Annotated in this window: 101 protein-coding genes and 1 pseudogene (2 of these 102 cut by a window edge); 66 read left to right on the top strand and 36 right to left on the bottom strand. The window is 65.1% G+C overall.

The features are described 5' to 3' along the window. Both HD883_RS07885 and HD883_RS07880 read left to right on the top strand, forming a co-directional pair. Positions 1–760, top strand: partial view of an alkaline phosphatase gene (locus tag HD883_RS07885; RefSeq protein WP_179586672.1) — the 3' portion only. It extends 758 nt beyond the left edge of the window; the window shows 760 of its 1,518 coding nt (coding positions 759–1,518); the start codon falls outside the window, past its left edge; the stop codon is at positions 758–760. Next, positions 760–1,518, top strand: coding sequence for a hypothetical protein (locus HD883_RS07880; RefSeq protein ID WP_179586674.1), 759 nt, complete (start codon positions 760–762; stop codon positions 1,516–1,518). The genes HD883_RS07885 and HD883_RS07880 overlap by 1 nt, the downstream gene beginning before the upstream one ends. A gap of 120 nt (positions 1,519–1,638) precedes the next feature. Here HD883_RS07880 and HD883_RS07875 read toward each other — a convergent pair whose 3' ends face one another. The 4 genes from HD883_RS07875 to HD883_RS07860 form a co-directional block, all read right to left on the bottom strand. Continuing rightward, the gene (locus HD883_RS07875) at positions 1,639–2,637 is read right to left on the bottom strand and encodes a Bug family tripartite tricarboxylate transporter substrate binding protein (protein WP_179586676.1); all 999 of its coding nucleotides are present in this window, start codon (positions 2,635–2,637) and stop codon (positions 1,639–1,641) included. Positions 2,638–2,654: 17 nt separating this feature from the next. Next, positions 2,655–3,830: a M20 aminoacylase family protein gene (locus tag HD883_RS07870; RefSeq protein ID WP_257022052.1), complete on the bottom strand. Its 1,176-nt coding sequence runs from the start codon at positions 3,828–3,830 to the stop codon at positions 2,655–2,657. A gap of 113 nt (positions 3,831–3,943) precedes the next feature. Further along, positions 3,944–4,855, bottom strand: coding sequence for a LysR family transcriptional regulator (locus HD883_RS07865; protein WP_179586680.1), 912 nt, complete (start codon positions 4,853–4,855; stop codon positions 3,944–3,946). A gap of 6 nt (positions 4,856–4,861) precedes the next feature. Continuing rightward, complete coding sequence (locus tag HD883_RS07860; RefSeq protein ID WP_179586683.1) at positions 4,862–5,860, bottom strand: LysR substrate-binding domain-containing protein; 999 nt, start codon at positions 5,858–5,860, stop codon at positions 4,862–4,864. 142 nt (positions 5,861–6,002) lie between these two features. Here HD883_RS07860 and pcaD point away from each other — a divergent pair, with 142 nt between their 5' ends. Both pcaD and HD883_RS07850 read left to right on the top strand, forming a co-directional pair. Then, positions 6,003–6,788 carry a 3-oxoadipate enol-lactonase gene (gene pcaD / locus HD883_RS07855; protein WP_179586685.1) on the top strand — a complete coding sequence of 262 codons (786 nt, stop codon included), beginning with the start codon at positions 6,003–6,005 and terminating at the stop codon, positions 6,786–6,788. 61 nt (positions 6,789–6,849) lie between these two features. Next, positions 6,850–7,839: a Bug family tripartite tricarboxylate transporter substrate binding protein gene (locus HD883_RS07850; RefSeq protein ID WP_179586687.1), complete on the top strand. Its 990-nt coding sequence runs from the start codon at positions 6,850–6,852 to the stop codon at positions 7,837–7,839. Positions 7,840–7,851: 12 nt separating this feature from the next. Here the strand turns inward: HD883_RS07850 and HD883_RS07845 are convergent, their stop codons facing one another. The 8 genes from HD883_RS07845 to HD883_RS07810 all read right to left on the bottom strand — a co-directional run bounded on the left by HD883_RS07845 (position 7,852) and on the right by HD883_RS07810 (position 16,414). Then, positions 7,852–9,054 carry a Gfo/Idh/MocA family protein gene (locus HD883_RS07845; protein WP_179586689.1) on the bottom strand — a complete coding sequence of 401 codons (1,203 nt, stop codon included), beginning with the start codon at positions 9,052–9,054 and terminating at the stop codon, positions 7,852–7,854. After that, positions 9,051–10,019: a PDR/VanB family oxidoreductase gene (locus HD883_RS07840; protein WP_179586691.1), complete on the bottom strand. Its 969-nt coding sequence runs from the start codon at positions 10,017–10,019 to the stop codon at positions 9,051–9,053. The genes HD883_RS07845 and HD883_RS07840 overlap by 4 nt, the downstream gene beginning before the upstream one ends. An 8-nt stretch (positions 10,020–10,027) precedes the next feature. After that, a complete protein-coding gene (locus tag HD883_RS07835) occupies positions 10,028–10,990 on the bottom strand; it encodes an ABC transporter substrate-binding protein (RefSeq protein ID WP_179588682.1) in 963 nt (320 codons plus the stop codon). 41 nt (positions 10,991–11,031) lie between these two features. Further along, positions 11,032–12,348 (bottom strand): Rieske 2Fe-2S domain-containing protein, encoded by a 1,317-nt coding sequence (locus HD883_RS07830; protein WP_179586693.1) that lies wholly within the window; start codon positions 12,346–12,348, stop codon positions 11,032–11,034. A 113-nt stretch (positions 12,349–12,461) separates the two neighbouring features. After that, on the bottom strand, positions 12,462–13,472 hold the full coding sequence (locus tag HD883_RS07825; protein ID WP_179586695.1) for a Bug family tripartite tricarboxylate transporter substrate binding protein: 1,011 nt from the start codon (positions 13,470–13,472) through the stop codon (positions 12,462–12,464). A 111-nt stretch (positions 13,473–13,583) separates the two neighbouring features. Continuing rightward, entirely contained in the window at positions 13,584–14,573 is a 990-nt protein-coding gene (locus HD883_RS07820; RefSeq protein WP_179586697.1) for a Bug family tripartite tricarboxylate transporter substrate binding protein, read from the bottom strand. Positions 14,574–14,656: 83 nt separating this feature from the next. Next, positions 14,657–16,132 (bottom strand): alpha/beta hydrolase, encoded by a 1,476-nt coding sequence (locus tag HD883_RS07815; protein ID WP_179586699.1) that lies wholly within the window; start codon positions 16,130–16,132, stop codon positions 14,657–14,659. 123 nt (positions 16,133–16,255) lie between these two features. Then, on the bottom strand, positions 16,256–16,414 hold the full coding sequence (locus tag HD883_RS07810) for a hypothetical protein (RefSeq protein ID WP_179586701.1): 159 nt from the start codon (positions 16,412–16,414) through the stop codon (positions 16,256–16,258). Positions 16,415–16,510: 96 nt separating this feature from the next. Here HD883_RS07810 and HD883_RS07805 point away from each other — a divergent pair, with 96 nt between their 5' ends. Continuing rightward, entirely contained in the window at positions 16,511–17,812 is a 1,302-nt protein-coding gene (locus tag HD883_RS07805) for an NAD(P)-binding domain-containing protein (RefSeq protein ID WP_179586703.1), read from the top strand. 54 nt (positions 17,813–17,866) lie between these two features. After that, complete coding sequence (locus HD883_RS07800; RefSeq protein ID WP_179586705.1) at positions 17,867–18,850, top strand: Bug family tripartite tricarboxylate transporter substrate binding protein; 984 nt, start codon at positions 17,867–17,869, stop codon at positions 18,848–18,850. Between the two features lie 72 nt (positions 18,851–18,922). Here the strand turns inward: HD883_RS07800 and HD883_RS07795 are convergent, their stop codons facing one another. Further along, positions 18,923–19,906, bottom strand: a complete 984-nt coding sequence (locus HD883_RS07795) for a Bug family tripartite tricarboxylate transporter substrate binding protein (RefSeq protein WP_179586707.1) — start codon at positions 19,904–19,906, stop codon at positions 18,923–18,925. A gap of 259 nt (positions 19,907–20,165) precedes the next feature. Here HD883_RS07795 and HD883_RS07790 point away from each other — a divergent pair, with 259 nt between their 5' ends. Genes HD883_RS07790 through HD883_RS07755 form a run of 8 tightly spaced genes read left to right on the top strand, consistent with a single transcriptional unit; the run spans position 20,166 to position 29,027 of the window. Continuing rightward, complete coding sequence (locus HD883_RS07790) at positions 20,166–20,927, top strand: Bug family tripartite tricarboxylate transporter substrate binding protein (protein WP_179586709.1); 762 nt, start codon at positions 20,166–20,168, stop codon at positions 20,925–20,927. A 2-nt stretch (positions 20,928–20,929) separates the two neighbouring features. Next, positions 20,930–22,309 carry an MmgE/PrpD family protein gene (locus tag HD883_RS07785; RefSeq protein WP_179586711.1) on the top strand — a complete coding sequence of 460 codons (1,380 nt, stop codon included), beginning with the start codon at positions 20,930–20,932 and terminating at the stop codon, positions 22,307–22,309. 27 nt (positions 22,310–22,336) lie between these two features. Continuing rightward, positions 22,337–23,320, top strand: coding sequence for a Bug family tripartite tricarboxylate transporter substrate binding protein (locus HD883_RS07780; RefSeq protein WP_179586713.1), 984 nt, complete (start codon positions 22,337–22,339; stop codon positions 23,318–23,320). Between the two features lie 8 nt (positions 23,321–23,328). Beyond that, entirely contained in the window at positions 23,329–24,759 is a 1,431-nt protein-coding gene (locus HD883_RS07775) for an NAD-binding protein (RefSeq protein ID WP_179586715.1), read from the top strand. Between the two features lie 10 nt (positions 24,760–24,769). Beyond that, positions 24,770–26,197, top strand: coding sequence for an aldehyde dehydrogenase family protein (locus HD883_RS07770; protein WP_179586717.1), 1,428 nt, complete (start codon positions 24,770–24,772; stop codon positions 26,195–26,197). 36 nt (positions 26,198–26,233) lie between these two features. Further along, positions 26,234–27,403, top strand: coding sequence for a thiolase domain-containing protein (locus HD883_RS07765; RefSeq protein WP_179586720.1), 1,170 nt, complete (start codon positions 26,234–26,236; stop codon positions 27,401–27,403). 2 nt (positions 27,404–27,405) lie between these two features. Continuing rightward, positions 27,406–27,840, top strand: coding sequence for a Zn-ribbon domain-containing OB-fold protein (locus HD883_RS07760; RefSeq protein ID WP_179586722.1), 435 nt, complete (start codon positions 27,406–27,408; stop codon positions 27,838–27,840). Then, on the top strand, positions 27,840–29,027 hold the full coding sequence (locus HD883_RS07755) for a lactonase family protein (RefSeq protein ID WP_179586725.1): 1,188 nt from the start codon (positions 27,840–27,842) through the stop codon (positions 29,025–29,027). Before HD883_RS07760 ends, HD883_RS07755 begins: the two co-directional genes overlap by 1 nt. On the opposite strand, the gene HD883_RS07750 is transcribed toward HD883_RS07755, so the two are convergent. Further along, on the bottom strand, positions 29,024–29,800 hold the full coding sequence (locus HD883_RS07750; RefSeq protein WP_179586727.1) for an SDR family oxidoreductase: 777 nt from the start codon (positions 29,798–29,800) through the stop codon (positions 29,024–29,026). The genes HD883_RS07755 and HD883_RS07750 overlap by 4 nt on opposite strands. Before the next feature lie 71 nt (positions 29,801–29,871). Beyond that, positions 29,872–30,987, bottom strand: coding sequence for a CapA family protein (locus tag HD883_RS07745; protein WP_179586729.1), 1,116 nt, complete (start codon positions 30,985–30,987; stop codon positions 29,872–29,874). 192 nt (positions 30,988–31,179) lie between these two features. Here HD883_RS07745 and HD883_RS07740 point away from each other — a divergent pair, with 192 nt between their 5' ends. The 9 genes from HD883_RS07740 (at position 31,180) to HD883_RS07700 (ending at position 42,394) form a co-directional block, all read left to right on the top strand. Then, positions 31,180–32,019 (top strand): SDR family NAD(P)-dependent oxidoreductase, encoded by an 840-nt coding sequence (locus HD883_RS07740; RefSeq protein ID WP_179586731.1) that lies wholly within the window; start codon positions 31,180–31,182, stop codon positions 32,017–32,019. 13 nt (positions 32,020–32,032) lie between these two features. Then, positions 32,033–34,156, top strand: coding sequence for a 3-hydroxyacyl-CoA dehydrogenase NAD-binding domain-containing protein (locus HD883_RS07735; RefSeq protein ID WP_179586733.1), 2,124 nt, complete (start codon positions 32,033–32,035; stop codon positions 34,154–34,156). Then, the gene (locus HD883_RS07730) at positions 34,153–34,338 is read left to right on the top strand and encodes a rubredoxin (RefSeq protein WP_179586735.1); all 186 of its coding nucleotides are present in this window, start codon (positions 34,153–34,155) and stop codon (positions 34,336–34,338) included. Before HD883_RS07735 ends, HD883_RS07730 begins: the two co-directional genes overlap by 4 nt. A gap of 145 nt (positions 34,339–34,483) precedes the next feature. Next, positions 34,484–36,619, top strand: a complete 2,136-nt coding sequence (locus HD883_RS07725) for an acetate--CoA ligase family protein (protein ID WP_179586737.1) — start codon at positions 34,484–34,486, stop codon at positions 36,617–36,619. Between the two features lie 11 nt (positions 36,620–36,630). Next, complete coding sequence (locus tag HD883_RS07720) at positions 36,631–37,701, top strand: CDP-6-deoxy-delta-3,4-glucoseen reductase (protein WP_179586739.1); 1,071 nt, start codon at positions 36,631–36,633, stop codon at positions 37,699–37,701. 72 nt (positions 37,702–37,773) lie between these two features. Then, positions 37,774–38,493, top strand: a complete 720-nt coding sequence (locus HD883_RS07715) for an enoyl-CoA hydratase/isomerase family protein (protein ID WP_179586741.1) — start codon at positions 37,774–37,776, stop codon at positions 38,491–38,493. A gap of 68 nt (positions 38,494–38,561) precedes the next feature. After that, the gene (locus HD883_RS07710; protein ID WP_179586742.1) at positions 38,562–39,356 is read left to right on the top strand and encodes an enoyl-CoA hydratase/isomerase family protein; all 795 of its coding nucleotides are present in this window, start codon (positions 38,562–38,564) and stop codon (positions 39,354–39,356) included. 93 nt (positions 39,357–39,449) lie between these two features. Then, entirely contained in the window at positions 39,450–41,300 is a 1,851-nt protein-coding gene (locus HD883_RS07705; RefSeq protein ID WP_179586744.1) for an NAD-binding protein, read from the top strand. After that, complete coding sequence (locus HD883_RS07700) at positions 41,297–42,394, top strand: amidohydrolase family protein (RefSeq protein WP_179586746.1); 1,098 nt, start codon at positions 41,297–41,299, stop codon at positions 42,392–42,394. The genes HD883_RS07705 and HD883_RS07700 overlap by 4 nt, the downstream gene beginning before the upstream one ends. A gap of 17 nt (positions 42,395–42,411) precedes the next feature. Here HD883_RS07700 and HD883_RS07695 read toward each other — a convergent pair whose 3' ends face one another. Continuing rightward, the gene (locus HD883_RS07695; protein ID WP_179586748.1) at positions 42,412–43,155 is read right to left on the bottom strand and encodes an IclR family transcriptional regulator; all 744 of its coding nucleotides are present in this window, start codon (positions 43,153–43,155) and stop codon (positions 42,412–42,414) included. A gap of 347 nt (positions 43,156–43,502) precedes the next feature. Here HD883_RS07695 and HD883_RS07690 point away from each other — a divergent pair, with 347 nt between their 5' ends. Next, positions 43,503–44,255 carry a hypothetical protein gene (locus HD883_RS07690; RefSeq protein ID WP_257022043.1) on the top strand — a complete coding sequence of 251 codons (753 nt, stop codon included), beginning with the start codon at positions 43,503–43,505 and terminating at the stop codon, positions 44,253–44,255. Between the two features lie 80 nt (positions 44,256–44,335). Here the strand turns inward: HD883_RS07690 and HD883_RS07685 are convergent, their stop codons facing one another. Beyond that, a complete protein-coding gene (locus HD883_RS07685; protein WP_179586750.1) occupies positions 44,336–45,268 on the bottom strand; it encodes a LysR family transcriptional regulator in 933 nt (310 codons plus the stop codon). A gap of 128 nt (positions 45,269–45,396) precedes the next feature. On the opposite strand from HD883_RS07685, the gene HD883_RS07680 reads away from it, so the two are divergent. Continuing rightward, positions 45,397–46,104 (top strand): putative quinol monooxygenase, encoded by a 708-nt coding sequence (locus HD883_RS07680; protein WP_179586753.1) that lies wholly within the window; start codon positions 45,397–45,399, stop codon positions 46,102–46,104. A gap of 23 nt (positions 46,105–46,127) precedes the next feature. Then, complete coding sequence (locus tag HD883_RS07675) at positions 46,128–46,550, top strand: DUF1330 domain-containing protein (RefSeq protein WP_257022042.1); 423 nt, start codon at positions 46,128–46,130, stop codon at positions 46,548–46,550. Between the two features lie 12 nt (positions 46,551–46,562). On the opposite strand, the gene HD883_RS07670 is transcribed toward HD883_RS07675, so the two are convergent. Beyond that, positions 46,563–47,585, bottom strand: a complete 1,023-nt coding sequence (locus HD883_RS07670) for an ABC transporter substrate-binding protein (protein WP_257022041.1) — start codon at positions 47,583–47,585, stop codon at positions 46,563–46,565. Between the two features lie 197 nt (positions 47,586–47,782). Here HD883_RS07670 and HD883_RS07665 point away from each other — a divergent pair, with 197 nt between their 5' ends. Both HD883_RS07665 and rrtA read left to right on the top strand, forming a co-directional pair. Then, a complete protein-coding gene (locus HD883_RS07665; protein WP_179586755.1) occupies positions 47,783–48,337 on the top strand; it encodes a MarR family winged helix-turn-helix transcriptional regulator in 555 nt (184 codons plus the stop codon). A gap of 93 nt (positions 48,338–48,430) precedes the next feature. After that, positions 48,431–48,952, top strand: a complete 522-nt coding sequence (rrtA, locus tag HD883_RS07660) for a rhombosortase (RefSeq protein ID WP_373563428.1) — start codon at positions 48,431–48,433, stop codon at positions 48,950–48,952. Here the strand turns inward: rrtA and HD883_RS07655 are convergent. From HD883_RS07655 to HD883_RS07630, 6 genes are all read right to left on the bottom strand, one after another. Beyond that, a complete protein-coding gene (locus tag HD883_RS07655) occupies positions 48,921–49,907 on the bottom strand; it encodes a Bug family tripartite tricarboxylate transporter substrate binding protein (protein WP_179586759.1) in 987 nt (328 codons plus the stop codon). The two genes, rrtA and HD883_RS07655, sit on opposite strands and share 32 nt — an antisense overlap. Positions 49,908–49,947: 40 nt before the next feature. Next, on the bottom strand, positions 49,948–50,601 hold the full coding sequence (locus tag HD883_RS07650; RefSeq protein ID WP_179586761.1) for an isochorismatase family protein: 654 nt from the start codon (positions 50,599–50,601) through the stop codon (positions 49,948–49,950). Between the two features lie 118 nt (positions 50,602–50,719). After that, positions 50,720–51,643 carry a LysR family transcriptional regulator gene (locus HD883_RS07645; protein WP_179586763.1) on the bottom strand — a complete coding sequence of 308 codons (924 nt, stop codon included), beginning with the start codon at positions 51,641–51,643 and terminating at the stop codon, positions 50,720–50,722. A 68-nt stretch (positions 51,644–51,711) separates the two neighbouring features. After that, positions 51,712–52,017, bottom strand: coding sequence for an AtuA-related protein (locus HD883_RS07640; protein ID WP_179586764.1), 306 nt, complete (start codon positions 52,015–52,017; stop codon positions 51,712–51,714). Beyond that, complete coding sequence (locus HD883_RS07635) at positions 52,014–53,366, bottom strand: acyclic terpene utilization AtuA family protein (RefSeq protein ID WP_179586766.1); 1,353 nt, start codon at positions 53,364–53,366, stop codon at positions 52,014–52,016. Before HD883_RS07635 ends, HD883_RS07640 begins: the two co-directional genes overlap by 4 nt. Before the next feature lie 4 nt (positions 53,367–53,370). Continuing rightward, positions 53,371–54,378 carry a Bug family tripartite tricarboxylate transporter substrate binding protein gene (locus HD883_RS07630; protein ID WP_179586768.1) on the bottom strand — a complete coding sequence of 336 codons (1,008 nt, stop codon included), beginning with the start codon at positions 54,376–54,378 and terminating at the stop codon, positions 53,371–53,373. Positions 54,379–54,513: 135 nt separating this feature from the next. On the opposite strand from HD883_RS07630, the gene HD883_RS07625 reads away from it, so the two are divergent. The 5 genes from HD883_RS07625 (at position 54,514) to HD883_RS07605 (ending at position 60,383) form a co-directional block, all read left to right on the top strand. After that, the gene (locus HD883_RS07625; RefSeq protein WP_179586770.1) at positions 54,514–55,476 is read left to right on the top strand and encodes a LysR family transcriptional regulator; all 963 of its coding nucleotides are present in this window, start codon (positions 54,514–54,516) and stop codon (positions 55,474–55,476) included. A gap of 62 nt (positions 55,477–55,538) precedes the next feature. Then, complete coding sequence (locus HD883_RS07620; protein WP_179586772.1) at positions 55,539–56,537, top strand: Bug family tripartite tricarboxylate transporter substrate binding protein; 999 nt, start codon at positions 55,539–55,541, stop codon at positions 56,535–56,537. A gap of 133 nt (positions 56,538–56,670) precedes the next feature. Continuing rightward, positions 56,671–57,783, top strand: a complete 1,113-nt coding sequence (locus tag HD883_RS07615) for a hypothetical protein (protein ID WP_179586774.1) — start codon at positions 56,671–56,673, stop codon at positions 57,781–57,783. 7 nt (positions 57,784–57,790) lie between these two features. Then, entirely contained in the window at positions 57,791–58,513 is a 723-nt protein-coding gene (locus tag HD883_RS07610; protein WP_218863206.1) for a response regulator, read from the top strand. Between the two features lie 196 nt (positions 58,514–58,709). Next, positions 58,710–60,383 carry a tannase/feruloyl esterase family alpha/beta hydrolase gene (locus HD883_RS07605; protein WP_218863208.1) on the top strand — a complete coding sequence of 558 codons (1,674 nt, stop codon included), beginning with the start codon at positions 58,710–58,712 and terminating at the stop codon, positions 60,381–60,383. Between the two features lie 15 nt (positions 60,384–60,398). Here the strand turns inward: HD883_RS07605 and HD883_RS07600 are convergent, their stop codons facing one another. Together HD883_RS07600 and HD883_RS07595 are read right to left on the bottom strand one after the other, a co-directional pair. After that, complete coding sequence (locus HD883_RS07600) at positions 60,399–60,773, bottom strand: sensory rhodopsin transducer (RefSeq protein WP_179586776.1); 375 nt, start codon at positions 60,771–60,773, stop codon at positions 60,399–60,401. Positions 60,774–60,873: 100 nt separating this feature from the next. Beyond that, on the bottom strand, positions 60,874–62,259 hold the full coding sequence (locus HD883_RS07595) for an alkaline phosphatase PhoX (RefSeq protein WP_179586778.1): 1,386 nt from the start codon (positions 62,257–62,259) through the stop codon (positions 60,874–60,876). Between the two features lie 146 nt (positions 62,260–62,405). Here HD883_RS07595 and HD883_RS07590 point away from each other — a divergent pair, with 146 nt between their 5' ends. From HD883_RS07590 to HD883_RS07540, 11 genes are all read left to right on the top strand, one after another. Further along, on the top strand, positions 62,406–63,098 hold the full coding sequence (locus HD883_RS07590) for a chemotaxis protein CheB (protein WP_179586780.1): 693 nt from the start codon (positions 62,406–62,408) through the stop codon (positions 63,096–63,098). Between the two features lie 182 nt (positions 63,099–63,280). Then, on the top strand, positions 63,281–63,595 hold the full coding sequence (locus HD883_RS07585) for a DUF1427 family protein (RefSeq protein WP_179586782.1): 315 nt from the start codon (positions 63,281–63,283) through the stop codon (positions 63,593–63,595). A gap of 25 nt (positions 63,596–63,620) precedes the next feature. After that, positions 63,621–65,471, top strand: a complete 1,851-nt coding sequence (locus HD883_RS07580; protein WP_179586784.1) for an amidohydrolase — start codon at positions 63,621–63,623, stop codon at positions 65,469–65,471. Position 65,472: 1 nt separating this feature from the next. Then, positions 65,473–67,116: an MFS transporter gene (locus tag HD883_RS07575; protein ID WP_179586786.1), complete on the top strand. Its 1,644-nt coding sequence runs from the start codon at positions 65,473–65,475 to the stop codon at positions 67,114–67,116. Beyond that, on the top strand, positions 67,113–67,805 hold the full coding sequence (locus tag HD883_RS07570) for a hydrolase (protein WP_179586788.1): 693 nt from the start codon (positions 67,113–67,115) through the stop codon (positions 67,803–67,805). The genes HD883_RS07575 and HD883_RS07570 overlap by 4 nt, the downstream gene beginning before the upstream one ends. 20 nt (positions 67,806–67,825) lie before the next feature. Beyond that, positions 67,826–68,467, top strand: a complete 642-nt coding sequence (locus tag HD883_RS07565) for an alpha/beta hydrolase (RefSeq protein ID WP_179586790.1) — start codon at positions 67,826–67,828, stop codon at positions 68,465–68,467. Positions 68,468–68,562: 95 nt separating this feature from the next. Further along, positions 68,563–71,655, top strand: a complete 3,093-nt coding sequence (locus tag HD883_RS07560; RefSeq protein WP_179586792.1) for a sensor histidine kinase — start codon at positions 68,563–68,565, stop codon at positions 71,653–71,655. Continuing rightward, entirely contained in the window at positions 71,652–72,284 is a 633-nt protein-coding gene (locus tag HD883_RS07555) for a response regulator (protein ID WP_179586794.1), read from the top strand. Before HD883_RS07560 ends, HD883_RS07555 begins: the two co-directional genes overlap by 4 nt. Positions 72,285–72,391: 107 nt before the next feature. Beyond that, a complete protein-coding gene (locus HD883_RS07550) occupies positions 72,392–72,967 on the top strand; it encodes a helix-turn-helix transcriptional regulator (RefSeq protein WP_179586796.1) in 576 nt (191 codons plus the stop codon). Positions 72,968–73,010: 43 nt separating this feature from the next. Further along, the gene (locus HD883_RS07545) at positions 73,011–73,877 is read left to right on the top strand and encodes an SDR family oxidoreductase (RefSeq protein WP_179586799.1); all 867 of its coding nucleotides are present in this window, start codon (positions 73,011–73,013) and stop codon (positions 73,875–73,877) included. A 73-nt stretch (positions 73,878–73,950) separates the two neighbouring features. Continuing rightward, on the top strand, positions 73,951–74,538 hold the full coding sequence (locus HD883_RS07540) for a DUF4142 domain-containing protein (RefSeq protein WP_179586801.1): 588 nt from the start codon (positions 73,951–73,953) through the stop codon (positions 74,536–74,538). A gap of 27 nt (positions 74,539–74,565) precedes the next feature. Here the strand turns inward: HD883_RS07540 and HD883_RS07535 are convergent, their stop codons facing one another. Further along, positions 74,566–75,897, bottom strand: a complete 1,332-nt coding sequence (locus HD883_RS07535) for an erythromycin esterase family protein (RefSeq protein ID WP_257022031.1) — start codon at positions 75,895–75,897, stop codon at positions 74,566–74,568. A 392-nt stretch (positions 75,898–76,289) separates the two neighbouring features. Here HD883_RS07535 and HD883_RS07530 point away from each other — a divergent pair, with 392 nt between their 5' ends. The 4 genes from HD883_RS07530 (at position 76,290) to HD883_RS07515 (ending at position 81,474) form a co-directional block, all read left to right on the top strand. Further along, positions 76,290–77,258 carry a Bug family tripartite tricarboxylate transporter substrate binding protein gene (locus tag HD883_RS07530; RefSeq protein ID WP_179586805.1) on the top strand — a complete coding sequence of 323 codons (969 nt, stop codon included), beginning with the start codon at positions 76,290–76,292 and terminating at the stop codon, positions 77,256–77,258. Between the two features lie 14 nt (positions 77,259–77,272). Then, on the top strand, positions 77,273–78,976 hold the full coding sequence (locus HD883_RS07525; protein ID WP_179586807.1) for a GMC family oxidoreductase: 1,704 nt from the start codon (positions 77,273–77,275) through the stop codon (positions 78,974–78,976). Beyond that, entirely contained in the window at positions 78,973–80,427 is a 1,455-nt protein-coding gene (locus HD883_RS07520) for an aldehyde dehydrogenase family protein (protein WP_179586809.1), read from the top strand. The genes HD883_RS07525 and HD883_RS07520 overlap by 4 nt, the downstream gene beginning before the upstream one ends. 153 nt (positions 80,428–80,580) lie before the next feature. Then, positions 80,581–81,474 (top strand): TIGR04222 domain-containing membrane protein, encoded by an 894-nt coding sequence (locus HD883_RS07515; protein ID WP_179586811.1) that lies wholly within the window; start codon positions 80,581–80,583, stop codon positions 81,472–81,474. Here HD883_RS07515 and HD883_RS07510 read toward each other — a convergent pair. Beyond that, a complete protein-coding gene (locus HD883_RS07510; protein WP_179586813.1) occupies positions 81,387–82,160 on the bottom strand; it encodes a 2OG-Fe(II) oxygenase in 774 nt (257 codons plus the stop codon). The genes HD883_RS07515 and HD883_RS07510 overlap by 88 nt on opposite strands. A gap of 153 nt (positions 82,161–82,313) precedes the next feature. Between HD883_RS07510 and HD883_RS07505 the strand changes: the two genes are divergently transcribed. The 8 genes from HD883_RS07505 to HD883_RS07470 all read left to right on the top strand — a co-directional run bounded on the left by HD883_RS07505 (position 82,314) and on the right by HD883_RS07470 (position 92,451). Further along, entirely contained in the window at positions 82,314–84,002 is a 1,689-nt protein-coding gene (locus tag HD883_RS07505; RefSeq protein ID WP_257022030.1) for a phosphoethanolamine transferase, read from the top strand. 127 nt (positions 84,003–84,129) lie between these two features. Then, the gene (locus HD883_RS07500; RefSeq protein WP_179586815.1) at positions 84,130–84,741 is read left to right on the top strand and encodes a glutathione S-transferase family protein; all 612 of its coding nucleotides are present in this window, start codon (positions 84,130–84,132) and stop codon (positions 84,739–84,741) included. A 72-nt stretch (positions 84,742–84,813) separates the two neighbouring features. Next, positions 84,814–86,916, top strand: coding sequence for a TonB-dependent receptor family protein (locus HD883_RS07495; protein ID WP_179588689.1), 2,103 nt, complete (start codon positions 84,814–84,816; stop codon positions 86,914–86,916). Positions 86,917–86,975: 59 nt separating this feature from the next. Continuing rightward, entirely contained in the window at positions 86,976–87,350 is a 375-nt protein-coding gene (locus HD883_RS07490) for a chorismate mutase (RefSeq protein WP_179586817.1), read from the top strand. 95 nt (positions 87,351–87,445) lie between these two features. Beyond that, the gene (locus HD883_RS07485) at positions 87,446–88,393 is read left to right on the top strand and encodes a Bug family tripartite tricarboxylate transporter substrate binding protein (RefSeq protein WP_257022438.1); all 948 of its coding nucleotides are present in this window, start codon (positions 87,446–87,448) and stop codon (positions 88,391–88,393) included. Positions 88,394–88,472: 79 nt separating this feature from the next. Beyond that, complete coding sequence (locus tag HD883_RS07480) at positions 88,473–90,425, top strand: fibronectin type III domain-containing protein (protein WP_179586820.1); 1,953 nt, start codon at positions 88,473–88,475, stop codon at positions 90,423–90,425. 133 nt (positions 90,426–90,558) lie between these two features. Further along, positions 90,559–91,809 carry an MFS transporter gene (locus tag HD883_RS07475; RefSeq protein ID WP_179586822.1) on the top strand — a complete coding sequence of 417 codons (1,251 nt, stop codon included), beginning with the start codon at positions 90,559–90,561 and terminating at the stop codon, positions 91,807–91,809. A 33-nt stretch (positions 91,810–91,842) separates the two neighbouring features. Next, complete coding sequence (locus HD883_RS07470; RefSeq protein ID WP_179586824.1) at positions 91,843–92,451, top strand: flavodoxin family protein; 609 nt, start codon at positions 91,843–91,845, stop codon at positions 92,449–92,451. Positions 92,452–92,518: 67 nt separating this feature from the next. Here the strand turns inward: HD883_RS07470 and HD883_RS07465 are convergent, their stop codons facing one another. From HD883_RS07465 to HD883_RS07450, 4 genes are all read right to left on the bottom strand, one after another. After that, a complete protein-coding gene (locus tag HD883_RS07465; protein ID WP_179586826.1) occupies positions 92,519–94,594 on the bottom strand; it encodes an AsmA family protein in 2,076 nt (691 codons plus the stop codon). 118 nt (positions 94,595–94,712) lie between these two features. Beyond that, positions 94,713–95,069 (bottom strand): hypothetical protein, encoded by a 357-nt coding sequence (locus HD883_RS07460; protein WP_179586828.1) that lies wholly within the window; start codon positions 95,067–95,069, stop codon positions 94,713–94,715. A gap of 19 nt (positions 95,070–95,088) precedes the next feature. Further along, entirely contained in the window at positions 95,089–96,063 is a 975-nt protein-coding gene (locus tag HD883_RS07455) for a hypothetical protein (RefSeq protein ID WP_179586830.1), read from the bottom strand. Between the two features lie 42 nt (positions 96,064–96,105). Continuing rightward, positions 96,106–97,281, bottom strand: coding sequence for an FAD-dependent oxidoreductase (locus HD883_RS07450; protein ID WP_179586832.1), 1,176 nt, complete (start codon positions 97,279–97,281; stop codon positions 96,106–96,108). A 323-nt stretch (positions 97,282–97,604) separates the two neighbouring features. Between HD883_RS07450 and HD883_RS07445 the strand changes: the two genes are divergently transcribed. Together HD883_RS07445 and HD883_RS07440 are read left to right on the top strand one after the other, a co-directional pair. Next, positions 97,605–98,705, top strand: coding sequence for an AraC family transcriptional regulator (locus tag HD883_RS07445; RefSeq protein ID WP_257022029.1), 1,101 nt, complete (start codon positions 97,605–97,607; stop codon positions 98,703–98,705). Positions 98,706–98,724: 19 nt separating this feature from the next. Then, positions 98,725–100,227: an O-antigen ligase family protein gene (locus HD883_RS07440; RefSeq protein ID WP_179586834.1), complete on the top strand. Its 1,503-nt coding sequence runs from the start codon at positions 98,725–98,727 to the stop codon at positions 100,225–100,227. 171 nt (positions 100,228–100,398) lie between these two features. Here the strand turns inward: HD883_RS07440 and HD883_RS07435 are convergent. Next, positions 100,399–102,006 (bottom strand): annotated as a pseudogene (locus HD883_RS07435) (TolC family protein); the annotation flags it as partial. Between the two features lie 166 nt (positions 102,007–102,172). Between HD883_RS07435 and HD883_RS07430 the strand changes: the two are divergent. From HD883_RS07430 to HD883_RS07420, 3 genes are all read left to right on the top strand, one after another. Continuing rightward, positions 102,173–102,790: a TetR/AcrR family transcriptional regulator gene (locus HD883_RS07430; protein WP_179586838.1), complete on the top strand. Its 618-nt coding sequence runs from the start codon at positions 102,173–102,175 to the stop codon at positions 102,788–102,790. Between the two features lie 147 nt (positions 102,791–102,937). Next, a complete protein-coding gene (locus HD883_RS07425; RefSeq protein WP_179586840.1) occupies positions 102,938–104,032 on the top strand; it encodes an efflux RND transporter periplasmic adaptor subunit in 1,095 nt (364 codons plus the stop codon). Then, a complete protein-coding gene (locus HD883_RS07420) occupies positions 104,029–107,094 on the top strand; it encodes an efflux RND transporter permease subunit (RefSeq protein WP_179586842.1) in 3,066 nt (1,021 codons plus the stop codon). Before HD883_RS07425 ends, HD883_RS07420 begins: the two co-directional genes overlap by 4 nt. Before the next feature lie 65 nt (positions 107,095–107,159). On the opposite strand, the gene HD883_RS07415 is transcribed toward HD883_RS07420, so the two are convergent. The 3 genes from HD883_RS07415 to HD883_RS07405 form a co-directional block, all read right to left on the bottom strand. Further along, the gene (locus HD883_RS07415; RefSeq protein WP_257022028.1) at positions 107,160–107,759 is read right to left on the bottom strand and encodes a MarR family winged helix-turn-helix transcriptional regulator; all 600 of its coding nucleotides are present in this window, start codon (positions 107,757–107,759) and stop codon (positions 107,160–107,162) included. A gap of 22 nt (positions 107,760–107,781) precedes the next feature. After that, the gene (locus tag HD883_RS07410; protein ID WP_179586843.1) at positions 107,782–110,871 is read right to left on the bottom strand and encodes a beta strand repeat-containing protein; all 3,090 of its coding nucleotides are present in this window, start codon (positions 110,869–110,871) and stop codon (positions 107,782–107,784) included. Positions 110,872–111,143: 272 nt separating this feature from the next. Then, complete coding sequence (locus tag HD883_RS07405; RefSeq protein ID WP_179586845.1) at positions 111,144–112,832, bottom strand: ShlB/FhaC/HecB family hemolysin secretion/activation protein; 1,689 nt, start codon at positions 112,830–112,832, stop codon at positions 111,144–111,146. A 357-nt stretch (positions 112,833–113,189) separates the two neighbouring features. Here HD883_RS07405 and HD883_RS07400 point away from each other — a divergent pair, with 357 nt between their 5' ends. The 5 genes from HD883_RS07400 to HD883_RS07380 form a co-directional block, all read left to right on the top strand. Continuing rightward, positions 113,190–113,981, top strand: coding sequence for an MHYT domain-containing protein (locus HD883_RS07400; protein WP_179586847.1), 792 nt, complete (start codon positions 113,190–113,192; stop codon positions 113,979–113,981). 124 nt (positions 113,982–114,105) lie between these two features. Then, the gene (locus HD883_RS07395) at positions 114,106–114,279 is read left to right on the top strand and encodes a Flp family type IVb pilin (protein ID WP_373563427.1); all 174 of its coding nucleotides are present in this window, start codon (positions 114,106–114,108) and stop codon (positions 114,277–114,279) included. A 38-nt stretch (positions 114,280–114,317) separates the two neighbouring features. Further along, the gene (locus HD883_RS07390; RefSeq protein ID WP_179586851.1) at positions 114,318–114,869 is read left to right on the top strand and encodes an A24 family peptidase; all 552 of its coding nucleotides are present in this window, start codon (positions 114,318–114,320) and stop codon (positions 114,867–114,869) included. A 40-nt stretch (positions 114,870–114,909) separates the two neighbouring features. Next, on the top strand, positions 114,910–115,113 hold the full coding sequence (locus tag HD883_RS07385; RefSeq protein ID WP_179586852.1) for a Flp family type IVb pilin: 204 nt from the start codon (positions 114,910–114,912) through the stop codon (positions 115,111–115,113). A gap of 115 nt (positions 115,114–115,228) precedes the next feature. Further along, a protein-coding gene (locus tag HD883_RS07380; protein ID WP_257022027.1) for a TadE/TadG family type IV pilus assembly protein crosses the window boundary here: on the top strand, positions 115,229–115,343 show its 5' portion. The gene runs 572 nt beyond the window's last position; the window shows 115 of its 687 coding nt (coding positions 1–115); it begins with the start codon at positions 115,229–115,231; the stop codon falls past the right edge of the window.

Raw genomic sequence — 115,343 nt, 5'->3', positions numbered from 1 at the left:
CGCGCTCAATACGGCCGACGCGGCTCGCGTGCCCAAGCTGCTGGGCCTGTTCTCGCCCAGCGAAATGGCGTATGAACTGGACCGTGTGAACCAGAAGCTCGACCAGCCCAGCCTGTCGCTGATGACGGAAAAGGCGCTGGACGTCCTGACCCGCAACACCAACGGTTTCTTCCTGATGGTCGAAGGCGGCCGTATCGACCACGCCCTGCACGGCAGCAACGCCAAGCGCGCGCTGGAAGACACGCTGGCCATGGACAAAGCCATCGACTCCGCCCTGGCCTATATGGAAAAGAAAGATCCGGGCCTGAAGAACACGCTGGTGGTGGTGACCGCCGACCACGATCACGCGATCGCGTTCAACGGCTACACCAAGATCAACTCGCCCATCCTGGGCAAGGCGGTCGACTACCAGACGGGGCAGCTGGCCAAGGCATCCGACGGCAAGCCCTACACCACGCTGGTATTCGGCAATGGTGGCCGTCCCAACACAAGCGCAAGCAGCCTGGTCAACGCCGAAGACGGCAACAAGCCCTGGATCGCTCCGGTGCGCGGCGCCACGCGCGACGACCTGACCAACGTCGATACGACCAACGACAACTTCCTGCAGGAAGTCGGCATCAACCTGGGCACGCCCGGTTCCGAAACGCACGGCGGCGGCGACGTGATGCTGTTTGCCGGCGGTGCAGGCGCCAAGATCTTCCGCGGCACCATGGACAACACCAAGGTGTTCTCCAAGGTCCGGGAAGCGGCGGGTCTGTGATGCGTCCCGTGTTGCACACGCTTGCGGTGGCAGTGGCCCTGACGTTGGCGGCTGCCACGTCAGCCGTCGCGCAATCGCAGCCCGCCGTGGACCCTGCCGCGGCGGCCGCGCAGGTGACGACGGCGGTCGCCGCCACCCCGCCGGTTGCCTTGCGTCTGGCGTATGAGAACCGGTCCATCGGCACCGATGGCGTGACGCGCGACAGCCGTCATGCCGACCTGATGTTCCGCGACAAGGCGGCGGTGTGGATCGAACGCGAACTGCCTGCGGCCTTGCGTGAGAGCGAGCATGAAGGGCATCAGGTGGCGCACGGTCCGCATGCCGGTCACGCGCACGACGATGCCCAGGGTGCGCCCCTGCTGATCCAGCGGGAGCCGGACGGCAAGGTGGCGGTCAAGTCCATCCTGCACAAGCAGAAGCGGGTGATCGACGTCGAACTCGCGCACCAGGCCAATGTGGGCTATGGCGGATCGTGGGCAGCGGCCTATTGGCTGCTGGACCCGGTCGCGTTGACGCGGATGGAAAAGCTGGGCGCGGGCGGGAAGGGCGTCGAACGCTATCGCCTGGTGCAAGGCGAACGCACCACCCTGGTCGATTGGGATGTCGCGGGAAAATACGCCCGCCGCATCGAACAGAAAGATGCGCACGGCCTGTCGCGGCAAGTCATGACGGCATCGGCCATCGCCATGCCGAAGGTGATGCCCTGGCAGAAACTGAACAACTACAGCCGCGGGGATTATTCCGATCTGCTGGATTGACGTCCAAGGTGTTGAAGGATCTTGGCAGGCTGCTCGCGTGACGCGTCAGCCTGTTTTTTTTCGTCTGTGCGGATTTCAGCCTGTTCTTCGCAACCTTGCTTCTGATCGCGACACGTGTGATCAGTCCAGCAGCTTCAACTGCCCCGCCGCCAAAGCTTCGCCAATATCCTGCATGTCCTTGGTCAGCTTCGTCTTCAAGACATCCGGTGAGCCGGGCGCGGCGGTGACCAATTGGCTATCCAGGACCTTCGTCATCTCGGGCTGTACCAGTACGCGGTTCAACGCGGCGTTCAGCTGCGCGACGATGGGCGCAGGAATGCCGGCCGGGCCGACCAGCGCGATGGCGGTTGCATACTGGAAGTCGAGGCCCGTCGACTGGATGGTGGGCAGGCGCGGCATGACTTTCAAGGGGGTGGCCGAGGTGACCGCGACCAGCGTGACGCGTGGGTCGTTCTGGTAAGGCACCGAGTTGGTGGGGGCGGCAAGCAGGACATCGATGCGGCCCGCCAGCAATTCCTGCAACGCGTCACCGCCACTCTTGAAGGGCACATGCAGCATGGAAATGCCTGCCTTGCTCGATAGTTGCGCCGTGGCGATATGCAGGTTGCCGCCGACGCCGCTGCTGCCATACGACAAGCCGCCCGACGCCGACCGCGCCTTGTCCAGGAACTGCGCGAAGGTGGTAATGCCGGTCTTTTTGCTGACCATCAGGATCAAGGGCGAATAGCCGACCATGCCGATCGGCGTAAAGTCCTTGACCGGATCGTAGGGGCGCGTTTTCTGCAACGATGCCGACACGGTGTGGGCATCGGTAATGAAGGCCATCGTGTAGCCGTCGGCCGGGGATACCGCCGTCGCCTTCGAACCGATGATGCCGCCCGCGCCCGCGCGGTTCTCGACCACGACCGGCTGCTTCAGATCGAGGGCCAGCTGCGCCGCCAGGGGACGTGCCAGGCCGTCGGACCCGCCGCCAGGCGACGCGCCGACGATCATTTTCAGTGCGTGGGCAGGAAAGGTCTGCGCGTGAGCTAGGGGGGTGGCAGACATGGCGAACACGGCAAACACGGCAGGCAAGGCAGCGGCAAGACGCATAGGGATGCGACGGAAGGTCGGTGTCATGGCAATCTCGGATCGGGTCAGGGGACGGACAGGAATTGTTCGGCAAGCCGGGACCAGTAGGCCACGCCTACCTCGACATTGGCGTCGTTGAAGTCATAACCGGGGTGATGCACCATGCACGATCCCGGGCCATCGCCATTGCCGATCAGCAGATAGCTGCCGGGGCGTTCTTCAAGCATGAAGGCAAAGTCTTCGCTGTTCATCAACAGCCGGGTTGCGGTGGATACCTGGTCCTGGCCGAAGGTATCGACGGCCACCTTCTGGGCAAATAGCGTTTCGGCAATCGTGTTGATCAGCGGAGGGTAGGGGTTGGCTCCTGCGACGATCTCGGCGTTCAGGCCCAGGCTTTCCGCTTGCAGACGCACCACCCGGTGCACGGCGGCCAGCACCGTGTCGCGCACGTGCCGGTCGTGCGTGCGGATCGTGACTTGCATGACGGCTTCATCGGCGATCACGTTGTTGGCCTTGCCGGCATGAAGCGATGCCACGGTTACGACCGCGCTCGATTGCGGGTCAAGGTTGCGCGACACCACCGTCTGCAGCGCCATGACGATGGCGGCGGCGCCGACGAGCGCGTCGGCGCCGTTCTGGGGCTCGGCGCCATGCGCGCTCTTGCCGCGCACGGTGATCGTCAAGCGGTCGTTCGACGCCAGCAGCGGACCTGGGGCGAATACGAGCTTGCCTTGCGGCAGGCCCGGTATGTTGTGCATGCCGAAGACGGCATCGCACGGAAAGCGCGTGAACAATCCGTCGTCCATCATGCGCCGCGCGCCGGCCAGGCCTTCTTCGGCCGGCTGGAAGATGACGTTGAGCGTGCCCGAGAACTTGCGCGTCTCGGCCAGGTAGTGGGCGGCGCCGAGCAGCATCGCGGTGTGGCCGTCATGTCCGCAGGCATGCATGACGCCTTCGTGGACGCTGCCATAGGGCAAGCCGGTCGTCTCGTGGATGGGCAGGGCGTCCATGTCGGCGCGGATGCCGAGCGTACGGTTGCTGTCGCCAACTTTCAGTACACCGACGACGCCGGTGCTGCCCACGCCCTCGGTGACCGCGTACCCCCAATCGCGCAGCTTGTTGGCCACCAGCGCCGCGGTTTCATGCTCTTGAAAGCCCAGTTCCGGACGCTGGTGGATGTGCTGGCGCACGGCGACGGCCTGCGTCGCGTACGGATGAAAGCGTTCTTTCCATGCGGTCAAGGGGTACCTGCCCATCGGTTCGTTGCCCGTGCATCCGGGCGAACACCGACTGTATGACGGCGACGGCCGGGCGCTGATTACCGAAATGGCAAGAGCTATAACCGAGTGACAAATCAACCTGGGGTCGCGGGGTGACCGGTGGCCGACGCGGAAAGGGCCGAGATGAAGGCATGAACGACCGGCGGGTGGGTGGCATCCCTGCGCGTCACCAGAGTCGGAAAGGTGGAAAGCCGCAAGGCATCGACATCGAACGGCCGCAGTCCGATGGCCGCCGCACTGGGCAGCAACGCGCCTGGACACATGCCGATCAGGTCGCAGCGCGCAAGCAGCGGGAAGCTGCCGATGGCGCCGCTGCCGTCCAGTTCCACTTGCACCGTAATCGGCGGCAGCTTACGCGACGCAAAGGCTGCGTCGAGCTGATCGCGCGAGCTGACCCCTGCCCGTGGCACTGCCCATCGCATGCCGACAAAGTCCTCGATTCGCGGCGCGCGGGGCAAATGGAACAGGGGATGTCCCTGGCGTGCGATCGGCTGCATCTGTTCATCCGACAGGCGCAACGCCTGGAAGTCCGGGCCGACACTGGGCGCCGTCGCCAATGCCAGGTCGATCTCGCCGCGGCCCAAGGCGTCCAGCAATTTGTCTGAAAACATGATGCTGAGCTTCAGGCGCGTCGCCGGGCGTTGCGGCAGGAAGTCGAGCAGGGCCTGGCCGGCCAGAAACTCCCAGGTAGGCGTGGCGCCGATACGGATCACCGCGGCGTCTCCGGCGGCAAGGTCACCCAGTGCGCGCATCGCACCGGTGTATTCGGTGTCGAGCCGCCGCGCATAGTCGGCAAACGCCAAGGCCGCACGTGTCGGCACGGTGCCGCCGGGGCCGCGTTCGAACAGCTTGGTGCCCAGGGAATCTTCGAGCCGGTGCACACATTTGCTCAGCGCCGGCTGCGTCAGGCCCAGCGTTGCCGCAGCACGCTGCAAAGACCGGTGTTCCAGGATCGCCAGGAAGTAGCTGATGTCTTTGATATGCATGCGTCCTTACCCCTCCATCGCCCCGAACAACGCGGCCGCCACCGCCTGCGCGCACGCCTTGAGCACTTCCACTTCCGGTATTGGCGGCGCGTAGTGGCGGCTGAGCAGCACGTAGGGTGGCACGCGCAGCGTCATGCCGCAGTCCAGGCGGGTCAGGTCACGCGACCACATCGGCTTGGCGATTTCGGTGGCGGGCGCGATCGTCAGCATGCTGGACGCCTGCGCAATGGCCAGCAGGTTCAGCAGTCCGCGGCACTCCACTTGCGGGACCACGGGCGGGGCGCCTGCGTCGAACACGGCGCTGTCGAACAGGTTGCGGATGTGCGAGGCCGCGTGGGGCAGGGCCCAGGGGCCGGCCAGGGCGTCGCGCAGGCTGGCGGTGGCCTGGCCATGCAGTGGGTGGCCAGGCCCGGCCACCACGTACAAGGGTTCGGATCCCAGCAGCGTCTGGTCCAGCGACAGGCCGCTCGAGGCCAGCGTTGCGCGCTCGACGTTGCCCAGCACCGCGTCCAGTTCCCCCTGGGCCAGGCGGGTCACCAGCACGTCCAGCGCGCCTTCCTGGATGTCGATGCGCACGTCGGGCAGGTGCTCGCGCACGCGCGCCAGCATGGCGGGCACCGCAACGCCGATCAGGTAGGGGGAGGCGCCCAGCCGCAGCCGGGCGGTCGCGCCGCCATGCTGAAGCGCGATCTGGCGGCCCATGGCGACTTCCTGCAGCGCGACCCGGGTGCGTGCCAGGACGGCTCGGGCAGCCGGGGTCAGCCGGGTGCCGCTGTGATCCCGCACCACCAGGGGCGTGCCAAAGGCGAATTCCAGATCGTCGATCAAAGACAGCGCCGAGGGCTGCGTGATGCCGAGTTCAATCGCGACCTGCCGCAGGGATCCGACACGTTGCAGGATGTCCAGCGCCTGCAGATGCCGGATGCGCAGCCGCGACAGCGCGCTGGGGAGGGCGGCCGACGTCACGAGGGGCAAGGACGTGTTGTCGTCGTTCGAAGCAGTCATGTCGGGGAAACCCTGAGGCGATTCGCGCGTGGTAGCAACAGCTGACAGCGTCAGGCTATCACCTGACACGAATAACGGGCATTCCTCAGTTCACTGAGCGTTCCTACACTGGGCTTCCATTCACCCTTGCCCGGGAAACACCTTGACTTCCGCAACCATCAACGGAGCTCGCCTGGCCTACCGCCTGGACGGGCCGGCCGACGCACCGACCGTCATGCTGTCCAACAGCCTCATGTCGACCCTGGCGATGTGGGAGCCGCAGATGCCGGCGCTGACCGAGCGCTACCAGGTGCTGCGCTACGACACGCGTGGCCATGGCGCATCCGAGGTGACACCCGGGCCCTACCGCATCGAACAACTGGCCGATGACGCTGCTGCACTGATCGAGCATGTTGGCGTAGGTCCGGTGCATTTCGTCGGCCTGTCGATGGGCGGCATGATCGCCCAGCAACTGGGTATCCGCCATCCGCAGGCCGTGCGTTCCCTGTCCTTGTGCGATACCGCCAGCGAGATGCCGCCCCGCGCAATGTGGGAAGCGCGTTTTGCCACCGCGCGTGCCGAGGGTATGGCGGGCATGGTCGACGGCACGATCCAGCGGTGGTTCGTGCCGTCCTTTCCCGCCCGTGCGCCGGATGTGATCCAGCAGGTGCGCGACATGATCCTGGCTATCGACGTGGAAGGCTACATCGCCTGTGGATCGGCCGTGCGCGACATGTCGCAGACCCATCTGCTCAAACAGATCACCACGCCGACGTTGATCCTGCTGGGCCGCGACGATCCCGCCTGCACGCTGGCCGCATCGGAAGTCCTGCACCGCGAGATCGCCGGCGCGCAGATCCACGTGATCGACGATGCCGCCCATCTGTCGAACCTGGAACACCCCGATCAATTCAACCGTGTACTGAGGGATTTCATCGATCGCCACTGAGTGCGCAGGATCTGGCCGCAGTTCCCATAACAGCCGCTGGCCCCGGCACCGGAGACCCTCCATGAACCCGCATCCCTTTACCTGCATTTCGCGCCGCGCCGTGCTTGCGGCACTCGCGCTCTGTTTCGCTGCCACCCCTGTGCTCGCGCAGGACTACCCCGCGCATCCGGTCAAGCTGGTCGTCCCGCTGACGCCCGGGTCGGGCGCCGATATCGTGGCGCGTATCCTTAGCCGCAAGCTGCAGCAGATGTGGAACCAGACCGTGCTGGTGGAAAACCTGCCGGGCGCGGGCGGGCAGATCGGCACGCGGCGAGTGGTGCAGGCCCCGGCCGATGGCTTGACGCTGCTGGTGCAAAGCGCGTCGCACGCCGCCAATCCGGCCATCTACAAGAAGCTGCCGTATGACCCGCAGACGGACCTGATCGACGTGGCGCTGCTGTCGACCACGCCCTATGTGATGGTGGCGGCCTCGGCCAGTCCCTACAAATCGGTCAAGGACATTGCCGACGCCGCCAAGGCCAAGCCGGGCGCGCTCGCCTTTGCGTCGGCGGGTGTGGGGTCGTCCACGCACCTGACCGCGGAGCTGTTTGCCCAACGGGCCGGCATCAGCATGATGCATGTGCCGTTCAAGGGATCTCCCGATGCGATCACCGATGTGGCCGCGAACCGGTCGGTGTTCTACATGGCGCCGCTTTCCACGCTGGGCGGCATGCTGACCGACGACGGCCGCCTGTCGGCCATCGCGGTCACGTCGGCACAAAGGGTGTCCACGCTTCCCAATGTGCCGACGGTGGCCGAATCCGGCTATCCGGATGTCAACATCGAACTGTGGATAGGACTGTGGGCGCCTGCCGGCACGAAGCCCGCCATTATCGACAAGCTGTCGGCCGACCTGACGACTGCCTTGCAGTCGCCCGACGTGCAGGCGCAATTTGCAAAGAGCGGCAACAGCACGCGCATTCTCAAGCCCGAGCAGTTCAAGGCTTTTGTCGACAGCGAAATCAAGACCAACAAGCAGCTGGCGCAGAAGGCCGGCATCCAGGTGGACTGAGCGCCGCGGCCCTCAATCGCCCTGATGCATCAGGGTCACGTCCTCGCCCTGATGATCCGACTGCAGCATGGCAATGCAGATCTCCAGCGTGGCCTTCGCCCATAAGCCGTCGTGCAGCGGTGCGACACCGTCCCGCACGGCGGCGACCAGTTCATCGATCACCTCGGCACGCGGAACCGCGGGCTGGGGCAGCGGCATCCACTCCTTCGCGTGGTGTCCGTAAACCTGAATGCCATTCGGCATTGGCCGCAGGTCGCCCTGATCACACGAAACGATGATCGGACCAAAGTGCTGATGCCACGGCCGCGCGTCGTGGGCGCCGGGCGGCTTCGGGGGCACATAGGCCGGGCCGCCATACGTGCCGTTGGCTTTGAGCTCCGCCTCTGCCTGGGGGGACGCGACCGTATCCAGCTTGCGCCGCGCGGCGCCATAGGATGCCGGATCCTTTGCATGACCCATCTCGCCGGTCCAGTCGGTCCATTCATCCGAATCGAAGTGGCCGTAGCCGTTGTAGCTGAGCGAGGCATACGCGCCATTCTCGAACCACACCAGCGCCGAATACGCGCCTTCGGTCGGCCGCGCCGGGTCCCAGTGACCGACCGCGGCGCGCAGGCGAGTCGCGCGGCTACCCGCCAGCATGCGCACGATGTCGACCTGGTGCGCCGCCTGGCTGAACACGGCGCCGCCGCCTTCGGACGTCATCAGTTCTTCCGGTCTGCGCGGCCTCAGCAGATAGTCCGTGTAGTTCATTGCCTGGATCATGCGCACCGTGCCGAGCCGTCCGCCGCGGATCAGCTCGCGGCAGACCAGATAGGGCGTATCGAAGCTGTGGCAGTGACCGACCAGCAGATGCACCTGGGCCCGTCTGCAGGCATCGATCATCGTGTCGCAGGCCTCCAGCGACAGCGCCATGGGCTTTTCAACCAGCACATGTTTGCCGTGGGCTGCGGCAAGCCGGGTGTGCTCGGCATGGAATTGATGCGGGCTGGCGATGTAGATCACTTCCACCTGGCTGTCGGCAACCAGCGCGTCGAATGAATCGTACGCAGGCGCATCGAAATCGCGCGCGAACTGTGCGCGCGCCGTCTCGCGGGTGTCGCACGCAGCAACCAGCTGCACTCGCGCGTCCCCCAGGAAAGTCGGCAACATCAACGAAAACGCGCGACCGAGCCCGGCCACGCCGATCCGCAGCGCGGATGACGGTGCGGCGTTCATAGGTCCAGCACCAGCGGACCCGACACGGCACGCGACACGCACACCATGATCTGATTGTCCTGTTGTTCGGGCATCAGGACCATGTCGCGGTGATCGGCCACGCCTTCCAGCAGGCCAGTGCGGCAGGATCCGCAGGTCCCGCTCTCACAGGAAAACGGCACCTTGACCTCGGCGGCACGCAGCACCGACAGAATGGACTGGCCCACCGGGATCTCGAACTCCAGCCCGGACTTTGCCAGCTTGACCGTGAACGGCGTATCGTCTGCGCGCTTTTCGCCGCCTTCCAGAAAGCTTTCGAAGTGGATGTTCCCGGGTGACCAGTGGCCCGTCATGTCCCGCACCGCTTCCATCAAACCGCGTGGACCGCAGCAGTACACGTGGCCCCGGTTCGGTTTTTCCAGAACCGGCCACAGATCGAACGCGTCGTCCGGATCGCCGCCGTCATGATGCACCTTGACGTTCTTTCGCCACTCCGGCGCGTCCAGAACATCCAGAAAGGCGGTGGTCTCGGCCGACTGGCTCAGGTAATACAGTTTCCACGGGGCAGGCGGCAACTCGCCAAACGACCGGATCATCGACAGGATGGGCGTAATGCCGATACCGCCCGCAATGAAGAGGTAAGCCGACGCCTTGTCGACGAGCGGAAACGCGTTGTCGGGCATCGACGTGGGCAACGTGTCGCCTTCCTTCGCGTCGTCGACTAGGCTCATCGACCCGCCCCGTCCGTTGGCATCCCGCTTGACCGTGATCACGTATTTGCTCAGGTCTTCCGGATCACCGCACAGCGAATACTTGCGGAACTCGTTGTTCGGCACCTGTACCTTGACGTGCGATCCTGGGGTGAACGGCGGCAGTTCGTCGCCGTCGGGGTGCACCAGTTCAAAGCTGCGAATGCCGGTTGCCGCATCAGTCGCTTTCGCGATGCGCAGCGGCATCATGTGAACGGTGTCGTTGGCGTCTTCCATCGCATGTCCTAGATTTTGTAGGATTCGTAGGTGGCGGGGTGGAAGAGTTCTTCCACCGGCACCTGACGTGACGACAGCCCCTGCGCGTGATGATGCCGCACAAAGGTTTCCAGGGTTCGCAAGTTCGGCTGAACGCCGTACGACCAGTAGTCTTCGCCCATGGTCTCTTTGGCGGCCTTCAATTGCTCTTCGACAAAGGGCAGGGTGACCTTGGTGGCCGACGTGTCCGCCAGCTTGTCCAGCGCGGCGGCCTTGGATTTCTCGAAAGCCTTGACCAGCGCCGCCGGCAGCCAGGGGTGCTGCGCCGCCAGTTCCTTGCGCAGGCCCACCACATGCATGATCGGGAACACGCCCGTGCGCTTGAAGTAGTCCTTGGCCACGGCAGTGGGATCATCGAACAGCCAGCCCACATTCGGGTTGTGCCGCGCGGCGCCGCCCGGCGGGCGCGGCGCCATGAAGCCATCGATCTCGCCGCGGTCGAGCAGATCCGAAATCGTGCTGCCTTCGGGCGCATCGATCATGGTCACATCGCCCGGCAACTGCAGCTTGATCTTTTCCGGACGGCCGGGCTCGTCGATCCCGCCGCGCACCCAGGTCACATCCGACGGCTTCACACCGTAGTCGTCTTCCAGGATCGAGCGTGCCCACACGTTGGCCGTCAGCTGATATTCCGGCACGCCTATCTTCTTGCCTTTTAGATCGCCCGGTGTCTTGATCCTGTCCTTGCGCACGTAGATGGACGTGTGGCGAAACGCCCGCGACAGGAAAATCGGCAGCGCGATGTACGGGCATTCGCCCTTGGCGTGCTTGACCAGATAGCTCGAAAACGACAGTTCGCTCACATCGAAATCGATGCTCCGGAACGCGCGAAAGAACATCTCTTCCGGGTTGAGCAGCATGAAGACCGGATCAACGCCGTCGATCTGCACGCCGCCGTCAAACAGCGCGCGGTTGCGGTCATAGTCGCCCATGGCGATGGAAAGTCGCAGGTTCAAGGTGGTCTCCAAGACGATCAGGTCGTCTGATAGTTGCTGTCGAGTTGCGGCGCGTTCGCGTCCGTTGTCCATACCGGGCGGGCGCCAAAATCGCGCCAGTCGGTGGTCTTGGGAATGATCGCCTGGAACGAGCAGATCTCGGAAGGGATCCGCAGGTCGCCGGTGCCGATGGCCGGCTGCCCTTCCTTGAACGCCTTGACCGCTTCCAGCATCTGGCGGCGGAACTCCACGATCGCAAAGTCGCTGGCGCCCAGGCGGTCGTCCGACCGGTTCGCGATCGGGCCCATCGTCACCCACATGGCGATGTCCTGGTTCGGGAAGCCGGTGATGCCGGTAAAGTTGCCCGCCTTCATGGCCTGGCGGTCCTGCTTGAACCGGTTCCCCATGTGGCGGAAGGGGTGGTACTCCGGGTCCAGGTCCACACCCACCTGCGCGCCCAGGAACTTGCGCCAGGTTTCGGTATCCGGCGCCTTGGCCGGATCGCCCCACGATATGAAGTAGAACGCCGTGTTCGTGTCATCCATCGGAACGTTGATGTTCGCAACGTTGTACAGATTGTTCGGCGGGATCAACACCGTGGCAGGGGCCACGAACACGGTGGATCGCACATAGTTGTTCTCGGACGCCTTGGTGATCGGCCGGCGAATCGCGGCGTAGCGGAAACCATACGTGCCCCACTGCACCTGCATGCGCGGCGCCTTGTCGGTTGACGGACGCAACCAGTTCTTGCCGGTCGCTTCGGCGCCGCCCACCCGCGCCGGCAGGAAGTCGGACGAGTGCAGGCTGTCGCTGTGCGCGGAGTCGATCGCGCCTTCCAAAATCTGCGCCCAATTGCAGGGAATCAGGATCTTGGCAATGCTGACCTTGGTGTCCCTGGTTGGCGCCCAAGGCGGCGGCACGAACTCGGGCACGTTGTCTTGCGGACCCATGTAGGCCCACACACAGCCGCCCCATTCCTGCACCTTGTAGGCCTTGTGCTTGACCTTCTCGGTCATGGCGCTGGCCGACGGTTCGGACACCATCTCGATCACCGTGCCTTCCACGTCCATCTTCCAGCCGTGATATAGGCAGCGCAGGCCGCATTCCTCGTTGCGGCCATACACCAGCGACACGCGGCGGTGCGGACAGAACTCATCCATCACACCCACGCGGCCTTCGGTATCGCGAAACACCACCAGGTCTTCGCCAAACACACGCGCCTTGATGGGCGTGCCATCGGGCTCGCTCACTTCTTCGCTCAGGCAGACCGGCGTCCAGTGCCGGCGCATCAGTTGTCCCATCGGGGCATCGCCCTCGACGCGGCACAACAGATCGTTTTCTTCAGTGGTCAACATGTCTCGCTCTCACCAGGTAGTTGCAGTCGGGTCAGGCAGCCGCGGTTCGGCAGGTTTGTTAGATATCTAATTAAATTGGAGTGTAGGGGACGACCGAAGGTTTGTCCACTTGCCTACTCGGCCTTGATGCCCGCCGCCTTGATCGCGCCTTCATAACGCTTGCCTTCCTCCGCAATGGCCGCGGCGTAACGATCGGCAGGCCCGCCGACCGGCTCGATGCCCAGCGTATTCAGCTGCTTGATCACTTCGGGTGTCTTGAGCGCACGCGTGACTTCGGCATTGATCCGCGTCACCGCATACGACGGCGTGCCCGTCGCGGCCAGCACACCTACCGTGACGGCAAAATTGAAGCCCGGAATGATCTCCGAGATGGCCGGAATGTCGGGCGCCAGCGCCGAGCGCGACGCCGAATTGGTCGCCAGTATCTTGACCTTGCCATTCTCGGCAAAGCCCGACAGCGAGGGTAGGGCGGCGAACACCACCCCCACCTGATTGCCGACCAGCGCGGGCACCGACTGGCCCGATCCCCGGAACGGCACATGGCTGATCTGCAGATTCAAGGCCGCCTTCATGGCCTCCATGGTCAGGTGATGGCTGCTGCCGATGCCGGACGATCCATAGTTGATCTGACCCGGTTTGCTTTTGGCCAGCGTAACGAATTCCTGCAGCGTGTTGACCTTCAATTCGGTATTGGCCGCCAGGAAAAGGGGCGACGTGGCCACCAGCGACACCGGCACGAAGTCCTTGTTCGGGTCGTAGGCCAGGTTCTTGTAGATGGCCGGGTTGATCGACATCATCGACCCGTCGGTGACCAGGAAGGTATAGCCATCGCGCGGGGCGCTGGTCAGCGTCTGGGCGGCAATCACGCCGTTGGCGCCCGGCTTGTTCTCGACGACGACACTCTGGCCCATGTGTTCGGTCAGGCGCTGCGCCACCACGCGGGCAACGGTGTCGGGCAGGCCGCCGGGGGCGTAGGGGACGACGAACCGGATGGTGCGGTTCGGGTAGCCGGCGCTGTCATCGGCGGCAGATGCCGGGCCTGGGGCGATGGCGAAAGCGCCGCCCGACAACACGAGTGCCAGGGTCAAGGGACGCAGCACGGACTGCGGGCAGGACAGGGTCATGGGTAGCTCCAGAAGTGGATCGGCGCGCATCAGGCGCGGCGAAGGGTTGGGATGAAAAGGGGGGGGCTGTGCGGCGTCATCCTTGCGGCGGCATCCTTGCCGCAGCCGCCGTCAGGGCTGCTGATCGGCGACGATCCCGGACGACTTGATGACGTCCGTCCAGCGGGTCAGGTCGCTTGCCGCCAGCGCGCCCAGCGTATCCGGGGTGCTGGCCTTGGCTTCGATGCCTTGCTGCGCCAACGTCTCGATCACGGCAGGGTCAGCCAGCGTGGTACGCGTCTCGGCGTTGATCTGCCGCACGACATCGGGCGGCGTACCCGCAGGCGCGACCAGGCCGATCCAGATATCGCTGCGGTAGGCCGGATAGCCAGCCTGGGCAATCGTCGGCACGTCAGGCAGCAGCAGCGTGCGCGACTCGCCTGCCACGGCAAGCGCCCGCAACTTGCCGGATTTGATGTGGGGCAGCACGGAATTGATCGGCCCGAACAACACCTGGACCTGACCCGCCGACACATCGGCAATGGCCGGTGCCGCGCCTTTGTAGGGCACATGCGTCATGCGCACGCCCGCCAGCTTGTTGAACAATTCGGCCGATAGATGTTGCGGCGACCCGGTGCCCGACGACGCATAGTTCAGCCTGGCCGGGTTTGCCTTGGCGTAGCTGACCAGCTGCGCCAGATCCTTGACGGGCAGGTCGGGATTCACGACCAGAACGATAGGCACCGTGCCAAGTAAACTGACCGGCGCAAAGTCCTTGGCCGGGTCGAAGCCGAGCCGGTACAAGGCCGGGTTCACCGACAACACGTTGTTGGCGGCAATTAACAAGGTATAGCCGTCCGCCGGGGCGCGCGCCACGAATTCCGCGCCGATATTGCCGGCCGCGCCGGGCTTGTTTTCGACCACGACAGTCTGGTTCCACGCCTTGCCCAGGTGCTGGCTCAGGACGCGCGCAAGTACGTCGTTGCTTCCGCCAGGAGTGAACGGCACGATCAGGCGGATCGTTTTTTTCGGCCATGCCTGAGCGGCATCCTGGGCCGCTGCGGGCAGGGCGAAAGCCAAGGCGAGCAAGCCAGCGACGGCCAGTCGAAGCGTGGAGGGCATGGCAATTCCAGTGGTGTAAGGGCCCGCCGCAGCGATCACGGTGCGCGGGCGCAGAAGAGAAAAAGACGGCTGAGCGCGTGGGTTCAGCTGCGGCGGCGCGGCCCGGACAGCCGGCTGGCCAGGCCGCGCCACCGCGCGACAGCGGCCATGGCAGCCAGGCCCAACATCACGGCCAGTGCGCCAAGCGACAGGCTCCCGCCGCCTGACACGACAGGGCTCGTGTCCGCGCGATATCGCGGCGATGCCCAGCCGTCGACGTAATCGAACAGATTCTTCACGCTGTTCGAATACGCAGCCGCGCCGCCCGTGTTCATGCAGTTCGCGCAGGGTGTGAAGCCATGCGTCGCGCCTTCGATGAACACCAGATCCTTGTCCTTGGCCGCCGATGCGTCGAACTCCTCTTCGGAGTCGCGAATGAAGAGATAGCCGCCCATGCCCATGACCAGCGTTGGCACCGAGATCGCACCCACCGCACAGATCGTCGAATTGTTGCTCGAACAGTGGTCGATTCCGTCAAGGGAGTTGGTCGACCGCACGGCTTGCGTCGACAGGAACGAGCGCAACGACAACTGCTTGGTGCCGCGGTTGAACGACATCGTCGATGCGAGGGTGTCGGGCTCGACCGGACTGACCGTCGTCACCAGTTGGCGATCAATCGAGCCATCGTTGCGGAGCAGTTTTTGTGGGCGCTGGGTCTTGCGAAGAGCGATCTGCGGATCGAGACTATGCAGCTGCGACGCGCCGCCTGGCCCGGCTCCCGGATTGCCGCCATGCGGTATCGCGAACTGATCGTTGTCGGGGTAGGGGCCCTTGCCGGCGGCGATATCTTTCGTGCGCCGATCGGCATCGGCGATCAACGCGTTCATCCGGCGCGACTGGGCCGCGAAATAGCGCGCCTGGAAATCAGGTGAGTAGGTGGAAGCACCCGCCGGGTTGTAGCCATTGGCTGGGCTGTAGAGATCCAGCGCCGGATCGAACGTGCCCGGGGTCTCGCGCAGGACCGAACCATTCAGACTGCGCAAAAGGATAACGGGGACACCCGGATGCGCATCCGCAAGGATCAGGCCGTCCGCCGGTGGCAGGTTCGCCAGATCGTTATTGCAAGGAACGATCTTGCGCGCGTCCTGGCAGAAGCCAATGCCTTTCTCGGCGACCGCCTGATAGAAACTCAAGGTAGGCCCGCCACCGCTGTGGCCAAACAGGATGACCTTCTCGATCCCCGGCTGTTTGCGCAGGTACTCGACGCCGACCTTCACGTCAAGCGCGATGCGGTCCCAGTCGATCTGGAACTCGTTGTTCTCATAACGCGTGTTCATGCAGAACACCGCATACCCACGCTTGGACAACTCGCCGCATCCGATGTGACTGAGGTAATTGGCGGTGCGGTGAACGATCAGGAAGGCGACTTTCGGATTCGGGTTGGCGTCGGGCGTGTAGTACAGGGCCTTGACGCTGCCGCTGGTGACGTAGGTGGGGCGGCTCTGTGCCTGGGCGGCGCCACTTGCGCACGCGCACGCGACGGCCGCCAGCGCACAGGCCAGCATGCTGATGGGTTTCATTGCCGTGTCTCCTGATCGTTTTCTTTATGTGCCGCCGCGATCGAGTCGCGTGCGTGCGGTACTGCCGGCATCTGATAATTTACTTAGCTCTCTAATAGAGATTAGGAGTGGGGCGTGGGCGTGTCAAGCGGGCTGCGCCGGATGGGCGAGGGGAGTTACCCTCGGGTCGCGGTGGGATTGCTGCTCGATCTGCAGCAGTCCATTGCTGTATCCGGGGTGGGTCATGGCGTCAGTGTTATCAACAATGCCGGTGTTGCGTCCGCAAGGGATCGCAACAATCATGATGGTTCCATTGAATGGAACTAGTGTCACCAGAAAGAATCGACGTGCTAGCATCGGCCGACGTTGGATAACGCGTCCGCGACCTTCGCGCCGGGCATGTTGCCCTGGCCTCGACGAGGTCGACGGGCCACCACAACGATCAGGAGACGCATCACCATGAAAATCGGATACATCGGGCTCGGTGCCCTGGGCAGCCAGCTGGCACGCACCTTTTTGCGGGACCACGACCTGGTCGTGTGGGACGCCCATGCGCCGGCAAGCGAGGCATTGCGCAAGGACGGCGCCCGTGTCGCCCCGTCGGCCGCAGCACTGGCTGCCGACGCCGACGTGGTGCTGCTCTGCCTGCCGCGCAGCTCCGACGTGCGGCAGGTGTTGTTCGGTCAGGGTGGGTTGGCGGAGGGCTTGTCCGCCGGCAAACTCGTCATTGACCAGACCAGCGGTATTGCCAGCGACACGCGCGCCATGGCCGACGAACTGGCACGGCATGGCGTCGCAATGCTGGACGCGGCCGTGTCAGCCAGTCCGCACATCGTTGCGCAGGGTGGCGCCGTATTGATGGTGGGTGGGTCCGACGAGGTGTTCGAACGGGCGCTGCCGGTGCTGCGGACAGTGACGAGCACCATCTATCGCTGCGGACTGCGCGTGGGTGACGGGCAGGCCATGAAGACCGTGAACAACGCCATGAACGCGGGGGTGCGCCTGGGCACGCTGGAAATTGTCGCATTGGGCCGTCGCGCCGGCCTGTCGCTTGCGGCCATGTCTGACCTCCTGAACCAAGGCGCGGCGCGCAATCAGACGACGGTGAAGATGCTGCCCGCGTTGGTGGAGGGCAAGGCGTCCACCAATTTTTCCCTGGCATTGCAGTTGAAGGACGTCGATCAAGCCGTTGCATTGGGCTTCGATACGGGCGCGCCCATGCCCGTGACAGCGGCGGTGCGCAGCCTGTTGCAGGTCGGTGTGAACACGCTTGGAAAGACGGCGCAGCTCGAAGACATGGTGGGACTGATTGAATCGATGGCGGGCACGCGCCTGGCCGGAAGCGACGACACCGCGGAGGGAACCCGGATCAGGTTCGATGGGATCGGCACCCCCGACGTGGCTAAAACCATCGACGACGCCGTGTCGGCACTTTGCCTTGCGATAACCGAAGAGTGCGTGGCGGTCGGCGTCGCGTATGGACTCGAATTGCCCGTCCTGGCCGAGGTGCTCGACAAGAGCTCGGGCTGGAGCGCGCAGTCGCAACGCTTGTTGCCAGCCTGGACGGCGGGCGGACGCCAGCCGCGTGATCCTGCGTGGGGCGATGCATTACTCCGCGCGGCCCGCCTCGCCCTGATCGCCGGTGCCCCGACTTTCGTCGCCAACGCCGTCCGGGCGGTGGTCGAGTCGCCAGCCAGATAGTCCGCCGCACCGGCACATCGACCAACACACATAAAAACACGCAGGAGACAAAACATGAACAACCCCTATAAGCAGGGCGTCCGGTATGGCGCCTGTGCCGTCGCGCTGGCATTTGCCAGCATCAACAGCGCAGCCGCAGCCGAACCCTTTCCTTCGCGCCCGATCCGGGTGGTGGTCAACACGGCGCCTGGCGGCTTGACGGACGTGACGACACGGCTGGTCGCGCAGAAGATGGGCGAGCACCTGAAACAGACCGTGGTGGTCGAAAACCGGGCGGGTGGCGATGGGCTGATCGGCATTCGCAGCGTCAAGACAGCGCCGCCCGATGGCTACACGATTCTGGCCACGGCAGGCACCATCGCCATCCAGCCAGCGATCAAGGACGACGCCGGGTATGACGTCGCCAAGGATTTCTCGGGCATCGGCCTGATCGGGCGATCGCCGTTTCTGATGGTCGTGGCGGGCGATAGCAACGACAAATCCATGGCCCAGCTGCTGGCCCGTGCCAAGACCAATCCGAACAAGCTCAGCTACGCGTCGGCCGGAGTCGGCACGGCGCCGCATCTGGCCGCCGCACAATTCTTCCAGCAGGCCGGTGTCCAGTTGCTGCATGTGCCCTACAAAGGCAATGGCCCGGCAATGGCGGACGTCATGAGCGGCCGCGTCGACCTGATCCTTGAAGCGTACGGGAGCAGCAGTGCCAAGGTGAAGGCAGGGCAGTTGCGCGCGTTGGGTGTCACGTCGTCCAGCCGTTTCGCGTCCCTGCCCGACGTTCCCACTTTCGCCGAACAGGGCGCGCCGAACTACAGCTACTACACCTGGCTGTGCCTGGTGGCGCCGGCGGGTACGCCCAAGGACGCGATCGACAGACTCTCGGAATCGCTGCGTGCATCGTTGGCCAGTCCGGAGATCGAAGCGCGTTTCCGCGAAGATGGGCTGGAAACGAATGTGATGTCGCCAACGCAGTTCAACACGTATCTGGTCGATGAAGTCGCCAAGGCCAAGGCCATGGTCGGCAGCCTGGGGCTGGCGAAGTAGAAGGCGGCCCTGGCACGCGGTGGGGCGGGTCAAAGGAGGGGCCGACAGGCCGCCCCTTTCTTCCGCCCGCGTTCAATCCAGCTTGATCTTCGAGCTGAAGCTGCGCCACTTGGCGATGTCTTGCGCGATGTAGTTGCGGAACGATTCAGGCGTACTGGTGCTTGGGTAGAAATAGTTCTGTCCCATCAATTCCTTGGTCTGCGGCATGGCCGAGACCGTGTTGATGGCAGCGTTGATCTTGGTCACCACCGCGTCCGGAATACCGCTCGGTCCGACCAGTCCGTAATACGTGTAGGGGTCGATTGCCTGCAATTCCTTGAAGCCCAGTTCACTCACCGACGGCGTGTCAGGCAGGGACGCAATCCGCGTGGCGCTCGTGATGGCCAGGGGACGCACCTTGCCGGTCCGGATGGCTCCGACGGCGCCCTGAATGGGCGCGATGCCCAGGTGCACAAGGTTGCCCGACATGGCCGTCATGATCTCGGCATCGGCCTTGAAGGGAATGTGGGTGGCTTGCACGCCCGTCAGGCTCAGGAAGTATTCGGCCTGCAGGTGGCTGGCCGACCCCAGGCCGGATGACCCGTAGTTCAGTTTGCCGGGGTTGGCCTTTGCGTAGGTGATCAATTCCGAGAAGGTCTGCACGGGCAGAGCAGGCGTAACGACGATAACGCCCGGCGTCGTGGCGACCAGGCCAAGCAACGTGAAGTTCTTGAGTGGATCGTACGGCAGGTTGGTCCGCACACCCGGATTCTGAGAGAGCGAACTGCCGGTTCCCAGGTAGATGGTGTACCCGTCGGCCGGGGCGTTAAGGGTGGCGTTGATGCCGATCATCTGCGCGGCGCCCGGGCGATTTTCCACGATCACGTTGGTCTTCAACACTTCGCCCAGTTTCACCGCGTAGTACCGGGCGACCGTGTCGGTCGAGCCGCCGGCGCTGAAGGCCACGATCATGCGGATGGGGCGGTTCGGAAAGCTGTCTGCCTGAGCGGCCTGCGCGCCTGTCGCGGCGATACAGAAGGTGGCGCCGAACAGGGCGGTCAGTGTCGTCGAATGCATGGTCATGGTCTCCTGCCTGGATTGGCTTCTGGTGTTGGCGAAGCTTATCACCGTAGTTTCATTCAATAGTATTGGTTCCGTTAAATGAAACTCTGGTCCAGGCAAGCCGGAAGCTTTAGTTTTATATGGTTTCACTGATCGGAACCGGTTCCTAAAAAATTGACTTCGGGTTCTGAACGCTTTAGAGTCGGCGTCAAAGGCAGTGGGCGTCTCGCCAGAGCAGGCACACGCACCCGGCTTAAAACACAAGGAGACAGACGTGATTGCACCCCTGAGATTCGCGTGCCTGATAGTCCCCATTCTGGGCGGCTTGCTGGGTGGCGTCTGTACGACCGCCGTGGCGGACCCTTCGCAGGCGCCCACCCGTATCGTCGTTGCCTCGGCGCCGGGCGGCAACCTGGACTCGAGCCTGGCCGAGGCCGCATTTGCCGTGGCCGTTCCGTCCGGGTCGCGTTACCGGACCATGAAGGACTTGGTGGCCGACGCAAAGGCGCGTCCGGGGCGACTGAACTACGGCTCGTCGGGCATTGGCCAGGGCAATCATCTGGGAATGGAGCTGCTCAAGTCACAGCTGAAAGTCGACCTGGTGCATGTGCCGTTCATGTCGGCCGGCGCAGTGACGACCGCGCTGATGGGCGCGCAGGTGGACGCTGCGATGCTGACGCTGCCGGGCGCATTGAGCGGGATGGAGGCGGGCAAGCTCAGGATCCTGGGTGTCACCGGCGACAAGCGGGTCGCCAAGATGCCCGACGTGCCAACGATCCAGGAATCCACGGGCGTGGCCCTGGCATTGACGTCGTGGCAAGGACTGGTTGCCCCCGCAGGCATGGCGCCGGACCAGGTTGCAACCCTCAATACCCGTGTTGCCGAGATCCTTGCCAAGCCACAAGTGATCGATCAGCTCGACCGGGTCGCCTTGACGCCCAAGCCGTCCTCGCCGCAGGCCTTCGGCCAGTTCCTTGCGCAGGAAACGGCGCGGTGGGGCGAGGTGATCAAACAAGCCGACATTCGCGTGGAGTGATGATGCAGAAGACGATGACCCAGGGGCCGACGCTTGCCCAATCAATGGGCGCTTTCCTGAACGAGGCGCGGATCGGCGACATGCCGCCCCAAGCCGTCGAATACGGCCAGATGCTGGTGGCAAGCACGCTTGCCAGTGCGGCACTCGGGTCGACCCTGACCTCAAGCCAGATCGTGCGGCAACTGGAAGTGGACCGCGGCGGTCATGCTCAGGCAGCCGCATGGTTCGGCAACTGGGACCGCCTTCCCGCGGTGGCGGCCGCCCGCATCAATGCACTGATGAGCGACGCGGCCGCCTCCGATGACAGCGACTTGCGCAACATCGTGCACAGCGGCACCCCCGCCTGCGCGGCGGCGCTTGCTGTAGGCCAGCACCAGCGGGCCACGGGCAGCGAGATCGTCGAAGCGATCGTGTTCGGGTATGAAGTGGCCGGTACGATCAATACGGCCATGCTGGGTGGACTGCAGCGCAAGGGCTTTCATGGGTGTGTGGTCGCGACCTTTGCAGCGGCGGCGGCCGCTGCCTGCCTGCTCAAGCTCGATCGTGACGCCGCTGCCCACGCGCTGGCCCTGGCTGCCACGTCGATGGGCGGCCTGCACGCGGCTGCTGCCACCAGCCTGGCGCGCGAATACCATGCGGGCAATGCAGCCATGATGGGCGTTCATGCTGCGCAGGCGGCGGCGCGGGGCTACCAGGCAGAGCTCGCCACCTTTGAAATGAAGCGAGGTTTTTTCGAAACCTTGGGCGGCGGTGCCGACGCCAGCGGGCTGGCCGGGCAACTGGGCAGCAAGTGGAACATCCTCACCGAACTGGGCATCAAGCTGGTACCGGGCGGCTCGCCTTTCCACGCCGTGGCCGAAGCCGCGGCCAGTGCCGCACGAGAAGGGCGGCTGACTGTGGATGACATCCGCCACATCACGTTCACCCTGCCCGATTACCCGTTCCCGGGCCCGAAGCACCCGGCCGATCTGATCGGCATCGAGCACAGCCCGTTCTACTTTGCGGCGGCCGGCGCGGCCGACCACGATTACGGATGGACGCACGCCTTTCCCGAAAAAATCAACGATCCCCGCATCCGGTCGCTGTTCGACCGCATCACCCGCAGCGATGACGACGTGGTCGACAAGCACCGATACAAAAGCGGCGCCATCGTCACGATAGAAACCACCGACGGCCGGCTGCTTGAACACACAGTCCTGGCACCCAAAGGCGCTGCAGTGCGCGGTATTTCCTGGCCCGACATCCGGACCAAATATGACGCGCTCATGCCGCACGGCGGCGTCTTGCCGCAAGCCATCGACCGGAGCTTCGACCAGATACGCAGGCTCACGACGCTGCCGTCGATCGACGGATTGATCGGCATGCTCAGCGGCAAGGCCTGACCCCACACACAAAAAACAGGAAGAGACATGACACACACCGTGGTTACCGCAGCGCGAACGGTTCTGTTCGCAACTTTGTCACTGACCTTCGCCGCGCAGGTGTCGGCGTCGGATACCTACCCGTCCCGCCCGATACGCGTGGTGGTGCCCGTCGCCGCAGGCGGGTGGGGCGATGCGTCGACGCGCATCGTTGCGCAGCGCATGGCTGAAGAGCTCGGGCAGCCGGTTGTTGTCGAGAACCGCACGGGCGCTGGCGGCTTGCTGGGCATTCGTCATACGAAAGCAGAAGCGCCCGACGGTTATACGCTGATGTCGACCGGGGGCACCATTGCGATTCAGCAGGCGTTGAGCAATGACCCGGGCTACGACACCCTGAAAGACTTTACGGCTGTGGGGTCGATGGTGCGGTCGCCTGCCATTGTCGTGACCAGCGCGGCGTCGCCCTACAAGACGATGCCGGAACTGATTGCGGCGGCGCGCGCCAACCCGCAGAAAATCAGCTATGGGTCGGCAGGCGTCGGCACCACCACGCACATCGCGGCCGAGATGCTGCTGCGCAAGGCGGGCGTCAAAATGATGCATGTGCCGTACAAGGGCAATGGCGCCGCGATGCCCGATGTGATCGCGGGCCGTGTCAGCTTCATGATCGATGCCTATGGCAGCAGCGCCTCCAACATTGGCGGGGGGCGTTTGCGTGCGCTGGGGGTCACGTCCGACACGCCGATGAACGCCTTGCCCAATGTGCCGGTTGTCGCGTCCGAAGGCGTGCCGGGCTTCAAGTACTACTACTGGCTGGGCCTGTTCGCACCGGCCGGCGTGCCACCGGACGTGGTGGCCAAACTGTCTGGTGCACTGAAGAAAGCGCTGAGCGATCCCAAGATCGAAGCGCGTCTGCAGTCCGATGGCACGGAGAACGCATTCATGGCGCCTGCGGAATTTTCGACCTTCCTGCGCAAGGAAGTGGCCGAGACGGCGTCCTTGATCAACGATCTGGGCTTGCCGAAGGAATGAGTGCCGAAATGAGTATCTTCGGTGACCAAGTGGGCGATGGTCAGGCCATCAAGGCGGTCAACGATGTCATGAGCGCCGCGTGCCATCTGCTGACGTTGGAAGTGGTGGCGATGGGGCGCAAGGCTGGCTTGTCGATGGCGTCGATGATCACCGCGATCAACCAGAGTTCGGGCCGCAGCCGGTTTTCCGAAGTTGCCTTGCCGGCGTTGCTTGCGGGCAAGCCGTCCAGTGACGTCGCCTTGAGCGTGATGATTAGGGATGTGGACCAGGCCATCGCCCTGGGCATCGATGCCCATGCGCCCATGCCGATCGCCGCGATGACCCGCGCCCTGTTGCAGATGGGCATGAATACAGTTGGACCGGACGCGCGGCTGGACGACATGGTCGACGTCATCGGGAATCTGGCCGGAACGTCCCTGCGCGCGCCGGACAAAGCGCCTGACCAGGTATCGCACGAGGTAGTGCACGACGCACCGGCAACATCAGGCGTTGATGCGTTGCCTGCAGATGCCCCTGGCTTAACTGCAATGCGTGCTGCCCATGGCGCCTTGATCAAGACGAAGCCAGTGATCGGCTACATCGGCCTGGGCGCCATGGGCCATGCCCTGGCACGTCAGGCCCTGAACGCCGCCAGCGAACTGCATGTGTACGACGTCGACCCGGCGCGGGTGGACGCACTGGTGCAATTGGGTGCAAAGGCGGCACCGGATCTGGCAACGCTGGCCAGCGCGTGCGACGTGATCATGCTGTGCGTGCCGGGCGCGCACGAAGTCCGCGCCACTCTGTTCGGCGACGGCGGCATGGCCCCGGCCTTGCGGCCCGGAACGATCATCGTGGATCAGAGCACGGGATCGCCCGCCTTGACGCGAGCGCTTGCCGCAGAGCTGGCCGCCCTGGGGGTCGCATTGGTGGATGCCCCGGTGGCGGGCGGACCCAAAGGCGCGTCCGACGGCTCACTGCTCAGTCTGTGCGGCGGCGAGCAGTCTGCGCTCGCAACCGTCCAGGCCTTGCTCGGCGCCATGGGCAGTCAGGTCATGGCATTCGGCGGCCCGGGCAATGGCCACGCCGCCAAGCTGATCAAGAACGCCCTTGGTGCGTGCAACCGCCTCATCACCTACGAGTCGGTGTCGCTGGCCGTCAAGCTGGGACTGGACCTGGACGTGCTGCGCGCCGTCATCGAAAAAAGTTCGGGCTGTACGGCGGCGTTCTCGCGCATCGTTCCCAATCTGCGGTCGGGCGCACCCACCGCGCAGCTTCGCCTGGAACTTCTGGCGAAAGATCTCCGGTTGATTACCCAGATGGCGGCCGACTGCGGCACCCCCGCCGTGATCCCGAACGTCGTCCGCGGCACCGTCGAAAGCGCCGTCGGCACATTGGGCAAAGACGCAAACATCGATGAACTGGCTCGTCTGTTCGACCTGCACGTTCTTTCTGCTTAACGAGGCACACATGACACATTACGACCGCTTTTATATCGACGGATCCTGGGTAGCGCCGCAAGGCACCCGCACTTTCGAATTGGTGAATCCCGCCACCGAACAGCCTTATGGCGACGTCACGCTCGGCACGCAGGAAGACGTCGACCGGGCCGTCAATGCCGCCCGCAAGGCCTTCCGCACTTTCAGCAAGACGTCCCCCGCGCAGCGGATCGAGATGCTCGAACGCATCCTGTCCGCGATGGAACAGCGTCAGGATGACCTGATGGCTGCAGTCACGTTGGAGATGGGGGCACCAAGCAGCCTGAAGGGCCAGGTCGGCACCGCCATCCAGGCCTTCCGCCAGGCGGTCCTGACGCTGCGCGACTATTCATTCGAAACCCGGATGGGCGACAACATCGTGCGCCGCGAACCCATCGGCGTATGCGGATTGATCTCGGCCTGGAACTGGCCGCTGCAGCTGCTTTGCACGAAGCTCGGGTCGGCATTTGCCGCCGGTTGCACGGTGGTCGTCAAACCAAGCGAATTTACGCCGGTCAGTGCCTTGCTGCTGGCCGAGGTCATGGACGCCGCGGGCGTTCCGCCGGGCGTGTTCAACCTGGTCAATGGCGATGGTCCGGTCGTCGGCGAAGCCATTTCGCGGCATCGCGGCATCGACATGGTGTCGTTCACTGGCTCGACCCGGGCGGGAATCATGGTGGCGCAAGCCGCGGCGCTGACGGTCAAACGGGTTTGCCAGGAACTCGGCGGCAAGTCGGCCAACATCATCCTGCCTGACGGCGATCTGGCGGCGGCAGCCCGCTTCAATGTGTCGCGGGGATTTTCGAATACCGGGCAGTCCTGCCATTCGCCGACCCGCATGCTGGTGGCGCAAGACCAGCTCGATCAGTTTCTTGAACTCGTCACGGCCGAGGCCGCCAAGGTCCGTGTCGGAGACCCGGGCGACCCGGCCACGACCATCGGTCCGGTAGTCAACCGCGCGCAGTTCGAGCGCGTGCAGGCTTATATCGCCAAGGGCATCGAAGAAGGGGCGCGCGTCGTGTGCGGCGGGCTGGGCCGGCCGGAGGGGCTCGAGCATGGCTACTTCATCAAGCCCACGGTCTTTGCTGACGTGCGGCCCGACATGACAATCGCCCAGGAAGAAATCTTTGGTCCGGTGCTGGTTGTCTTGACCTACAGGGATGTCGACGACGCCATCGAGATCGCGAACGATACCTGCTATGGACTGGGTGGCTATCTGTTTTCGGCCGACGCCAGCAAGGCACGCGCGGTGGCCGAAGAACTCCGCACCGGGCGCATCTTCTACAACGGCGCGCCGTCCAATACCGTTGCGCCCATGGGTGGCTACAAGCAGTCGGGCAACGGGCGGGAAATGGGCGTGTTCGGGCTTGAAGAGTACCTTGAGGTCAAGGCCATGATCGGTTTCCTGGATAAGGAATGATCGGGCGATGAACATGATGCGCAGCAAGGACAGACGATGACGATCAAAGACAAGGCCTATATCGTGGGGGCCTATGAGCACCCTTTGCGCAAGGCTCCGAATCACTCGGTTGCGCAACTGCACGCCGAAGTCGCGCGCGGCGCGCTGCTGGACGCCGGGCTGGCCAAGGACGACATCGACGGCTATTTTTGCGCAGGCGATGCCCCTGGCGCCAATCCGTGGTCGATGGTGAATTACCTGAACCTGAACCGGCTGCGTCATGTCGAGTCGACCGACATGGGCGGGTGTTCCTATCTGATTCACGTGGCGCACGCGGCCGAAGCGATTGCCGCGGGAAAATGCAACGTCGCCTTGATCACGCTGGCGGGCCGGCCAAATTCTGAAGGCGTTTCCGGCACGCAGGCCCGGGTGCGCGGTGTCAACCTGCCGGACTCGCCGTTCGAAATGCCCCATGGTCCGGTCACCGTCAACCTGTATGCGATGGCGGCAATGCGGCATATGTACGAGTTCGGCACCACCAGCGAACAACTGGCGTGGATCAAGGTGGCCGCGTCGCATCACGCGCAGCACAACCCGCATGCCATGCTCCGCAATGTCGTCACGGTGGAGGACGTGCTCAATTCGCCCATGGTGTCCGACCCGCTGCATCGGCTGGATTCGTGCGTGGTCAGCGATGGAGGCGGGGCGATCATTGTCGCGCGGCCTGACATTGCAAAGTCGTTGAATCGTCCGCGTGTGAAGGTCATCGGCAGCGGTGAGACCAGCAAACATCAGATGGGCGGCCAGATCGACCTGAGCTACACCGGTGTGGCATGGACCGGCCCGCGCGCGTTTGAGGAAGCCGGTGTCACCCCGGCGGATATTCAGTATGCGTCCATTTACGACAGCTTCACGATCACGGTGCTGCTGCAACTGGAAGACCTGGGCTTTTGCAAGAAGGGAGAGGGCGGGCGGTTCGTTGCGGATGGCAACCTGATTTCCGGGGTAGGCCGCCTGCCTTTCAATACGGATGGCGGCGGCCTGTGCAACAACCACCCGGCCAATCGCGGCGGCATGACCAAAATCATCGAAGCCGTCCGGCAGTTGCGCGGCGAAGCCCACCCCGCCGTGCAGGTGCCGAACTGCGCCCTGGCCCTGGCGACCGGCGTCGGAGGCGCGATCGGGCATCGACATGGCGCGGCTACATTGATTCTGGAAAGGGAATAACCATGGCAACGTCCAACGTCGATCGCAAGATCAGCGATCCGCTGATGAATCCTGGCGACGAACCTTACTTCGACGCTGCGGCACAAGGCCGGCTGCTGATCAAGCAGTGCAGTGACTGCGGCAAGCCTCACCACTATCCGCGCGCGATATGCCCGTTCTGCTGGAGCCCGGACGTGCAATGGGCCGACGCCAGTGGCGAAGGGACGATCTACACCTTCAGCATCACGCGCCGTGGGGCGGGGGCGCCATACTGCATCGCCTATGTCGCGCTGGACGAAGGTCCCGTCGTCATGACGAACATCGTCGATTCCGACCTTGAGGCCATTCGCATCGGGCAACGGGTGCGGGCAGTGTTCAAGCCATCCGAGGGAGGCATCTCTGTCCCGATGTTCACGCTTGCGCAGACGGCCGACGCCCCGGCGCGCCAGGAGACGTGATGCCCGACACCATCACGCTGTACAGCGCCGTGGGCGCAACACTGACCCATTACGAGGTCGACGCCGACGGGGCAACGGTCCAGGTTCGCTCATCAGTAGAGCTTCCCGCGCCGCTGCAATACGCCTGGCCGCATCCCACGCTGCCCCTGCTGTATTGCTCGACATCCAACGGTGGCCCGCGTGTGGCGTCCGACATCAATCCGGTGGTGGTGCTGGAGATCGGGGCCGACGGTTCGCCGCGACTGCGGGACATCCACGCAAACCTTCCGCATCGGGCGGTGCATGTCTGCATTGACCCGACCGGGCGCTACATGGTCAACGCCCACAACTTTGGCGGCGGCGCGCTGACGGTGCACCGCTTGCGGACCAATGGCGACGTGGACGATCAGGTCAACCAGGAACAGAAAGCTGACTTCGGCATCTATCCGCACCAGGTGAGGGTGTTTCCGTCGGGCAGGACCGTGCTGATATCAGACCGGGGCAACAAGGCGCAAGCCGGCAAGCCAGAAGATCCGGGCGCGTTGCGGACCTACGGTTTTGAAGCCGGGCAATTGACGCCGAGCCAGGTGATCGCGCCGCAGGGGGGCTTCGGCTTCGGGCCGCGGCACGTTGATTTTCATCCGACGCGCCCCTGGATCTACGTGTCTGACGAGCGCGAGAACAGGCTCTACATGTTCCGCTATTCGGAGGGTGACGAGATCGAGGCGCTGCCTGCCCATACGCTCGATACCCTGGCCGATCCGGCTGAACGCAAGCCCCGTCAGATCGCCGGGACCGTGCACGTCCATCCGCGCGGGCAATGCGTGTACGTGGCGAACCGGGCGGACGGCACGGTCGATCACGATGGACGACCCGTGTTCAATGGCGGCGACAACACCATCGCGGTGTACGCGATCGACCCGGACACCGGCGAGCCCCGCATTCTCCAGCATGCCGATACGCACGGCTTTCATGCGCGCACCTTTGCCTGCGATCCGGAAGGCCGCGTGCTGGTCGCAGCCAGCATCAAGCCCATGGACGTGGTGGGTGAAGGTGATCAGATCGTGACCGTGCCCGCCGCGCTGGCCGTCTTCCGGATAGCCGAAGACGGGCGGCTGACCTTCATTCGCCGGATCGATGTGCCCACCCCGCCCGGCCGCATGCAGTACTGGATGGGCATCATCGCAGGGCACGCCTTTCAAGGCTAGATCAGCGAACCCACCATGCCGCCTTCGACCAGAATGGTCGAACCGGTGATGAAGCCCGCCTGCATGGACGTCAGGAAGGTGACCACCCCCGTCAGCTCTTCCTGCCTGCCCATGCGTCCCAAAGGCGTCAGCTTCTTGCGAGCCGCGGCCTGCTCTGGCGTGTAGGCGGCTGCGCCGACCCGGTGCGACGTATCGATCAACGCAGGCGCCACGCAATTGGCCGTTATTCCTTCCGCACCGATCTCGTTCGCCAGGTGTTTGATGTACGCCGTCATCCCGGCACGAAAGACCGTGGAAAGGCTGTGATGCGGCATCGGCGACTTGACGGACGCCGACGTGATTGCCACGATCCGGCCCCAGCCCCGGCCACGCATCAATGGGATCACGGTTTTTGCCACCTGGATCGCGCCCCACAACTGGTTGTTGTAAGCCGCGTGCCAGCGCGCTTCTTCGGTCTCGTCAACGGTCGCGCGCAGCGGGTTGGGCGCCCGACCGGTATTGAGCACCAGAATGTCCAGGCCACCGAACTCCGCCGCGATGGCCGCCGCCAGTGCGTCAACGTCGGCGCTCGACAACATATCGCCCCTGACAGGCAGCACCCTGACGCCATGGGTTCCCGCAATCTCGTCGGCGACCGTTTGCAGCGCGTCGGCCGATCGGGCAAACAGCACGATGTTCGCGCCTTCCGCGGCCAGCGCGTGCGCCGTGTTCTTGCCGAGACCGGCGCTGGACGCCGTCACCAGCGCCGTCTTTCCCTTGATTCCCAGATCCATGAGTTCGCTCTATGTAAGTTCGTATCGCTTCCTGCGAAGGCAGGTCAGCGTTGTAGCCAGAAAAGGCGGGGTCAGTCGGACACCACGACTTCGTCACCGTCCACCGTAAAGCGGTGGGGCATGTCTTCGGATACCCACTCAAGATAGTTGACGATGACATCGAAGCGGGGGTCGTCATGCCGCAGGATTTCGGGACGATACGACGTGTCGAAGGACATGGGCAGGAATGCCACGCGCTGCACGCCTTCCGGGGTGACGTCCACCTTGACCATGAGACTCAGCGTGCACGCCTCGCCATAGGGCATGAATGGAAAGGCCGGGTCCAGATCCGCATGGTTGCGGACCGCGCCATGACGCCAGGCGGGCTCGTTCCACGACGGCGCGGCAAACGGCTTGGTCATTGCGAACACGCCGATGCTGTAGAAGATCGGCTTGCCCTTGTACATCTCGATGGCTTTCGGAATGTGGGGGGCGTGGCCCACCACCAGGTCGGCGCCCGCGTCGATGGCAGCGTGTGCGACTTCCACCTGATAGTCGGAAATGATGCGGGGCAGACGGATGACCCCGGCGTGGTAGGCGAGCACCACGACGTCCACCTGCTTGCGCAGCGCCGTGATGTCCTCGACCAGACGTTCAAGGTCGGCCGCGTCCGCCGTCGTGCGGACGCCAACCGTTTCGTGGGGGCCGCGCTGTTCGTAGGTGGTGTGAACGCGGACAACCGCGATGCCCGGCTTGTCGGGGCCCGCTTCGCTGCCCGGCTTGCCGACCGACGTGTAACCCAGATAGCCGACCCTGACGCCGTTGCGTTCGATGATCGCAGTCTGCCGCGCCTCGTCCAGGTTGGCACCGGCACCGGTCACCTGCACGCCCTTGGACAACATCAGTTCGCGGGTATCGACCAGCGCGTCGGGGCCGCTGTCATAGCTGTGATTGTTGGCCAGGGTGACGGCGTCGAACAGGCCGCTGGTAAAGATGGCGGACATGCCGATGTCCTGATTGACCTGACGGGCGTGTTCGGTGACGACCGCGCGCGACGAATAGGTGCGCATGCAATTGACGAAGCGGAAGTCGGCTTGCTCAAGCGCGGGCTGGACGTTCGCGGTGTAGCCCTCGATGGGAAAGCCATCGGCGGGGCCGTGCGCGGGACCGCAGTCGCCGGCGATCAGCAGGGTGGAAGAGGTCGACACGGTGTCTCCTGGATAGTTGTTCTGAATCGATACGTCATGCAATGCTGCGCGGTTCCGTACATCGGAACCGATGCTGTTTATCAGAACCTATGTTAGCATTTATCCCATCGGTGCCAAGCATCGGCCGGGACTGCCTTCCTGGCCTGCAACGCGGGCAACCCCACACATTATTCCAACGAGCGAGACGACGACATGGCAGATTCCCCTGAACGCGGTCCTGGCTGGACTGCTGGCAAACGGCTCGACGGCAAGGTGGCCGTGGTCATCGGCGCGGGCCAGGGCGCCGGAGAAGGCTTCGGCAATGGCCGAGCCGCTGCCATGCGATATGCCCGCGAGGGTGCGCGTGTTCTTGCCGTCGATCGCAACGGCGAGTCGGCGGCAGAAACCGCCGCGCTGATCCGCGCCGAAGGGTTCGAGTGCCTGTCGCAAGCCGCCGACGTGACGCGCGACGCCGACCTGGTCGCGGTCATGGCGACTGCCAAACAGACGTGGGGCACACTGGATGTGCTTCACAACAATGTGGGCGTCAGCCTGGCTGGCGGCGATGCCGAACTGACCGAGATCACTGAAGAGGCCTTCGACAACATCTACCGCATCAATCTTCGCGGTACCGCCTTTGCGTGCAAACATGCCCTGCTGATCATGCGTGAGCAGCGATCCGGGGCGATTGTCAACATCTCGTCTGCTGCCGCGACTGGACGTTATCCCTACGCCGCGTACAAGGCGACCAAGGCCGCCGTAGTGGCCCTGACCGAGCAACTGGCGCTGCAGAACGCGCCGTATGGCATCCGCGTCAACTGTGTCCTGCCGGGCCTGATATCGACCCCCATGGCAGTCGATACGCGGGCGCGCACCTGGAACCAGCCGCGTGAACAGGTGCTGGCTGAACGGGTCGCCAAAGTGCCGCTTGGCAAGCTCGGTACCGCCTGGGATGTTGCCAATGCCGCGCTATTCCTGGCTTGCGATGACGCCGCGTTCGTCACCGGCGTATCGCTGCTGGTGGATGGCGGCCGCATGCTGAATCGTTCTTGAGGCGGGGACCACCATGAATGAGACAACGATCGTCCATTACGACGTCGTCGATACCATCGGCGTCATCACCATCGACAACCCGCCTGTGAACGCCCTGGGCCCCGGCGTGCGCGAAGGGATCATTGATGCCCTCGAGCAGGGCAATGCCGACGATGGCGTGCAAGCCTTCGTGCTGATCGGCGCGGGCCGCAATTTCATTGCGGGCGCCGACATCCGGCAGTTTGGCAAGACACGGCCCATCGGGTCGGTGGTCAGTGCGGCTGCGCTCGACGCCAGTTCCAAGCCCGTCGTGGCGGCCATCCATGGCTATGCGCTGGGGGGCGGCCTGGAACATGCGTTGGCCTGCCACTATCGGCTGGCTGCGCCCGGCGCAAAAGTGGGCCTGCCCGAAGTGACCCTGGGCATCGTGCCCGGCGGCGGGGGAACGCAGCGCCTGACCCGGCTGATCGGTCCCGAGGCGGCCCTGGATATGGTGGTCTCGGGTCGCCACATGGGCGCGGCCGAAGCCCTGAAGCTCGGGCTCCTCGATGCGATCGTCGACGAACCGGATTTGCGGGGCGCCGCGATCCGCCATGCCCGTTCCATCGCCAGTGCACGGCCCTTGCCCCGCGCACGGGATCGCCAGAACTGGAATGAGGCCGATACCGCCCCGGCCGTGTTCGAGGCCAGACGCAAGGCGCTGACCCGCAAGTCCCGCCACTTGAAAGCGCCGTTCAAGGCGGTCGATTGCATCGAAGCTGCCGTCCGTCATTCGTTCGATGACGGGCTCGCGTTCGAACAGCAGGCATTTTCCGAACTCGAACAGGGCGCCGAAGCCAAGGGGCTGCGTTACGCCTTTTTTGCTGAACGTGAAGCGGCCAAGATTCCAGGCGTGCAGGCGTCGGCCGACCTGGCACCCGTTGCCAGCGCGGCGGTGATCGGCGCGGGCACCATGGGCAGCGGCATCGCGATCGCATACGCCGACGCCGGTATTCCGGTCAAGCTGCTCGAGATTTCGCCCGACGCACTGGAGCGTGGCAAGGCGCGCGTTCGCGATACCTATGCCACCCGCGTGAAGCGTGGAAGCCTGACGCAGCAGGCGATGGACGCCTGCCTGGACCGCATCGGCTTCGTGCAGCGCTATGAAGACATTGCCGACTGCGATGCAGTGGTCGAGGCGGTATTCGAACGGATGGACGTCAAGCACGATGTGTTCAGCAAGCTCGACGCGGTGATGAAGCCGGGTGCGCTGCTGCTGACCAATTCGTCGGCACTGGATATCGATGAGATCGCCAGCGCAACCCGCCGCCCCCAGGACGTGGCCGGCGCCCATTTCTTTGCGCCCGCCAACGTCATGAAGCTGTGCGAGGTGGTGCGCGGCAATGGCACGGCGCCCGACACCTTGCTGCGCACCATGAAGATGGGCCGAGCCATGGGCAAGGTTTGCGCCGTTGCCGGATCATGCGACGGATTCGTGGCCAACCGCAGCCGCGCGCCCATGATGAGCGAAATGATGATCATGCTGGAAGAAGGCGCGACGCCGCAGCAGATCGATCGCGTCATGACAGACTTCGGTTATCCCATGGGGCCCTTTGCGGTGAATGACCTGTCGGGGCTGGACGTGAGTTACGAAGGCCGAAAGCGCCGCGCTGAGGCCAATCCCGATTACCGGAAGCTGCATGTGCCCGATCGGCTGGTCGAGATGGGCCGATTGGGCCAGAAGACCGGGGCAGGGTGGTATCGCTATGAGCCGGGCGATCGGACGCCGCATCCGGACGCCGCCGTGCTGGGTGTGATCGGTGCCGTTGCACGTGAACTGGGCACGGCCCAACGAGAATTTACCGACACTGAAATCCTGCACCGCGTGCTGCTTGCATCGGTCAATGAAGCTTGCAAGATTCTTGAAGACGGCAAGGCTTATCGCGCCAGCGACATCGATGTCATGTGGCTGTACGGTTTTGGCTTTCCGCGCCATCGTGGTGGGCTCATGTTCTGGGCCGACACGGTCGGCGCCAAGGACGTCCACGCGCAGATCACCGAATGGGCGCAGCGCTACGGTTCGCGCTGGACACCGAGCCGGCTGCTTGGCGACATCGCGGCTTCGGGCAGCTTGCTGCGCGACGCGACAGGCGGCACACATCAAAAGGCAACACCATGACAACCAACGAAGCGCCGTCCAAGATATGGCAATGCATTTTGTGCGGCTTCCTGTATGAAGAGGCGATGGGCATTCCCGACGAGGGCATCCCGGCCGGCACCCGTTGGGAAGACGTGCCCGACAGCTGGATCTGCCCGGAATGCTCGGCCACCAAGGCCGACTTTGAAATGATCGAGATCTGATCCTGCGCTGACGCCCGCGCACGGCCTTTCGTACGCTTTTTTTCCTTTCACTGCACCACCACCACCAATTCATGCACGCATAGCTGGGTTCATAGAATGGAACCGGTTCCGAAAAAATTCGAGCATGGCAAGGAGATATTCCGGTATGAACACTTTCAGCCAATTGTTCGAGCCCCGCTCGATTGCCGTCGTCGGTGTGTCCGACGACGCGGCCCGGCCCGGCTCCCAGGCAGTCCGCGCGCTTCTGGCCAATGGATTTTCGGGCAAGCTTTACCCGGTGAATCCCAAGTACCCGGCGTTCGAAGGCTTGCCGTGTTTTCCTTCGGTCGCGGCGATCCCCGAGTCGATCGACGTAGTCGTGATCGGGGTGCCGGCCAAGGGCGTGCTTGCGGTGCTGGAAGACTGCGCAGCCAAGAAGGTGCCCTTCGCGGTGATCCTGAGTGGCGGCTTTCGGGAGAGCGGACCTGAAGGCATCGAGCGCGAGCGTCGCATGCTTGAGATCGCGCGGGAAGGCAATATCCGGCTGATCGGCCCCAACTGCCTGGGCTTCGTCAATGTGCATGCCAGCGTGTATGCCGCCTTTGGCAGCATGACGCGTGAACCCAAGCTTCAGCGCGGCAGCGTCTCGCTTGTGACGCAGAGCGGGGGCTTTGGCTACAGCATCGCCCTGGCGTGCGCCGAAGCCGGCATCGGTTTTCGCCATGTGGTTGCGACGGGCAACGAAAGCGACATCGATACGATCCAACTGATCGACGCGCTGCTCGACGATGACAAGACGCAGTGCATCGTCGCGTATATCGAAGGCACGAGCGACGGGCGGGCCCTGCTCGACGTGGGCCGCCGGGCGCTGGCCGCAGGCAAGCCGGTGCTGCTGTGGAAGGGCGGCGTCACCGAACAAGGCGCGCGCGCGGCGGCGTCGCACACGGCAAGCATGACAGGCAGCTACGATTTCTATCGGGCCATGTTCAAACAGACCGGCATCGTCGAAATCGCCGAACTGCACGAAGCCGTGGATTACCTGCGCGCCTTTGCGCCGGCCAAGTATCCGGCGGGCCGCGGCGTGGTGGTCATGGGAGTGTCGGGCGGGTCGGCCATCGTGTTCGCCGATGCCGGCGAGCGGGTCGGCATGGACATGATCGAACTCAGCCCCGAGACCCAGGCACGCCTGGCCGAGGTGGTGCCCAACATTGGCGCGGTCCACAATCCCATTGACCTGACCGCCGGTTACTTTTCCAAGGCGAATCAGGACAAGCTGGAACTGGCGCTGCGCGCGGCGCTCGATGATCCCAAGGCCGCATCGATCTGCGTCAACCTGGCCACGACCGGGAAATCGGGCTGCCTGGCCGCGGCCGAAGTGTTTCGCAAGGTGGCGCGCGATACCGACAAGCCCATCGTTGTCTTTTCCTCCGCGCCCGCGAGCGAAGTCGGCGACGCCCTGCGCATACTTGATGAGGCCCGGATTCCGGTATTTGCGTCGCCCTCTCGCGCGGCACGTGCCTTGGCCGTGCTGGCCACCTATCGTGAACGCCAGCTGTCGATTGCCGCCGACACCGGTGCGCGCCTTGACGACGCGGCGGTCGTGATCGATCCGTCGCTGGCGGCGATTTTGGGTGCCGGGGGCGCGCTGTCCGAGGCTCAATCCAAGGCCTTGCTCGAAGCTGCTGGCGTGCCGGTCACGAAGGACATCATTGTTCAAGACGCGCGCGCTGCCGAGCTCGACAGTGCGTCCTTTCCGGTGGTCGTGAAGATCGTGTCGCAGGACATCCCGCACAAGACGGAGGTGGGCGGCGTCAAGGTGGGCATTGCCGACCGCGCGGCACTGACCGCGGCCATCGATGAAGTGCTGGGCAATGCCCGCCAGCACGTGCCCGATGCGCGCATCGACGGCGTACTGGTCGCGCCGATGATCCGCGGCGGCTTCGAGTTGATCGCTGGCGTGGTCAACGACGAGGTGTTTGGTCCGGTTGTCGTGGTGGGCGCCGGCGGCATCTATGCCGAATTGTTGAAGGACACGTCGTGCCGGCTGGCGCCGTTCGGGATCGATACCGCGCGCCAGATGCTGGACGAACTGCAGTGCCGTCCGATCCTGAACGGCGCCCGCGGAAAGCCGCCGCTGGATGTCGATGCCGCGGCTCGGGTGCTTGCATCGCTGTCGCAGTTTGCATGGGCAACGCGTGACGACGTCATGGAAGTCGACATCAATCCGCTTTTCGTGCTTGAGCACGGCGTGATGGCGGCGGACGCCCTGGTCGTGCCATTCGGCGCGCAACTGGCGCATTGAAGGAGTCTGCAATGACCAAGGTAGTTGAATCCCAGGCGAATGCATTGCAGCCACATGACCCTTCGGCCACGCACGCTGTCACCTGCCAGCCGATCGGACGCGTCATCGACGTGCGCGAAAACGAAACCATTCTGGGCGCGGCCCTGCGCGCGGGCATGGCGTTGCCTCACAGCTGCCGCAATGGGGTCTGCGGTACCTGCAAGGCAAAGATCGTTGCTGGTGACATCGATCAGGGCCCGGCGCTGACCGGCCTGCCCGAACACGATCGTGAGCAGGGCTTTGCGCTGCTGTGCCAGGCACGGCCAAAGTCGGCTGTGACGGTCGAGTGCCAGGTCATTGCGGCGGTCGAAGGGATTCCCGTCCGCAAGATGGTGGCGCGCGTCCGGGAACTGGACCTGCTGGCCCCCGATGTGATGCGCATCCGGCTCAACCTGGCCGCCAACCAGACGCTGCGGTTTTTGCCGGGGCAGTACATCGACATCATCATGAACCCTGCAGTGCGGCGCAGTCTGTCATTGGCCAGCGCGCCGCATGATGCGGATTGGCTGGAACTGCACCTGCGCAATTACGGCGGTCCGTTCAGCACGCACGTCTTTACCAAGATGAGGGCCAACGACCTGGTGCGATTCGAGGGGCCGATGGGCACCTTCTTCGTGCGGGAAGGCAGCGACAAGCCGATCATCTTCGTGGGCAGCGGCACGGGCTTCGCACCGATCAAGGCCATGATCGAACATGCCGTGCAGCAAGGAGTCAAGCGGCCCATGACCCTGTACTGGGGTGGACGCCGGCCAGCCGATCTGTACCACGACGCGTTGGTGAAGTCCTGGGTGGCAGCAGGCGTGCTGACGTACGTTCCGGTGATATCGCAGGCCTTGCCCGACGACGATTGGCAGGGGCGGACCGGGTTCGTGCATCGCGCGGTCATGGAAGATTTTCCTGACATGTCGGGCGTGCAGGTATATGCCTGCGGCGCGCCCGTGGTGGTCGATTCGGCTCGGCGGGAGTTTGTTGCGGGCTGCGGGCTACCGGCCGACGAGTTTTATGCCGATGCATTCTTGCCGGGCGGCGTGCCGGCGGCGTGAGGCTGCGGCGTCAATCTGCGGCATCAATCTGCGGCGTCAATCTGCGGCAACTTAATAAGAAGGTAAAGAGACATGGAAGACGCATTACTGAATGTCGAACAACGCGGCGCAACCCGGTGGATCATCTTGAACCGTGCAGGCAAGGCGAACGCCATGACGGTCGGGATGATGGAGCAGGCGGTCGCGGCGATCACCGGTGCGGCAGCGGACGAGACCATCAGGGCCATCGTACTGACCGGGGCAGGCGAACGCGTGTTCTGCGCAGGCGTGGACGTTCGCGAAAAGCCGGAAGACGGCGATACGGCGCGCCATCGCGAGCGCCGCTCCCACGCCCTGGCTGCCTTGCAGGACGCCGTCATGGAAACGCCCAAGCCAGTTGTTGTCATGCTCAACGGTAGTGCCGTGGGCGGTGGCGCCATGCTGGCCTTGCTGGCAGACGCCTGCGTGGCAGTGTCGTCGGCCGAGCTGTCCCTGCCCGAGATCGACATCGGCATCGCCACCTACTCGGGCGCGAATATCCTGGCCGTTGTCGGCGGACGGGCATTGGCCCTGGACCTGATCCAGAGCGGCCGCCGCCTGTCAGCCCAGGACGCCTGCGTGCGCGGACTGGTGCGCACCGTGGTCGCCCGCGACGAACTGGAAGCCGCGACCGACGCAGTCGCCGCGGCCTTGGGCGGCAAGGACGCCGCGGCTTTCGCCGACAACAAACGCTGGATCAACCGAGCCATGAAAGCGGCCATCATCGAAGCGCGTGCCGAGCACGCCCGGCATCGTGCGCAGGCCGCGGACTGAGCGCTCCCATCACGAGAACACACCAGGAATCCCGGCACACACCCCGCCGCGATCACGCAGGAGACAGCATGTCCGATCTAGAACTGACCACCCGCGACCGCGTCATGGTTGCCCGGCTGAACCGGCCGGAAAAAAAGAATGCCCTGAGCGAGCCCATGCTCGAAACGCTGCGTGCCGCATTGAAGTCCGCGAATGACGACCCCGGCATCGGCTGCTTCGTCATCACCGGCGAAGGCGATGCGTTCTGCTCGGGCGGCGATCTGGGGCGCCGGGGCGGCGAGCGGGCGGGGGGCGATCCGACGCCCCTGGAACGCCGCACCCGTCTGCAGGCAGTGACCCACCAGGTCGCCCGCGCGGTCGAGGACTTTGAAAAGCCCCTGATCGCCGCGGTCAATGGCGCCGCGGTCGGCGCCGGCATGGACCTCGCGCTGATGTGCGACCTGCGCCTGGGCAGTGCGTCCGCCCGCTTTTCCGAAGGGTACATTCGTGTCGGGCTGTTGCCGGGCAACGGCGGGTGCTACTTCCTGCCGCGGCTTGTGGGGCCCGCCCGCGCGCTCGAATTGTTGTGGACCGGAGATTTCGTATCTGCCGACGAAGCGCTCAGGATCGGGCTGGTGAATCATGTGTACAGCAACGAAGAATTTCCCGAAGCGTTCATGGCCTTTGCGGCACGTATCGCCAGCGGGCCGCCGGTCCAGCTGCGCGACATCAAGAAACTGATGTACCAATCGATGCGCACCGACCTTCGCACCAGCCTGGATTCCGTCGCCGCGCACATGGCGGTCATCCAGTCGACCGACGACTATAAGGAAGCGGTCCAGGCCTTCAAGGAAAAACGCAAGCCGGTGTTCACGGGGCAATGAGACTTCCGCGCGGACGGCACGATCGCGACCGGAGATTTTGCCGTGTGAATGACCATCCCGACACGCTTTTACCCTTCTTGAAGGAGACAGCTCATGACAGTCGCCAATGACACGACGGGGCCGGTAGGCCAGCCTATTGGATTCATCGGCCTCGGTGCAATGGGCGGACCCATGGTCGGGCATCTGTTGCGCTCGGGCGTGTCGGTCGTGGTGCACGACCTGAACCTGGTCGCCGTGCGTACGGCAGAGCAGGCGGGGGCGCAGGTCGGGCGACACGCGCAAGACGTTGCGGCCCGAACCGGGCTGGTGTTCGTGTGCCTTCCGTCCTTGGGGGCCTTGCGTGCGGTATTGCTCGGCGACGAGGGCATCGCCCGGTGCGGTCGCGACTGCACCGTTGTTGACTTGTCCACCACCGGGCCGGCGTTTGCGCGAGAGATGCGGGCTGAACTCGAGCCGCTCCGGATCGCGTACATCGACGCACCCATTACCGGCAACGTCACCACCGCGGGCAACGGCAAACTGGGTGTAATGTGCTCGGGCGCGGCCGATGCGTTTGCTCGCGCCGAGCCCGTCATGCGCGTCATGGCCGAGACCACGGTGCTGTATCTGGGGGATGGGTCGGGCCGGGCGCAGACGCTCAAGCTATTGAACAACCTGGTGTCGGCCACCGGCATGGCCGTGACTTCCGAAGCATTCGTGATCGCTGCCAAGGCTGGCGTGCGGCCGGGTGCCTTGCTGCAAGTGCTCAACGCCGGCGAGGCCAGCACCAATGCCAGCCGCAACAAATTTGCGACGTCCGTGTTGCCGCGGCGATTCAACTATGGCGCACGTATGGCGATCACCGCCAAGGACATTTCGTTCGCAGTGGCCGAAGCAGAACGCTTGGATGTGCCGGTGTGGATCGCGCGTCCTGCCCAACAATTGTGGCGCTTCGCCGCCAGCCAGGGCGGCGCGGATCGCGACGGCAGTTCGCTGATCACCTATCTGGAACCGTGGGCGGGAGTGGAGGTGAAGGATGAGGCGATGGCCGATGCACGCCTGTTTGCATCGGCAAGCACCGCGGCCACGCCGCCACCCGCGTGTCAGGTCTGGTGCGAACCGGATCGCGCCGACGCATTGCGGAACCGCCTGGCAGGCATCGGATGGGACGTTGCGATCGTCAACGAGGTGCAACACCCCGGCAACCGGACGAATCCCGATGCGCGCTGTCTGATCCGGTGCATCCCGCCCGAAACGAACCGTGCCGACCTGCTCGACGCGTTGGCCGATCCCATGCTGATCGCCAGTCACCCGATCATCCTCAACACCTGCTGGATGTCGCCGTTGGACGCGGAACAGTGCGCCGCGCAGGCGCGCGACCGGGGATGCGCATGGCTTGATGCCCCTTTGTCCGGCCGCCTGCGCGACCTTGAGGATGGCAGCGGTTCGGTCATTGTCAGCAGCGCACGCAATGACGCATTCTGCGCCCAGTCCTTGCTGCAAGCCCTTGGCAGGGACGTCTACCTGGTGTCATCGACGCCGGGAGACGCCCAGCGGGTGCGCTATCTGGAAGAGGCCGTGTCGGCGACCTTGCTGGCCGTGGCGTGCGAGTCTTACGTGATCGGTGCGCGCGCGGGTCTGGCAGCCGACATGATCCCCCGCATCCTTGGCATCGAGACGGGGCGCACCCTGGCGAGCGGAACGCTGTTCCCCCAGCAGGTCCTGACACGCCGCTTCGATCATGGACGCTCGCTTGGCGCATCACTGCGCGCGCTTCAATGTGTCAGCGAGGAATGCACCGAGCATGGCATCAGCGCCTGGGTGCTGGACTCCGCACGTTTGTTGTACGGCATCGCCGTCGCAGAATTCGGAGCGGACGCCGACGTGACCCATCTGGTCCGTTTGTACGAACAATGGACAGGGGTAGAAGTGCGCCCTGGCGCCAATCTGGAAACCTCGACATGACGACACCCGAGAACGCAATCACGTCGGCAGTGACGCCGGCAAGGCCAGGCGGCAACGCCGCCAGGACGCTGAGCCCCGACTTCGTGGGCAACACGCCCCGGACGCTGGACGAATTGGCGGCCTGGACATCCCGAAAGACCGAGGCGCCGCTTGACCCTGACCTGCCCATCATCGACGCCCACCATCACCTGTTCGACGATGAGCGCGGCAAGTACCTTGCGCCCGAGATGCTTGCCGAGATCGCGTCAGGCCACAACATCGTGGCAACGGTATTTCTGCAGCACAAGACGGCGTACTTGACGAGCGGACCGGAGGCTCTCCGGCCGGTAGGCGAAGTCGCCTTCGCCGCCGACGTAGCGCGCGCCACGGCGGGGCAGGGCGTACGGCTATGCGAGGGTATCGTGGGCCATGCTGATCTGACCTCGGGTGATGACGTGGTTCCCGCGCTCGAAGCCTTGCTGGAGGCCGGGCAGGGGCGCTTGAAGGGGATTCGCCACGGCACGACCTGGGACGCGGGGCGGGCGGGGCATGGACGCAGTATTGAACGGCGACATCTGTTGTCGGATCCTACCTTCCACAAGGGCTTTGCGCAGCTGTCACGATACGGACTGTCATTCGATGCGTGGATCTTCCACCCGCAGCTGGCGAGTCTGGAAGACTTGCTGAAGGCATTTCCGGAAACACCGGTGGTGTTGAACCACTGCGGCGGGATCCTGGGCGTCGAGCCCCACACCGATCGTGCTGCCGTGTTTGCAACATGGCAGCAGAGCATCCAGACGTTGGCAACGTATCCGAACCTGCGGGTCAAGCTCGGCGGTCTCGGCATGCTGTATGGCGGACACGACTTTCACCTGCAGGCCGAGCCACCGTCGTCCCTCGCGTTGGCCGATACATGGCGACCGTACATCGACGCGTGTATCGACGCATTCGGCCCCGACCGCGCCATGTTCGAAAGCAACTTTCCGGTGGACAAGCAAAGCTGTGGGTACGGTGTGCTGTGGAACGCGTTCAAGCGGATCGCGCAGCCCTACACCAGCGCGGAACGGGCGGCGCTATTTCATGACACCGCCCAGGCTTTCTATCGCTTGGGGTGATAGGCTAGGCATCAGGTCTACACGGTGAATGCCACCTGGCCGCCGAATTGACGCGAGATGTCTTGTGACGCGGCCACCAGCAACTTGATGAAGGTCGGTTCATTGGCCTGAATGCGCACGCTTGGGCCGCCCAGCGATACGCAGTACTGCACCGTCTCGTTGACGTCCATGATCGGTGCTGATACGGCGGATACGCCCAGCAGGCGCTCGCCGTGGGACACCGAATAGCCCGTTTCGCGCACCTTGACCAGTTCGGCGTTGACGTCGGCCTGCGAGCGTTTCGTGCTCTTGGCGATTGCCGCCACCAGGGGCGTCAGTTCTTTCTTGGGCAGATAGGCCATCAGGACCTTGGACGCCGATCCGGCCAGCAGGGGAACCTGTTCCCCCGGCTGGACGACGCTGCGCAGGGCGGATGCGGTGGACACCGCGTCGATGCACACCCGGTTGCGCCCGATGATCGTATGCAGCGACACCGTCTCCTTGCTCGCATCGGCGAGCTCGACCATGATCGGGCGCGCGATCTCGCGGATGCCCAGGGTGCTCTTGACCAGCCCGGCCAGGCGCAGGAAGCGGAATGACAGGCAATATTGCTGATCTTCGAGCCGGACCAGGTACCCCGACTTTTCCAGGCTCTGCACGATACGGAAGGCGGTGGACTTGGGCAGGTCGATCCGGTCCGCAATTTCCTGCAGGGTCATGCTGTTGCGTTCGACCGTAAAGCTTTCGAAGATCGCGAGTATTCGCTGAACTGATCGCATCATATTGGCTGTGCTCATTGGCATCGGTGCACCCGGTGCGATCGCCTGGCCCGATCCAGCCGATCGCGTCCCGCAGGGTGGAACGAATTTCGTTGTTTGAGCTGGCAGTATACATCTGCGTATCGCCCTTTCTGCGTCAATTCCCTCCCAGTCTATCGCACCTGCGCGCACCGTCATGCGGCATGCTCGCGACGTCTTTTGGTTTCGTACAATGGAACCGGTGCGAAAGAATGAAACCTTGATGCTATGATGTGCCATCGTTTTCGGTTGCGATCGACATTGAAGTACCCGAGCCTCGGGCGGTGCCTGCGGCGTCAACTCACTAAGAACCGAACTTCGGAGACTGGGCCATGATCTACACACGCAGTGGTGCCGATGCGCTGGCGGAACGCCGCGTCATCATTTCGCCGGGAACCGGCAATCAGCATTGGGGGACGGTGTACTTCGGACCTCGGTCGTCGAAAGGGCCGGCACCCGGGCCCCAGGCGACGATGTCGGAACTCAACAGCAACGAATCCATTACGCCGCACTTTCACGGCGTGTCGATGTTCCAGCTGTTTCTTGCCGGATCAGGAACGATCGGCAACCGCGGCCAGCAACTGAAACCTTTGATGGTCCAGTTCAAGGACCACCACACGGCCTATGGTCCGATCGTGTCAGGTCCGCAGGGACTGACCTTCATCGCGCTGCGTATGTTCACTGCCGATTCGGAACCGGTCTATCTCGACAAGGAAGGCTATCGCGAGCGGCTCAAGCCGAGCCGCCGCCGCAACCTGACGTCCGAGCCAGTCGGCTTTTCGATCGCTCCGCTGATGGCTGCGCGCAAGGAACCGATCTGGGAAACCGTGCTCAAGAGCGACGACGAAATGCATGCGCAGGTCGTCCGTCTGGGGGCTGGGGTCAGTGTGAGCGGGCCGGACCCGAAGGCGTCGGGAGGCTACTACATCGTCGTCGCAAACGGCAGCGTGGTGCACGATGGCAAGGACTTGCCGTTGTGGTCGATGATCGTTGTGGAAAGCAACGAGTCGCCGTACACGATTCAGGCAGGCGAGCAGGGCGCCGAAGTCATGGTGCTGGAGTTCCCGCGCGAAGACCTGCAGTAAGGCCTGCAAGCTCGGGGTCGAGGCCTCCGGTGATGCCGGCGGTCATGTCGGCATCGTCCAAAGGCAAAAGGCAAAGGCGTTCAGCGATCGTGGCGTCGTGGTTCGATGTGGCGCGGCAATTCGGCGCGCAGGAAGTCCACCACGACGCGCACCCGCCGGGGCAGGTGCTCACGCGACGCGTAGACCAGCCAGATGGCCGCTTCAAAATTCGTCACGGTGGCTTCGTATTCCGGGAACAGATCCACCAGTCGCCCTGCGGCCATGTCGGGCGCCAGCAGCCAGTCGGCTAGCAGGACAGGCCCGACGCCATCCAGCGCCGCCTGCAGCAAGGACAGGGCCGACGACGCCGTCAACCACCCCGTGATGGCGACCTTCTGGACCTCGGCATCCGCCGTATTGCGCTCGCGAAACGACCAGTCGCTGCAATATCCTGGCAGTGCAATCCGCAAACAGGCGTGGCCGGCAAGATCGGCGGGAGCTTGCGGGGTGCCATGTTTCGCCAGATAGGCGGGACTGGCGCACACCCGGTAGCGCGACGCGCCCAGTCTTGCGCCCACCAGGGATCCGTCCAGCGTCGGGCTCTGACGCAGCGCCACATCCACATGCTGATCGATCAGGTCCACCACCCGATCATTGAATCGCAAGTCCAGTTCCAGCCCCGGGTGCTGACGATGGAATGCATCCAGCAAAGGCAGCACCAGTTTCTGTCCCAGCGCGACCGACGCGGTCAGGCGCACCAGGCCCCTGGCTTCGGTGGTGCGTGTCTGCAGATCATCGGCGGCAGCGTCGAAGGCCTCCATCACGTCACACATCCGCGCAAAGTAGTCGGATCCCGCCTCGGTCAGGCCGGCCTTGCGTGTGGTCCGATGCAACAGACGAACGCCCAACTCGGCTTCGATCGCGGCAACGGCGCGGGTCACCTGCGACGTAGCCAGATTGAGCTTGCGCGCGGCCGCCGCAAAGCTTCCCTGGCGGGCTACCTCGATGAAGATCCGTAGGTGCTGTGTGTCCATCGCCTTCTCATTGTTGCTCGATCCGCAGCGGTCCGTTGCTTGCCAAGGGCTGTGCCCTGACAAGGCGCACGCGGACAATGCTTATTACTGCCCACCAAGGGCCCGTCGCCCTGCAAGGAATCACCAAGATGAAACGTGTTGCGATAGGAAGCGCCATCGCCGTCGTACTGGCCCTGCTCATTGCCCGGCCCGCCGTGGCGCAGCACCCGGCTGCCGCCTACCTGCAACTGGCCGTCCTTGACGTGGACACGACTCGACTGGACGCCTTCAAGGCGGCTGCCGCCGAGCACATTGCGGCGGCGGGCCAGGCCGAACCGGATCTGCTCGCCATGTACGCCGTGTCGGAAAAAGACAGCCCGGGCCGCGTTCGTGTGCTCGAAATATACGCGAACGAAGCGGCTTACCGCGCGCACCTTGCCTCGTCGCATTATCAGACATTCGCGTCCAAGGTTCGCCCGATGCTGACCGACCGGCGGCTGCTCGCCTTGCAGCCGGTTTTCATTAGCACGAAATCCGCATTGCCGCCGTCGCCCCAGGTACGCGTCGCGGAACTGGAGATCGCACCGGAACATCTGGCGGCCTATACCGCAGCCGTCAGCGAAGAGATCGCCGATTCGGTCCGCCTGGAACCTGGCGTGATTGCGATCCATGCGGCCGCATTGGCGAACCAGCCCGGCACCCTGATCTTTCTCGAGATCTACGCCGACGAAACGGCCTACCAGAGCCACATCGCGTCGCCGCACTTCAAGAAGTACGTGGCCACGACCGCCCCGTTCATTACCGGCCGCCGGCTGATGGTGACCGAGCCCCTGCTTCTCTACAAAAAACCCCATTGAAATCAATGTCGCTGGAGTCGCTCATGCATCGCTTTATGCGTTTTTCATACAAAGTCAGCCCGGCCATGTTGTGGTGCGCCATGTTGTCCGGCGCGCCCGGGCCGTCAATGGCGCAAGCCGGCACGCCAGGTGCGGCCCCAGCTGCGGCGTCCGTTCCCGCGATCTACGTGTCCGAGTTCGAAGTGACGGACCCCGAGGGCATCAAGCCTTACAGCGCCGGTGTGGATGCCACGTTCGCCCCGTTCGGCGGCCGCTACATCGTCCGTGGCGGCACCGTGGCATCGCTGGAAGGCGGCGCCACCAAACGTGTCGTCATGATCCAGTTTCCGAGCATGGAACAGGCACGCGCCTGGTACGACTCGCCCGCCTATCGGGTGCTCCGACCTATCCGTCATCAGTCCGCGACGTCGAAAGTGTTCATCGTCAACGGTGTGGCGCAGCCCTGAGCCAGCCGCTGCCTACTTCACCGCGGCGTTATAGAACTGCGGATCGTAGTAGGCCCCGGGCCCCTGAAGCGTCTTCCTGGGCACGCCCCATTTGCTGCGCAGCGCAAGCACCTGGGCCAGTCCTTCGGCATCCAGGGCCGCGCGCTTCTGGAAGCCTGTGGCCGGGTCGACCAGCACGTCGTAGATCTTTTGCGCATCGGCGTCGCTCGTGTTCGGCACGTTCTTCTGCAGGATAGCGATCACGTCCTTGCCGTTGCCCGGCTCCAGCAGCCAGTCGACGCCCTGCACGTAGGACCGGATATAGGCCGTCAACGCCGGACCGTTGGCCTGCGCCCAACTCTGCCTGACGCCGGCCACATAGCCCTGGTATGCCCCCAGTTCGGTCGATGCGGTCGCGAGCACCTTGTAGCCTTGCGGTATGGCACGCAGTTCGAAGGGGGACACCAGCATCGTCGCGGCGTGCTTCTTTTCCATCAATGCGTTGAAGCGTTGCACGACGCCGCCCGCGCGTTCGATGCTGAAATCGGGTTCGCGCAGGCCGGCGCGGTCCAGCAGTTCGAACAGCACCAGGGCATAGCCGGTGTTGCGTGCATCGACCGACAGCGTCTTGCCACGCAGCGCGGCGATCGTCGGGATGTCGGGTTGCGCGACAAGTTTGAGAAATCCCCGGTCGCCGCCCATGACCGCCATCACGTCGCCCTGGACGCCAGCCTCTTCCCCTTGCCCTTCGCGATAGGCCACCAGGTTGTCCATGGCCGTCATGGCAATGTCGAAGGTGCCGTCCAGCAGTCCTTTCATCTGAAAGACGGACGTGGGCGTGGGGGTGACTTTGATCGAGATGCCGTTCGCCTGGAAAAAGCCGCGGTCCTGAGCCACCCAGATCGGCAGGTTGAAGCCGCCCGGAAAGACGATGACTTCAAGCGGTTTGTTGGCAGTGGCCGTGGTGGGCTGGGCGTGTACGAAAGCAGGGAAGAAGGCGGTGAGCAAGGGAAGGGCGATGCCCAGCCGGGCAAGGCGGTGGCGCATGGAATGCATGGAAGTCTCCTGCGATCCTGGGGACCGCTTGTTGTCGTTATGGCTTGTGTCCAGCATCAAAGAGTGTGGAACGCGTGAGCGGCCGCCGTCCAGACGCGCCCGTTAATTCTTTGCTATTGCTGCCGTTTATAGTTATTGCCTTGCAGCAGACCGGCTATGCTGTGCCCGGTCCCCTCAACCCGAACGCATCGCCCGGCATGAATTCAAACGAAGAAACGCGAAAAGTCCTCGACCACTGGCGCGAGGCCGTCCCCGATGATCGTCTGGCTCACCTTGTGAAAGACGCGACGCGCGCGTTGGTGCGCGGGTTGCAGATGCGGCTGACGGAGCACGATGTGTCGTTCGGCCATTGGGCCTTCCTGCGGATCCTGTGGGAGTCCGATGGGTTGACGCAGCGGGAATTGAGCGAGCAGGCTGGCGTGCAGGAACCGACCACGTATTCGGCAATGAAGGCGATGGAAGCGCTGGGCTATGTCGAACGCAAACATCTGCCGGGCAACAAGAAGAACGTGCACGTCTTCCTGACACGCAAGGGCAAGGCGTTGAAGAAGAAGCTGGTGCCGTTGGCCGAAGAGATCAACGACATTGGCACGCGGGGCTTGAAGCCCGCCGAGATCACCACGGCGCGCAAGGTGCTGCTGACCATCATCGCCAATCTGGCTGAAGACGAAGCGCACGTGAACAATGCCGAGCGGCGCATGCCGTCGACGCGGGAGCTGTCCCGCCGCATCGCCGAAAGCGGCGAGCTCTGACCTGGTGCCACGCCGACCATGTCACCGGCTCGGCATGCATCCGGATCAGCCGTTCCGCCAAGGCGCGTAGTCAGTACGCTGATCATCTTGATCGTGGTGCTGCTGGGTCTTCAGGTGCTTGCGCCGGAATCGACATTGGCCTTGCGTTATGACCGTGCCGCGATTCTGGATGGCGCGCTGTGGCGCTTGCTGACCGGCCAGCTGGTTCACCTGAACTGGGCACATTGCCTGCTGAACGCAGCCGGGTGGCTGGTGTGCGCGGCCTTGTTGCCCGATCTGTTCGCCCGTCGGTGGTTCTGGCTGGAAGTCATGATCATTGCCGCAGGCGTCGGCCTGGGCCTGCTCTGGCTGGACCCCCAACTGGCGTACTACGCCGGACTGTCGGGCGTGATCTACGGCGTGCTGATCCGCGGCGCCTTGCCGTCCGCCGGACGCGACTGGCGCATGGCGGTCCTTCTGCTGCTGGTGGTCGGACGCCTGGCGTGGCAGCTGTGGGTTGGAACCGATGCGGCGCAAGCAACGATGATCGGCGGGGCGATCATCGTTCATGCGCATGTGTATGGTGCGGTGATGGGCGCGTTGCTCAGTTGCTGCCGGCCAGCCCTGCGGCAGTGACCGACTTGGCGAAGCGCTGCATTTCCTTGCGGATGTGCGCGGCATAGGCTTCTGCCGGCATGTCGGCGGCCAGGATGCCGAGTTCGTTAAAGCGGGCCAGGGTGTCCGGTTGCTTCAACGCATCGGCCAGGGCATTCGACAGTGTGCTGATGACTTCGGGCGGTGTGCCTTTCGGCGCGATGACGCCGATGTCCGCCGACACGTCGTAACCGGGCAAGCCGCTTTCGGCGATGGTCGGCAACGCCGGGGTCTGCGGCGCGCGCTTTGATGTGCTGACCGCGATCATGTTGAGGCGGTTGCCTTTCACAAACCCTTCGATCGATGGGAGGCCAGCCAGGATCATGTCGACCTGGCCTGCCACGACGGGCCCGGAAGGTTGCTCCCTGAAGGGGACGTGCAACATGTCCATGCCGGTTGCTGCCTTCATTTCTTCGAACGCAATGTGGTGCAGGGATCCGACGCCGATGGTGCCATAGGTGTGCTTGCCGGGCGCGGCTTTCACCATTGCCACCAGTTCCTGGAAGGTCTTGGCGGGCACATTCGGATTGGTCACCAGAAACAGCGGCGCAATACCGAGCAGCCGGACGGGCGCAAAGCCGTTCACTGCGTCGTACGGCAGCTTCTTGTACAGGGTGGGGTTGATCGTCAGGGGACTGAGGTCCAGCAGCAGCACCGTGTAGCCGTCGGGCGCCGCTTTGGCGACCGATTCGGTGGCGATGATGCCGCCGGCGCTGGGCTTGTTTTCAACGACGACGGCCTGGCCCAAGGACGTGGTCATGTGCTGCGCAACAATGCGCGCGATGACGTCGGGCAGGCCGCCGGTGGGCGCGGCCACGACCATCTTGATCGGCCGCGTCGGGTAGGCCGCACCGGACGACGCCGCGAAGGAAGGCGCAAGCGCCAGTGTCAGCAGGGATGCGCCAAGGGCGCGGATCCAGGGCAGGGCAGACGGCATGGTGAACCTCCAGCAAGAAAGGTCGAGCGCTAAGGAAACGTCAGGCGGGCTGCTGGACGCGAAGGTGCGCGAGCACGTCCGCCAGCGCCATCACGTCGGCGTATTTGGCCTGGAGGTCGAACAGGCTTTGTTCGTGCGAGGCACGGGAACGGTCACCCACGCCTTCACGGACAACGATGGGACGCAGTCCGTTCTGCACGGCATCGACAACGGTGGCGCGTACGCAGCCACTGGTCGTGCAGCCCGTCACGATGACGGTGTCCACGCCTTGCGAGACCAACCGCGACAGCAGGTCGGTGCCAAAAAAGCAGGACGCATATTTCTTGATCAGGATCGGTTCGCCGGCCCGGTAATCCAGTCGCGCGTCGAGCGCCACGTCGTGGCTGCCGGCACGCAGGGTGGCCGAGCCCTTCATCTTCAGGCCCCAGACGCCGGCATCGGCCAGCCCGGCGTCGTCGTAGGCGGTGGTGGTGAAAATGATCGGCAGGCCGGCTGCGCGCATCAGCGGAATGAGCTGGTTCGATGCGTCCACCTGCGCATCCAGGTTGGCGCCCAGGGGCCGGCTGGCATCAGTAAACCCGTTGATGAGGTCAACGACAATGAGCGCGGCCCGCCGCCCGAACCCCAGCGTCTGCCCAAAGCCGCGTTGCTCGAAAAATGCCTGGTCGCTGCCGGCCGCGGTGGTTGTTGTCATGGCTGTTCCCGTTGAAAGGCCGCACCGTGCGGCGTCAGCAACGATTACAGGCTTGGCGACGGCGCCCGTCCAATACGCTTTTGCGCTGGCAGCCATACGGGAAAGCTTGGGACGGGGATCACGGGGACAGCACGAACGGGCCGAGCCTTTCCCGGATCATGGCCAGACAGCGCGCGACTAGCGCATCGCGGAATCCGTTCGCGCCTTCCAGGCTGCCGTCCACACGCCGCTGCACCCGGCAAAGCGTCATCGACAGGGTCGGCACCAGTCGACGTGCAACGAGTTCGCCCGTGTCCAGTTCCTGCGCGACGGACCCGTACGGGATGACGCTGGCCGCCAGGCCGCGACGCAACAGGTCCCGTATCCCCGCGATCGATTGCGTTTCGAAAGCCACCGTGCAGTCGAGCCGATGCGATTCCGCCGCCTCGGCCAGCAGGCGTCGTCCCACGTCCCGCTCGCCACCCATGGCGAGGTCGAACGTCAGGGCCTGGGGCAGCGACACGGTGTCGCCCGTTGGCGCGCGGTCGGCACGCATGACCAGCGGGATTTCTTCGACCAATAAGGATTCGACGATCAGACCAGGCCGAAGCGGCGCGCAGTAGGCCAGGGCCAGGTCGATCTCCTGGCGCTCCAGCGCGTCGATCAGCAGAAAGCTGGGCTCTTCGCGCAACTTCAAGGCCTGGCCAGGAAAAGCCGTTGCCGCCCAGACCATCAGGTCCGCGCCGATCAGGTGGACCAGGCTTGCGGTGAGGCCCAGCGTAAGCGGACGCCCGTGCGTGCCGTGCAACTGCCTGACTTCGGATTCGGTCCGTTCCAGCAGGGCAAGCATGTCCTGGGTGCGCTGATAAAGCAATTGCCCTGCGGGCGTGGCGTCAACGCCGCGCGAATGGCGATGCAGCAGGGGCACGCCCAGATGCGCTTCGAGCTGCCGCAGCTGGGTGCCCAATGCCGGCTGCGCCACATGCAGCTGCTCGGCGGCCCGCGTGATGTTGCGTGTCTCAACTACTTTGGCAAAGTAGGTCAGCTGGCGAAGGGTAAGCATCGTGGAGTCGTGAGTGCCCGAAGAACGCATGGTAGTGCACCGGCACCGGCACCGCACGACGCGTGGCGCTAAGGCAGGTCGATATCCTGCATCAGGTACGACAGCGTCTTGCCATGCGCGTCCAGCGCGAGCGAAATCGTGACGCCGCCGCCCAAGGCGTTCTGGATGACAAAATTGAGCGCCCTCAATTTTGGCAACGCGTAGCGGGTGACCGGTCCGGCCGCCACGTGGGCATAGGCGGCGGCGACGCGTTCGACGGTCAGGTCGCGCTCCAGCCGCAGCCACGCGGCATCGTCGTAGGCAATGACGGACACATTCGATGTGTTGCCTTTGTCTCCGGCGCGCGAGTGGCCAAGCTCCAGCACCTTGGTCATGATGACGCTCCTTCCATGACGATCTCGGGCCGCACATGCTCGCGCGGCAGCAACAGCGATTTGACGCCGATCACCTGGCGCACGGCGTTGGTGCCGCCGCCTCCGCCAGCGGGCCCGTTGACGTTCAGCGTGCGCACCTCGAAGCCGACGGCTTCGGCCGCTTTGCGGTCGGGGCTGCGAGCGGCCACGCGCAGCCTGACTTCGTAGGGTTCCGGGCGGCCGGGTGCGTCGCCGTGCAGGCTCGACACGCCAATGTAGTCAACCCGGATTTCGGGATAGCTGAAGCCGCGCAGCGCCAGCCGTTCGCGCACGATCTGCTCCGACAGCCTGGCCCGCGCCAGTGCATGCGGACCCGCATAGCCGACTTCGCCTTCACCGATCCAGCCATCGTGGTAACCGACAACCACTTTGTAGGTGTCCGTGCGGGCCCGGGCGCGCGCGCCTGCCATGCGGACGCGGTCCGGCCCAAGCTGCTCGAAGCTCGCGTCAGTAATGTCCAGGACGCAGTCGGGCGTGATGTAGCGGGCAGGGTCGTGCAATTCGTATAGCGCCTGTTCCGTGCAGGTGGCGACGTCGATCCGGCCCCCCGATCCGTCGACCTTGCCAAAGGTGACCTGGCCGTCCCGGGTCACGTCGGCATAGGGGAAGCCCAGGCGCGCCAGGCCTTCCACCCGCTTGCGGGGAAAGTCGGCAAAGCATCCGCCGGTCAATTGGGCGGCGCATTCCAGCAGGTGTCCGGTGAAGGTGCCGGCGGCCAGGCGGGGCAGGTCGTCATACGACCATCCCAGCCCGTGCAGCATGCAGGCCAGGAACAATGAGGGGTCGGCGACGCGGCCCGTCACCACCACCTGCGCATCGGTGTCCAGCGCAGCCCGGACAATGTCTGCGCCCAGGTAGGCATTGGCGGCGGCCAGCCGCGGCAGCAGCGATTCAACGGGCTCGCCGCTTTCCAGCAGGGGCAGTTGCGGATTGGCGCGGATGATCTCGGTGACGTCATCGCCCACGACGGCGGCGACGCGGGGTGGCGTCAGGCCCATGGCCTGCGCTTCATCCCGGATCGCGCGGGCCGCCGCGATCGGATTGGCCGCCCCCATGTTGGTCACGATGCGAATCCCCCGGCGCAGGCACTCGGGCAGCACCAGACGCATGCGTTCCGCCAGGAAAGGGGTGTAGCCCGCGGCAGGATTTTTCAGCCGCGCGAGGGTTTCGCGCGCAATGGTCCGCTCGGCCAGACATTCGAACACCAGATAATCGATGTCACCTTTTTCCGCCAGTTCGAGCGCGGGTTCGAACCGGTCATCGGAAAAGCCCGAGCCCGCGCCGATGCGGATGCGTGGTTTGCCTGTCATGCGCTTACTCCGGTTGAATGCCAGCGGCTTTGATGATCCGCGCCCACTTGTCGGTTTCGGATGCCTGGAAACGGCGCAGCATGTCGGCATCGCCGTACGAGACTTCGGTGCCGGTCTTTTCCATCAACTGCTTGAGCTCGGTCGAGCCCATGGCCTGCTTGAGCATGTCCGCCAGCTTCGCCGCGATCTCGGGACGCGTATTACGGGGCAGGTAGGCTGCGGTCCAGTACGACATCTCATATCCCTTGATGCCAGCCTCATCCAGCGTGGGCAGGTCGGGAAGAATGTCCAGCCGCTTGCTGCTGGTGACCGCCAGTCCCCGCAGCTTGCCGCTCTTGACCAGGCTGAGGGCCGACGACGTATCCACGAACATGACCTGGATCTGGCCGCCCACCAGATCGGTCAACGCGTTGGGATTGCTCTTGTAGGGCACGTGGGTGATGTCCACGCCGGCCACCTGCCGATAGAGTTCGGCAGACACACGTGACGATGAACTGCCGCTGCCGAAGTTCAGCTTGCCCGGCTCGCGGCGGGCCTGCGCCGTGAACTCGGCCACGCTGGCGGCCGGAAAGTCCGGGCGCGTGACCATGACCAGGTAGCCCTTGCGCAGCAAGGCCACTGGCGTGAAGTCCTTGACGGGATCGTAGGGCACGTTCTTGAACAGGTGTTCGGCCGCGGCGTGCGTGCTGTTGGTCGTCAGCAGCATCGTGTAGCCGTCGGGCGGCGCATTGGCCACCGCCTGGGCGCCGATGAAGCTGTTGCCGCCCGGCCGGTTGTCGACCACCACCGTGACCTGATTGGCCTCGCCCATGGCCTGCGCCAGGGCGCGAGCAACCTGGTCGGTGCCGCTGCCCGCCGCGAAGGGCACGACCATCTTGATCGGCTGGCCGGTGGCGGGGTAGGCCTGCGCGACGGCAGCAGGGGCAAGGACAGTGGTGGCCGCCGCGGTGATCAGCGTCGCGACAAGAGTGTGCGCGATGCGGTGGGGGCGGGCAAACGTGGGCCAGGTCATGCGGCAGTCTCCTTGAGCGTGCCGGTAGCCAGCCGGGAAAGGCCAGGTCCGCACGGATTGTGCACGCAGTGTAGGAAGCGCAGACTGATAGGTGAAATGAATTTATCGCATCGATTTGATGCGTTATGGACATCTATGCCCGTGACCCGCACCGCGCTGACCGTCAATGAACTCGAAGCCTTCCTGCTTCTGGCCGACACCTGCAATTTCCGCCAGGCGGCCGATCGCTTCCATATCTCGCAACCCGCGCTGAGCCGCATCATCCAGTCGGCCGAACGCAAGCTGGGTGCGCGCCTGTTCGACCGGAGCACCCGGCATGTTGCGCTGACGCCGTCGGGCGAAGAGTTGCTGCCGATTGCCCGCCGGATCGTTGCGGAATTCCACGACTCGCTCAGCGACCTGTCGGAATTCGTGGCGGGCCGCAAAGGGCGCATCACCATCGCCTGCCTGCCGTCGGCCGCGGCGGCCTTGCTGCCGCGCGCCATGCTGGCCTTCGAGCGGACGCATCCCCGCGTGACCTTGGCCCTGGTGCCCATGTCGGACGAATACGTGCAGGAACGCGTGGCCGATGGGCGTGCCGACTTTGGCATGTCGGTTGCGCCGGCCACGCCCGGCCGGGTGGCGTTCGAGCCGGTCGCACAGGATGATTTCGTGCTGATCTGCAGCGCGAATGATCCGCTGGCCTCGCGCGTCCGGGTCGACTGGCGTGTGCTGGCGAGCCGCCCGCTGGTGGCCAGCGGGTCGTCGAGCAGCATCCGGCCCCTGGTCGATCGGGTGCTGGCCGAGACGGGGCTGGCCATTGCGCCCAAGTATGAAGCGACCAACATTTCGGTAGTGGGCGCCATGGTGGCGGCGGGACTGGGCGTTGCGCCGGTGCCGCGGCTGGCGTTGTGCCTCATGGACGTCAGGGGACTGGCCGTGCTCAAGCTCGGCCGGCCTGCGGTGCATCGGGAGCTGGGCATCCTGACCCGCAGCGGACGGTCGCCCTCGGCCGCGGCATCAGCATTTCTGGCCACCTTGCGGGCGGAACTGGGCGACCGCGTCGCAGCACCCGGTGCCAATATTTCGCTGCGCGGAACGCGTCCGGTCGCGGATTGACGCGGGGGTGGCTGCCTTCCTAGCATGGCGTCATCCCACAATAATGAAAGACGGAGACGACCGTGCCCTACCTTTTTGCCCACCGCCACGTTGCAGGGGCTGCGATGGCGCTTGCCGCCACAGCCCTTCCATTTTCCTTCACGACGGCTGCGGTCGCGGCCGATTTTCCGGGGCGCGCCGTCACGCTGGTGGTGGGCTACACGCCCGGCGGTGCGATCGACCAGTCGGCCCGGCTGGTCGGCAGCGAGCTGGCCAAGCGGTGGGGCCAACCGGTTGTCGTCGACAACAAGCCGGGCGCCAACGGCACGATTGCCGCGGGCAACGTGGCATCAGCCAAACCGGACGGCTACACGCTGCTGGTGACCGCAACGAGCCATAACCTCAACAAGTTCGTGAACAAGAATCTGCGTTACGACGTGACCACGTCGTTCACGCCCGTGGCCTTGACGGTCGAGGTGCCCAACATCCTGGTCGTCAGCGCGGCGTCGCCGTACCGCACGGTCGGCCAGTTGCTGACCGACGTTCGCGCAGGCAAGAAGCCATTCAGCTATGCGTCGCAGGGTATCGGCGGCGTGCCGCATCTGGCGGGAGAACTCTTCAAGCTGCGCACCAACACCGACATCCTTCACGTACCGTACAAGGGCGCGGCGCAGGGCATGACCGATCTGGTGGGCGGTGTCGTGGACATGTCGTTCCCGTCGCCGGCGTCAGCCACGGCGTTCATCGCGCAGGGCAAGCTGCGGGCGTTGGCGGTCGCGTCGAACCAGCGCATTGCGCAATTGCCCGACGTACCGACCTTTGCGGAAGCGGGCGTGTCCGATTATGTGATCAGCACCTGGCACGGCATCCTTGCGCCCGCCGGCACGCCGCCCGAGATCGTTGCGAAAATCAACAAGGATGTGATCGAGATCGTGCAGTCGCCGGAGTTCGCCAGCGCGCTGCAGGCACAGGGCAGCATTCCCGCGCCACCGCTGAGTCCGCCGGCGTTTGGCGCCAAGCTGGCCAAGGAATTGAGCGCGTTCGAAACGATCTCCAGAAAGGTCGATCTGAGCGGCAACTGACGCACTACCGACTGGGGTCGGTGAATACCCCTAGCACGACGATGTGACGTTTGAAAGGAATCCGAAAGGCGCGCATCCCTACAGTCATCCCCACTCACACAACGATAACGAGGGGACGATGATGAAACGACGCATGGCAATACTTTCGGGGGCCGCAATGCTCGCCACCGCAGCCGGGCTGGCCGCGTGTGGCGGGGATGGCGATGACACGCCGAGCACGCCGGATCCATTGGCCAACGCGCCGACGCAAGTCCGGACGACCTGGTTCGGCATCAGCAACTGGCACTACCAGATCGGCGACAAGGGCTTCATCCTGGATGGGGAAGTCGTCAACTCCGGCCGCACGCCCACGCCGGCAGCCGTCACCAAGGCGTTGACCGCGCTCAAGAAAAAAGGCTCGGTGGACTTCTTCCTGGTCGGGCATGAGCACGGCGATCACGCGCTGCAGATTCCCGAGTACGCCAAGCAGACTGGCAAGATGATCTATGCCCCGGCAGCGGTGTGCGCGGCCGTGGTGGCGTACGGCAATCCGGCGTCGCAGTGCATGACGCTCAAGGGCGGCGAGACCATCAAGGTCGATGACTTCGTGACCATCCGCAGCGTGCGCTGGCTGCACAGCCTGGACTGCGGCGAAGTCGGCAATGGCGTGGCGGGGGTCGAAACCTTTGGCTTCCTGATCTCGACCAAGACGCGCGACAAGACAATGAACGTGTATGTGTCGGATAGCGGCGCAGGCGGCGTGGACTTGTTCGTTCCCCGCGTGACGGGCAAGGGGACGGCTGCCGAAGTGGTCTACGGTTCGCCCTTCTCAAACCTTGCGGACGCCGTGCGGCAGTCCGGTTCGCCAACCATCGACCTGTGGCAGGGCGGCCCGGAATCGCGCGTCGTGAACCAGGCGCGCGTGCTGATGCCCGCCTTCAGCATCAAGTACTTCCAGCCGCATCACCTTGGCACCCGGGCCACGCTGGTGGACGGCGTGAGCGTGGGCTACAAGCTGGAATACGGCCTGCACTTCCCGTACAACACGTCGGAAGTGCCCAAGCTGACGGACTATCTGAAGAGCGTCAACACGCTGGCCTTGAATCCGCTCAACTACTTCGACGCCTGGACACTGACCAAGGACGGGTTCACCACCAGCGACAACGCGGTCGTCAAGGCTGACTATGGTTTGCCTGCCACCGGCCCCGGCCCTGGCAAGCAAGGCCCGAACCCGCGCTCCGGACAGCTGGAGTGCACGGGCGACTGAGCCTGCGATGTCTCCGATCCCGTCGCAGTCCGGACCGGATTCGCCCGCGCCGCCCGATGGCGCGGGCATTCGTGTCCTGATCGCCGAAGACGAAGCAGCACTTGCCGAGGGGCTTGCCAAAGCCCTCTCGGCTTTTGGCTTTGTCGTGGGCGTGGTGGGCGACGGCGGTGCGGTGCGCCCGGCGCTTGCAGCAGGCGGCGTCGACGTGCTGGTGCTGGACCTTGGCTTGCCTGTGATGGACGGGCGCGCCGTGCTGCACGCCTTGCGCGCAGCCGATGTGCGCATTCCTGTCCTGGTGCTGACGGCGCGCGACGCCTTGGCCGAATGTGTCGACGTGCTCAATGCCGGCGCCGATGATTTTCTGTCGAAACCGGTCGCCGTGCTGGAACTGGCGGCGCGCCTGGTGGCGCTGGTGCGTCGTGCGCGGGGCGTGGAGCGGGTCGCGCTGGCGTGCGGACCGCTCGTGCTGGATACGTTGCGGCGGCAGTTCACGCTGGATGGCCAGCCGCTGGAATTGCCACGCCGCGAATACGCCTTGCTGGCCATGCTGCTTGCAAGGCAGGGCGAGCCGATCGCCAAGCATGAGATCCATCGGGATGTATTTGGCGAAGAGCCGGCTCACGCCGAGGTGGTGGAACTGATGGTGCACCGCTTGCGCCGCCGCCTGGGCGCCAGCGCCGTGCGCATCGTGACCGTGCGCGGCATGGGGTACCTGATCGAAGCCACCTAGTTGACGCGGTCAACCACATCATTGATGAGCACAACAATTCTTGATCCATGCATTCGGCGCATTAATGCATGTCAAAGATGCAATGGATGAAATGCCAAACGCAGGCCTATGATCGGTCTCGCTGCGCGCCGGCCTGATGGCGCGCAGTCATGACAACGACGGCGCCGCCGCTTGCGAGCGCCGCTTGGAGACCGATATGACTGCAAGACATCCTTCCCGCGTCCTGCTTGCGCTGGGCGCCCTGACCACGGCCCTGGCGGCCTGTGGCGGCGATGGCGACGACGCCCCCGCCATACCCGCACCCACCCCCACGCCGCTGGCGGCGTGCATGGCCCTGAACGGCACGACAGTGGCTGCGGCTGACCTGTCCTTGCCGACCCGCGGCGCATGGATCACGTCGGCCGCGCTGGTGCTGCCGGGCGACGCAGGGAACACCAATGGCGAATATTGCAAGGTGCTCGGCGCGATCAAGCCGACGGACGCCACGGCGCCCGATATCCGTTTTCAGGTGAACCTGCCCAGCACGTGGAACGGCAAGGCCCTGCAGTTCGGCGGGGGCGGCTACAACGGCAGCATTCCCAACACGGTCACCAAGGCGCCGCTGGGCTCGGACACGGCGCCGGTGCCTCTGGCCCAGGGCTACATGACGCTGGCCAGCGATTCGGGGCACCAGGCCGCCGATGCCGACGACGCGTCGTTCGCGCTGAATGACGAGGCCTTGCTGAACTTCGGCTACATGCACATCAAGAAAACGCGCGATGTGGCGGTGGCGCTGGCCAAAAGCCGTTACGGCAGTGCGCCCAAACGCATGTATTACGCGGGCGGATCAACTGGCGGGCGCGAGGCGCTGACGGCCGCGCTGCGGTTTCCTGAAGCTTACGACGGGGTCATCAGCAACTACCCGACGGCGAATTTCCTGGGCTTGCGGCTGTGGGGCGCGGCGCTTGCCCGAGCGGTCTACGACAACAGCTCCGCCGGGTGGATACCGCCTGCCATGGTGTCGGAGATCGCCAACCGCGCGCTGCAACGGTGCGATGCGCTGGACGGCGTGGCCGATGGCCTGGTCAGCAACATGCCCGGATGCCGGGCGATCTCGGCGCAGCTGGTCAGCGACCTGAGCTGCAAGGCGGGCGAAACCGGCAACCCCACAACGTGCCTGACGCCGGTACAGATCTCGAAGACGCTGTCGGTCTATCACGACGGCTACACGCTGCCGTACGCGTTCGCCAACAACATCACGCGCTACCTGGGCTACAACAGCCTGGAAGGCATCACCATGCAACTGGGCTCGCAGGCGGCGTATATCGAGCCGCCGGTCAGCGGGCCCAACGCCCACCATGTGAGCCGAGCCGACCAGTTCGTGAAGTATTTCGTGGCCCGCAATCCGGCGTTCAATCTGCTGACGCTCGATATCCAGAATCCGGGGATCTACCAGAACCGCATTGTCGAGCTGTCGGACACCATCGGCGCCACCAGTTCCGACTACACGAAGTTCAAGGATCGTGGCGGCAAGGTGTTGTGGGTGCAGGGCCAGGACGATCCCAGCGTGAGCCCGTATGCAAATGCGGAGCTGTATGGCGCGGTGGTCACGCGGTATGGCCAGGCCGCGGCTGACACGTTCATGCGCTTCTACCTGATCCCGGGCCTGGCGCACGGCAATGGCAAGTTCCTGCTGGCATGGGACAACCTGGCGATCCTGGACGACTGGGTCGAGGGCAAACAGTCGCCGCCGGCCACGCCAGTGGGCTTTGACAGCAACACCGCGACCAAGGGACGGTCACGTCCGGTGTGCGTGTATCCGACCTGGCCGAAGTACAACGGCACGGGCGACATCAATGCCGCCGCGAGCTATACCTGCGCGCGGTCCTGATCGACGCGGGGACAATCACCCCGCGGGCCAGGCCATCGTGGTCATGATGGCCAGCTCGGCCTGCCGCGAATCCAGGCGGGTGTGCTGCACGACAATGGGCACGTCCGACTGGATCACGCTGGCGTAATCAGTCCCCAGCGGCACGGCTTCGGGTGTGGTCAGGTCATTGAAGCGCATGTGCAGGGTGCGCCGCGGCGCAATGGTCATGCGGTAGGGTCCGGCCGGGTCGCGATCCGAAAAGAACAGGGTGACCTCGACCTGCGCCGGCGTATCGCCCGTGTTGAGCATGCACGCCGTTTCGTGGCTGATGAAGGCCTTGTCGTCGCCGGTACTGCCGGGCGGGATATAGCCTTCGGCAATGACCCAGGTGGTCTTTCCAAGATGTTCCATGTGCGCTCCTTGATCTGACGATGCGATTCACGTCGTGAACGATCAAGGATAGGGGCGTGTCCGCGCGCAACCCGCAACAAGGCGCAAGCCGCGGTAACCGTCAGGCGCTGGGCGAGTCGGGCAACAGCAATTCGAACGTCATGCCGTCCTGGGCGGCGCCTGTCGTGCCGCGCTGCGAACTGAAATACAGGCGCCTGCCGTCGGGTGAGAATGCCGGCCCGGTCAGTTCGCTGCGCTCGTGACCCATCAGTCGCAGCAACGGCTGTGTGCTGCCATCCCGGCGCAGGACCGCCAGCTGCATGCTGCCGCCATCTTCGGCGATCACCATGTCGCCAAACGGGGTGGCGGTAATGTTGTCGGGTTCACTGAAGGCAGGCAGGAACGACCCGTCCGGTTTGCCATGGTGGCGCACTGACAATGCCTGCCGGTCGATGTCGAACGCCCATATGCGGCTGTCGTATGACGTCACGAAATACACCGTGTGCCCGTCGATCCACATGCCTTCGGCCTTCACGAACGCCGTGCCCGGTACGGGTTCGCCGGCTGCGCGCAGTTGCGCGCGCACGTGCTGCTGGCCCTGCGCGGGCTGGCGAACGGTCTCCCACGTGACAGCCATGGGCAGGGCGCCGACGCGCAGGCGATGGGTCATGCCGGTCGCATTGGTATCGCGATGCAGGCCGGCAATCCGCATGACCTGCAGGCGGCCGTGCTGGTAGCCGACCGGCGCCGATGCGCCCGCGGGCCAGTCCGCGTTGCCGCACACGTAGCGGTAGATGCGGCCATCGGGCGCATCTTCGGTCAGGTACAGGACGCGGTGAACGGCGTCGACGCAGACGGCTTCGTGGGCGAAGCGGCCCAGCCCCGCGTGGGCTTTCGCGGCGGAAGCGCCTGCGACTGCGGCCCGGTGCGGATCGCACTCCCACACCCGTCCGGAAGATTCCAACGAGGTTTCGAATTCTTCGCACGACAGCCAGGTCTGCCAGGGGGTGGGCCCGCCCGCGCAATTCATGCTGGTGCCGCGCAGGATGGGATAGGCGTCGATCACCTGGCCCGACGCATCGAAGGCCAGTGCGCTGGCGCCGCCTTGTCCGTCAGGCAGTTCGGCATTGCTGGCGTAGACCCATCCGCCCTTGTCGTTGGCAAAGCAGGCCCCGCCGTCCGGCGCGCCGTGCCATAGGAAGTTGCGGTTCGCAACGGGTGCGGCCCCGCTGCGCGCCACCAGCCGCAGCTGGAAGCCGTCGGGCAGCATGGCGCCGTTGCGGTCGGCCGCGCGCAGGTCCGACAGTCGCGCCAGCGGATTGAAGGCCGCGCCGCGCCGGTGCGCCAGTGGCAGCCCGACACCGTCCGCCACGGCGCCAGCTGCTGCGGCCCAGGCCGTCGACGCACCCCACGGGGACAGCGATGCTGTCAGGGATGCGGCGCTGGCAGTGAGCAGGGCGCGGCGCGGAAGGGACGGGGACGGGGTCGGGTGCGGGGGCTTGGGCATGGACGCACGGTAGCACTCCCTTACCTGCTCGACCATAGACCAAGCGGCGTTCCGGCGTAAACCCTGTGACGCGCGTGGTCTCATCCCTGAAGGTGTGTGAAGTAGACTGAACTCATCCGCGGGCGCGGGAAATTACTGAGGTCTCTATGTTTTCGAATCGCGTGGTGCTGTCGGGTGCGCTCGATGATGGCACGTCGGGCCTCTGGAGCATCAAGCGCCTGGGCGGCGTGACTATGGTCCAGGATCCGGCCGATGCGCAATTCGACTCCATGCCGGTCAGTGCCCTCGAACAGGTCGAGATCGACCATATCGTGCCGGCGGGCGAGATGGGCCGGCTGATCTCGACACTGCTGGCCGGGCCGACCGCCGCCACGTCGCGGCAGGGTGACGAACAGGTCCGCGAACGGCTTGCGCTGGAAACGTCGATTTCGGCAGACGGCGATGCGTTTGCCAAAGGCGTCACCGACCTGGGCGACTACACGCCGTTCACGTGCCCGGAATGTGAAGGGGTGCTCATCCGCGTCAAGGAAGGAAAGAACGTGCGCTTTCGCTGCCATACGGGCCATGGCCTGTCGCGCGAAGCGCTGCTCTATGGCGTGGTCGAAAAGGTCGAGATGCGCTACTGGGATGTGATGCGCAGCCTGGAAGAGGCCGCCATGCTGCTCGAAGAGATGGGCCACACCCTTGACGACAATGGTCAGAGCCGCGCGGCGGCGCGCTTTCGTGACAACGCCAGCCAGGCCGCCCGGCAGAGCCGTCAGGTGCGCGACCTGGTGCTGGGCGACGATGCCCTGGGCAGCGACACGCTGATGGAAGAAGCGGCCCTGCGCCGTTCCTGAGGCGCCCCAGGGCGGCGTCACCCGCGAAGCCGCGCCAGGTGCGGCGTCACCCGCGCGACGCGTTCTGCGTCGCCGCAGCACATCCGTACCAAAGCCGGTGTTTCGTTCTATCGGCCTTGCATCGATGCGTCCATAGTTCGCACCTGCCGCGCCGGTAGTCGGCGCGCCCACGGAGCGCATCCATGTATCTCGTCTCGATTGCGGTCGGCGTGCTCGTCGGCATCCTGTATGCCCTGTTGCACGTGCGTTCGCCTGCTCCCCCTGCCGTGGCCCTGTTGGGCCTGCTCGGCATGCTGGTCGGCGAGCAGATCGTTCCCATCGCCAAACGCCTGATCGACGGACAGCCCTTGTCGCAGGCGTGGTTCGTGTCGGAATGCGCGCCTCACATTACCGGTGTGCAGCCCAAACCGCCCGTCGCCGCCGCCACGCCTGCCGACGCCATCGCGTCCACGACATCCGGCGCCCCCGTCGACCGCGACCCGACCCATCGCGGTTGAACCCCCATCTTCCCTGGAGCCCGTCATGAGCGCTTCCCTGATCCTGATCAACGGCCGTTTCCATACGGTCGACCGTGCCCAGCCGCGAGCGGATGCCGTCGCCATTGCCGATGGCAAGTTCCTTGAAGTCGGTGACGCGCAGGCCGTCATGCGCCATCGCGGCGACGACACCCAGGTCGTCGACCTGGGCGGCCGGACCGTCATTCCGGGCCTGAACGACTCGCACCTGCACCTGATACGCGGCGGCCTGAACTACAACCTGGAACTGCGGTGGGAAGGCGTGCCGTCGCTGGCCGATGCCCTCCGTATGCTGAAGGATCAGGCGCAGCGCACGCCGCATCCCCAGTGGGTGCGCGTCGTGGGCGGATGGACCGAATTCCAGTTTGCCGAACGCCGCCTGCCGACGCTTGACGAACTGAATGCCGCCGCGCCGGAAACCCCGGTGTTCGTGCTGCATCTGTATGACCGCGCGCTGCTGAATCGTGCGGCGCTGCAGGCCGTCGGCTACACCCGGGACACGCCCAATCCGCCGGGCGGCGAGATCCAGCGGGACGCGTCGGGCAATCCGACCGGCATGCTGATCGCGCGGCCCAACGCCATGATCCTGTACGCCACCCTGGCCAAAGGCCCGAGCCTGCCGCGCGAGCATCAGGTGAACTCGACCCGCCAGTTCATGCGCGAGTTGAACCGGCTTGGCGTGACCAGCGTGATCGACGCGGGGGGCGGCTTCCAGAACTTTCCGGAAGACTATGCGATCGTTGATGAACTGGCCCGCGAGGAGCAGTTGACGGTACGGATCGCCTACAACCTGTTCACCCAGAACAAGGGCGCCGAACTGGAAGACTTCCAGTCCTGGACCGAGCAGATCACGCCGGGCGATGGCAATGACTTCTACCGCCATAACGGGGCCGGAGAGATGCTGGTCTTTTCGGCCGCGGACTTCGAGGACTTCCTTGAACCGCGGCCCGAGCTGGCAGCGGGCATGGAAGACGAGCTGGAAAAAGTGGTGCGGCATCTGGTCAGCCAGCGGTGGCCGTTCCGCCTGCACGCCACCTACGACGAATCCATCAGCCGCATGCTCGACGTGTTCGAGAAGGTCAATCGCGAGATCCCGTTCGACGGCCTGCACTGGATGTTCGATCATGCCGAGACCATCACGCCGCGCAACATCGAGCGCGTCAAGGCACTGGGCGGCGGCATAGCGATCCAGCACCGCATGGCCTTCCAGGGCGAGTATTTCGTGGACCGCTATGGCGCGGATGCAGCGCGGCAGACGCCGCCCGTGGCCCGCATGCTCGAGATGGGCGTGCCGGTGGGGGCGGGCACCGATGCGACACGCGTGGCCAGCTACAACCCGTGGACAGCGCTGTATTGGCTGGTGTCCGGTTGCACGGTGGGCGGCCTTCGGCTGGCGGGTCCCGAAGGCCAGCTGTCGCGCGATGTCGCGCTGGAATTGTGGACGGCGGGCAGTGCGTGGTTCTCCAATGAACAGGCCAGGAAGGGGCGCATCCAGGCCGGGCAACTGGCCGATCTGGCGGTGCTGTCGGGCGATTATTTTTCGGTCAGCGAAGACGAGATCAAGTCGCTGGAGTCGGTGCTGACGGTAGTCGGTGGCAAGGTGGTGTACGGCGCCGATGGCTTCGCGCCACTGGCGCCACCGGCCTTGCCCGTGCTGCCGGACTGGTCGCCGGTCAAGACCGTGCCAGGCCACCATCGCGCGCTGGCCATCTCGCGGATGCGCGCCTTGCCGCACCTGTGCGCCGGTGCCTGCGGCGTGCACGGACACGGTCACGAAGCGGCGCGGGCATCGGATGTGCCCGTGGCCGACGTGACGGGTTTCTGGGGCGCCCTCGGGTGCAGCTGCTTTGCCTTCTGACATGCAAGCTGCTCCCGCCACCACCCCCTGGTCGCCGCTGCGCGTCGGGGTCTTTCGCGCGCTGTGGATCGCCACCGTGGCGTCCAACGTCGGGTCATGGATGCACGACGTCGGCGCAAGCTGGATGATGACGTCGCTCAGCCCCGATCCCCTGATGGTCGCCCTGGTGCAGGCCGCGGGCAGCCTGCCCATGTTCCTGTTCGCGCTGCCGTCGGGCGTCATGGCCGATATCGTTGATCGCCGCAAGTATCTGCTGTTTGCGCAGCTCTGGATGCTGGTGGCGGCCGCGACCCTGGGCGTGCTGGCGATGGCCGGACTGGTCACGCCGGTCGTGCTGCTGGCGGCGACCTTCGCGCTCAGCATCGGCGCGGCCATGAGTGCGCCGCCATTCCAGGCCATCGTTCCGGATCTGGTGCCCAAGGCGGAATTGCCCGGCGCCATTGCGCTGAACTCGCTTGGCATCAACATCAGCCGGGCGATCGGTCCGGCCCTGGGTGGCGTGATCCTGAGCCTGGCCGGGCCGCCCGCGGTGTTCCTGCTCAACGCGGTCTCGGTGCTCGGTATCCTGGCCGTGCTGTGGCGCTGGAAGTCGGAACCGGTGGTCAAGCGCCTGCCGCCCGAACACTTCCTGCCAGCCGTGCGCGCAGGCATGCGTTACGTGCATGCCGCGCCGCTGCTGCGCGCCGTCATGGCGCGGGCCATTGCCTTCTTTTTGTTCGGCAGCGCGGCGTGGGCGCTGCTGCCCATCATTGCGCGGCGCGAACTGGGGCTGGGGCCGGGCGGCTACGGGGGCCTGCTTGCGGCCATCGGCCTGGGCGCCATCGCCGGCGCGCTGCTCTTGCCAAGGCTGCGCAAGAAACTGTCGGCCGATGCGCTGACGGTAGCGGCCAGCATGGTGTTCGCGGCGTCGACCCTGGCGCTCGGCCTGGTGCGCAGCCCGCTCGTGATCGCCGGGGTGCTGCTGTTCTCGGGGTTCGCGTGGATCGCGGTGCTGTCGACCCTGAACGTCGGGGCGCAGCGCAGTTCGGCAGGCTGGGTCAAGGCACGCGCTTTGGCCACCTACCTGACGGTGTTCTACGGCGCGATGACCGCAGGCAGCGCCCTGTGGGGCAAGCTGGCCGCCATGCTGGGCACGCCCACCTCGTTGATCATTGCAAGCATCGGCATGGCGCTCGCGTCCGCTACCGCGTTGCGGTGGCGGCTCGACATGACGCCGGACCTGGACCTGAGTCCATCCGCGCATCTGGGCGAACCGCTGCTGGCGGCCGAACCGGCTGACGATGCCGGGCCCGTACTGATCACGGTGGAATACCAGGTGCGCCCCGACGATGTGCCTGCCTTCGTCCGCGAGGTGCATGGCCTGCGCAAGGTCCGCCGCCGCGGCGGCGCGCTGAGCTGGGGCATCTATGAAGACAGCGCGTCGCAAGGCCGCTTCATCGAGACCTTCGTGGTCGAGTCGTGGCTGGAGCATCGCCGCCAGCACGACCGGTTCACCCGCAATGACCAACGCATCAAACAACAGGTCGATGCCTTCCATATCGGCCCCGACCGGCCGCGCGTGGCGCACTACGTTGCGCCATCCGGCACCTTTTCCGATCGGCCGCCACTCGCGCGCGGCCGGCATTCCCCCCTGGAGCCATCATGAGCAATCCCAAACTCGACGTCCTGACCCCGCACAACTCGCAGATGATCTTCATTGACCATCAGCCGCAAATGGCCTTTGGCGTACAGTCGATCGACCGCCAGGTCCTGAAGAACAATACCGTTGCGCTGGCCAAGGCCGCCAAGGTGTTCCAGATCCCGACCATCATCACGACGGTGGAAACGGAAAGCTTTTCGGGCCACACCTATCCGGAACTGCTGGACGTCTTCCCGACCCAGGACATCCTGGAACGCTCGTCGATGAATTCGTGGGACGACCAGAAAGTGCGTGACGCGCTGGCCAAGAACGGCCGCAAGAAAGTCGTCGTGGCCGGCCTGTGGACGGAAGTCTGCAACAACAGCTTTGCGCTGTGCGCCATGCTCGAAGGCGACTATGAAATCTACATGGTGGCCGATGCATCGGGCGGCACGAGCAAGGAAGCCCACGACTACGCCATGCAGCGCATGATCCAGGCGGGCGTGGTGCCCGTTACGTGGCAGCAGGTCATGCTGGAATGGCAGCGCGACTGGGCCAACCGCGACACCTATGACGCCGTGATGAACATCGTCCGGGAACATTCCGGCGCCTACGGCATGGGTGTCGACTACGCCTACACGATGGTGCACAAGGCCGCTGCGCGGTCGGTCGGTTCGCACACCACGCTGGCTCCGGTCCACGCGCCCGTTCGTTAAGCCGCAGGCACGGCCGCGTCATGAGCCGGACCGTGCTGTTCATCCACGATGCGGGCGCCTCGCCAGCCGTCTGGTCGTCGTTCGTCCGGCGCTATGCCGCGTGCGGCTATCAATGCCATGCGCCGGCCTGGCCCGTGGCCGGCCCGCACGATCCGGGCGGCGTGCCGTGCCTGGCCCGCCTCATCGCGGCGCACGCCGCCTTCGCGCGGACCTTGCCGGAGCCGCCGCTGCTGATCGGACATGGCATCGGTGGCCTGATCGTGCAGGTGCTGCTCGATCACGGCATCGGCGCCGCGGGCATCGCCATTGCGCCGTTCACCTCGGGCGGCGGATGGCGGGGCCTGCTGGCCTTCCTGCGCGGCGTGACCTTCGCCGATCGCAGGTGGGCGCGCCTGTTCCGCCAGGCCGCCTTCAGCCGCGACGCGTTCATTGCATTCGACAACGATCATCGCGCGCCGCTGCTGCTCATCACGGCCGAAAATGACCGTACTATCGGAGCCGGCGCTGTCGCGGCGACCTATCGGCAGCATCGTCTGTCGATCGCCGCCACGGCATTCCGACGCTTTCCCGGGCGCAGCCACTGGCTGATCGCCGAGCCCGGCTGGGAAGCCGTCGCCGATGACGGAATGCAATGGTTTCAGCAACAATCCGGTCGATCCTGACAACTGCCGCTTGCCTGCCTGGCCAGCGGCGGCGGGTCCGTGCGTCCGGGCTCGGCATGCTGTCGCTGCGGTCCTGCTTGGCCGCGCTCTGCCTGATGGTTGTCACCCTCAACGTATTCGCCCGCGGCTTTGACGATCTGGAACATCGGCGGTGGGCCGCGGCCGATGGCGGGCCGAGCCAGGTCGGCGCACTGGCGCAAACGTCCGACGGCTATCTGTGGCTGGGCACCAATGCGTCGCTGTACCGGTTCGATGGCTTCCGTTTCACGTCCTACCAGCCCACCGCGGGTGCGCCGCTGGGCATTGTGTCGTCGCTGCTCGCAACCGGTGGGGGTCTGTGGATAGGCGAGCGGGCGGGCGGCATGGCCTTCCTGGCCGATGGCGTGCTGCGCCGTTATGGACCGCGGGAAGGCGTGCCGGACGGCGTGGTGTACGGCCTGGCGCAAGGCAAGGACGGCGCGATCTGGGCGGCGGTCAATGATGGGATGGTGCGGCACGAGCAGGGGGCATGGCGGCCGGTGGGCAAGGACTGGGGCTTGCCTGGACGCTACAGCCGCGCGGTGTTCGTGGACCGCGACGGCGCCGTGTGGGCGGCGGATGAATCGGCGCTGTTCTATCTGCCACCGGGCGCACGGCGCTTTGTTGCGACCGGCGTTGCCGTCGATTGGGCAAGCCAGATGGTGCAGACGCGCGATGGCGCCGTGTGGGTCGCCGAAAGGTATCGCGGCGTGCTGCACGAAGTGCGCAGGCAGGCAGCGGCATCGCCGGCGGCATCATCCCCGGCATCGTCGGCGGCATCATCCGCGGCATCAACAGACTCGGCCGGCTTGCGGTTCACCGTGCGTGACGTGCCGGTCGGGCAGGGCGTGAACGGCATGCTGACCGACCGGGAGGGCGCGCTGTGGGTCAGCACGGCGGGGCAGGGCGTGATCCGCATCGATCCCGACGACACGCATCGATGGACCGGGACGGTGCGCGCCGAGCCCGGCGCGACCCCTGCCGGCGTTGCCACGTTTGGCGCGCGCGATGGTCTGAGCGCCGATTCGATCTGGCCCCTGCTTGAAGACCGCGAAGGCAATGTGTGGGCGGGCACCAGCCGGGGGCTGGACCGCTTCCGCCGGCGCGCCTTGATGCCGGCGGGCTTTCCCACGGACGCGCTGAACGTGGCCCTGGCTGCCGGTGGCGACGGCGCGTTATGGGCCGGGGCCAGCAGCCGCGCCGCCATGCGCCTGCACGACGGCAGGCTGGAAACACTGTCGGCGCCCGCACCACTGACCAGCGCCATGACCGACCGGACCGGCGGGGTCTGGATGGGTGGGCCCGGTGGCATCTGGCGGTCGCAGGGATCGCACCTGGAACGCGTGGCCGGCTTGCCCTCGCAGGCGGCGCCGGATTCGTCGGTGCGTGCCATGGCGCGGGATCCTGCCGGGCGCTTGTGGGTGTCGATCAATCGGGCGGGGCTGTTCGTGCTGGAAGACGGGGTGTGGACGCGTCACCCGTCGCCCACCACCCGCCCCAGTCAACGCATGCCGGTCACCGCGTCGACCGACCGGGAAGGCACGTTGTGGTTCGGGTATCGCGACAACCTGATCGTCACGCGGGATGCGGTGGGCGACCGGTCATGGGGCGCGCCCGATGGCCTGAACGTCGGCCACATCACCGCCATGGCGCATGGAGACGGCAAGACCTGGATCGGCGGGCAGTACGGCGTCGCGCTGTTCGACGGCACGCGCTTCCACGAGGTGCTGCGGCCCGCCAACGATGCCTTCGACAACGTGTATGCGCTGATCCTGATTCCCGGCAAGCCTGGCGAGCCGGGCGCGGGCGACCTGTGGATCCAGGCCAAGGCGGGCATCTTCCATGTACCTGCCGCGGACGTCGCCGCCGCGCTGGCCGATCCCCGCACGCCCATCCGCTACCGGTCGGTGGACCGGACAGGCGGCCTCGCCAATGACCCGTATCAGGTCCTGCCCCTGCCCACGGGGGTACGCGCCGCCGATGGCCACTTGTGGTTTTCGACGAGCAGCGGCGTCGTCGGCATCGACCCGGCGCAGCGCCAGCCTGCCGACACCGGGCCTACCGCCGTCATCGAAACGCTGAGCGCCGATGGCGTCTCGCTGTCCACCCGGCATGCCCTGGATCTGCCCGCCGACACCCGCCGCATTCTTGTCGACTACACCGCGCTCAGCCTGTCGTCGCCCGAAAGCCTGCAGTTCCAGTACCGCCTGGACGGCTACGATCGCGAATGGCAGGACGTGGGTTCGCAGCGGTCCGCCATCTTCACGGGCCTGGGTGCGGGCACCTACCTGTTCCGGGTGCGGGCCTTTGACAAGGACGGGCTGCCCAGCGCGGCCGAAGCCACCTTGCCGTTCACGGTGGCGCCGGTCTTCTATCGGCAATGGGCTTTTCTGCTGTTCGTGGGCGCGGTGCTCAGTACACTGCTCTGGCTGATGTACCGCATGAACCTGAGGCGATCGGCCGATCAATTGCGCGCACGGCTTGAAGAACGGTATGCCGAACGCGAACGTATCGCCCGCGAACTGCATGACACGCTGCTGCAGGGCGTGCAGGGGCTGATGCTGCGGTTCCAGGCCGCCGCCGACAAGCTGCCGGCGGATGCGGCCGCGCGGGTTGATCTGGAACGTGCGCTGGACCGCGCCGATCAGGTATTGATCGAAGGCCGGGATCGCGTGCGGGACCTGCGCCGCCAGCCGGCCGATGACCACGACGACCTTGCTGCCGTGCTGGCCCGCCTGGCCGATGATCGCGTGCAGCCGGGCCAGCCGACCCTGCATGTGGGCGTCGAAGGCCTGCCCGTGCCCTTGCACCCGATGGTGCGCGACGAAGCCGAGCGCGTCGCCCGCGAAGCCGTGGCCAATGCGTGTACGCATGCCCACGCGACGCGCATCGATGTCGTCATGATCTACACATCTCGGGTCTTCGAGCTGCGGGTGGATGATGATGGACGCGGCATCGACCCCGCCTGGTTGACGCCGCGCGGCCGCCCCGAACACTGGGGCCTGCGCGGCATGCACGAACGCGCCGAGCGCATCGGTGCGAGCCTGGTCCTGCGCAGCGCGCCCGCGACAGGCACCCAGATCCGTTTTTGCGTGCCGGCGTCTCGCGCCTATCGCAAGGATCCGGACCGGCGTCCCCCCTTACCTTTATCCGGAGTGTCCGACACGTGACCGCGACTGCATCTCCCATCCGCGTGCTGGTCGTCGATGACCATCCCTTGCTGCGCGAAGGCATTGCCGCCGTGCTTGCCGGCCAACCCGACATGGCCTTGGTGGGCGAGGCCTGTGATGGCAACGAGGCCGTCAGGCGCCATGCCGAGCTTCAACCCGATGTGACGCTGATGGACCTGCAGATGCCGGGCGCCGACGGCATCCATGCCATCCGCGCCATCCGCGCCATGTCGCCCGATGCCCGCATCGCCATCCTGACCACCTATCGGGGCGACGTGCGCGCGTTGCACGCGATCGAAGCCGGCGCGCAGGGCTACCTGCTCAAAAGCGCGCTGCGCAAGGAACTGATCGAAGCCATCCGCACACTGGCCGCGGGCCGCCGCTACTTCCCGGCCGAAATCGCCGCCGAACTGGCCAACCACATCGGCAAGGACAGCCTGACGCCGCGCGAAGTGCAGGTGCTGCAACTGCTGGCGGGCGGCTACGCGAACAAGCAGGCCGCGTCCGAGCTGGGCGTGTCCGAAGACACGATCAAGGGCCACGTCAGCAGCCTCATGGACAAGCTGGGCGCGGCCAATCGCACGCATGCCGTGGCGCTTGGCATCGAGCGGGGCATCATCGCCGTCTAGGGCTGCCGGCAGTCATTCCACCCCCCATTTGTGGGGGGTGGTTTCCCCCTAGGGTGGTGTGGGCGCGCCGGCCATAGCCGGGCATCATCGCTGTCGTACGGCCGCGCTTGTCGGTCGTCGTGCAAGGAGCGCGCAGCATGGGCCGAGAGCAAGCCAGCCTCCTCGAAAGAGGTGCCGACGATACGTTCGTCGACGACGTGGAAACCTTGCTGTCCGACGCGCAGGCCGTGCTGGGCACCAATGCCGCAGCCGCCTGCGAATACCTGGTCCGCGCGGTGGCCTTGCTGCGAGACTCGGCCGCCCACGATCCGGGGTCCGCAGCAACGCACCGGCCCCGCGGCCTGGCCTCCTGGCAGCTGAAACGATTGACGGCCCATATCGATACGAACCTCGGCGCCCGGCTGCGCACCGCCGATCTTGCCGCCGTTGCAGGATTGAGCGTCAGTCATTTTTGTCACGCGTTCAAAACGACGGTCGGCGTGCCGCCCGCCGCCTACGTGGGACGCCGCCGCATCGAAGCGGCCCGCGCCATGATCGAAGCAACCGACGAGCCTCTGACCCGCATCGCGCACCTGCATGGCTTTTGCGACCAGTCGCATTTCACGCGGACGTTTCGCCGCGAGCTCGGCATGGCGCCGCAGGCGTGGCGCCGATTGAAGGGGGCAGGGCAGTCGTTCGCTTGATGTATAACCTTAGGCCATGTCCGTACATACCTAGGAGAAATGCATGTCAGGCACAGTGACGTCCGTCCTTGCGATCGGCGCATCCGGCAAGAACGCAGGCTTTGTGGTTCCCGAACTGGCGCGGCGTGGGGTGACCGTGCGGGGCATGGTGCGCGATGCGGCAACGACACAGCGGGTGCTGGCGCAGGGGGCGGGCGAGGTTGTGGTGGGTGACCTGCGGGATCACGCCAGCCTGGTCGCCGCCATGCGGGGAATGGACGCGGTGTACTACATGGCCCCGGCATTTTTCCCTGACGAATCGGAAGTGGGCAAGGGCGTCGTGGCGGCCGCGGTGGAAGCCGGGGTGCGGCGCTTCGTTTTTTCCGGCGTCATCCACCCGATGCTGAGCCGCCTCGTCAACCACGCGGCCAAGCCGCCGGTGGAAGAAGCAATCATCGCATCGGGCATGGAATTCACGTTGCTGCAGCCTGCCGTCTTCTACCAGAACCTGTCGCACGCCTGGCACAAGGTGGTGGAGACGGGCGTGCTGGCCGAGCCCTGGGCGCTGACGACGCGGCACACCCGCGTGGACTACCGCGATGTGGCCGAGGTCGCCGCCATCGCCTGCACGAACGATACGCTGGTCAATGGCACCTTCGAGCTGGTCGCGACCCAGCCGATGACGCGTGGCGACGTGGCGGCCCTGATGGGCGAGGTGCTGGGCCGCGACGTGCGGGCGGACGTGCTGCCGGTCGACACGGCGGTGGCCCCGTTCCCACCCGCGCGCCAGGCGGCGATGGCAAAGATGTTTGCCTGGTATGACGAACATGGGCTGATGGGTAACCGCCTGGCCTTGCGCACGATCCTGGGCCGCGAGCCGCGGACGCTGCGGGCCTACTTCGAAGAACTGGCGGCCGCGCCGGCGCACTGAGAAGGCGCATCGCAGGCCGGGCCCGCAACTTGCTGAGCATGGATGAGTACCGATCTTATCTTTGGAGCACACCATGCGATTTACCCATGCGGTCCTGGGCGCGAGCGCGTCCTGCCTTGTCCTGATGTCATCGAGCCTGATGGCGCAATCGACCGCACCCGCCGGTTCGTCGGCCAGCAAGGCGCCCGCCGCGACCGCGTCGAAAGCGTCGGTCGAACTGTCGGCCGGCGACAAGCGCTTCCTGGAAAACACGGCGCAATCCGGCTATTCGGAAGTCGAGGGCAGCAAGCTGGCCCTGGAAAAAACCAAGAGCCCGAAGATCCGCGCCTATGCGCAGCGCATGATCAAGGATCACGGCGTCATGCAGAAGGACCTGGAAGCGCTGGCCAAGCGCAAGGGGTATGAACTGCCGACCGAGCCATCGCTGGCGCAGCGCGCCCAGCTCAAGGCACTGGGTGCACTGAGCGGCACCGAGTTCGAAAAGATGTATTCGAGCCATATCGCGATTGCCGGTCACGACAACACCGTGCTGGCTTTCCAGAACGCCACGACGCAGACCGAAGACAAGGACGTCCAGGCCTTTGCAAAGAAGCATATCGGCATGCTGCGTGACCACCTGGATGGCGCACGCCAGATCGGCCCGACCGACCACGGCATGTAAGTCACCCGCGCAAGGAGGTTTGGCCCGTCAGAGTCCTGACGGCCAGGTCTCCGCAGCGCCATCGCGGTGCTCGCCCGGCAAGGGCGTCACCGCATGCGTCTCGGCAATCCATACCATCGCATCGAACTGATCGGCCAGGCACGCACTGGCATAGTGGCTGAGCAGTTCGGTGTCCGGCCGATAGATAACGCCAATGAAGCGTTCCAGCCGCGACTTGGCAAGATAGTCGCGCAAGGGCCCGCGCCGCGCGGCCTGTAGATCGATCAGGAAGCGTGGCAGGCCTGTCTGGTGCAAGCAATGTTCGTGGCTGTCTTCACGGGACGGCAGCACCTGCTTGATTTCCATGGGTCCATCCCAGTCCGATGCCGCGGCCACCGTGCCGGTATGCGTGCTGAAACCGATCAGCACGGCTGCATCGCCATACCGTTCCCGGCACAGCTGCCCCAGATTGAATTCGTCGCGCCGCCGGCCCATGTCGGTCGCTGCAGCGTTGCCGATGTGCGAGTTGTGCGCCCAGACCACGGCCTTGGCGTCGGGCCCATTGGTCGAGAGCAGGGTGTCCAGCGTTTCGAACATATGGGTGTCGCGCAAATTCCAGCTGTGGGCGGATCCCTGGTACAGGGTGCGGTAGTACCTTTCGGCGGACGCCACCAGGCGTGCGTTCTGGGCGGCGTCGAAGTAGCGGGGATCCTTGCGGACATAGTCCATCCGTTTGTCCAGCAGCGCCTGCAGCTGCGCCAGCACCGGCGCTTCGCACGTGTCACGGGCGCGGTCCCATGCCGAGCTGGCGTACTGGACCGGGTCGTCTTGCCAGCGTTCCAGGCAGCTGTAGCGTTCGCGCGCTTCGGCCGCGGCGGCGGGATCGACTTCCTGCAGATAGGCCAGCACCGCTGACATCGAACTGGCCATGCTGTACATGTCGAGCCCGAAGAAGCCGGCTCGTTCGCCCAGCGGCCGGCTGGCGTTGAAGTCGTGGAGCCAGTCAACGAAATCGAGCACATCGGTATTGCGCCACATCCATTCCGGAAAACGGCTGAACGGTACCTGCCCATCGCGCAGCGCAGGGCGCTCGCGCACGTGCGCATCGATCACGGCGGCGTCAGGCCAGTCCGCTTCGACGGCAACCAGGCGAAAGCAGTGGGCCTCGATCAAGTGGCGGGTGATCGCGGCGCGGGCCTGATAGAACTCCGACGTGCCGTGACTGGCTTCGCCCAGCAGCACGACACGCGCATTTGCATAGCGATCAAACCATTCCTGGAACGTGGGCGAGTCGAAGTCGGCGAACGGCACGGCGGCTTCGCGAAGCAAGGCTTCGGGCCGCAACGAGGTGGCTGAGGAGGGGGAGGAAAAGTAGGACATGGGGCGTTCCTGCGATCGATAGCTTCGGGTCGCGGGCACGCATCCCGCATGCCTGGCGGGGCATGCCGACCGCAGATCCCACTGCGATGACGATAAATATATTGACGTGTCACAACCCGTATATTTATAGTGAACCCACTTCCTTGTCACCGGCCCGGGTGTTTTGCCCGGCCCGGCGACGCCACGCCGCAGCGGCCTTTCTGCCGCCTGCGGGACGCGCTTCATTCCTCTGTTCCGCCGGGTGCCTCCGGCAGTCTTCACCCTTTGTGCCTTGCTGCGCAGGCGTTCCTGCGCGTGTCCGACTTCGCTCCACACGGCAGTGCCATAAGAAAACTCCAGCACCACGGAGGAGACGATTGGGTATCCATGACTCGACGCATACGGGGAACACCATGAAAGTGACGCACTTCCTGAGCTTGTCCGCAACAATCTGCCTGCTGGCCGGCGCCACCTCGGTCCAGGCGCAATCCTGGCCGCAACGTCCCATCCGCTTCATCGTGCCGTTCGCCGCGGGCGGCAGCACCGACAGCATCGCGCGCATCACGGCCGAACGGCTGTCGGTCGCGCTGGGCCAGCCCGTCGTGCTGGAAAACAAGCCGGGCGCCAGCGGCCTGATCGCCGTGCAGACCGTGCAGCGCGCGCCCTCCGATGGCTACACGCTGCTGGTGGCCGCCATGCCGGTCATCGTGATCCTGCCCAAGATTTCGCCGGTCCCGTTCGATCCGCTCAAGGACTTCGTGCCGATCACCAACTTCGCGACCAACCCGTTCTTGCTCGCGGTGAGCAAGAACGTGCCCGTCAATACCGTGAAGGAACTGGTCGACTACGCCAAACCGCAGCCGGGCAAGCTCAACTTCGCGTCGGGCGGCTCGGGCAGCGTGTCGCACCTGTCGGGCGCCCTGTTCGTGAAGCGCGCCGAACTCGACATGATGCACATCAGCTACAAGGGCGACGTGCCTGCCGTGGCGGCCATGATCGCAGGCGACGTCACCATGTACTTCGGCAACGTGCCCGTGCTCGCGCCGCAAGCCAAGGCCGGCAACATCAAGCTGCTGGGTGTGACCAGCGACAAGCGGCTTCCGGAATTGCCGGATGTGCCGACGATTGCGGAGACCTACCCGGGCTTTCGCACACTGACCTGGAACGGCCTGATGGCGCCTGCCGGAACGCCCGCCGCCATCGTCGATCGCATCGCCATGGAAGTGAAAAAGATCGCCGCCGACCCGACCTATCAGGAACGCATGAAGCAGTTGGGCGTGCAGATCGTGGCCGATACGCCTGCTGAATTCCGCAAGGCCATCAGCGCCGACATCGATCTGTTCGCGGACGCGATCCGGTCGGCCAACCTCAAAGTCCAGTGAACGGGCGAACCCGCATGGGGACATCGGCCACGCTGTCCGCGCCCGGCGTGACGACCTACGATTACGTGATCGTGGGCGGTGGGTCGGCAGGTTGCGTGCTTGCCAACCGGTTGACGCAGGACGACGGCGTGACGGTGCTGTTGCTCGAAGCCGGGGGATGGGACAACGACCCCTTGATTCATATTCCCCTGGGCCTGGGCCGGATGCTGCAGAAGCGTTCGCACGACTGGGGCTACGCGAGCGAGGCGCAGGACGAGACGGCCGGCCGCCGCATCGAATGCGCACGCGGCAAGGTGATCGGCGGGTCGTCGTCCATCAACGCCCTGGCCTATGTGCGCGGCCATCGCAGCGACTTCGACCGGTGGGCCTCGCGGTATGGGCTGCCTGACTGGGACGCGGCGCACACGCTGCCGTACTTCCTGCAACTGGAAGACTGGCAAGGCCCGGCCAGCTCATGGCGCGGCAAAGGCGGGCCCATCACCACCCGCTATTCGACCTACCAGGATCCTTTGATCTCTTCGTATCTGGCCGCGGCGGGCGAAGCGGGACATACGCTGCGCGACGATCTGAATGGCGAGGTGCTCTCCGGCTTCGGGCGCTCGCAAGTCACCATCCGCGACGGCCGGCGTTGCAGCAATGCCGTGGCCTACCTGCGGCCCGCGATGAAGCGCCGGGGGCTGACCGTGCGCACGCATGCGCTGGCCACCCGCATCGAGTTGACGGGCGACCGTGCGACAGGGGTGGCCTACGTTCGTCATGGCAAGCACCATGTTGCGCAGGCGCGGCGCGAAGTGCTGCTGGCAGGCGGCGTGATCAACACGCCGCAATTGCTGATGCTGTCAGGGATCGGCGATCCGGCGCAGATGGCGCCGCATGGCATCGACACGCACACGGCGCTGCAAGGCGTCGGCCGCAATCTGCAGGACCACATCGCCGTGCTGCTGAGCTTTTCACGCAAGGCGGCCGGACCGTTTCCGGATCGCATGCGCGCCGATCGTGTGGTGAGCGACCTGGCGCGCGCCTGGTTGTTCGGTGATGGCGCGGCGACCAACGTGCCGGGGGGTGCAGCAGGCTATGAAGCCACGCGGCTCGGCCTGGAAGGACCCGATGTGCAGTATCTGCTGGCCGCCGCGCCGTTCCATGCGCAGCCCTGGCTGCGTCCGTGGCGCGCGCCGTTCGACGACGGCTTTGCGGTGCGGGTGGTGGCGCTGCATCCGGAAAGCCGCGGGCAGGTAACGCTGGCCAGCGCCGCGCCCGAGGACCTGGCCGTCGTCCACCAGAACTTCCTGTCGCACGACAATGAGTGGGCCAGCCTGCGCGCGGGCATCCGGTCGGTGCGCCGGATCATGGCCCAGCCTTCCCTGCAGGCCTTCGTGGGCGAAGAACGCATGCCGGGCCCCGGCTGCCTGGACGACGACGCGCTGAACGCGCACATCCGCAAGACGGCCATCACGGTCCACCATCCTTGCGGCACCTGCCGCATGGGCGCCCCGGACGATCCGGACGCGGTGGTCGATGCGCAGTTGCGCGTGCGTGGCGTGCAGGGCCTGCGCGTCGTGGACGCGTCGGTCATGCCCGACCTGATCGGTGGCAATATCAACGCGACGGTGACGATGATCGCCGAAAAAGCGGCGGACCTGATCCGCGGCCGCGCGCCGCTGGCGCCCTGGCTTCCCGAAGGCACGACGCCTTCGTCCCCACTGAGGAGAAACGCATGACATTCCCGACGGCAAAATTGCTGATCAATGGTGAGCTGGTGGGTGCCTCGGACGGCGCCGAGATGGACTCGGTGAATCCGTCCGATGAGTCGCTGCTGGGCCGAGCCGCGCATGCCACCGCCACCGATGTCGCGGACGCGGTCAAGGCGGGCGAGGCGGCCTGGCCGGCATGGCACGCGCTGGGCGTGGACCGCCGCGCCGAGGTGATGCGCACGCTGGCTGCGCGCATCCGCGACCGCAAGGAAGAGATCGCCCGCACCGAAACGCGCGACACCGGCAACCTGTACCGCGCCATGCTTGGCGATGTGGAACGTGCCGCCTCGCGCATCGAGTTCTATGCCGGCCTGGGTCACGCCATGACAGGCCATACCTATCCGGCCACGCCCAACCATATGCACCTGTCGGAGCGCGAACCGTTTGGCACCGTCGGCCGCATCGTGGCCTTCAATCATCCCTTCTATTTTCTGGCGTCGCGGGTTGGCGCGCCGTTGATCGCCGGCAATGCGATGGTGCTGAAGAGCCCGGATCAGGCGCCGCTGTCGGGCGGCATCTTTGCCGAGATCTGCCGTGACGTGCTGCCGCCCGGGGTGGTCAACATCATGCACGGCAGCGGCGCGCAGACGGGTGATGCGCTGGTGCGGGATCCCCGCGTGAAGCGGCTGGGCTTCATCGGATCGGTGGGCACGGCCAGGGCGATCCAGCGGTCGGCGGCCGAGGTGGCCATCAAGCACATCACGCTGGAGCTGGGCGGCAAGAACATGATGGTCGTGCTGCCCGATGCGGATCTGGACAAGGCCGCGGCGCTGGCCGTGGCCGGCATGAACTTCGAATGGCAGGGCCAGTCCTGCGGGTCGACCAGCTGCCTGATGCTGCACGAGTCGATCCACGATGCGGTGCTGGAACGCATCGTGGCCCGCATGAAAACAATCAACGTGGGTGATCCGTTTGAAAGCGGGTCGGGCATGGGTCCGCTGATCAGCGCCGCGCATCACGGCAAGGTCATGGCCGCGATCGACAAGGGCACGCAGCAGGGCGCCCGGCTGCGCGTGGGCGGCGAGCGGCCCGCGGGCAGCGCCTTTGCCAAGGGATATTGGGTCGCGCCGACGCTGTTCAGCGACGTCGATCCGGGCAGCGCCCTGGCGACCGAAGAAATCTTCGGACCGGTGCTGAGCGTGGTGCGCTGGTCCACTCCCGACGACGTGCTGAAGATGGATGCCGCCTCGTCGCTGGGGCTGACCGCGTCCGTCGTCGCCACCGACGTCAGCAAGGCCATGGCGTTCGCGCGCCGGCTGCGCGTGGGCTACGTGTGGATCAATTGCGTCGGCCCGCACTACACCGGCGTGCCGTATGGCGGCTTCAAGAACAGCGGCGTCGGCCGCGAAGAAGGACTGGAAGAAATCCTGAGCTACACGGATCTGAAGTCCATCACGATCGCCGTGCCGGCGTTGTGATGGGGCGGGCCACCGCTTTCGGATGAGGCTGTTCGATGGACGGCCCAAAGCCGGATGCAGGATGGGCGGGCGTAGGCATGCGGTTTACGCTGCAAGGGTCGGGTAAGTCGCGGTGTGCGGTTGCCCTTATTGCCCGCTCTCGGGAGCCGCCCCATGCCTGCCCAATCTGTCCTGCACCCCGCTGTCCAAACCCCGTCTTCCTTGGGGTCGTCGCCCCTTACCCTGCCGGTCCTGCGCGATCCGTATTCGGTCGCCTACCTGCGCGGGGGCGCGGCCGACGCCGTTCGCACGGCCATCTTCGTTCTGCTTGAACGCGGCGCGCTGATCCAGTCCGGACCCATGCTGGTGCGCGCCCGCCGCATCGACGCCTTCGGGCTGCGGCCGCTGGAACGCCGCGTGCTGGACCGCTACAGCGTGCCGCATACCCTGGGCACCGTGCTGCATGACATTCCCTTCCTTGAACACGCGACGGCCGACTGCGATGCCACGTTGAAGGCCGCGGGCCTGCTGGACCGTCGCCCTCCGCCCGACCTGGCGACGCAGCGCGCGTTGCGGTGGGCGCTGGTCGGCTTGCTCGGTCTGTTTGCTGTCGGGATTGCCTGGATGTCGCTGGGCTGGATGGCCAGCATCTGGACGGGCGCCGCGGCGCCTTCAGGTGGCGGCACGGTCGTGGGCCTGGCCGGCTGGACCGCGCAGGCCGCGGCCAGTCTGCCGCTGGCTGCCACCGCCTATCTGATGTTGAAGCCGGCGCGGCGGCGGGTGACCCGTGCCGGGCGCGCGGCGCTTGCCGACGTCACGGAGCAGCACCGGTTCCGGCTGGCGCTCGGCCCGCAGGAACATGCCGGGATGGACGATGCCTTGTGGCTGGCGGCGGTGGTCGGGGTGGGCGCCTTGCCTGCCGATCATTACCCGGCGGTGGACGTCGTCATGGCCCGTGCCGCCGGCACGCAGCCGGCGTGTCAGCGCAACACGCGATCCAGCAGCCCGCGCACCCCGCCGCGTCGCTTGTCGGGCGTCTCGAACACCACATTGAACAGCCTGCGATAACTATTGGCCGGACAGGTCAGCGCACGAACGCCGTGCCAGGCATCCGCGGTGTTCTTGAACAGGAAGCTGCGGTTGTCGCGAATGTCCATCGCGACCTCGCCCCGGAAATCCCCGAAGTCGGGATTCATGGCGGGCACCTGCTTGCCGTCCAGGGCCAGGATGCTGCCCCCCCATTCTTCGCGCCAGTCTTCCTTCGTATTGAAGTAGAAGATGTGCGTGCCGACCTTGTCGCGCGCGTCCAGATGCGGTGACACCTCGGACCCGGTCGTTCCGACATGCCAGGCGAACCGCGTGACGATGCGGTCGGTGCCCAGCGCCTTCACGATGAAGCGGCGGTAGGTTTCGTCCGTTTTCAACTCTTCAATGAATGCCTGCCAGACGTCCGGCAGGCGATCGTGCGTGGTGTTGCCCGTGTCGCCGGTCAAGCCGTAATCCCCTTTGCCCTGCCGGTGGTAGATCGACGTTTCGTACGCCAGGTAATAGCGATCGTGCGGGCGCTGGCCATGGCTGCGCACCAGACCGTCGTGGCGCTCGAACGCGGTCAGCGGCGGAAAGGTGGCGTTGAGTTCGGCAAAGGCATCGTCCGTCAGCATCTGGCGGAAGTCGGCCCACGGGAAGGCGGGGCTGGTGGCAAGGCGTTGGGCCTCGGCATCGGTCAGGGCGGAATCACGAAGAAAGCGGGGCATGGCGGCAACCGGAAAAAAGCAGGCCTGCTGATCATAATCCCGGCGCGCAGGGGCAGGCCGATCGCACATGTCGAATTTGTGTCGAATCTGGATGAGCCAAAATTCGACACCGCTTCCGGAGAATGCATCGGGTTGTGTTCCCTTGAGCCCGTCATGCCGTCGTCCCTTCCACTTGCCTTGCCCCTGTCCGGCCTGCGCGCCGCTGCGCATGCTACCGCGCGCCGCGTCGATGATGCCTTGACGGCGCCCCGGTCGCCCCGGCGGATCGTGCTGTGGTTGACCCTATGGTTGATGGTGTCCTCCAACTGGACCCTGTGGCTGAGCATTTCGCGCCTGAGCGGTACCGGGGGGGCAGCCTTGCAGGCCCTGGCGGCCATGGCCGTGCTGGTCGGGGGCGCAACCGCGGCCATGCTGGCGCTGACCGCGTGGCCGCGCGGCATGAAGCCGCTCTGGTTCGCGGTCGTGCTGATCGCAGGGTTCGCGCAGCACTACATGCTGGCCTACCACGTGGTGATGGATCCCACGATGATGGTGAACGTCATGCAAACCGACATGCATGAAGCGCGCGACATGCTGAGCGCCCGCCTGGTGGTGGACGTGCTGCTGGTGGCGGGGCCGGCGGCCTGGGCGTTGTGGCGTGTGCGCATCGCACCCGCCCATGCGTGGACCCATGCCTGGCGCAACGCCGTGCTGCTGGTGGCCGCGCTGACGGTGGGACTGGCGGCAGGGCTGCTTGGCTTTCGTGTGCTCGGCCCGTTGATGCGCAACAACGTCGAACTGCGTTACACGGTCAATCCGCTGTCCAGCCTGTATTCGACGATCAAGCAGGCGTCCGACTCCGTGCGCAGCAAGGGGCCGCTCGCCATCGTGAGCGGCGACGCGGCCTTGGGGCCGACGTACGTGGGCAATGCGCGGCCACCCCTGTTCGTGCTGGTGGTCGGCGAGACGGCTCGGGGCGACCATTTCAGCCTGAACGGGTATGGCCGCCTGACCAATCCGCGGCTGGCGCAAGCCGGCGTGCTGAGCTGGACCCATCTGCAATCCTGCGGCACCAGCACGGCGGCATCCGTGCCCTGCATGTTCTCGCCGCTGGGCAAGACAGGCTTCGAGGCACGCAAGAACGACACTGAAAATCTGCTTGATGTGCTGTCGGCCTCGGGCCTGGCGGTGCTCTGGGTCGACAATCAGTCGGGCTGCAAGGGCGTATGCGCGCGGGTGCCAACGGCATCGACCACCTGCAATGCCGACGAATGCCTGGATGACTTCCTGCTGAATGGGCTGGATGCCCGTATCGCCGCGCTGCCTGCCGAACGGCGCGCCCGCGGGGTGGTGGTCGTTCTCCACCAGATGGGCAGCCATGGTCCGGCGTACAGCCACCGGTCGGGTCCGTCGTCCAAGCACTTCCTGCCGGAATGCCGGAACGTGACGCTGTCGGCCTGTACCCATGACGAGTTGGTCAATGCCTTTGACAACAGCATCGTGGCCACCGATGCCATGCTGGCCGACACCATTGTCTGGTTGCGCGGTCAATCGGCGCACTTCGACACCGGCATGCTGTATGTCAGCGACCATGGCGAATCGCTGGGCGAAAACGGCCTGTACCTGCATGGCATGCCCTATGTGTTCGCACCCGATGAGCAGAAGCACGCGGCCATGATCGCGTGGCTGAACGGTGGCCTGGCGGCTCGGACCGCGGTGCGGGCCGAATGCGTGGCGCAGGGCCTGGGCCAGCCCGTGACGCACGACGTGATGTATCACACGGTATTGGGCCTGATGGACGTGCGCAGCGCCACCTATCGGCCGTCGCTGGATGTGCTGGAGGCGTGCCGCAGCGCGGGGTGAGGGCTGCAGGAAGGGCCAGGGGCCGGCGCCCGGGTTTTACACCTGGTTGCGCCGTCAGGGGCGATGGCCGTGCGAGGATAGCGCCTGCCGGCCCTGCGCCCCTGTATTGCCTTGAAGGAAGTGCCCCATGATTGAAGTTCACCATCTGAAAGAGTCCCGCTCGCGCCGGATCACCTGGCTGCTTGAAGAGCTGGGCCAGCCCTATACCGTGATCAGCTACGACCGCGATCCGGCCACGCGGCTCGCACCCCCCGAACTGAAAGCGATCAGCCCGCTGGGCAAGGCCCCGGTGATTCGTGATGGCGGCCGTGTGCTGTTTGAGTCTGGCGCCATCATCGACTACCTGGTCCGCCGCTACGGCGCCGGCCGCCTGGCGCCGGCGATCGACAGCGACGATTACGACCGCTACATGCAGTTTCTTCAGTATGCGGAAGGATCGGCCATGTTGCCGGTCATGCTCAAGCTGTATGTGGGCCGCCTGAAGGAAGCCGGCGCGCCCCTGCATCCGCGCATCGAAAGCGAAATCGACAATCACATCGGCTTCATCAATGATGAGCTGGGCAAGCGCGACTACATTGCCGGCGATGACTTTTCCGCCGCCGACGTGCAGCTGTCCTTTGTGGTGCAGCTTGCGCTGCAGTTCTATGGCAAAGACAAGTGGCCCAATGTGACGGCGTATGTGGACCGCCTCGAAAGCCGTCCTGCCTACCAGAAGGCCCTTGCCGAACACGGCGCATGATCGGGTAATCAAGAGATCAGGTAATCAAGAGTGACTACGACGAAGGTTCGGGCAGGGATCGCCTTGCCCGTGATGTGTTTCGGGGTGGCGGTGGCGCCATCCCTGCAGGCCGCCGATGCGCCTGCCGTGTTGGCTCCCGTGGTGGTGACGACGTCGCGCACCGAGGCCTTGTTGAAGGATGTTCCCGCGTCCGCCAGCGTGGTCGATGGCGAGACCATGCGCGACATGCGCCCGCAGATCAACCTGTCGGAAAGCCTGGGCGCGGTGCCCGGGCTGCAGATCCAGAACCGCCAGAACTACGCGCAAGACCTGCAGATCTCGATCCGCGGTTTTGGTGCGCGGTCGACGTTCGGCATTCGCGGACTGCGGGTGTACGTGGACGGCATTCCGGCCACCTTGCCCGACGGGCAGGGCCAGACATCGAACATCGACATTTCGTCGGCGGACCGGGTCGAGATCCTGCGCGGGCCGTTCTCGGCCCTGTACGGCAATTCGTCAGGCGGCGTGATGCAGGTGTTCACGCAGGACGGCAAGGGACCGCCCACGCTGGGCGCGTCGTTTTCGGCAGGCAGCTATGGCACCTGGCGCTACGGGCTGAAGGCGACTGGCGAAGTCGGTACGGCAGGTCGCGCCGGCCAGTTCGACTACGTGCTCGACGTGAACCGCATGACGACCGAGGGTTATCGCGATCACAGCGCAGCCCGCAAGAATCTGGCAAACGCGCGGCTGGGCTGGCGGCTCGATGACGACAGCACCCTGACGATGACGCTGAACAGCGTCGATCTGACCGCGCAGGATCCGCTGGGCCTGACGCGCGGCCAGTTCGACACGTCACCTGGGTCCGCGGCGCTGGCGCAGCAGTACAACACCCGCAAGACGGTGTCGCAGACGCAGGGCGGCCTGCTGTACGAACGCCGCATCGATGCTGACAACGACTTTCGCGCCATGCTGTATTACGGGTCGCGGTCGACGACGCAATATCAATCGATCCCGCCTGCGGCCCAGCTCAACCCGACGCAGGCCGGCGGTGTGATCGATCTGGATCGCGACTACGGCGGGGCCGACGTGCGCTGGACGCATCGCCGCACGATGGGCGGCCGCCCGGTCGTGCTGATCGCAGGCCTGGCCTACGATTCGCTGGCCGAGCGCCGCAAGGGCTACAACAACTTCACGGGAACGGGCGCGCAGCAGGTGGTCGGTGTCATGGGCGCGCTGCGTCGCGACGAAGACAACACCGTCAGCAATCTGGATCCGTACGTGCAGGCGTCGTGGCAATTCCTGGACAAGTGGACACTGGAAGGCGGGCTGCGGTACAGCACCATCCGGTTCAAGTCGGACGACAACTACATCGTCGGCGTCAACGGCAATGACAGCGGCAGCACGCGCTTTCGCAAGGCCTTGCCTGTGGCGTCCTTGCGGTATGCGGCCACCGACACATTGAACCTGTATGCGACCGCGGGGCGGGGGTTTGAGACCCCCACGCTCAACGAGTTGTCGTACCGGCCTGACCAGACGCCGGGGCTCAACTTCGCGCTGCAACCGGCCACCAACACCACGGTCGAAGTCGGCGCGAAGTCGACGGTGGCTGGCGGTCTGTTGACGGCCGCGCTGTTCCGCACCACGACCGACGACGAAATCGTGACGGCGTCCAACAACAATGGTCGCGCCACGTTCCAGAACGCCGGCCGTACGCGGCGGCAGGGTGTCGAGCTGGGATGGGACGGCTACTTTTACGATCAATGGCGTGCCCAGGTGGCCTACACCTGGCTCGATGCGCAATATCGTGACACGGTGTGCGCGGTGGCGCCGTGCGCCACGCCGGCCATCACGTCCGGGGCGCGCATGCCCGGCGTGGCGCGCCAGTCGGCCTTTGCATCGGTAGGATGGGTGCCGCCCAAAGGCTTTCGCGCCACGGTCGAAGGGCGCTACCTGAGCAAGGTGTTCGTTGACGATCGCAACACCGACGCATCGCCGTCGTACATGGTGGCGGCCCTGGCCGCGGGCTATGTGACCAGCGCCGGCCCCTGGCGGCTGAACCTGTCTGCCCGAGTGGACAATCTGTTCGACCGCCGCTACGCTGGGTCGGTGATCGTCAACGAGTCCAATGGACGGTACTTCGAGCCGGCGCCCGGCCGCAATTGGATGGTGGGCGGCGGGGCGACCTATACGTTCTGAACTTTCTTACCTCGCTAACCAAGAGGAATGCACAGACATTCCCTGCCCATGGAGACACCATGCAAGAACCTTCGACCCAGTCCGGGCCGGTCCGCGCCTATGCGGATCCGGCCTATCAACCTTTGTGCAAGACGCTGGCGGATGTCCGGCAGAACATCGACGCCCTCGACGACCAGATCGTTGCGCTGATCGCGCAGCGCGCCATGTACGTGAAGGATGCCGCGCGCTTCAAGCGCGACGCCTTCCAGGTGTCGGCCCCGGCGCGCCAGGAAGAGGTGTTCGCCAAGGCGCGCGCGCTGGCGCAGCGTCACGATCGCGGCTTTGCGCATCTGGACGAAGTGGTCGACGCTACCTACCGCGCGATGGTTGCCGCATTCATTGCGAACGAGCAGCGCTATTTCGAGAAAATGGTCCAGGTCGGAGACGCAGCATGAGCCGGCGTCCGATCGTTGCATCTGTCCACCACCTGGCCAGCGCCCGGGAGCCGGCTGCCCGGCGCCGTACCGTGCTGACGCTTGGCGCGTCCTTGATGGCGATGGCTTTGAGCGGGGCCGCGCTGCCCGTCCTGGCGGCCGATGCCTTTCCGTCGCAGCCCTTGAAGCTGGTGGTGCCCTTCGGTCCGGGATCGAGTCCCGATCAGGTAGCGCGCATCGTTGGCGAGAAGGCAGGCGCGCTGCTCGGCCAGACCATCGTCGTGGAAAACAAACCCGGCGCCAGCGGCAACATCGGCACCAATGCCATCGCCACGGCCAAGCCCGACGGCTATACCTTTGGTGTGTCGATCACCGGCCCGCTCGTCAACAACACGTTGCTGTTTGACAAGCTGCCCTATGACCCGGTCAAGGACCTGTCGCCACTGACGCTGGCCGTGCATCAACCCAATGTGCTGGTGGTGCGCAGCGATTCCGGCATCGCCAACATCGCGCAGTTGCTGGAGATGCTGAAGAAGCAGCCGGGCAAGTCAAACTTCCCGTCGACGGGGGCGGGCACCGTGTCGCATTTGTCGGTCGAACTGATGCTGCAGCAGATCGGCAGCAGCGCCACCCACGTTCCGTATCCCTCGTCGCCCGCGGCGTTGACGTCGCTGGTCGCCGGGGACACGCAGTTCGGCGCACTGCCGCCCGTTGCCGTCATGCCGATGGTGAAGGAAGGGCGCCTGAAGGCCCTGGCGGTCACGTCATCGCGCCGGTCGGCCTTGCTGCCCGACATTCCGACCCTGGCGGAAGTGGGCGTGCCCGGGATCGAAGGGTCTGCCTGGATAGGTTTTGTCGTCGGCTCCAAAGTGCCCGCGGCGATCCAGAAGACCTTGTCGGACGCGCTTATCGCTGCCCTGCAAGACCCCACCGTGCGCAGCCGCCTGCAGGCCGTGTACATGGACCCGGTCGGAGAATCGCCCGCGGCATTCCGCAGCTACATGGACGATGAACTCAAACGCTGGGGCCCCTTGATCAAGAAATTGAACCTCAAATCCGAATAGCGTTCGGCAATGTGTAAGCTGTCATTTTGCTGAAAGCCAAGGTCAATAAAGTGCGTCATCACTCACGAAAGGATGACGCATGGACCGCAGGACGTTTGGAAAGAAAGTCAGTGTGATCGCCGCCGCGCTCGCCGGATCGGGGGCGCTGGCTGCGTGCGGGGGTGGCGACGATGATGCCGTTGGCACCAACCCGACCACGCCGCCCACCACGCCACTGGCTCCGTTGCCCACCACGCGTTTCAGCAGCGACCGCCTTGTGCTGTCCGAACCCATGCTGCAGTTGCCCACGGCCGATACGGTACGTGTCGTGTGGTTCACCGAATTCGAAGGCAAGGACCACCAGGTCCGCTACGGCGCGTCGCTGGACCGCGCCGTTCCTGCCACCTCGCGCAAGATGTCCCGCATGTATGAGGACAAGACGTCCAAGGTCACCGGCCGCACGTACACCGGCGTGACCGAGCGCGACATCTGGCGCCATGAAGCCACCGTGACAGGCCTGACCGCAGGCGTGCGGGTGCCCTATGTCGCGGTCAGCAGCGATGGCACGAAAGCCATGCGCAGCGACGACAACACCCTGCAGGCGCTGCCGGCCGTGGGCCAGACCACACGCCTGTTGCTGACGTCCGACCTGCAACTGAAGAAGATGGCCGCGGCCAATTACGAGCGCGTGGCCGAGACGCTGGCCCCGATCGACGGCGTGCTGTTTGCCGGCGATCTGGTCAACGTGCCTAACCGCGCGTCGGAATGGTTCGACAACAACGTACCCGATGCGCCGCCATTCTTTGCCGCGATGCAAGGCACGATGACCAAGTGGCAGCCGACATCCACGTACACCGGCGGCGCGCTGCTGCAGAACGCGTGGATCATGCCTATCCTGGGCAATCACGAGTATTCGGGCCGGTGGCGTCCCCAGACCAACGACCTGGGCACCATGTTCAATGACCCGCAGCCGCTCTGGTATGCCGAGATGCGCTATGCGCAGCAGGCCGCGACGATCAACCCGACCAACGACCCCAAGGTCCGTGCGACCTGGATCGCCGACAATTCCTTCGAGACGATTTCGTACGAAGAGATGTTCACGCTGCCCGAAGGGCCGGATGGCAAGCGTTACTACTCGCAGCGTCTGGGCGACGTGCATGTGATCGCCATGGATGGCAACCGCATCTGGCGCGGCTGGGGCGCCAACAGCAAGGGCAAGCTGAGCGAAACGCTTGCGGATGTCAACAATCCCGACGCCTGGGGCTTTGGCGACTTCCAGTTCTGGCCGTTCGGCAAAGGCTCGCGCCAATACACGTGGCTGCAGGGCGTGCTCGATAGCGCCGAGTTCAAGTCGGCCAAATACAAGATCGTGATGGTGCACCAGTCGGTATTCGGTTTGGGCGACAACGCGATCCCGACCATGGCCCAGACCAAGGTCAGCTTCGACTACGAAGACACCAACGGCCAGCGCCGCATCCTGGGCCCGCTTGCCTTGCCGATCAGCGCCGCCACCTGGGCCTCGGACATCCAGCCCATCATCGCGGCCAAGCGCATGCGCTACGTCAAATACGATTATCCGCTGGCCGAAGACGTCTGGAAGACGGACATCGAACCGCTGCTGGTCGCAGCCGGTGTGCAACTGGTCCACGTCGGCCACTCGCACCTGTGGTGCCGTTCGAAAGTTGGCAATCTCAACTATATCGAGACGTCCAACGTCGGCAACACGTATGGCGCCTATGTAGCGGGCCTGGCGCCCAAGCGCACGGCCATCCCGGCCTTGTCGGCCACGCAGCCGCATACGACGCTGACCTGGAACCAGGCGGACTATCCCCTGGACGGCGATCCCCACGGCCGCCCCATCGTCGCGCCCAACCTGCGCAACGTCATGGCCGAACTGGCCGGCACCGGCAACGTCCCGTTCCTGTCGAGCAACGACATCACGGCCTACAGCGTGTTCGATTCCAAGGCCGGCACCATCAGCAGCTACGCCTTCGACACCCGCTACCCCGCCCGCGCCCCCATCAAGTTCGACGAGTTCCCCTTGATCGGTTGATCAGGAAGCGCCGCCCGACCCAAGACGCCGCAACCAAGGGCACAGCGGATCTGGCTTTGCCAGTCCGCCAGTGCCGCCCCTGGGGGGGGGGCGCGAAGCGCCCAGGGGGGCTGAACATTGGCATAATCTCGTTATGCCTCCCTCAGATAACAATAGCGCCGGGCTCACCCGGCGCCAGTCCATCTTCATCTTTGCCTGCTTCGCGATCGCCTATTTCTGTTCCTACGGCTTGCGATCAGTCAATGCCGTGCTGGCGCCCTACATCACGCAGGATCTGAAGCTCAACACGTCCCAACTGGGCTGGCTCTCGTCAGCCTTTTTCGTGTCGCTGGCCGTCATGCAGGCGCCGCTTGGCGTATGGCTGGACCGGTACGGCGCGCGGCGGGTCGAATCCAGCCTGCTGCTGGTGGCCGCCATCGGATCCTTCGTGCTGGTCACCGCGGATGGCTTTGCGCTGACCTCGCTGGGGCGTGCGTTGATCGGATGTGGCGTGGCCGCCAGCCTGATGGCGCCGTTCTCGTATTTCCGCCGGTGCTATCCGGCGGACCGCCAGCCGCAACTGGCCTTGTGGATATTGGTGGCCGGCACAGGCGGGGCCGTGTTCTTTACGACGCCGGCCGCCGCGCTGGCAGCGGCCTGGGGCTGGCGCAGCGTGCACCTGGCGTCCGGCATCTCGCTCGCCGTGATTGCGGCGCTGCTGTGGCGTTTCGTGCCCGATGCCGACGTGCAGCGGCTGCCGGCGGGCCAGGCCCCCGAAGACGTATCGCTGCGCCGCCTGTTGCGGCATCCCGTGATCCTGCGCGCCATGCCGCTGGCGGCGGTCGGGCAGGGCAGCATCATCGCCTTGCAGACGCTGTGGGCCGGCCCCTGGATGACGGACGTGCTTGGCATGAGCGCCAGCGACAGCGCGACCGCATTGCTCTGGTCCATGGTCGCAATGATGACCGGCTACGTCGGAATGAGCGTGCTCAGTCCACCGCTGCAGCGCCGCTTCGGGCTGACGCCGATCGCCCTGGTCGGCTATGTGATCTGCATCTCGGCCATCTTCCTGATCGCGCTGTTGCCCCTGCGCGGCGCCTGGGTGCTCTGGCTGGTGGTGGGCGTGGGCGTTGCCCCGATCATGCTCATGCAGCCCGCGCTGGCCATGCAATTCCCCAAGGAGGCCGCAGGCCGCCTGGTGACGCTCTACAACATGTTCGTGTTCGTGGGCGCCTTCATTGCGCAGTGGTCGGTCGGACTGGTGGTCGATCTGCTGCGCGAAACGGGCCTGTCGCGCCCGCACGCCTTCATGCTGACGCTGGGCGGCGTCGCGATCCTGCAAACGGCGGCCTTTGTGTGGTTCCTGTACCAGGAGCGCATGGCGCGGCGGAACGCCGCTTGCTGAGCTTGACGGCATTGCCACTCACAGGGGAATGTCATGTCGCTCACTACACTGGCCATCAACTGCACGCTCAAACCATCACCGAATGATTCGTCGTGCGGGCTGCTGTTGTCGCGCACCATGGAATTGTTCAACCAGGCCGGCGCGCCTGGAGAAATCATCCGGGCCGTCGACTACACGATCAAACCCGGCGTCACGGCCGACGAGGGCGAAGACGATGACTGGCCCGCGCTGCGGGACAAGGTCCTTGAAGCCGACATCCTGTTATTGGGCACGCCGATCTGGCTGGGGCATCCGTCCAGCGAATGCCAGCGCGTGCTTGAACGCCTGGATGCCATGCTGAGCGACAAGGATGAAGGTGGCCGCATGCTGACCTTCGGCCGTGTGGCCGCCGTGGCGGTGGTGGGCAACGAAGACGGTGCGCACCATGTCGCGGCCGAACTCTTTCAGGCCTTGAATGATGTGGGCTACACGATCCCGGCATCAGCGACCGCGTACTGGGTGGGCGAAGCGATGCAGGCCGTCGATTTCAAGGATCTTCCGAAGACACCGGATAAAACGCAGGGCGCCATGGAAGTGCTGGTCAACAACTGCGTCCACTTGGCCAAGCTGCTCAAGCAGGGGCAATACCCGGAAGTGAAATAGAAAACGGCCCGCAAACATCGCGGGCCGGACGTGCATTTAACGGCCCGCCAACGCGCGGGCCGTGTGCTTACCGGCCTTTGGGCGCCGGCGCTTGCGGAGCACCTTGCATCTGACGCAGCATCGCGCTGCACTTGCTGTCGTCTTCACCCGCGCTGGGGGCGATCAGGGCCAGCAGGCCGGCAGCCGGTGCGGCAATCACGCCAAGTGCGACCATCCCGGCGGCGCGAGCGGCCAGCGGACCTACGTGAACGCCGGGCTTCGGATCCTTGAAGGTCCCGCGCACATACAAGGGCGAACGCAGCGAGAAGATCCGGAAGCCCTTGCTCTTGGGCGTAATGTCCAGGTCCATGGCTTCGGTCTTGAAGTTGGTCTCACCCGTCACGTTGATGATGGCGTTCTCGGTGTCGAAGACAAACATGTTGGGCGTGGCCAGACCGTTCTTGATCGCAATGTCGGACGCCGCGCAATTGATGTTGACTTCGTCGTCGCCAAACAGCTTGCTGACCACATAGTTGCCTACGTTCAAGCCCGCGATTTCCATCAGGCTCTGGCTGATGACCCCATCGTTGATCAGCAGTTTGACTTCACCGTTGGACGTTCCGAGCAGCGTTGCGACCGAGTTGCCGGTACCGGTAATCGCCGCATCGCCATTCATTTCGCCCAGGCTCTTTTCCATCGTCTTGGCATCGGCAAACAGCTGCTTGAGCTGCAGTTTGCGGGCGCCGATCTTGACGCGTCCTTGCATGGGTGTCTTCGAACCGTCCAATGCAATGGTCGATCGCATGGTGCCGCCGGCCATGCCGAAGTTCAGCGGGTCCAGCGTCAGCTTGCCCGCATCCAGCACGGCATGCACATCCAGATCCGAAATCGGCAACTTGGCGCTATGCACGATGCGTTTGGCGGCCAAGGTCACGTCGGCGTCCATGTCGGCCCAGCGTTCCGTGCGGAATTCCTGCACCGGCAAGGCCTTGTTGGCGGGTTGTTTGGTGGCGCTGTCATCAGGCTTCTTGGCGCCGCCCGATTGCACGCCGACCAGCGGACCAAGGTCTTCCAGACGAAGCAGGTTCGACGTAAGACGACCTGCCAGCTTGGGGCGGGGCGTGATCTTGTCGAACGAGATCTCGCCGTGGATATCGCTCTCGCCGACCTTGCCGTTGAAGCCGCGGTATTCAAAGTGACCGCCTTCGGGTCGGCTGATTTCGGCAACCAGGCGACCGTCGGTCGAATACGGCGGGGTGTCAGGCAAGGCCACGCCAATCAGCGGAAACAGGTCCGCCATGCTGGCGCCGGAAAGCTTCAGCTTGACGTCGAGCTTGCCCAGATGCATGGGGTCGGTAAAGGTGCCGACCACCGACCCACGGGTGTCGCCGACCTTGACGTTCGCCTGCAGGGGGAAGGGCACGTCGGATTCGCGCAAGGCCAGCATGCCGCCGATCTTGCCGTCACCGCTCAGCGACTGCGCGTTGTATTTGCCCTTGACCGCCCAACCGAAGACGTAGTCGCGCAGGTCCGCCTTGCTGATGGCGCGCGCGTCATTGGCGGCGGCTTCGCCGGCCAGTTCGGCAAACGGAATCGGCTTGCCCAGCGGATCGATGGCGACTTCCAGATCGGCCTTGAGCGTTTCGTCTACGAAAGCCACGCGGCCGGTATCGAAGGCGATTTCGTTCAGGTCGATGACCCATGACGAGGGCTTGTCGTCCTCGTCTTCCTTCATCTTGAAATCCCAATTGGCGCGGCCGTCGGCCAGCCGTTGAAGGTCGGCCGATGGCTTGGTCAACTGGACGTGACGGATGACGACGCGGTGCGCCAGCAAGGGCAGGGGGGACAGGCTGAATTCACCCCGCTGCAGGCTGGCGAATTGAGGCGCCTTGCCCCAATCCGTATTGGCGACGGTGATGTCGTTGGCGGTGACGTGCGGCCACGGAATCCATCCGCGCCATCCGGTCGTATCGGCATCCCGGGCCCAGCGCACGCTCAAGTCGCCATTGATGGCGAACTGACGGCCGATGGCGTCGGACACTTTTTCATTGATGGTCGGCTTGAGCCGATTCCAGTCGAAGGTGGCGATCACGATCACGAGGATCACGATCAGCAGGACCAACGTGCCAACGACTCCCGCGGCAATTTTCTTGTTTCGCGTCATTCGTCAGGGTTCCTTAGAGCGCTACGTGCGGTGAGGCAGTCAAGTCGGCGCCGGTGCCGGCGCCGTGAGTCTGTCACATCAGCAAGTCGCGTGCCCAACAGTGGGGCACGCCGGCCAATTACGACTTGGCCTTGACTGCGTCAGCCAGCGCCTTGCCGTATTGCACGGCGTCTTCATACAGCTTCTGATAGTGATCGGCCTGCTCGTCGGTCATCTCGACATCGGGGTCGGTCAGAAAGGGGAACAGGAAGCGTGCGGCTTCGCCATAGGTGTCGGTCGATGCCATCCACTTTTCATAGATGTCGGGGTGCGTATCCTGCAGGCCGGCCACGATATCTTCGTGCCGTGACCGCAGGGACGCAGGCTGATTCAGTGTCTTGAGCAGCCGGCGGGCTTCGGCCGTGAACAGCGCCTGAAGCTCTTCTTCGGTTTCGGTGTGATCATCGCCGTCTTGCGGGTTGGGGGTCGTCGTCATGAAAGGCTCACTATAGAAATCAGATCTTGTCGGCATTCTCGTCGTCGCCATGCAGCAGCATGTCGTCGAGTTGCTGGACCAGCAGGAACTTGTCGATCAGGTTCAGGAACGGGCTCGATACATGGCGATGCCGGACCGCCTCGGCGACCTGCATCGCGTTCTGCCCCGCGTGGTTGTCGAGCGCAAAATCCGCGCCCAGTTTGATGAGTGTCGTCACCAAGGCGGCGTAGCCCGACGACGAGCCATCCAGGAATCGGCTGGACTGGGTCAGGCCGGCAACGAGGTGCGACATGGTAAACGAAAGGCGGGTGACCAGCCCGCCCTGCAGGGTTTCGGCATGGCCATAGGCGTTCACGCCCTGGCCCAGGTCGTCATCGGACAGCAGCGAAATGGATTCGGCTACCTGATGCAGATGGGCCGCCTGCAGGGTCGGACGGGCCATCTCGGCCAGCAGCCAGTTGGCCGGGTTGAAGGTCTCGAGCAGGCGCGCCGGCAATCGCTGCGCCGCTGCCACCGCGGCATCGGGATCGCGGCGCAGGGCGTCCAGGAAAGCCTGAGTGTCGGGCGCCTGGGGGTCTTCCGGAAGATCGAACGGTGCGGGGATGCGCAAGATGCGGAAGTCGACGGGGTCCTCGGCATGGCGCAGCGAGGTCAGGAAATCGTCTTCAGCTCCATCCGCATACGTGAACAGCGGAAAGGCCGTTTGCAGCCGCGCCGCATCGTAGGGGCTGTCGCTGTGGACGCCCGGGGCTGCATCGGCCAGTCCGGCCAGCACCGCGCCCAGGCGGTAGCGGGGCGGCGGCTCGGCGGCGTGGACCGTGTGCGTTTCGGCGGGCAAACGCCAGGCATCGAGCCGGTCGGCTGGCACGCCCTTGAGCGTGCTCAACGGATCCGGGGCAAGCCCGGCGTGATGAAGCGCGGCGACGTGGGCGGCCGACAGCGGCGTGTCGGCGGGCATGGCCGCCAGTCGCGGGAGCAGGTCATTCTGTAGCATGGAGCAGGCCTCCGTCATGGCAGGCGTCCATCATGGCACAACTCAAAACGGTCCCAGCATCTGGGCGTAGAAACGATCGACGTCCGCCTGGGCGCCCGCCTTCATGCGCGCATTGCGCACCAGGCAACTGGCATCGTTTTCCAGTCCGCCGGCTTCGCCGACCTTGCGCGACACGTCCTGCACGAACGCGCAGCGGGGATAGCGGCGTTCGCCAAAGGCCTGCAGGGTGTCCGTCAATGGCGCGTGGGCGCTCCGGTTCCGGAACATCTCGGCCAGGATCACGGCGTCTTCCAGCGCCATCGCGCCGCCTTGTCCCATGAAGGGGGTCGATGCATGCGCCGCGTCGCCAATCAGTTGCACCCGTCCACGATGCCAGGGCAGGGGCAGGCGCACTTCTTCGACCGACGTGTAGAGCGTTTCCGTGGCGGGAGACAGCTCTTCCAGGTAGCGCCGCGCCGGTCCCTGGAACTCGTCGAACTTGGCGCGCATCTGCGCATGCCAGGTGTCAGGGGCATACCAGGGCCGGCCAGGTTCGTTGCTGGTGGCATAGACATACAGGGTGTCGTGCGAGATCGGCATGACGCCGAACCGTTTGCCGACCCCCATCATCAACAGCTTGCTGACGACGTCGGCCGGCCGCCGGTGGATGCTGCGCCAGACGCCAAACCCGGTGTAGGTCGGTTCGATGGCGCCCAGAAGCAGGGCGCGGACGCGCGACCGGATGCCATCGGCACCGACGACCAGGTCACAATTGATGGTCGCGCCGTCGCTGGTATGCACCTTGACGTGCTCTGCCGCGGTGTCGTCGATCGCTTCGACGGTCGTGCCCAGCCGCACTTCCACCCCCAAGGCCTGCATGCGGGTCGCCAGTACCCGATGCATCTCGGCGCGCTTGATGCCGATGACCGGCGGAATGCGGCCGCCCTCTGCGGCGGGGTAGAACACGTCGACAATCGGGTCGCCGTGGTGATCGAGATAGAGGTTCTCGCCATCTTCCACGACGAAGCCTGCGGCCAGGATCTCGGGCAGCACGCCGATCGGGTCAAGCGCGACCAGGCCGTTGCTGTAGATGAAGATGCCCGAGCTTTGGAAAGCCCATTCGGATTGTTTTTCGATCACGGTGACCCGGTGCCCGTCCGCGGCCAGGGCAATGGCGAGCGCGGATCCGGCAATGCCGCCGCCGACAATGGTTGTATGAAGCGTGGGTGAGGCGGTCATGGCGGGTCGTCAGGTGGGAAGAAGGAAGCCGCTATTGTTCTCGACGGTTCGCGGTCCGGCAACCGCTTGCCGGGCCAAACACCCCACGTTTCGTCCCGGCACCTGCCGTGGAGGGTTGCGGAGGGGTCTGGTTGGCGGATGCAATGGTTGTGGAGTGCAATGGTTGCCGGATGCAATGGTTGCCGGAATCAATGGTTGCCGGAATCAATGGTTGCGATCCGCACCGTTGCGGCTTACAACCGTTGCGGTCGACAACGTTGCGGTCGACAACGATGCAGTCGACAACGACATTGACATAGGGGAGAGGGGTCGCGGTGGATGGTTTGAGCGACGTATTGGCCGATTGCCGGGCGGACCGGGCCGTGACGGCGCGGTTCGGCCTGCGCGGTCCGTTCGCGCTGGCGTCCTTGGGCGTCGAGGGTGCCTTGATCCGCATGTCGACCGGCGGCGGATACTGGATCCAGGTGGCAGACGACGCGCCACGCTGGATCGGTCCGGGCGACCTGGTGTTGCTGCCATTGGGCACCGCGCATTCGGTGTCGTCCGACCCGGCGTTGCCCTTGCAACCCATTGCGTCCTTGATTGCACGGCACGCGGTAGGAGAACACGGCGATGCGCCGCTGGTGTTTGACACCGGCGAAGGCGATACGCGCATCGAATTGTTCTCGGCCCACCTGTGGCTGTCCGCCTATGGCCGCGACACCGTCATGCGTTTGTTGCCGCCGATCATTCACGTCGCTGACGCCGCGTCGCCCAGTGTCGGGCCGCTGGCGGCCATGATGCAGGCGCTGGTCGATGAAACCCTGGCGCAGCAACCCGGTTGGAAATTGTCGGCGGCGCGGATGGCCGACCTGCTGCTGGTGCATGTGCTGCGGGCCCATCTTGCCCAGTCCGGCATGCAGCACGCCGGCTGGCTGCGCGGGCTGACCGACCCGTCGATTGCCCGTGTCCTGATGGCGATCCACCGCGCGCCTGACCGCTCGTGGACGCTGGATGCGCTGGCGCGCGAGGCCGGCATGTCGCGCACCCGGTTTGCCGCGCGGTTTCGGGAACGGGTCGACGTGTCGCCGATCCAGTACCTGGCCACGCATCGCCTGACGCTGGCGGCTGACCGCCTGGCGCAAGGTGGACAACGCGTGTCCGAGGTGGCTCGTCAACTTGGGTTCACGTCGGACAAGGTCTTTGCGCGGGCATTTACGCGGTGGGCCGGCGTGACGCCGGGGGCGTATGGCAACGGGCAGCGCAAGGCCTTGGCCAGTGCTGCGGCTGGCACCGCAGCGGCTGGCGTCGCGGCGGCTGGCACTGCAGCGGCTGGCATCGCAGCGGCTGGCAGTGCTGCGGTTGGCACCGCGGCGGCTGACACTGCAACGCCGACCGCTGCCCTATCAGCCGCTGCAACCCCTGCCGCTAAGATATCGTCCTGACCGGAATCTTGCCCCCTTCATGATGTTGACTTCCCTTGCGTCGCGATACCTGCTGACGTCGCTGACTTGCCTGGCGCTCGCCGTCGGTCCCTTCCTCCACATTCCGTGGACGATCGACGCGTCGTATCACAACAACCAGCGCCTGATGCAGGTCCTTGTCCTGGTGATTGCTGCCGTGACGGTGCTTGTGCGTCAGCGCCGCCACGGCGCAGCCATGATCTGGCCCGGCAAGGCCGGCGCGGCGTCGCTGGGCGTGTGGCTGTTGCTGGGTGTCGTATCGGGCATGCAGGCGCTGTCGCCAAGGCATGCCTTCTACGAGTGGGGATCGATGACCTTGCTGGTCATGCTGGCGCTGGCGATCGCCGCGGAATGGTCGACGGATGCCGATGCCGGTCAGGTTGCGGCGCGCATGCGGCGCATGGCGTTGTGGTGTGGCTACGGCTGCGTCGCCTACATTTTTCTGGCGATGGCGTACTACCTGATTGCCGTCGTCGGCCATGTGCAGCCATCCCAACTGATGCTGTCGCCCGGCTATGACAACCACCGTTTCCTCAATCACGTGCAGACCATCAGCCTGCCATTCCTGGCATGGCTGGCGCTGCCCGCGGCCGGGGTGGCGGATGGCCGGGCGCATCGCGCCATGTGGTGGCGGATGACGGCGGTGTGGTGGATGCTGCTGTTCGTGACGGGCGGCCGCGGCACGGTGTTCGGGATAGGCGTGGCCATCGTGGTCGTGCTGGGGGGATATGGCCGGCAAGCCTGGCCTTGGGTGCGCGTGCTGGTCACCAGCGCGGCCGCCGGGCTCGTTGCCTATCTGCTGCTCTACGTCGCGCTGCCGCTCGCCATCGGTCTCAAGCCGTTCGGCGTGTTGCAGGGGGTGGCCGAACGCAGCCTGGTGGATCCGGCGTCCGGTCGGCTGGACCTGTGGCGGTTGGCGGGGGCGATGATCCAGTCGCATCCCTGGCTGGGTGAAGGCCCGCTGCATTTTGCGCATCGGGCCATGGCATTGCAGGCCAATGCGCATCCGCATGATTGGCTGCTGCAGATCGCTGCCGAATGGGGCGTTCCCGCCGTCATTGCACTGACCGCCGCGCTGGTTTGCGGCGTCGTGGCGATGTGGCGACGCGGGCGCGCCGTGGCCGATGACGACTTGGCTGGCCAGGCGCTGCGGACCGTGCTGACCGGCGGTGTGGCCGCGACGATCGCCGATGCCTTTGTGTCCGGCTCGATCGTGATGCCCATGAGCCAGTTATGGATCGTGGTGCTGGTGGCGTGTGCGGTGGCGTGGACCCAACAGGGAAGGACGGCGTCCAGCGCCGCGCCGAACCCTGCGGCTGCGAGGCCGCCGCGGCGCAACGTATGGGTCAGCATGTTCATGGCGCTGGTCCTGGCCTTTGCCGTCGCGTCCGTGCTGCGCGGCATGCTGCCCGAGGCGCTGGACCTGACCGCCCAGGAACGCGACTTCACGCCGCCTGCTTATCCCTTCTTTGCGCCGCGGCTGTGGCGCAATGGGTATTTCTGATCGGCATATGGGCGCACGGCTGCTGCCATGCGACTAACGAGTCACGACCGTGTTGGCAGCGGTCGCAGGTTCAGCAGCCAAACCGGTTGTAGCCAAACCGGTTGTAGCCAAATCGGTCGCAGCCAAACCGGTTGTAGCCAAACCGGTTGCAGCCACCGGAGTTGCAGCCACCGCGGTTGCAGCCACATCCCCCGCTGGCGACCACCCGCCGCCCAGGGCCTTGAAGGCGGCGACGGCGGCGCGGGCGGACTCGGTCTGTGCGTCGGCACGGGCCATCGACGCGCGCAACAATGCGTCGTCGGCCTGCAGCACTTCGATCAGGCTGACAATGCCGCCCTGATACGCCTGCCATGACGTATCCCGCGCCCGGCTCAGTGCATCGACGCTGCGGGTCAACAAGGCAGCCTGCGTCTCCCGGTTCATCAGCGACGTCATCGCGTTTTCGACATCTTCGGTCGCTCGCAGCACGGCCAGCCGGTAGGCGGCCAGCCTTTCGGCTTCCTCCCCCTTGGCCTGCTGGATCTGCGCATCGATGCGCCCCACGTCGAACAGCCGCCACCGCAAGCCGACCACCCCGGCGGCCTGGTTCGCGCCGCTGCTGAACAGGTTGCCGCTGGCAATGGATGTCGCGCTACCTATCAGCCCACTGAGCGATATTTTCGGGTAGTACTCGGCCACCGCTGCGCCGATGCGCGCATTGGACGCGGCCAGCCTGCGCTCGGCCATCAGAATGTCGGGACGGCGGCGGAGCAGGTCGCCCGGCGTGCCCGTGACGCCCAGGCTTGGCGCAGCGGGAATCGCGCCGGCTGCGCTGACCGGTCTGGCCGCGCCCACCGATCCGGCCGCGCCGATTGCCCCAACCGAGCCAACCGAGCCAACCGAGCCAACCGAGCCAACCGAGCCAACCGAGCCAACCGAGCCAACCGTGCCTAAAGCCCGGACCTCGCCAATCCCGCCAGCCGCCAACTCCGCCCGATGCGTCCCGATCGGCGCGGCCAGCATCACGTCCAGCGCGTTCATCGTCGCCTCCAGCGCCGCGTTCAGCACCGGTATCGATGCCTCCACCTGCGCCAGCTGACCTTCGACCTGCCGCACCTGCAGTTCGGCCGCGAGTCCCTTGTCGAACAACTGGTTGATGGTATCCAGCAACGATCGCTGCGACGCGACCTGCCGGCCGGCAATGGCCAGGCTGGCCTGCAGGCCGCGGACGCGCAGGTACAGGTCGGCCGTCTGCGCCGCCACCGCCAGTCGCGTGGCCACGCCGCCCGCTTCGGACGCCTGGTAATCGGCCAGCGCCGCATCCCGTCCATGCCGCAGACCACCGAACAGATCCAGCTCCCAGCTGGCGTTGGCATTCAGCTCGTAGCTGCTGCCATGACGGTCGAAGCCGGGATTGGCGTTCAGGACGCGCCCCAGCGGCGTCTCCACCGACTGGTACACGCGGGCCGCTTGCCCGCCGATCGCTCCGGAAGGGAGCAAGGCCGCATTGGCGGCGCCCAGTCCGGCCCGCGCCTGGACGATGCGTGCCGCTGCCTGGGCAAGGTCCAGGTTGTTGGCCAGGGCGGTCTCGACCCATCGGCTCAGCAGGGGATCGTTGAAGCCGTTCCACCAGGTGGCAAGGTCGATGCGGTCGTCGACGGCGCGGCGTTCGATGGCGGCCTGGCCCAGATACGCCCGAGGCATCGTGGCCGGCGGCGGAACGTAGGTCGGACCGACGGAGCAGGCGGTGCCGGCAAGCGCCGCGGACACCAGCAGGACGAGGCGGGGAAGGGAGGGCATAAGGTTCCAGGCACAACAAGGACAAGGTGGCAGCGGGGCTCGATCGTGAGTTGGAACACCCATCAACCTTTGGCCGATGATCAACAACCCACGACGATGCGTTAGTGACTATAGTACAAAACGGTCACTCATTGTTTGAATTTGCACGGGGCGTTAAGCTTGCGTCATGACGACCTCCAGCACCCCCGTTGTTTCCGCCCGCGGACCCGCCGACCATACGATCCGCGACCAGATCGTGGTCGCGGCCACCGAACACTTCAGCCGCTACGGCTACGAGAAGACGACGGTGTCCGACCTTGCCAAGGCCATCGGTTTTTCCAAGGCCTATATCTACAAGTTCTTTGAGTCCAAGCAGGCGATCGGCGAGATGATCTGCTCGAACTGTCTGCAGGAAATCGAGCGCGAGGTGCGCGCCGCGATCGACGGGGCGGACCATCCGCCCGAGAAGCTGCGCCGCATGTTCAAGGCCATCGTGGAGTCCAGTCTGCGGTTGTTCTTCAGGGATCGAAAGCTTTACGACATCGCCGCATCGGCCGCCACGGAACGGTGGCTGTCGGCGCGTACCTATGAAAGCCACGTCAAGGACATGATCCGCGACATCGTGCAGCAGGGCCGACAAACGGGCGACTTCGAACGCAAGACGCCGCTCGATGAAGCGGTCACGGCGATCCATCTGGTGGTGCGCCCCTATACCGATCCGTTGCTGCTGCAGCACAGTTTCGATTCCGCGCAGGAAGCGCCGGCGCAACTGTCCAGCCTGGTGTTGCGCAGCCTCTCGCCCTGAGAAATGCCCTGAGAAATCGGCGGCCTTCCCACTCCCTTTGTTGTCCGGCATCCCATCACGCGGAAGATTTTTCCTCGTTGTGACCATTGACAGGTTTGGTCACAAGAACCACACTGAGCGTCCTTCTGATTTGCGATTGGGACACTCATGTCGTGGCGCCGCCTGCTTTTGTCTGCCCGTTTCTGGGCCTTGCCCCTGGTACTGACTGCGTGCGGTCAGGAAGCGCCAGCCGATTCCCGCACCGCGGCGCCGCTGGTTCGCACCGTCGCGGTCCAGCCGGCGCCTGACACCTCGCGCGCCTTCACGGGCACCGTCGCCGCCCGGGTGCAAAGCGACCTGGGATTCCGGGTCGGCGGCAAGATCATCGAAAGGGCCGTCGACACCGGTCAGGCGGTTCGGCGCGGGCAAGTGTTGATGCGGCTCGATCCGGTCGACCTGAAGCTGGCGGCCGATGCGCAGCGCGAAGCGGTCAGCGCCTTGCGGGCACGTGCAGACCAGACGGCGCAGGAAGAACGCCGCTATCGGGATCTGCGCGGAACGGGCGCGGTTTCGGCGTCGGCCTACGACCAGGCCAAGGCGGCCGCGGATGCCGCGCGCGCGCAACTCAGCGCCGCGCAAGCGCAGGCGGACGTCACCCGCAATGCCACGCGCTACGCCGACCTGGTCGCCGATGCCGACGGTGTCGTGATGGAAACCCTGGCCGAGCCAGGGCAGGTGGTCGTTGCTGGCCAGATCACCTTGCGGATCGCGCGCAGCGGCAGCCGGGAAGCCGTCGTGCAGTTACCTGAAACCTTGCGGCCTGCCGTGGGTTCGGCGGCGCAGGCCGCACTGGTAGGCGATGCAGGCGCACCGTCCGCCGCCACGCTGCGGCAGCTGTCGGGCACTGCCGATCGGCTGACACGCACCTTCGAGGCCCGCTACGTGCTGCAGGGCGCGCTGGCGCAGGCGCCGCTCGGCAGCACCGTGACCGTGCGGATCCCCGCACTTCGCGGCAACGCCAAAGACGCATTGCAGGTACCGATCGGCGCGCTGTTCGATCCGGGCACCGGACCGGGCGTGTGGCGCATACAGGGCGAGCCCGCAGCAGTTGCGTGGTTGCCGGTCACGCTGCAACACGTCGACGCCGACACGGCATTCATTGCCGCGCCGCTTGCGCCAGGCGATCGCATCGTTGCACTCGGCGCCCATCTGCTGCACGACGGTGATCGCGTGCGGGTGGCAGCCGATGGGGCACGGCCATGAGCGAGAGCCGCTTCAATCTGTCAGCGCTGGCGGTACGCGAACGGGCCGTCACGCTATTTTTGATCGCGCTCATTTCTTTGGCGGGCATCGTGTCGTTCGTGAAGCTTGGGCGTGCCGAAGACCCTGCGTTCACGGTCAAGGTCATGACCATCGTGACGGCGTGGCCGGGGGCGACCGCCAAGGAAATGCAGGAGCAGGTGGCCGACAAGGTCGAAAAGCGGCTCCAGGAATTGCGCTGGTACGACCGCACGGAAACCTATACCCAACCCGGCCTTGCGTTCACCACCCTCACGTTGCTCGACAGCACGCCCCCATCCGACGTGCAAGAAGAGTTCTACCAGGCAAGAAAAAAGATCGATGACGAAGTCATCCAGTTGCCCGCGGGCGTGATCGGACCGATGGTCAACGACGAATACGCCGATGTGACCTTCGGCATCCTGGCGTTGAAGGCCCGGGGCGAGCCGCAACGCCTGCTGGTGCGCGAAGCAGAACGGCTGCGGCAGCGCCTGCTGCACGTGCCCGGCGTCAAGAAAGTCAACATCATTGGCGAGCGGGCGGAGCGCATCTTTGTCGAATTCTCGCACGACCGGCTCGCAACACTGGGCGTCAGTCCGCAAAGCGTATTTGCCGCGCTCAACGGGCAGAACGCGCTGACGCCCGCGGGGTCGGTGGACACGCAGGGTCCGCGCGTCATGATCCGGCTCGACGGCGCCTTCGACAGCCTGGACACCATTCGAGAAACCCCGGTGCCGGCGCAGGGTCGCGTGTTCAAGCTGGCCGACATTGCCACCGTCACGCGGGGCTATGAAGACCCGGCGACATTCCTTGTGCGCAATGGCGGTGAACCCGCGCTGCTGCTGGGCGTGGTGATGCGCGAAGGCTGGAACGGCCTGGATCTGGGCAAGGCGCTCGATCAGGAAGTCGGCGCCATCAATGCATCGATGCCGCTCGGCATGACCTTGACCAAGGTGACTGACCAGGCCGACAACATCAGCGCGTCGGTCGACGAGTTCATGATCAAGTTTTTTGTGGCCCTGCTGGTCGTGATGCTGGTGTGCTTTGTCAGCATGGGCTGGCGCGTCGGTATCGTGGTCGCGGCGGCCGTGCCGCTGACGCTGGCCGCCGTGTTCATCGTGATGGCGGCCACCGGCAAGAACTTTGATCGCATCACGTTGGGATCGTTGATCCTTGCGCTGGGCCTGCTGGTCGACGACGCCATCATTGCCATCGAACTGATGGTGGTCAAGATGGAAGAGGGCTACAGCCGCGTCGCGGCATCGGCCTATGCGTGGAGCCATACGGCGGCGCCCATGTTGTCGGGCACCCTGGTGACCGCGGTCGGCTTCATGCCCAATGGCTTTGCTCGGTCCAGTGCCGGGGAGTACACCGGCAATATGTTCTGGATCGTGGGCATCGCCCTGATCGCCTCGTGGTTCGTGGCCGTGGTCTTCACGCCGTATCTCGGCGTGAAGTTGCTGCCCGAGGTGAAGCAGGTGGAAGGCGGCCATGCGGCGCTGTACGACACACCGCGCTATCGCCGCTTCCGTAACGTGCTTGGCCGGGTGATCGCCCGCAAGTGGATCGTGGCCGGTGCGGTCATCGGGCTGTTCGTCCTGGCCGTTGCGGGCATGGGCGTCGTCAAGAAGCAATTCTTTCCCATATCCGATCGGCCCGAGGTCCTGGTCGAAGTGCAGATGCCGTATGGCACGGCGATCGCATCGACCAGCGCCGCTGCGGCCAAGGTCGAAGCGTGGCTGGCCCGCCAGGACGAGGCCAGGATCGTGACGGCGTATGTGGGCCAGGGCGCGCCCCGTTTCTATCTGGCCATGTCGCCCGAACTGCCCGATCCGTCCTTTGCAAAGATCGTGGTGCGCACCGACAGCCAGGAGGCGCGCGAGGCGCTCAAGCATCGGCTGCGCGATGCCATCTCTGAAGGCCTGGTGCCCGAAGCGCAGGTGCGTGTCACGCAACTGGTGTTCGGCCCGTATTCGCCGTACCCGATTGCCTACCGCGTGAGTGGTCCGGATCCGGAGCGGCTGCGCGAGATCACGGCACGGGTGCAGGACCTGATGCGCAGCAATCCCATGATGCGCACCGTCAATATCGACTGGGGGCCGCGCACGCCGTCGCTGCGATTCACGTTGCAGCAGGATCGCCTGCAGGCGGCGGGCCTGACCTCTGCCGACGCGGCGCAGCAACTGCAATTCCTGTTGTCGGGCATTCCGGTGACCGCCGTGCGCGAAGACATACGCACGGTGCAAGTGGTGGCCCGATCGGCGGGGACGGCCAGGCTGGACCCGGCGCGGGTCGGTGACTTCACGTTGACCGGCGTGCATGGGGAACGCATTCCCCTGTCGCAGGTGGGACAGGTCGAGGTGGCCGCCGAAGAGCCGATGATGCGATCGCGGGACAGGATTCCCACGATGACAGTGCGCGGCGACATTGCGGAAAACCTGCAACCGCCTGATGTTTCGGCGGCGATCACGGCGCAGCTCGAGCCGCTGCGCGCGACGTTGCCCGCGGGCTATCGCATCGATGAAGGCGGGTCGATCGAAGAATCGAACAAGTCGATGAGCGCCATGCTGCCGCTGTTCCCGATCATGCTGGCCATCACGCTGATCATCATCATCTTCCAGGTGCGGTCAATGTCCGCGATGGTGATGGTGTTGCTGACGAGTCCGCTGGGCCTGATCGGCGTGGTGCCGACCCTGCTGCTGTTCCAGCAGCCGTTCGGCATCAACGCGCTGGTCGGGTTGATCGCGCTGTCAGGCATCCTGATGCGCAACACGCTGATCCTGATCGGCCAGATCCACCAGAACGAATCGCAGGGCATGGCGCCCTTCGATGCCCTCGTCGAGGCCACCGTGCAGCGCGCGCGTCCGGTGATCCTGACGGCGCTGGCCGCCATCCTTGCGTTCATCCCGCTGACGCATTCGGTGTTCTGGGGCACCCTGGCCTACACCCTGATCGGCGGCACGCTGGCCGGCACGGTGCTGACGCTGGTGTTCCTGCCCGCCATGTATTCGATCTGGTATCGCATCCGTCCGGTTTCGCGGACGTAAAAAAAAGGGGCACGCCGTGCGTGCCCCTGCCCAAGACGCGGCCGTTGCCGGCCTCGCCATCACACTCAGTTGTGGTCCGCGTTCTTGCGCGGCGCGAATTCGCGCCGGATCTCCGCAAGGTTGGCGTTGCCACCGTCGTTCAGCATGCCCAGCGCTTCCGTCTTCAATGCATGCACGCATTGCGCCAGGAAACTGTGCACCGCCGACAACTGTTCGTGCTCGTAGTGCGCACCGATGTGAGCGACTTCTTCGGTGACCGAACGCATGTGGTGTTCGATCTCCGCGCACTTGGCCGCGACCGGCCGGATGACGACGATGCGCCGATCGAGCGGGTGCTTGTCCCGCACGACGTAGCCCGCAACTTCCAGCCGGTCGATCACTGCAGTCGTGCCGCCAGAGCTGATGCCGGCCAGGCAGGCCAGCTGGCCTGTCGTGATCGGCTCGAACTCGATCACGAGTTCCAGCGCCTTGACGTCCGCCATGCTCAGATGAAGGCGTTCGGCCAGTGCGGTCTGGTAGAGCGAGGTATAGACCGTGAGACGCCGGCCCAGCATGGTCACGATGTCGCTGACCATGTTGTCGCTATCCCGCTCGTCGGACTGCATGGTGTGGGTACCGTGGCTCGCACTGCTCATGGCGCCCATCGCGTTCTCCAGTTGAAACATAGGGACTGCTCCTTGTATTGATTTACTTACGGCCGCCGAGCAGTCCGCCCAGCAGGTTCTGCACCGGTGCCAATGCGCCTGTCGTGCCGGTCGTGGTCCCCGCTTGGCCCACACCCGAGGTCAGACTGTTGACCGCGCCCGTAAGGTTGGTCAATACACCTCCTACAGGATTAGGTGCTGCCGGATTGGCCGTGCTCACCACCGCGCCGGTGCTGGCCACCGCCTGGCCGACACCCGTCACCACACCACCGACGGCAGTGCCGAGGACGGGTGTTGCACCGCCAACCTGCGTGCCGACCTGGGTCAGTGCGCCGCCGACTTGCGTGACGATGGCGTTGATCGGAGCGCCCAGGCCTGTCTGCGCACCCACGGTCTGCGTGGCTGCCGTCACGGGAGTGACGATGGGCGTGATGATCGGATCGAGCCTTGCGCCTGCCTGGCCGAGGCTGTCCTTGGCGCCGATGTTGACGAGATTGTCGACCGCGCTGCCGGTGTTGGTGAGCGCCGGTTTGGCGATCGGCAAGGGGTTGGACGATCCGGCATTACCGAGCAGACCACCGGTGACCGGCGCCAGCAGATTGCCAGTGCCACCCACCAATTGGTTGAGATTGCCGGTAATCGGCACTAGTGCGCCAGGGGCCGTATTTCCGGTGCCCGGCGTTGCAACCGCGCCACCCAGAATGTTGCCGACGACCGGCAAGTTGGTCAGCGCACCGTTGGTGTTTGCAACGACCGGGGCGACGATCGGGCCGACGACCGGCAGGTTGCCGACGACAGCGCCCAGACCTGTGTTCGGGGTAGTGGCCGCGCCACCCAGGATGTTGCCGACGACAGGCAGGTTGGTCAGCGCACCGTTGGTGTTTGCAACGACCGGAGCAACGATGGGGCCGACGACCGGGAGGTTGCCGACGACAGCGCCCAGACCTGTGTTCGGGGTGGTGGCCGCGCCACCCAGAATGTTGCCGACGACCGGCAAGTTGGTCAGCGCACCGTTGCCGCCGGAAACGACCGGGGCAACGATGGGACCGACGACCGGCAGGTTGCCGACGACTGCGCCCAGACCTGTGTTCGGGGTGGTGGCTGCGCCACCCAGGATGTTGCCGACGACAGGCAGGTTGGTCAGCGCACCGTTGCCGCCGGCAACGACCGGGGCAACGATGGGACCGACGACCGGCAGGTTGCCGACAATACCGCTCAGGCCCGCAGCTGGCGTCGTGCCACCCGTGCCTGGGGTGCTTGTGCCACCGAGGATGTTGCCGACGACCGGCAGGTTGCCGACAACGCCGCCAAGGTTGACGCCGACAGCTGCTCCGACGCCCACACCCACGCCCACGCCCACACCCGTTCCGGTGCCGGTCCCGGGTGCCGGGGCCGCGCCGCCCAGCAGATTGCCAACAACCGGCAGGTTGGTCAGCAGACCGTTGTCACCTGCAACGATTGGGGCAACGATCGGGCCGACCACCGGCAGGTTGCCGACGACCGCGCCGAGACCCGTCGTGGGTGTCGTGCCGCCGTTGCCGGGGACCTGGCCGGCGCCGCCGATGATGCCGCTCAGCAAGCCGCCTTCACCCGTCACGCCTAGCCCCGACGTCAATGCCTGCACGGTGCCGGTGGCGTTGTTCAACACGGTGCCCAGCGGATTGGTGGCGGTCGGAGAGGCGTTGACCAGTGCGCCAGCGCTGGCCACCGTGTTGCCCAGACCGGTGACGACGTTATTGAGTGCGGTGCCGCCCACTGGCAGGGACACGCCGGTGTTGGTGCCGACGTTCGCGATCGCGCCGCCCACCGAGGTCAGCAGACCGCTGACCGGCTGGCCGAGGCCCGTGGCTGCGCCAACGTTTTGCGTCAGCGTCGTGGCCGCGCCAGCGACCGGGCTGACCAGCGGATCCAGGCCCGTGCCGACCTTGCCCAGCGTGCTTGCCAGATTCAGGTTGGCGATGTTGTCGACGGCCTGACCCGTGGTGGCCAGGCTCGGGCCGAGCACCGGCGGGTTGACCGCGCCGCCATTCACGTTGCCGATCAGGGTGGTGATGGGAGAGAGCAGGCCGCCTTGGCCGCCCACGTTTTGCGTGAGGCTGCCCACGGCGCCCGTCAGGTTGGTCAGGACCGTGCCGACCGGATTCGCCGGGTTGCCCGTGCCATCGACCACGGCGCCAACGCTGCTGACCGTGTTGCCGAGGCCCGCGACCAGGCCGCTCACGCCGCTGGTCAGCGGCGAGTTGCTGGTGTTCAAGGCGGTGCCGACGTTGGTGACGGTGCTGCCCACGGTGCCCAGGATGCCATTCAACGGCGCGCCCAGGCCGGTGGTTGCACCGACGGTTTGCGTGCCGGTTGCCACGTTGCCGACAACAGGCGTGATGACGGGATCGAGCTGCGTGCCGGCACCGCCCAGGGTCGGCGCTGCGCCGACATTGATGACATTGTCAACGACCTGGCCAACACCGCCGAGGACGGGGCCAAGCACGCCAGTGAGCGGCGTGTTGGGCGTGCCAGGATTGGTCGGCGTGCCGGTGCCAGGCGTCGTGCCCGTGCCGGTACCTGGAGTCGTGCCCGTGCCGGTACCCGGTGTCGTGCCGGTCCCAGTACCCGGAGTCGTGCCAGTGCCGGTGCCAGTGCCAGGAGTTGTGCCCGTGCCGGTACCCGGTGTCGTGCCGGTACCAGTGCCCGGAGTCGTGCCGGTACCCGTGCCCGGAGTCGTGCCCGTGCCAGTGCCAGGAGTTGTGCCAGTGCCGGTACCCGGTGTCGTGCCAGTGCCAGTACCCGGTGTCGTGCCAGTGCCGGTACCCGGAGTCGTGCCGGTACCACTGCCCGGTGTCGTGCCAGTGCCGGTACCCGGTGTCGTGCCGGTGCCAGTGCCCGGTGTCGTGCCCGTGCCAGTGCCCGGCGTCGTGCCGGTGCCCGTGCCTGGAGTCGTGCCCGTACCCGTGCCTGGATTCGTCGGCGTACCGCCGCCGCTGCCGCCGCCCGCGCCCGGCGTGCCGCCATCCCCTGAGCCGCCGCCAACGAGACCACTGGTTCCGCCCGACGAGGAACACCCCGACAGCGAAGAAAGCGCCAGCAGCATGGCGGCGACCAATACGCGGCCGCCCGGTTTTGTGATCTGTGTGTTCATGATGTTCCTCTGTCTTTCTGATGCGGCGTGACTGCCTGATCCCCTCATTGCAAAACGTATGCCAATGCATGGATCGGCCGCAAAAAAACACGCGCCAGAGCCCCTTGAAAGCGACCCTAAGGTCTTGCAAACACAGGAGAAATCAGGGGGCGCGAGAATTCGCGGCGGTGTGATCGACACACCGCGCGAAGGGCTTGAAATGCAGGGGATGGGGGCCGGAACGGCGGGGGCGTTACGTAGCGCCGGGAACAGCGTTACGTAACGAGACTGCGTTATTCGAACTGGAACGAATAGTTCGCGTTGAAGCGCAATGGACGACCATTGGCATTGACTGGACGATCGCCGACAGGCTTGGCCAGATTGAGGTCGAGCGCATACCGTTTCTGGTCCGTGACCCTGAGGCCAAGCGCCACGGAAGCCAGCTTGCGCGTTGCCAACGTAAAGCGGCTGTCATTGAGCGACGCCCGCGCGGCATCGGCCACCACATACGGCTGGACCACCGGCACATAGGCAAGGCCGGTGGCAAACCGGCGATTGATTTCGAACGCCGCGCCGTAGCCCTTGTCGCCCCCCACTTCACCGGCCGGATACCCGCGCGCGAAACGTTGTCCGCCAAACGTGATCTGCTCCGACGTGGGCAAGGAGTTGGAGCTGTACTGACCCAGGGCCGAGAACGACAGACCGAACTGCGCAGGCAACGTCAGCGACTGCGTGCCGCCCAGCGTGAAGCGCGTGAAATCAAGGTCGTAGTTGACGCCGATGCCCTGCTGGTTCTGGCGCGCATCCAGCGCATCCAGTCCCTTGTTGATGCTTGCCGTCAGGCGGCGCGATCGCAGCAGGGAACTGTCGGCGTACGTGACGTCGGCATGCAGCACCCGCAGATGCGTCGTCAGTTGCGCCGATGCGCCGGTCGCCTGGCTGCGATAGGTATCGCGGCTGCTTGATGCATAGACGCCGGCCGTGCCGGTCAGCGCCTGTTGGTTGCTGATGATGAAGAGATAGCTGACGCTGACCCCCGCGCGCTGATTCTGGATCTCGCGGTCCAGTCCCTGCGCCTGCAGGATGTCGTTCTGCGGCTCCGCGCGATAGCTGAATGCATCGGCCTTGATCGTCATGCCATCGCTGCCGATCGGCACCACCACATTGCCCGCGTAGTACTGCAACTTGTCGCTGCCGCTCGGCACGGCGGCCATCAACTGCACCTGTTCCGCCAGCGGTGTCAGGCTGCTTGCGGTGGCGGTCACGATGGCGTGGGTGCCGGTGCTCAGATTGCTGATGCCGGCGTCGAAGCGGAAAGCCTTGTGGTCGACGGCCAGCGTGAGTTCCGTCGCACCGTCTGCGCGTTTTGGCAGACTGAGCTCCGGCTTGACCTTCATGCCGGCCACCGTGGCCATCAGGTTCAGCTGGCGTTCCAGCGTCTTGCGGGTCAGCGGGCGTTCCTGCTCGATGACCCGCGCGTAGTCCTGCAGCTTCGTGATCGCCGGCCCGACGTCGCCGCTGATCTGCGTGCTGCTGACGTAGCCCTCGACCACCGTGACCTTGACCAACCCGCCGGCAAAGTCCTGATTCTGGATCAACGCGAAAGACAGCACATAGCCTTGCTGACGATAGAGCTCGGTAATGCGATCCGCCGCCGCAATCAGTTCGGCCACGGTCGTGGGCTTGCCCGCGAGCGGCTCAAGGATCGCGACGACATCAGCAAAGGGAAGCGCCGTGACGCCCGTCACATCGAAGTTGGCGGGCGTGACCATCCGGGCCAGGGTTGACTGCTGCGCATCCGACGCCGGCGTCTGCGGGACCACGACCGGCGGCGCCGACGGCTGAGGTTCGGCCGGGCGTGGCGGCAACGCGTCCAGCGGGTTGCCTAGGCCGGGGCTATCCGCAGAGTGACTGGTATAGGGCAGGGCGGCCAGCAGCGCTGCGGGTAGCCAGACAGCGCGCAGGCGGGGGCGATGGGGCATGCGAAAAGGCCTCGGGGAAAGTGTTATCAGCACAGGCTATTGGCCGCAAGTTTGGCACAAGGATGTTGGCGAAAACATACTGTGGCGCGATTGATTCAGGGTTAACCGCAGCTTTGTTCACGTTGGGACGATTGTGGGACGGTGGTGGCCGATACTCTTCGACTGAGGTAATGGCAATAATGTTTTTTATTAATTATCCGCCGTTTTGAGATTATCGATTTCATGTCGTTTTGATATCGGCGCGGTTATCTGGCAATCAAACTTTATTTATGTGTTTTCGCAGCGCCGCGATATTGACAGCACTTCCTGCAACCCTGTAGCTTATGCAGTAACAGGGCGTTACTTGGAAAGAAACAGATGCAACCTGGCGACATCATTCCCTTGCAGTTCGACAGTGGTCTGGTCGCCCTTTCTTTCGCGATTTCGGTTCTTGGCGCGTATGTCGCGCTGCTGGCCGCAAGCCGAATCCGGACCCCGGACAACCGCACGCACATCGGTTATGTGGTGGCGTCGGCGGTAGCGCTTGGCGGCGTCGGTATCTGGGGGATGCACTTTATCGGCATGGCTGCGCAGATCATCCCTTCGCGGGTGGCCTACGGCGCCCCCATGACGGTATTCAGCCTGTTCGTTGCGATGGCATTTTCGGGCGCTGCCCTGTGGTTCGTCGGCCGGGCGCGATTCACGCTGGCCCGCTGCGCGGTCGCCGGGGTGGTGGCCGGGCTGGGCGTGGTGGCCATGCATTACCTGGGCATGGACTCGATGCGCATGTCGGCGGTTTTCGATTGGAATGGCTGGCTGGTTACCGCGTCCTTCCTGGTGGCGATCGTCGCCGCCACCGTGGCCCTGTGGCTGGCGTTCAACCTGTATACCGAATGGCAGCGCATCGGCGCCGCGGTGTTGATGGCGTTGGCCGTGTGCGGCATGCACTACCTGGGCGTGGCTGCGGGGGCGATCGTATGCACCGAGCCGCGCGAATTCACCGGCCTGCAGTTCGACGGTGAAGTGCTTCCATACGCCGTGTTCCTGATCTCGCTGGTGAGCCTGATCGTGATGCGCTACGAGATTTACCGCAGCAGCCGCGAAAGCCATCTGCAGATGGCCAGCAAACTGGAAACGGTGCTGACGACGCGGCAGCAGGTCGAAGGGTAGGAAGCAACGGATAGTTTCCGCTGCTCTGATTGGAATGATTGTGTCGCGTGTTAGTTAATTTCGGATTTTCACGAAGTAAATATCGGCTGGATGAACTGGCTGAAACATTTTCAAGTTGGAGTAAATCATGCAAGCGATCGCTCGGTTCTTGAAAGAAGAAGACGGTGCAACAGCCATTGAATATGGCTTGATTGCGGGTCTGGTCTCGCTGGGCATTATCCTTGCGCTGACTGCGCTGGGCGGAAGCCTCGACGGATTATTCAAACGAATTTCTACGAAAGTCACGTCCATCACGTAATCGTGTTTATTGCTGCGTGACGTTGACGCTACACGGACTTGGGCATCGATATGGTCAACGCATTTCACCTTGGAAGCTTTGTCGTGCTTTGCAGCCTGGTGCTGATCGGCGACCTGTCGGTGCGCAAAGTGTTCAACGTGCTGGTTGTTCTGGGGTTGGTCGTGCAAGGCGTTTTCCTTGTCTGGGGTGATGTTGGCGCCAACGGCCTTGTGAACCAGGTGGAACCCGCAGTGACGGGACTCGTCGTCGGCTTTGTGCTTCTGCTGCCTTTGTATGCGTTTCGCGCGATGGGAGCGGGGGACGTCAAGTTTTTTGCGGTCGTGGGGTGGTGGATGGGCCCCGCTGCGTTGTTGCCGGTTTTTGTGATCGCCAGCCTGATGGCAGCGGCCCATGCCATTGCGGTGACGATGGCGGGGTCGATCTGGTCACTTGCGGCGCGGGACATCGGTCAGCGATTGGCTGCGGTTCTGCCGATGCCTGCGGCGCGGCGTACTGCAACCGGTACACAAAGACGCCGGGAACGGCGCGGAATTCCGTATGCCGCCTACATGGCGGCGGGGGCGGTGGGAATGCTGGTCTGGCAATCGTGATTTGCCAGCAGCACAGAGTGGCACGTTCAAGGAGTGAACCATGCAAGACATCATGAAGTTTTTGAAAGACGAAGAAGGCGCCACGGCCATCGAGTATGGCTTGATCGCTGGGTTGGTGGCCGTCGGGATCATCGTCGCTCTGACGGCGTTGGGTACCGACCTGTCACTGCTGTTTGGGCGCATCTCGGCCAAGCTGACTGGAGCAACGGGAACGGCACCAGCGACAGGAACCGGCAGCAATTGATCGCCGCAAGGGGGCGGAGGGGTTGCTCCGCCCGTCCTTGATTCCATGGCAGAGCCCTCGGCGCAAGGTGCGTCGGCGTAAGGAGAAAGTTGCCGCCTGACTGATTGCAGTAGGTATGCAGTGCCGTTTCAAGTCCCTCGCAAGAGGCAGAATTTTTGGGTTACGCAGGGGAAACAGGATGCGTGGTACCGGCAGCACCAGGCCTGGCAGTGGCCGCCGTGTCGACTATG

Source organism: Pigmentiphaga litoralis (assembly GCF_013408655.1).
GTDB classification, from domain to species: Bacteria; Pseudomonadota; Gammaproteobacteria; order Burkholderiales; family Burkholderiaceae_B; genus Pigmentiphaga; species Pigmentiphaga litoralis_A.
This window is presented reverse-complemented; position numbering and strand designations above follow the sequence as displayed.

What these genes read in the sequence shown, in the direction of transcription:
- HD883_RS07875 (WP_179586676.1), bottom strand. Translation starts at nt 2,637, where the DNA reads ATGACACCGACCTTCCGTCGCATCCCTATGCGTCTTGCCGCTGCCTTG.
- HD883_RS07675 (WP_257022042.1), top strand. Translation starts at nt 46,128, where the DNA reads ATGCATCGCTTTATGCGTTTTTCATACAAAGTCAGCCCGGCCATGTTG.
- HD883_RS07650 (WP_179586761.1), bottom strand. Translation starts at nt 50,601, where the DNA reads ATGACAACAACCACCGCGGCCGGCAGCGACCAGGCATTTTTCGAGCAA.
- HD883_RS07600 (WP_179586776.1), bottom strand. Translation starts at nt 60,773, where the DNA reads ATGGAACATCTTGGAAAGACCACCTGGGTCATTGCCGAAGGCTATATC.
- HD883_RS07430 (WP_179586838.1), top strand. Translation starts at nt 102,173, where the DNA reads ATGACGACCTCCAGCACCCCCGTTGTTTCCGCCCGCGGACCCGCCGAC.
- HD883_RS07580 (WP_179586784.1), top strand. Translation starts at nt 63,621, where the DNA reads ATGAGCGCTTCCCTGATCCTGATCAACGGCCGTTTCCATACGGTCGAC.
- HD883_RS07780 (WP_179586713.1), top strand. Translation starts at nt 22,337, where the DNA reads ATGACACACACCGTGGTTACCGCAGCGCGAACGGTTCTGTTCGCAACT.
- HD883_RS07655 (WP_179586759.1), bottom strand. Translation starts at nt 49,907, where the DNA reads ATGCCGTCTGCCCTGCCCTGGATCCGCGCCCTTGGCGCATCCCTGCTG.
- HD883_RS07515 (WP_179586811.1), top strand. Translation starts at nt 80,581, where the DNA reads ATGCCTGCCCAATCTGTCCTGCACCCCGCTGTCCAAACCCCGTCTTCC.
- HD883_RS07765 (WP_179586720.1), top strand. Translation starts at nt 26,234, where the DNA reads ATGACGATCAAAGACAAGGCCTATATCGTGGGGGCCTATGAGCACCCT.
- HD883_RS07420 (WP_179586842.1), top strand. Translation starts at nt 104,029, where the DNA reads ATGAGCGAGAGCCGCTTCAATCTGTCAGCGCTGGCGGTACGCGAACGG.
- HD883_RS07545 (WP_179586799.1), top strand. Translation starts at nt 73,011, where the DNA reads ATGTCAGGCACAGTGACGTCCGTCCTTGCGATCGGCGCATCCGGCAAG.
- HD883_RS07410 (WP_179586843.1), bottom strand. Translation starts at nt 110,871, where the DNA reads ATGAACACACAGATCACAAAACCGGGCGGCCGCGTATTGGTCGCCGCC.
- HD883_RS07625 (WP_179586770.1), top strand. Translation starts at nt 54,514, where the DNA reads ATGCCCGTGACCCGCACCGCGCTGACCGTCAATGAACTCGAAGCCTTC.
- HD883_RS07595 (WP_179586778.1), bottom strand. Translation starts at nt 62,259, where the DNA reads ATGCCCAAGCCCCCGCACCCGACCCCGTCCCCGTCCCTTCCGCGCCGC.
- HD883_RS07685 (WP_179586750.1), bottom strand. Translation starts at nt 45,268, where the DNA reads ATGGACACACAGCACCTACGGATCTTCATCGAGGTAGCCCGCCAGGGA.
- HD883_RS07475 (WP_179586822.1), top strand. Translation starts at nt 90,559, where the DNA reads ATGCCTCCCTCAGATAACAATAGCGCCGGGCTCACCCGGCGCCAGTCC.
- HD883_RS07610 (WP_218863206.1), top strand. Translation starts at nt 57,791, where the DNA reads ATGTCTCCGATCCCGTCGCAGTCCGGACCGGATTCGCCCGCGCCGCCC.
- HD883_RS07695 (WP_179586748.1), bottom strand. Translation starts at nt 43,155, where the DNA reads ATGATGCGATCAGTTCAGCGAATACTCGCGATCTTCGAAAGCTTTACG.
- HD883_RS07800 (WP_179586705.1), top strand. Translation starts at nt 17,867, where the DNA reads ATGAACAACCCCTATAAGCAGGGCGTCCGGTATGGCGCCTGTGCCGTC.
- HD883_RS07485 (WP_257022438.1), top strand. Translation starts at nt 87,446, where the DNA reads ATGGCGATGGCTTTGAGCGGGGCCGCGCTGCCCGTCCTGGCGGCCGAT.
- HD883_RS07770 (WP_179586717.1), top strand. Translation starts at nt 24,770, where the DNA reads ATGACACATTACGACCGCTTTTATATCGACGGATCCTGGGTAGCGCCG.
- HD883_RS07460 (WP_179586828.1), bottom strand. Translation starts at nt 95,069, where the DNA reads ATGACGACGACCCCCAACCCGCAAGACGGCGATGATCACACCGAAACC.
- HD883_RS07525 (WP_179586807.1), top strand. Translation starts at nt 77,273, where the DNA reads ATGGGGACATCGGCCACGCTGTCCGCGCCCGGCGTGACGACCTACGAT.
- HD883_RS07455 (WP_179586830.1), bottom strand. Translation starts at nt 96,063, where the DNA reads ATGCTACAGAATGACCTGCTCCCGCGACTGGCGGCCATGCCCGCCGAC.
- HD883_RS07415 (WP_257022028.1), bottom strand. Translation starts at nt 107,759, where the DNA reads ATGTTTCAACTGGAGAACGCGATGGGCGCCATGAGCAGTGCGAGCCAC.
- HD883_RS07385 (WP_179586852.1), top strand. Translation starts at nt 114,910, where the DNA reads ATGCAAGACATCATGAAGTTTTTGAAAGACGAAGAAGGCGCCACGGCC.
- HD883_RS07540 (WP_179586801.1), top strand. Translation starts at nt 73,951, where the DNA reads ATGCGATTTACCCATGCGGTCCTGGGCGCGAGCGCGTCCTGCCTTGTC.
- HD883_RS07755 (WP_179586725.1), top strand. Translation starts at nt 27,840, where the DNA reads ATGCCCGACACCATCACGCTGTACAGCGCCGTGGGCGCAACACTGACC.
- HD883_RS07850 (WP_179586687.1), top strand. Translation starts at nt 6,850, where the DNA reads ATGAACCCGCATCCCTTTACCTGCATTTCGCGCCGCGCCGTGCTTGCG.
- HD883_RS07690 (WP_257022043.1), top strand. Translation starts at nt 43,503, where the DNA reads ATGATCTACACACGCAGTGGTGCCGATGCGCTGGCGGAACGCCGCGTC.
- HD883_RS07645 (WP_179586763.1), bottom strand. Translation starts at nt 51,643, where the DNA reads ATGCTTACCCTTCGCCAGCTGACCTACTTTGCCAAAGTAGTTGAGACA.
- HD883_RS07505 (WP_257022030.1), top strand. Translation starts at nt 82,314, where the DNA reads ATGCCGTCGTCCCTTCCACTTGCCTTGCCCCTGTCCGGCCTGCGCGCC.
- HD883_RS07560 (WP_179586792.1), top strand. Translation starts at nt 68,563, where the DNA reads ATGGTTGTCACCCTCAACGTATTCGCCCGCGGCTTTGACGATCTGGAA.
- HD883_RS07405 (WP_179586845.1), bottom strand. Translation starts at nt 112,832, where the DNA reads ATGCCCCATCGCCCCCGCCTGCGCGCTGTCTGGCTACCCGCAGCGCTG.
- HD883_RS07760 (WP_179586722.1), top strand. Translation starts at nt 27,406, where the DNA reads ATGGCAACGTCCAACGTCGATCGCAAGATCAGCGATCCGCTGATGAAT.
- HD883_RS07450 (WP_179586832.1), bottom strand. Translation starts at nt 97,281, where the DNA reads ATGACCGCCTCACCCACGCTTCATACAACCATTGTCGGCGGCGGCATT.
- HD883_RS07750 (WP_179586727.1), bottom strand. Translation starts at nt 29,800, where the DNA reads ATGGATCTGGGAATCAAGGGAAAGACGGCGCTGGTGACGGCGTCCAGC.
- HD883_RS07865 (WP_179586680.1), bottom strand. Translation starts at nt 4,855, where the DNA reads ATGCATATCAAAGACATCAGCTACTTCCTGGCGATCCTGGAACACCGG.
- HD883_RS07670 (WP_257022041.1), bottom strand. Translation starts at nt 47,585, where the DNA reads ATGCATTCCATGCGCCACCGCCTTGCCCGGCTGGGCATCGCCCTTCCC.
- HD883_RS07635 (WP_179586766.1), bottom strand. Translation starts at nt 53,366, where the DNA reads ATGACAGGCAAACCACGCATCCGCATCGGCGCGGGCTCGGGCTTTTCC.
- HD883_RS07640 (WP_179586764.1), bottom strand. Translation starts at nt 52,017, where the DNA reads ATGACCAAGGTGCTGGAGCTTGGCCACTCGCGCGCCGGAGACAAAGGC.
- HD883_RS07715 (WP_179586741.1), top strand. Translation starts at nt 37,774, where the DNA reads ATGGAAGACGCATTACTGAATGTCGAACAACGCGGCGCAACCCGGTGG.
- HD883_RS07700 (WP_179586746.1), top strand. Translation starts at nt 41,297, where the DNA reads ATGACGACACCCGAGAACGCAATCACGTCGGCAGTGACGCCGGCAAGG.
- HD883_RS07825 (WP_179586695.1), bottom strand. Translation starts at nt 13,472, where the DNA reads ATGACCCTGTCCTGCCCGCAGTCCGTGCTGCGTCCCTTGACCCTGGCA.
- HD883_RS07845 (WP_179586689.1), bottom strand. Translation starts at nt 9,054, where the DNA reads ATGAACGCCGCACCGTCATCCGCGCTGCGGATCGGCGTGGCCGGGCTC.
- HD883_RS07665 (WP_179586755.1), top strand. Translation starts at nt 47,783, where the DNA reads ATGAATTCAAACGAAGAAACGCGAAAAGTCCTCGACCACTGGCGCGAG.
- HD883_RS07500 (WP_179586815.1), top strand. Translation starts at nt 84,130, where the DNA reads ATGATTGAAGTTCACCATCTGAAAGAGTCCCGCTCGCGCCGGATCACC.
- HD883_RS07830 (WP_179586693.1), bottom strand. Translation starts at nt 12,348, where the DNA reads ATGTTGACCACTGAAGAAAACGATCTGTTGTGCCGCGTCGAGGGCGAT.
- HD883_RS07590 (WP_179586780.1), top strand. Translation starts at nt 62,406, where the DNA reads ATGTTTTCGAATCGCGTGGTGCTGTCGGGTGCGCTCGATGATGGCACG.
- HD883_RS07440 (WP_179586834.1), top strand. Translation starts at nt 98,725, where the DNA reads ATGATGTTGACTTCCCTTGCGTCGCGATACCTGCTGACGTCGCTGACT.
- HD883_RS07470 (WP_179586824.1), top strand. Translation starts at nt 91,843, where the DNA reads ATGTCGCTCACTACACTGGCCATCAACTGCACGCTCAAACCATCACCG.
- HD883_RS07680 (WP_179586753.1), top strand. Translation starts at nt 45,397, where the DNA reads ATGAAACGTGTTGCGATAGGAAGCGCCATCGCCGTCGTACTGGCCCTG.
- HD883_RS07510 (WP_179586813.1), bottom strand. Translation starts at nt 82,160, where the DNA reads ATGCCCCGCTTTCTTCGTGATTCCGCCCTGACCGATGCCGAGGCCCAA.
- HD883_RS07490 (WP_179586817.1), top strand. Translation starts at nt 86,976, where the DNA reads ATGCAAGAACCTTCGACCCAGTCCGGGCCGGTCCGCGCCTATGCGGAT.
- HD883_RS07730 (WP_179586735.1), top strand. Translation starts at nt 34,153, where the DNA reads ATGACAACCAACGAAGCGCCGTCCAAGATATGGCAATGCATTTTGTGC.
- HD883_RS07775 (WP_179586715.1), top strand. Translation starts at nt 23,329, where the DNA reads ATGAGTATCTTCGGTGACCAAGTGGGCGATGGTCAGGCCATCAAGGCG.
- HD883_RS07575 (WP_179586786.1), top strand. Translation starts at nt 65,473, where the DNA reads ATGCAAGCTGCTCCCGCCACCACCCCCTGGTCGCCGCTGCGCGTCGGG.
- HD883_RS07835 (WP_179588682.1), bottom strand. Translation starts at nt 10,990, where the DNA reads ATGGGCGACTATGACCGCAACCGCGCGCTGTTTGACGGCGGCGTGCAG.
- HD883_RS07520 (WP_179586809.1), top strand. Translation starts at nt 78,973, where the DNA reads ATGACATTCCCGACGGCAAAATTGCTGATCAATGGTGAGCTGGTGGGT.
- HD883_RS07720 (WP_179586739.1), top strand. Translation starts at nt 36,631, where the DNA reads ATGACCAAGGTAGTTGAATCCCAGGCGAATGCATTGCAGCCACATGAC.
- HD883_RS07425 (WP_179586840.1), top strand. Translation starts at nt 102,938, where the DNA reads ATGTCGTGGCGCCGCCTGCTTTTGTCTGCCCGTTTCTGGGCCTTGCCC.
- HD883_RS07785 (WP_179586711.1), top strand. Translation starts at nt 20,930, where the DNA reads ATGCAGAAGACGATGACCCAGGGGCCGACGCTTGCCCAATCAATGGGC.
- HD883_RS07630 (WP_179586768.1), bottom strand. Translation starts at nt 54,378, where the DNA reads ATGACCTGGCCCACGTTTGCCCGCCCCCACCGCATCGCGCACACTCTT.
- HD883_RS07880 (WP_179586674.1), top strand. Translation starts at nt 760, where the DNA reads ATGCGTCCCGTGTTGCACACGCTTGCGGTGGCAGTGGCCCTGACGTTG.
- HD883_RS07605 (WP_218863208.1), top strand. Translation starts at nt 58,710, where the DNA reads ATGACTGCAAGACATCCTTCCCGCGTCCTGCTTGCGCTGGGCGCCCTG.
- HD883_RS07570 (WP_179586788.1), top strand. Translation starts at nt 67,113, where the DNA reads ATGAGCAATCCCAAACTCGACGTCCTGACCCCGCACAACTCGCAGATG.
- HD883_RS07530 (WP_179586805.1), top strand. Translation starts at nt 76,290, where the DNA reads ATGAAAGTGACGCACTTCCTGAGCTTGTCCGCAACAATCTGCCTGCTG.
- HD883_RS07810 (WP_179586701.1), bottom strand. Translation starts at nt 16,414, where the DNA reads ATGATTGTTGCGATCCCTTGCGGACGCAACACCGGCATTGTTGATAAC.
- HD883_RS07585 (WP_179586782.1), top strand. Translation starts at nt 63,281, where the DNA reads ATGTATCTCGTCTCGATTGCGGTCGGCGTGCTCGTCGGCATCCTGTAT.
- HD883_RS07535 (WP_257022031.1), bottom strand. Translation starts at nt 75,897, where the DNA reads ATGTCCTACTTTTCCTCCCCCTCCTCAGCCACCTCGTTGCGGCCCGAA.
- HD883_RS07725 (WP_179586737.1), top strand. Translation starts at nt 34,484, where the DNA reads ATGAACACTTTCAGCCAATTGTTCGAGCCCCGCTCGATTGCCGTCGTC.
- HD883_RS07805 (WP_179586703.1), top strand. Translation starts at nt 16,511, where the DNA reads ATGTTGCCCTGGCCTCGACGAGGTCGACGGGCCACCACAACGATCAGG.
- HD883_RS07480 (WP_179586820.1), top strand. Translation starts at nt 88,473, where the DNA reads ATGGACCGCAGGACGTTTGGAAAGAAAGTCAGTGTGATCGCCGCCGCG.
- HD883_RS07860 (WP_179586683.1), bottom strand. Translation starts at nt 5,860, where the DNA reads ATGACTGCTTCGAACGACGACAACACGTCCTTGCCCCTCGTGACGTCG.
- HD883_RS07495 (WP_179588689.1), top strand. Translation starts at nt 84,814, where the DNA reads ATGTGTTTCGGGGTGGCGGTGGCGCCATCCCTGCAGGCCGCCGATGCG.
- HD883_RS07710 (WP_179586742.1), top strand. Translation starts at nt 38,562, where the DNA reads ATGTCCGATCTAGAACTGACCACCCGCGACCGCGTCATGGTTGCCCGG.
- HD883_RS07735 (WP_179586733.1), top strand. Translation starts at nt 32,033, where the DNA reads ATGAATGAGACAACGATCGTCCATTACGACGTCGTCGATACCATCGGC.
- HD883_RS07400 (WP_179586847.1), top strand. Translation starts at nt 113,190, where the DNA reads ATGCAACCTGGCGACATCATTCCCTTGCAGTTCGACAGTGGTCTGGTC.
- HD883_RS07615 (WP_179586774.1), top strand. Translation starts at nt 56,671, where the DNA reads ATGGCAATACTTTCGGGGGCCGCAATGCTCGCCACCGCAGCCGGGCTG.
- HD883_RS07705 (WP_179586744.1), top strand. Translation starts at nt 39,450, where the DNA reads ATGACAGTCGCCAATGACACGACGGGGCCGGTAGGCCAGCCTATTGGA.
- HD883_RS07840 (WP_179586691.1), bottom strand. Translation starts at nt 10,019, where the DNA reads ATGGAAGACGCCAACGACACCGTTCACATGATGCCGCTGCGCATCGCG.
- HD883_RS07795 (WP_179586707.1), bottom strand. Translation starts at nt 19,906, where the DNA reads ATGCATTCGACGACACTGACCGCCCTGTTCGGCGCCACCTTCTGTATC.
- HD883_RS07815 (WP_179586699.1), bottom strand. Translation starts at nt 16,132, where the DNA reads ATGAAACCCATCAGCATGCTGGCCTGTGCGCTGGCGGCCGTCGCGTGC.
- HD883_RS07740 (WP_179586731.1), top strand. Translation starts at nt 31,180, where the DNA reads ATGGCAGATTCCCCTGAACGCGGTCCTGGCTGGACTGCTGGCAAACGG.
- HD883_RS07820 (WP_179586697.1), bottom strand. Translation starts at nt 14,573, where the DNA reads ATGCCCTCCACGCTTCGACTGGCCGTCGCTGGCTTGCTCGCCTTGGCT.
- HD883_RS07565 (WP_179586790.1), top strand. Translation starts at nt 67,826, where the DNA reads ATGAGCCGGACCGTGCTGTTCATCCACGATGCGGGCGCCTCGCCAGCC.
- HD883_RS07465 (WP_179586826.1), bottom strand. Translation starts at nt 94,594, where the DNA reads ATGACGCGAAACAAGAAAATTGCCGCGGGAGTCGTTGGCACGTTGGTC.